Source organism: Arthrobacter celericrescens, assembly GCF_003614925.1.
In the GTDB taxonomy this organism is placed as follows: domain Bacteria; phylum Actinomycetota; class Actinomycetes; order Actinomycetales; family Micrococcaceae; genus Arthrobacter; species Arthrobacter celericrescens.
Genome location: NZ_QYLP01000021.1, coordinates 56,334 through 151,314 on the forward strand (window position 1 = coordinate 56,334; position 94,981 = coordinate 151,314).

Here is a 94,981-nt window from a genome sequence, read left to right on the forward strand (position 1 = left end):
CTTCGACGCCCTGATGCCCGGCGACGACACCGAGCGCCACATCCGCGAGATCCGCGAATCCATCCAGCAGGACCAGTTGTCAGCCAAGAAGGGCTCGCTGCGCGGCAACGCCTTCGGCCTGCAGCCGGTGGTGTGGATCGGCATCATCCTCTCCGTGCTGCAGCAGTTCGTGGGCATCAACGTGATCTTCTACTACTCCACCACCTTGTGGAAGGCCGTCGGCTTCCAGGAGAAGGACTCCCTCACCATCTCGGTGGCCACGTCCGTCACCAACATCCTGGTGACCCTGGTGGCGATCGCCCTGGTGGACCGGATTGGCCGCCGCCCCATCCTGCTGGCCGGTTCCATCGGCATGGCCGCATCCCTGGGCACCATGGCCCTGGCGTTTTCCTCGGCCACCGGCAACGGCACCGACATCGCACTGCCGGGCGCCTGGGGCCCGGTGGCCCTCGTGGCGGCGAACCTCTTCGTGGTCAGCTTCGGTGTCTCGTGGGGCCCGCTGGTGTGGGTGCTGCTGGGTGAGATCTTCCCGTCCCGCATCCGCGGCCGCGCCCTGGGCCTGGCCGCCGCCGCGCAGTGGGTGGCAAACTTCGCCATCACCCTGAGCTTCCCGGTGATGGCCGCCGGTTCCCTGCCCGTCACCTACGGCATGTACGCCCTCTTCGCGGCGGCCTCGTTCTTCTTCGTCATGTTCAAGGTGCCCGAAACCAACGGCATGTCCCTGGAACAGGCTGAGACCCTGTTCGTCCCCAAGGGCACCAAGGTCTCCGCGATTAGCAAGTAGGGTTTCGCTAGCCCAACTGACTCGCAGTTGTTGTCGTTTTGAGGGCTGAAAACGACAACAACTGCGAGCTAGTTGGGGGGTCGGGCCTAGACGAGACGCGGCTCGTGGGCGGCCAGGAACTTCCGGCCGCCCAGTGCCACGGCGATGGCCACCAGCAGGGCCACGGCTCCGGCGAAGAACGGCAGCTGCGGGCCGAAGTGCTCCCCGAGCTGCGCCGCGGCGAACGGTGCCAAGGCGCCGCCCATCCAGCGCACGAAGTTGTATCCGGCCGAGGCCACGGGCCGCGGCGAGTCGGAGACCTCCATCGCCAGCTCCGTGTAGAGCGTGTTGTTGATGCCCAGCAGGGCACCGGCCACGATCACCAGTACGACGACGGCCGGCACCGAGTGCCCCGCGGCCAGTCCCAGCCCGATCAGGTCGAGCATGAGGGCGGCGAGCGTGCCCGCCAGGACGTTGCTGGTGCCGAACCGGCGCTGCAGCATCGGTGCCACGAAGACCGAGAACACCGCCACGGCCACGCCCCAGCCGAAGAACACGGCGCCGATCCCGTAGGCGTCCATGCCCAGAATGAACGGGGTGAAGGCCAGGATGGTGAAGAAGCCGTAGTTGTAGAAGAGGGCGCTGGCCGCGGTGGTGCGCAGGCCCTTGTGGCCCAGGGCCAGTAGCGGATCCCGCAGCCGTGCCTTTTTGGCCGGGGCCGGGGTCTTGGGCAGGAGCACCATCAGGGCAATGAACGCCACAGCCATCAACACGGCGGTGCCGAAGAAAGGGGCGCGCCACTGCCAGCCGCCCAGCAGGGCTCCGAGCAGCGGGCCGAGCGAGATGCCCAGGCCGAGGGCGGCTTCGTAGAGGATGATCGCGGTCCCGGCGCCGCCGCTCGCGACGCCGACAATCACCGCGAGCGCGGTGGCCACGAACAGAGCGTTCCCCAGTCCCCAGCCCGCCCTGAAGCCCACCAGTTCACCGACCGAACCCGACAGCCCGGAGAGGGAAGCGAACACCACGATCAGCGCCAGGCCGATCATCAGGGTCTTCTTGCCGCCGATCCGTGAGGAGACGAAGCCGGTGACCAGCATGGCCACCGCGGTGACCAGGAAGTAGCTGGTGAACAATAGGGAGACCTGGCTGGGGGTGGCGTCCAGGTTCTTGGCGATGGCCGGAAGGATGGGGTCCACCAGGCCGATGCCCATGAAGGCGAAGACCGCCGCGATGGCGGTGGCCCACACGGCCTTGGGCTGTTTGAGGAAGGAGGCCTTCTCAGCCTCGAGGGTTTCTTCTGCTGGCTGCAGGTGCCCTGCGAGCTGGCCGGTCATGGCGTGATACTCCTGTTGATTTTGTGGAACACCGGCAGGGCGGCGCTGATCGCGTCGCGCTCGTCCCGGCCGAGGGTGGCGAGGATCGCCGCGATGCGTTCATTGCGGCGGCGGTCCGCAAGCTCGATGGCGGCGCGGCCTTCCGCGGTGGCGAGCACCCGCACGGCGCGGGAGTCGTCGGGGTCGGCTTCCCGGCGCAGCAATCCGGCGCGCTCGAGCCGGATGATCTGCTCGGTGGCACTGGGCACCTTCACCCCCAGGTCGCGGGCGATCTCGCCCACCCGGGCACCGCCGTCGAGCGCCATCTTCAGGACACCCAACTGGGCCGAGCTCAATTCGGCGTGGGCGTCCAACCGCCGCAGGACGTACACGCTCTGGCGCAGTGCGTCGCGGAATTCCTGGGCCAGATCGATCAGGGCGTCAGCGGGGCGTTCGGTGTTCATACTTAGGAAGCCTAATAGTTAGGAATCCTAAAGTAAACGGAATGTGAGCGGGCAGACAATCGGCGACCTACCCGAAGCGTGAAATTCAGAGTGAAACGTTCAATCTCGCAATTTCGGCTGACAGCAGTTACCGTTGGTACGTCGTTTTGTTAGCCACATCACTCTTGTGGCGAATCACTCAAAGGACCCACATATGTCTGAGCAGACAACCACGGGGCAGCGCACTGCCTCCAGCAGGGACAGCGAGCCCCACCTCTCCCGCTCGCTGAGCAACCGCCACATCCAGCTCCTGGCAATCGGCGGCGCCATCGGAACGGGCCTCTTCATGGGCTCCGGAAAGACCATCTCCGTGGCCGGCCCTTCCGTGATTTTCGTGTACATGATCATCGGCTTCATGCTGTTCTTCGTCATGCGCGCCATGGGCCAGCTGCTGCTGTCCAACTTGAACTACAAGTCCTTCAGCGACTTCGCGGGCGACCTCCTAGGCCCCTGGGCTGGCTTCTTCACCGGCTGGACCTACTGGTTCTGCTGGGTGGTCACCGGCGTTGCCGACGTCATCGCGATCGCCGGCTACGCAAACGAACTTTGGCCGGGCATCCCGCTCTGGATCCCGGGCATGGCCACCATCCTCATCCTGCTCCTGCTGAACCTTCCCACCGTGAAGGCCTTCGGCGAGACCGAGTTCTGGTTCGCGCTGATCAAGATCGTGGCCATCGTGGCGCTGATCGTTGTGGGCCTGGTGATGATCTTCACGGGCTTCCAGTCCGACGCCGGGGCGGCCACCTTCGCCAACCTCTGGCAGCACGGCGGCTTCTTCCCCAAGGAGTTCATGGGCTTCGTGGCCGGCTTCCAGATCGCCGTCTTCGCCTTCGTGGGCATCGAACTCGTGGGCACCGCCGCAGCCGAAACCAAGAACCCGGAGCACAACCTGCCCCGCGCCATCAATGCCATCCCGGTGCGCGTGATGCTCTTCTACGTGGGCGCCCTCATCATCCTGATGTCCGTCACCCCCTGGACCGAATTCAAGGCCGGCCACAGCCCCTTCATCGCCATGTTCTCGCTGGCGGGCCTGGGCATCGCCGCCACCGTGGTGAACCTGGTGGTGCTGACCTCCGCCATGTCCTCGGCCAACTCCGGCATCTACTCCACCTCGCGCATGGTGTTCGGCCTGGCCAACGACGGCGACGCCCCCAAGCTGTTCGGCAGGCTTTCCAGCCGCAAGGTTCCGCAGAACGCCCTGTTCCTGTCCTGCGTGCTGCTGCTGGCCGGCGTCGTGCTGCTCTACGCGGGCAAGGACGTCGGAGCCGCGTTCGACATGGTCACCACTGTGTCCGCCGTCTGCTTCATGTTCGTGTGGTCGATCATCCTGGCCAGCTACCTCGTGTACCGCAAGCGCCGGCCGGAACAGCACGCCGCATCCCCGTACAAGATGCCCGGCGGCATCGCGATGGTGTGGGTGGTCTTCGCCTTCTTCGGCTTCCTGGTGTGGGCGCTGACCACCCAGCCCGACACCCTGACCGCGCTGCTGGTCACCCCCATCTGGTTCGCCATCCTGGGCGTGGCCTACGCCGTGGTCCGGAAGTCTCCCCTCCACCAGGCCCGGGTGGCCGAGTGGAAGGCAATGTCCGACGGCGAGACGGCCGCGGTGGCCGCGCGAAACTAGCGTCCCGCTTCCGTAACGCAAAAGCAGTTCTCCTCCACAAGCCGCTTGTGGAGGAGGACTGCTTTTTGCTTGCCCGCTTAGGCGCGGTTCACACAACCCCATCGAACGCGATGGTGGGCAGGTCCACCACGTGGGCGCCGCCGTCGGCCACGATCGTGGCGCCGGTGATGTACGAGGAATCCGCCGAGAGCAGGAAATTCACCACGCCGGCCATCTCGGCCGGTTCCGCGGCCCGGCCCAGCGGCACGTTCGCGGTGACGGAGCCGTAGGCTTCCTCGCGGCCGGGCAGTCCGGCGCCTTCGGCGAACTGGTCCATCTCGGCGTCGGCCATCGGGGTGCGGACCCAGCCCGGGCAGAGCGCGTTCACCCGGACGCCGTGCCGGCCGTAGTCACGGGCCAGGGACCTGGTGAGCCCGATCAGTGCGTGCTTTCCGACGGTGTATCCGGCCACGTTCGGACCCGCGAACAGCCCGGCCAGGGAGGACACCACCACGGCACGGCCGCCGTTCTGTTTCAGCTGCGGCAAGGCCTCGCGCAGCGTAGTGAAGGCCGTGGTCAGGTTCGCGTTCAGGCTCGCCTGCCAGGCGGCGTCGTCGGTGTCCTCCACGGACGCGAAACCGTGCCCGCCCGCGTTGGCCACCACCATGTCCAGTCGGCCGAACTCGGTCATCACGGCGTCGACGGCGGCCCGCGCCTGCGCGGCATCGGCCACGTCCGCGACCACCGGGAAGGCGCCATGCTTCTGCGCGACGGCGTCCAGCGGCTCCCGGCGGCGGCCGACGACGGCGACAGCCGCACCTTCCTGCAGCAGCCTGGCGGCGATGGCCTCGCCGATGCCGGTGCCGCCGCCTGTCACGAGGGCCACCTGTCCGGTGAGTGGTTTGGAACTGGTCACTGGTGCTCCTTGGCTAAGAGTCCGAGGCTTTCCCTCATGCTGCCAGCGGGCACCGCCTGACCGCTTGACCGGCCGCGTACGCGACTTGTCGCCGGGCGCACGCACGGGAGGGAACGGCCTTGCCAGTTTCGACAAGCGGCCTTCGCTCGCAGACAAGGACGCGGCCCGGGAGCATCCCTACGCTGGGAGCCAAGCCCGCCGCGCAACGTGACCCGGCACACAGCGGGCCCGATGCCGCCATCGCCGACGGCCGGTCCTCGAGCCGCCGGCTGCACCTAAGGACACACCATGAGCAACAACCTCCTCGACACCTCCACCTGGCTGCCCCTGGACGGCCTGGCGCCCGGTTTCGACGCCAACAAGGCCACCCCGGTCCAGGACCTGGCCGGCACCAAGCTGACCGTGAAGATCGACGGCGGCAGGTCCGACGGTGGCAGCTTCGTTTTCGAGTTCGACGCCGGCACCGTGGCCTGGAGCGCCGGAGGACGGTCCGGGGAGGACCGATACGAGGCGTTCGCCGTGGCCGAGGGCCTGTACTACGCCCAGTGGCAGTCTGGTGCGGACCCGGAGTTCTCGGTGTCCCTGTTCCTGGACCTCGACTTCGGCCGGGCGTTGTTCATCGGCGCCGTCCTCGGGCACGCTGAACCGGGCGAAACCGCAGTCCGCCACGAGTTCCTGCCCGGCGTAATCGCCGGGTCCGAGCCCACGGGCGAGCCGGTGGCGGAGACCACGGCCCTGATCGGCCGCCGGGTGGAGTGGGTGTACAGCGACATCCACGCCTACGAGCACATCTACCTGAGCCCGCAGTGGTACACGTGGCAGTGCCTGGCCGGACCCGAGCGCGGCCTGGCCGACACTGACACCAACACCACCTTCCAGATCCGCCCGGGAATCTACGTCTTCACATGGCGCGAAAAAGTGATCCCCTGCGGTTCCGTGACCATCGCCGATCACCGCGACGTGCGGGCCATCCGCTCGCACGGCTACCTCTTCGGCTGGGACGAGGCCGGCACCGAACCCGTGCACTTTACCTTCGGGGCCCACGGCCGGCTGATCAGCATGACCGCGCACACCCCGGAGTTGGACCCGGCGCTGCCGTTGGGCTGAGGCGCCCCGCAGGCCGACAGGAACCTCCTACTGGTACGTTAAGTGGTACCAGTAGGAGGGTTTGGCGTGGCAATAACAACCAGCGAAGCGCGGCGGGACCTGTTCGGGCTGATCGAACGGGTCAATCTCGATCACACCGAAATCGAAATCACGTCGCGGCGCGGCTCGGCAATACTCATGTCCAAGGATGAGTATGACTCCCTCATTGAAACGAGCATCCTTCTGCGTTCCCCGAAGAACGCGAGGCGCCTGGTTTCGGCAGTGGAGAGCGCCCGCTCAGGCGGCGCTGTGGAGCACGGGCTCCTCAAACCGTGACGGAGCGCAAGCTCGCCTGGACCAGTGAAGGCTGGGAGGACTACCTCTCTTGGCGGGTCCGGGACAAGACATTTCTGCGGATAAACCAGCTCATCGCAGACACCCTCCGAGACGACCCGTACGACGGTATCGGCAAGCCGGAACCACTCAAACACGCCCTCGCCGGAGCGTGGTCGCGGCGCATCGACGAAAGCAACCGGCTTGTCTACCTGGCCGATGACAAGTACGTGACCATCCTGCAGGCCAGGTACCACTACTGAAACGTCGCTATGGTGGTCGTGACAGGACGTCTTTCGGGAGGGTGCATGCCGTACATCGTTGATTTTGAGCAGGTCTCCGCCACTGGCCTGGAGTCGTCCCCGGTGGCCGAGGCCCTCGCCGGACTGCGCGCCAACGAGGCCCGCTACTACAAGAACAAGTACGGCCATGTCTTCACGGTCACCCCCGCGGCGGAGGCCCCGGAGATCCTGGAGCGGATCCACCGCATCCTGGCCGAGGAGCGCGAAATCACCATCGCCTCCACCCCGCTGGAGGTGTCCTCCTTCGAGGTCGACGGCCTGCGCATGGATTATGTCTTCTACGAATCCGGCCTGTCCGTCAACGTGATGTACAGCTTGGCGGAGGGCGGCAAGCGCGCCGTGGGATTCAAGCTGTCGCAGGGCATGGAGGTGCCCGAAGAACTTGCGGAGCGCTTCAAGTTCGCCCGCCAAAAGTCCAAGCTGGCCGGCGAAATCCGGGGCTCATTCTTCGTGATCAAGGGCGAGTACTGAATCACCGGATTGCCGGGCTGGCCCAGCGCTGAGCCGGCCGCCCAGTACCGTAAGGCGCCGCGCCCAAGCCGTGTGCCGCCGTCGGGCTTTCCGCTTTTGCCTTCTCAAACGTTGGATGCCCGCTCAAATTTTGGCGGGCAAACAACGCTTCGCGGGGCGGAAGCCTGCAACCCTCGAGTGACATGCCACCGGACACACGCCATCAGCGCGGAGAGGGTTCGAGTTCCTCGATCGCGGCCTGCTCCACCATGCCGAGGTGCTGGCGTACCAACCGCACCGAAAGTTCCTGGTCGCCTTCCAGGAAGGCCTCCACAAGCTGGGTGTGGGCGCGCTTCATCTTCTCGACGTCATCGCGCCGGGAATCGATGACCGCCACGAAGAGCGAGGAGTCAATCATCAGCTGTTCCTCCTGCTTCATGAGCCGTTCGTTCCCGGACATCCCCACCAGCGCCACATGCAGTTCGCGGTGCCGGCGCGAGCTTTCGGCGACGTCACCGGAATCCATCGCCTCGATGTAGGCGGCCAACGCCTCCCGGAGCCGTTCCTTGCTGGCATTGCCCGCCGCAATGGAACGGATGCCGGCGTGGACCTCCACCAGCTCGCGGGCCTCCATGATGTCCCGGACTTCCTTCTCCGTAAATGAGCGCACCTGGGCGCTGTGGTACGGCCGGCGCACCAGGTACCCCTCACCGATGAGGAAGTTCAGCACTTCACGGATGGTGGTCCGCGACACGGAGTATTTTTCTGCGACCCATTTCTCGGTGACCGGAGCCCCAGCGGCGAGTTCGCCGCTGACGATGGCGCGGCGGATCTCCTCCGCAATGTTCTCGGCCGCGTGGGTGGATGCCCCTGCGCTGTCCCCCTTGGTATCACTCATGCCGCTCATGTTCGCAGATCTCCGCGCGGCGCACCATTCGACGTCATGAAAACAATTTTGCCATACAATTTCTTGACATAGTGGTCCTTCATGGCAAATATTGTCGTACATTCATGGAGAAACTTGTGGGAAGGATCACAGAATGAGCGTTGCTCAGGCACAAGACGCCGGGCATCATGAGGCCGGGAAACTCTGGGGCGGGCGGTTCTCCGCCCCCTCGGCGAAGGCCCTTGAAGACATCTCCCGCTGCCCTCCGGAGTACTACCGGATGGTCCGCTTCGACGTGGTGGGTTCCAAGGCCCACGCCGGCGAACTGGTCCGGGCAGGCCTCCTCAGCGAAGGCGAGCGGGCAACCATCAGCAACACCCTGGACGCCATCGTGGCCGACCACGAATCAGGGACCGTGCGCCCCACCGCCGAGGACGAAGATGTCCACGGCTACCTGGAGCGGGTCCTCGTGGAGCGCCTCGGCACCTTGGGCGGAAAGCTTCGTGCCGGCCGCAGCCGCAACGACCAGACCTCCAATGAGCTGCGGCTGTACCTCCGGGCAGCGGCCGCGGGGCTCGCCACCGCCGCCGCGGAACTTGTCGAGGCGCTGATCCGGCGGGCGGAAGAAAACCGCGACGTCGCGGCGCCGGGTTTCACGCACCTGCAGCCCGCCCAGCCCATCACCTTCGGGCACCAGCTGCTGGCGCACGCCTCGGCGATCTCGCGCAATGTCCAGCGCCTCCGCAACGCGTGGGAATCGTCGTCGCTCTCGCCGCTGGGTGCGGCAGCCCTGGCGGGCAACCCGCTCAGCCATGAGCCCCTGACGGCGGCCCGCGAGCAGGGTTTCTCGGGCCTGGTGGTCAACTCGATCGACGGCGTTTCCAGCCGCGACCACGTTGCCGATTTCCTGTACGCCACCGCCATGCTGGCCACGGACATCTCCCGGCTGAGCGAAGAGCTGTGCCTTTGGTCCTCCGCCCAGTTCGGCTGGATCGGCCTGCACGACTCCTGGTCCACGGGATCCTCGATCATGCCGCAGAAGAAGAACCCGGACATCGCCGAGCTCTCCCGTGGTAAAGCGGCCCGCCTGAACGCCAACCTCAGCGGCATGCTGGGCGTGCTCAAGGGACTGCCTTTCGCCTACAACCGCGACCTCGCCGAGGACAAGCACTTCACCTTCGACAGCACGGACACCTTGGAACTGGTCCTGCCTGCCATCACCGGCATGGTTCAGACTTTCACCGTCCGGGCCGAGACGATGCGCCGCCAGGCCGTTCAGGGCTTCACGCTGGCCACCGAACTGGCCGACTGGCTCGCTGAACAAGGCATCCCCTTCAGCCAGGCACACGACGTCGCGGGTGAGGTGGTGCACTTCTGCGAAGCGGAAGGCATCGGGCTGGAAGAGCTGAGCCTGGCCCAGGCTCAGGCCATCGACGCCCGCATCACCGAAGCGGCGCTTGGCCGGCTCAGCATCGAGTCCGCATTGGCCCGGCGTTCAGGGCCCGGCGGCACCGCGCCGTCGAACATCGACCCCCAGGCGAGCGCCCTGCGCGGCGCGCTGGCCAGCAGCCTGGCCGGCTTCGCCACCCCCGACCCCGCCACCCCCGACCCCCAGGAGGTTCCGGCATGACGCCTACCCAGGCAACCGCACGCATCACCTACCGGATTGTTCCGGTCAAGCATTGGGCCCGCTGGATTGCGGCGATCGCGACGGCGGCAGTGCTGGTCTGGATTGTCGCCTCCTTTGCGGGCGCCCAGATCGACTGGCCCACCGTGGGCGAATACTTCACCTTCCCGGCCATCGTGTCCGGCATGGGCATCACCGTGGCCCTGACGGTCGTTTCCATGCTCATCGGCATCGCGCTGGGCGTGCTCGTCGCCGTCATGAGGCTCTCCTCCAACCCCGTGGTGAGCGGCATCGCGTGGATCTATGTGTGGTTCTTCCGCGGCACCCCGGTGTACCTGCAACTGCTTCTTTGGTTCAACATCGCCCTGGTGTTCCCCGTTGTGGGCATTCCCGGGCTTATCGAAGGCCGCACTGTGGACGTTGTGTCGCCCTTCGTGGCCGCGATCCTGGGCCTCGGCCTGAACCAGGGCGCCTACACCTCCGAGGTGGTCCGCGCCGGCATCCTGTCCGTTGACGAAGGCCAGGGCGAGGCCGCCAAGGCCCTGGGCCTGCCCGGCACCGCAACCATGCGGACGGTCGTCCTGCCCCAGGCCATGCGGGTCATCCTGCCCCCGATCGGCAACGAAACCATCGGCATGCTGAAGACCACCTCCCTGGCATCCGCCATCGGCGCTTCGGAGGTGCTGAACGAAGCCCAGCACGTCTACCTGGTCAACAACATGATCATGGAGCTGCTGATCGTCTCGGGCATCTGGTACCTGCTGGCCGTCTCCGTCCTGTCCGTCATCCAGTACTACGTGGAACGCCGCTTCGCGAAGGGCAGTTCCAGCAAGGCCCTCCCCCTGACCCCTTGGCAGAAGGTGGTCTGGTTCTTCACCAGCCGTAGGAGCGTCGCATGAGCATCCAGCCACTTGTCCAGCTTGAGAGCATCACCAAGAACTTCGGCCCCAACGAAGTCCTCAAAGGCGTCGACCTGGAGGTAAGCAGCGGCGAGGTGGTCTGCATCCTGGGCCCCTCCGGCTCAGGGAAATCCACCCTTCTGCGCTGCATCAATTTCATCGAACAGCCCACGTCCGGGCTGGTCTTCGTGGGAGACGAGGTCATCGGCCACCGCCGCACGGAGGACCCGGAGGTCCTCCAACAGGTCCACGAAAACGCCATCGCCCGGCAGCGCAGCGAGATCGGCATGGTCTTCCAGCGCTTCAACCTCTTCCCGCACATGACCGTTCTGGAGAACATCACCCACGCCCCGCGGCTGGTGCGCGGGCACAGCGCGGCCGTGGCCAACGAGGCGGCCATGGCCCTCCTGGAGAAGGTCGGCCTCGCGGACCGGGCAGCCGCCTATCCGCGCCAGCTCTCCGGCGGGCAGCAGCAACGGGTGGCCATCGCCCGCGCCCTGGCCATGGAGCCCCGCCTCATGCTCTTCGATGAGCCCACCTCCGCGCTGGACCCCGAACTGGTCGGCGAAGTCCTCAAGGTCATGAAGGAACTCGCCGCCGGGGGCCTGACGATGATCGTGGTCACCCATGAAATCGGCTTCGCCCGCGAAGTGGCGGACCGCGTGGTCTTCATGGACGGCGGCGTAATCGTGGAGCAAGGCAGCCCGGCCGAGGTGATCGGCAACCCGCAGAACCCGCGGACCCGGGCCTTCCTGTCCAGGGTCCTCAAGTAGCTCCCCCAAGTAACTCCCAAGACACCCCTCGAAACCCCCACTCCCCCGAAGGAAGCCATGAAGAAGAACGTCCTCAAGGGCGGCATCGCCGTCCTCGGCCTCGCCCTTGCCCTCACTGGCTGCGGTTCAGCCGCCAAAAGCGCCGACGGCCAGCTCAGCACTATCAAGGATGGCGTGCTCACCGTCGGCCTGTCCCCTGATTTCCCGCCGATGGAATACCTCGATGAAACCACCAACAAGCTGGTGGGCGTGGACGTGGACATCGTCACCGAAATCGGCAAGCGCCTGGACCTGAAGGTCGACTACACCCACCAGAAGTTCGACCAGCTCATCAACTCCGTCCGCACCGACCGCGTGGACATCGTGTTCTCCGGCATGTCCGACACCGTGGAGCGCCAGAAGACCGTTGATTTCATCGACTACTTCAAGTCGGTGGGCCGCTTCTACGTCCTGGGAGCCAACAAGGCCAAGTACACCCAGGACACGGACGTCTGCGGCCAAAGCGTCGCTGTGAGCTCCAAGACCGACTACTACCCGGCCCTGCAGCGTTTCAGCAAGGAAAAGTGCGAGGGCGCCGGCAAACCGGCCGTGAACATCGTGCCCACCGACTCCGGCGCGGCCGCCCGCCTCCAGCTGGACCAGGGCCGCGCCCAGGTGGCCATCCAGGGCGCAGAGAACCTTGTCTATTTCGAGAAGAAGAACCCAGGCAAGTACGCCATGGTCCTGGGCAACGTCAACGAGCTTCCGTTCGGCGCCGCCACCAAGAAGGGAAACGCGGCACTCCAGGACAAGGTGGTCAAGGCTTTCCAGGACATGAAAGCGGACGGCACCCTGAAGAAGATCCTGGACTCCCACAACGTGGGATACGGCCTGACGGATCCGGTCCTGAACGGGGTCAAGTAAGCGGTGAAGCCTGACAACGCCAGGGCCGGTGTGGAGGCCCCCGCCACCCCGGACAGCGCCACACCGGGCCGCGCCACACTGGCCTTGGCCTTCGACCTTGACGGACCTACCGGCAACGCCATGCTCACCGGAGCCCTCTGGCGCAAGCCGGGCTACTTCACCTTGGGAGCGTACGGCCCGCACCGGGCCATGCCCCGGATCCTGGACATCCTGGCCGGCCACGGACTCACCGCCACGTTCTTCACTCCGTCCTGGGTGGTGGAACAGTGGCCGGAGCTCTGCCGGAGGGTGCTGGAGGACGGCCACGAAATGGCCCACCACGGGCACCGTCACGAAGTGTTTTTCGGCAAACCCGAAGAGGAACAGCGGGCCATCATCCGCCGCAGCCGGGACATCTTCCGGCAGCTGCTCGGCGCCCCCGGGGCAGGCTTCCGTGCCCCTTCCGGCGACTGGCACCCGCGGACCGCGCAGCTCCTGGCCGAGGAAGGGCTGCTGTATTCCAGTTCGCTGCGAAACGGCGACCTGCCCTTCCGGCACGCGGACAACGGGCTCATTGAACTGCCCGCCAAATCCCTCTTCGACGACTACACCGCTTTCGCCTACCACCGCGCCCCGAACTTCCCGTCCGGGCTGGACCGGGTGGCGCCTTACCGGCCGGTCTTCAACGGCTGGCGGGACGAGATCCTCGCGGCGGCGGACGAAGGCCTGCTAGTCAGCACTATCTGGCACCCCAAGGTCATCGGCACCCCGGGCCGGGCTCTGATGCTGGACGAGTTCCTCGGCACGCTCGCGGACTCCGGCCGGGTCCGGATAACCACTTCCCGGGCCGTGGCCGAGGACTGGAACGAAAGGCACCCGCGATGAACACCACTCCGGAACTCCCGACGGCGGCCGGCACCTCCGCGGCCGTCCGTCCGCAAGAGCCGGGCTGGCCGCAGGGGGCGCGCTGCGCCGTCGTCGTCACCATCGACGTCGACGGCGACCTGCCCTTCCTGGCCCTCGACCCCGGGCACCGGGACCGCCTGAAGTCCCGTTCCGTGGGGCAGTACGGCCCGGACCACGGCGCCGCCCGGCTCCTGCGCGTGCTGGAGCGGCTGGGCGTGGCGGCCAGCTGGTTCGTTCCGGGGGCGATCGCGCAGCAGCACCCGGAACTGGTCCGGTCCGTGCTGGCCGGCGGGCACGAGCTCGCCTGCCACGGCATGCACCACCTGGACTTCGACGGTCTGGACCTCGACGCCCAGGTGGCGGAGATGCTCGACGGCGCCCGCGCGCTTCGGGAAGCGTCCGGTGCGCAGGTCCGCGGACTCCGCACGCCCTCCGGCGAGTGGAAGCCCGGCTTCCCGGAGGCCATGGCCGCGGCCGGTTTCGAGTGGTCCTCCTCCCTGCCGGGCGACGACCGTCCCTTCCCGCTGGGCGACTCCGGCGTCCTGGAACTTCCCTTCCGCTACGAGCTGGAGGACCTGCAGTACCTGGGCTTCAACTTGGATCCGCCGTTCCCGCCCGGGCAGTCGCGCATCCAGAGCCTGGACGCCGTCCGGGACAACTGGGACATCGAGTTCGCCGCGGCCCGGCGCTTCGGCACCGTGCTCATACTCCGGCTCAACGCCGAGATCATGGGCACCCCGGGGCGGGCGCGGCTGCTGGAGGACTTCCTGAGCTCCATCCTGGACTCCGGCGAGGCCTGGGTTGCCACCTGCGGCGAGCTTGCCGCTCACTGGGCCGGGCAACCGGTGGAAACGGACCACCCCTACCGCCGGTTCCTCGACCTGGCGCCACTGGAATCATGACGACGGCGGCCCGCACCCAGGCGCCGCCGCTGGCCGTGCGTTTGGGGGATTGGGTGGCCGGGATGGCCAGCCAGCCGCTCTCCCCCGGGCAGGCCCGGAAGGCCTCCGACCATCTCCTCGACACGCTCGGCGCCATGGTGGCCGGCCAGGACGAGCCCGCGGCCCAAGCCGCGCGTAAGGTGTTCCGCCGGCCCGGGCCGGTGCCGCTGGCCGGCGTCGCTGGTTTGTGGCATCACGGCGCCACCGTGGATCCGCTGGACGCCGCCTTCGTCAATGCCGTGGCCGCCCACTGCCTTGAGATCGACGACACCGAAGGTTGCGACCACTCCGGTGCGGTGGTGGTCCCGGTGTTGCTTTCGCTTCTTCCTGCTGGGGACACGCCCGACGGCGGCGCCCGCCCGGGCGGGCGGCTCCTCCCTGCGCTGGTGGCCGGCTATGAGGTGGGACGCCGGGTGCAGCTCGCACTCGGCGGCTACGAGCGGCACAACGCCCGCGGCTGGCATTCGACGGCGACCTGCGGCGTGTTCGCGGCGGCGGCCGCCGCCTCGGTGATGCTGGGGCTGGACGGCCGGCAGTCGGCGTCGGCCTTGGGCATCGCGGCGAGTTCAAGCGCCGGCAGCTGGGCATTCTCCGCCGACGGCAGCATGACCAAGCAATTCCACCCGGGGAAGGCCGCGCGGGCAGGGCTTGAAGCCGCGCTCCTGGCGCAGGCGGGCGCGAGCGGTCCGCAGCAGGTGTTCGAGCCGGTGTGGGGAGGGTTCTTCGCCACCCACGGCGGCCCGGACGGCGCCGGCTCCGGCAAAGTGGAACCCGGTCTCCTAGTGGAAGGTTTGGGCTCCGTGTGGCACTTCGAACACTCGGCCATCAAGCCCTACGCCAGTTGCCGCAGCGCCCACTCTGCCATCGACGCATTCCTGGACATCCTCGCCGCGGAGGGCCTGGAGCCCGCGGATATCCGGGCCGTGCGGGTGCACGTCAACGACTTCCTGCGGCCCATGATCTGCCCGCCCGCGCCGGCGGACGCCGCCCAGTCCCGGATGAGCCTGTCGGTGTCCTTGGCGCTCTTGTGTGAGGGCAGGGAGCTGATGCCGGAGGACTTCAGGCACTTCGACAGCCCCGCGATCTTGGAGCAGCTGGCGCGCATCGAGGTTGTGCGGGATCCGGAGGGCGGGCGCGAGCCGTTGGTGGAGGTCGTCACGGACAGCGGGACCTTCGCCTCGCGGGTGGAGCATGCCCGGGGCGGGGCAAGGCACCCCCTCAGCCCCGCCGAGGTGGAAGGGAAGTTCCGCCGACTCACGGCGGACCGCTTGGACGTGGCGCAGCAGGCGGAGTGGATCGCCTTTGCCCGGGACCTGCTCGCCTTTTGAGCTGCCCGCCCATCGAAAACCGCCGCACCGTCCCAAATGTTGTTTGCCCGCCCAAATTTGAGCGGGCAAACAACATTTCCTCAGGCGGAAGCTTCCCAGCGAAGCTAAAACCTCAGAGCGGCGTGACCACCAGGTCCTGGTAGGCGGCGCGGCCGTCGAAAACGTTCACACCCACCTTTCCCGAACCAAACTGCGCGTCCGTGATGTCGATCAGCTGTGCGCCGTCCACGGAGACGGTGATCCGGTTCCCCTGGACCGCCGAGTCCAACTGGTAGCTCACTCCCTGGGACAGGGCCAGCGGGACCTTCGCCAGGATGCCGGTGGTGGGGTTGAACACGCCGTTGACCAGCACAAACACCCGGACTTCGCGCAGGTTCGGGTCCAGGTTCACGTAGTACGCGCTGGATCCATCAGCGGACGACCGCAGCAGCACCGAACCCGCACCGCCGTAACCGTGCTCCGGGGCGAGGTCGCGGTTGCGCATGGCGCCCGCGAACGGCTCACCGCCGAAGCGCACCGCGGCCTGCACCCGCACGTCCGTGAACGACGACGGACTCATGGCCGTGGAGTCCTTGTCGAAGGTTCCGGCCAGCCCGGCACCCGTGCTTTCCCAGCGCCCGCCGGGCACCACCGAGTAAGCGCCCAGGTTGTGCCGGGCGCTTCCGGCCGCCGCAGGCAGCGGGGCCGACGGCGGAGCGGACGTCAGGCGCGCAGTGTCGCCGAGCTGGTGGACCTTGACCGAGACGAGCCGGGCAGCGCCGCCCGCTGCGGTGAAGGACAGCCCTGTGGAGGAAGGGTCCGGGAACACGTGGGAAGAGATCGACGCCGTCCCGTCCCCGCCGAAGACCTCCACCGAGGACGCGTCCACCAGGACCCTCAGCTTCACCCGTCGCTCGGACCCCACCACCGTGGAACTCCACGGCGCCGAGGAGTTATCAGCGGCGGTCCCGGCGAAGTAGCGCGTAAAGTCCTCCCGGCCGGAGCTGCCGCGGTCCAGCGTAAGAGTGCCCGCGCCGGCGTCGAACCTCACGGACGTTTCCTGCGCACCCGTGGAGCCGCTCCCCTTCCGCAGCCCGAAGGCGAAGGACGAGGCGCCGCCGGTGGAGGGCAGGCCCACCTCGGCCTCGAGCTCGAAGGAACGCCCGGATGCGGCAGCCAGCGGATTGGCCGAGCTCGGGGTCACGGTGACGTCCGAGGCCTGCCAGGTGGAAGACCGCAATGACTCTTCCTCCACCACCGGAGCCTGCGTCAGCCGCAGCCCGCTCCCGGCTATGTCCACCAGTTTCAGCTCGCGCGGGATGCTGAGCTGGCCGTTCCAGCGGCCCGTGGGCGGGCTGAACGCGTAGTCCCAGTTGCTCATCCAGCCGATCATGATCCGGCGGCCGTCCGGCGCGCCGAAGAAGCTCATGGCGGCGTAGTAGTCCCGGCCGTGGTCGGCCTCAAGCACCTGCGTTGCCGGAGTATCCGGGGTGAAGCTGCTGCCATTCCAGGTCCCGGTGACGTACTGCGCCGCGGAGCCGTTGGTGGCGCGCACCGCACCGGTGCTCCAGTACAGCACCCAGCGCGAGGTCCCGGGCTGTCCCTCCACAGGCATCGAGAAGAAGTCAGGGCATTCGAAGACGCCGCCGCGCACCCAGTCGCCGTAGCCGAAGGAACTGGCGAAGGTCCAGGACACCAGGTTGGTGGAGGTGTAGAAGCGGATGTGGTCGCCGGCGGCCACCACCATCACCCACTTGCCCGCAACAGCGTCCCAGCTGACCTTGGGGTCGCGGAAGTCCCAGCCTCCGTTTGCGCCGCCCGGGTTCTGCACCACGGGCGCTTCCTGGACCAGTCGCCAGGAGCGGCCCTTGTCCGAGCTGTAGGCGGCCCGGACGGACTGGTTGCCGTTGGGGGCGTCGTGGTTGAAGGAGGTGAAGAAGGCCACCAGTCCTCCACCGGACACACCGTTGAAGAGCCCGCTGGAATTGGACGCGTCCACCACGGCCGAACCGGACCAGGACTCCCCCGAGGCCAGGTGCGGCAGGGCGATGGGCAGTTGCTTCCAGTGGATGAGGTCGGTACTGACGGCATGCGCCCAGCGCCCGCGGTCCTGGTGGAAGAGGTGGTACTCGCCCGCGAAGTAGACCAGGCCGTTGGGGTCCGAGCTGCTGCCCGAATTCTGCGAGTAGTGGTAGCCGGGCTGGTAGAGCCCGTTCATGTACTCCTCCACAGCGTCCACCCGGACGTTCTGGAACGTCGCGGACCCTCCGACCACCACCAATGCCGCACCCGTCCCGGCGGCCGTGCCGGCGTTGCCATTTAGCACGGCCGTGCCATTTACCAGGACGCTCGCGGTGCTGCCCTGCAGTGTGAGCTGGACCCGGTTGAACGGGGACAAGGACGTCTGCTGTGCCGCGGTGAAGCTTCCCCCGGGCAGCGTTCCGGAGAGCAGGAGCGCGCCGGTGGCGCGGTTGTACAGCTTCGCGGTCCCGGCGCCCGGGTCGATCCGCAATTCAGTGCCGCCGCTGCCGTCGGGATTGCTCCGGACCACCACCGAGGCGGTCGCCGGGGAGGCGACGTTCAGGTCAAGGGAGGCGACGACGTCGGACGCCACCGCCGGGACGAAACGCACCGCGCTGCCGGACGACGCAGTCCCCCGCAGCCCGCGCGCGTCCGGCTCCCATGCACCGGAACCAACGCGCCAGCCCTGCAGCGACGATTCGAGCCCGCGCAGCGTCATGCCCTGGAAGACCGTGGTGCCGTTGTAGGACAGCAGGCCGACATTTCCGGAGCCCACGCTGGAGTCGGTGGCCGTGATGGACGGCATGGCCCCGTTGGGGTCCAGGAAATCGGTCTGCCAGTACACGGCCAGCTGCGTTCCGGTGGCGGTGACGCGCAGTCGGTAGACCTTGTTCAGGGTGATCGCCGTGGTGAAGGTCCCCAGGGTGGCGTTGTCCGAAACGCGGTAAAGCCGCAGCCGCCCCGCGTTCGGGTCCACCTCGGCGGCGTAACCGGAGGTGCCAGCGGCGTTGCTGCGGAACAGGACCGCCCCCACCCCGTAGGTGGAGGTGAGCTGGATGTCGGTGGTGAAGTCGACGTCGGCGGGTGACTGCCCGGTGGCGACGGCGCGGACGTTGATGTCCGCCGGCGCGGCGCCCCGGAATCCGGTGGCGGTGGCCTGCCAGGCGGAGGCGGAGGACCCGGACCAGCCGTCCACGTTGGTGTCGATGGTCCGCACGCCCGGGGTGCCGAAAGCGACCGTGCCGTTGTAGGCGTGCAGGCCCACATGGCCGCTGTTGTAGCGGTGGTCCGTGGCGTCGATCCGCTCCACGCCGTCCACGGCCACGTAGATCCGCGGCCCGTCCACGTGCACGTCCACGGTGTAGGACTGGCCGGTGTTCAGCGGCACCGAGGCCGGGGTGGTGATGTCCTGGCCGGTGGCCAGGTCGAAGAGCCGCACCCGGTCCAGGTTCGGATCGATCGTGGCCGCATACCCGGCCCCCGCGTCGGGGGTGGCCCGGAAGACGAGCGCTCCGACCCCAAAGGGGGTTCCGGCGTCGACCTTTACTCCCGCGGTGTAGCGGGCCGTGCCCGCCACGAGCTGCTCGCTGATGGCCGCTGCGTTCTGCCCGGACTGCGCGACGGCGGTGTACCCGCCCTGCGAGGTCCGGGTCCAGCTGCCGCTGACGCCCACGGCGTCCGGCATGGCACTGGTGGTGCTGTTGAGGGTGACCGGGCTTGGGCCTGCTTCAGAAGGGCCGAGGGCGGCCGCGGGAACAGCTGCCCCCGTTCCCGCGAAACCCACACCAAGGACTGCGGCCGTGAGGCCGGCAACTATTCTCTTGTGCATTCAGATCGCCTTTGATCACGTTGTCATGGAATCGACTGCTGAGTAGTTGTCGTTCTGAGGGCTCAAAACGACAACTACTCAGCAATCGATGAAGGGAAAAGGACGCGTTCGCCTCCAAAGATCTCCCCCATGGTCCAGGCATCGAAGGACAGCAACCGCGCTGTTCCGGCGGTGGCCACCAGGGTGACGTTGCCGCCGTCGAGTACCGGGTACACGCGGGCGGTGAGCGGCTTGCCGTTCGCGAAGATCTCGACGGCGGAGCGGTCCACCAGGACGCGCAGGGAGACGCGCCCGCCGGGCATGGCCACTGGGCCTTCCTTGGGTTCGGTGTCGAGCCCTTCCTCTTCGGCGGCGATGCTGCTGCGGCTGCGGTCCAGCCGCAGCGTTCCGGAGGTGCCGTCCGGGTCCAGGGCCAGTTCGACGGCGGTTTCCTCGCGTCCGTCGTCGGAGCCAAACAGCCCGAGCCGCACTACCGAGCCGACGGACAGCTGGAGCTCAAGTTCCAGATCGAGCTGCTTGCCGGAGATTCCGGTCTCCACTGGCGTGCCGGCACCCACCAACACCTGCCCCGGAACCTGGACATGTCCGGTCCGGAGCCGTTCCAGTTCCGGCACCGGCGCGAAAGACAGCGTGCCGTCCTCGGCCAGGGTGGTCACGCGGGGCAGGCTCATCACCCCGGACCAGCCGGCTTCCACGGCGGTTTCCTCGGGCCGCCCTTCCTGCAGCCAGCCGAACATGATCCGGCGGCCTGACTCATCGAGGAAGGACTGCGGGGCGTAGAAGAACCGGCCACCGTAGTCGAGCCGGTGCAGGGCGGCGGGTTCGAAGGTGTCCCCGGAGTACCGGCCGCTCCAGTACAGCGGGTGGCGGGTGTCGCCGTCGTTCCAGGCGGAGAAGACCAGCGCATCCGGCGCCGCATCCTCCGAGGCACCGCCCAAAACACCTGCACCCGCGCGGAACAGGTCCACGCATTCCCACATGGTGCCGGTCCAGTCCGTGGCGTCCGGATCACCCGAGGCGTCGCCGATGAACAGCGGGCCCACGTAGTCCCAGGAGCGCAGGTCCGCGGACTCGTAGAGGAACGCCGTGCCGCCGCGGCCGCGGATGCCCGAGCCCACCAGCTGCCGCCACATGGAACCCTCGCGCCACACGCAGTGGTCCCGGTAAGCGGTGATGTCGACGCCAGCCGGCGGGGCCGCGATCACCGGGTTTTCCGGGGCCTTGCTCCAGCTCAGCAGATCGGGCGAACCGACCGCCACGCAGGGCAGTTCGTGCTCGCCGTGTCGGCCGGAGTACACCAGGGTGGGCACACCGCCGTCGTTCACGAGGACGCCGGACCAGCAGCCGTCCCGGTCCGGATCCCCGGAACCAGACCCCGGCTCCAGCGCCACCGGCGCGTCCTCCCAGTGCACCAGGTCCGTGGAGACCGCGTGGCCCCAGAGGATGCGGTGGTGGAAGGCCCCTTCCGGGTTGTATTGGTAGAAGAGGTGGTACGTGCCGTTCCACTGGCTGACGCCGTTGGGATCGTTGAGCCAGCCGGCCGGGGAAACGAAGTGGAAGCGGGGCCGGTGCGGGTCGGCCTCGGCGCGGGCCACGAGTTCGCCGCGGGGAACGGTGGCCAGCGGGTGCGTCAGTTCAGTCATTCAGGAGACCTTGGATTCTACGAGGGCGTGGCCGGCCGAGCCGGCGGCGGGACGGTACAGGTGGCAGCGCACCCAATGGCGGTTGTCGGGGCTGCCCACCCGGTGGCGGACGGGATGCTCGGCGGAGCAGGGCTGTTCCGGGTCGCCGTCGAACGCACACGACGCCGGACTCATCACCGCAGCGCGCAGCTCCGCCCGGCGGACGGGGTCATAGGAGCCCGAACGCGCCGGATCCGGCACGGCGGAGACCAGCAGTTGCGTGTACGGATGGGCCGGGTTGGCCAGTAGGTCCAGGGACTCGCCTTCCTCCACGAGCTCACCGGCGAACATCACGGCCGTCCGGTCCGCGAGGTAGCGGGCGGAGGCGAGGTCGTGGGTGATGTAGAGCATGGAGATGCCCTGTTCGTCGCGGAGCTTGCGCATCAGGTTCAGGATCCCGATCCGCACCGAGACGTCCAGCATGGACGTAGGCTCGTCGGCGAGGATCACCTGCGGTTCCACGGCGAGCGCCCGGGCGATGGCCACGCGCTGCCGCTGTCCGCCGGAGAGTTCGTGCGGGTAGGAGTTGAGCATGTCCGGCTGCAGGCCCACGGTGGTCATGAGCTCCTCGAGGCGGCGCTGGGTTTCCGTGGCGGAGCCGGCCTTGCCGTGGATGGCCAAGGAGCGGCGCAGGAAGTGCTCGATCCGGTGGGCCGGGTTGAGCGAGCCGAAGGGGTCCTGGAACACCATCTGCAGCTGCGAACGGAACGCGCGGGAGGCCTGGAAGCGGTCGCGCTTGAGGACGTCGACGCCGTCCAGCAGGATTGCGCCGGAGCTCGGCTTTTCGAGGCGTGCCACGCAGCGGGCCAGGGTGCTCTTGCCGGAACCGGACTCGCCCACCAGGGCCACGATTTCGCCGCGGCCCAGGCTCAGGTCCACCTGGTGAAGGGCCCGGACGGACCTGCGGGAGAGCAGCCCGCCGATGGGGAAGGTCTTGCTGAGGCCGCGGATTTCCAGGGCTGGTTGCCCGGTTCCGGCGGCGGGCGCCGCGGCGCCCAGAACAGTGCTGCTCATCGGGAGGCTCCTTCCAGGGCGGATCCGCCGGCCGCGCCGGCAGCGACACCAAACGGTGCCACGAAATGGCCGGGCGAGGCCTCGGCGAGGTCGGGGATGTTGCGGAACTTCACGCCGTCGGCCAGTCCCGCGAGCGGGACCCGCGGCCCGGTGAGCGGCGGGAAGGCGCCCATGAGGGCCTGGGTGTAGGGGTGCTGCGGGGCGGTGTGGATGTCCGCGGCTTTGGCGGTTTCGACGATCCGGCCGCCGTACATCACGGCCATGCGGTGCGAGAGCTCCACCATGAGGGACATGTCGTGCGTGATGAACAGGACGGAGAAGCCCAGTTCGTGCTGCAGTTCCTTGATCTGGGCCATGATTTCCTGCTGCACCACCACATCCAGCGCGGTAGTGGGCTCGTCCAGGATCAGCAACGACGGCTTGAGCGCCACCGCCATGGCGATCACGGCCCGCTGCCGCATGCCGCCGGAGAGCTGGTGGGGGTAGGACTTCAGCCGCACCGGATCGATCCGCACCAGTTCCAGCAGTTCCGCGGCCCGGCGCAGCGATTCCTTGCGCGAGTAGCCGGCGTGGGTGGTGTAGATGTCCGTGATCTGTTCGCCGATGGTCAGCACCGGGTTGAGCGAGTTCATGGCCGACTGGAACACCATGGCCACGTCCTGCCAGCGGAAGCGCCGCAGCTCCTCCGGGCCCATGGCCAGCACGTCCTTGCCGCCGAAGCGGATGCTGCCGCCGGCGATCTTCGCCGGGTCCTTGAGCAGGCGCATGATCGAGTTGGCGATGGTGGACTTGCCGCAGCCGGATTCCCCGGCCAAGCCAAAGATCTCGCCGGTGCCGATGCTGAAAGACACACGGTCGACGGCGGTGGTTGAGCGGGTGTCGCCCACGTACTTCACGGTGAGGTCCTTGACCTCCAGGACCGGCTCGTGCGAGCCGAAGGAGACCTGGGAAACAGTCATTTCGCTGCGCTCCTTTCAGGGTTGGCCGGGGTTACAGCGGCTTTGATTTTCCGCAACCGCGGATTGGTGACCTCATCCACGGCGTAATTGATAAGGGCCAAGGCGAAGGCGACCAAAGCGATACAGACACCGGATGGCACGAACACCCACCAGCTGCCAGTCATCAGTGCACCCTCGTTGCCGGCCCAGAAAAGGTTGTTGCCCCAGGAGACGGTGCTGACGTCGCCCAGGCCCAGGAACTCCAGGCCCGCCTGCGCGCCGATGCCGTAGATGACGCAGGCCAGCAGGGTGCCCATCACGATCGAGGCCATGTTGGGCAGGATCTCGCGGAACATGATCCGCCCGGCCCGTTCGCCGGACACCACGGCCGCGGCCACGAAGTCCTTGGAACGGATGGACAGGGCCTGAGAGCGCAGCACCCGGGCCGAGCCGGCCCAGCCGGTAACGATCAGCACCAGGATCACGGTGCCCAGGCCCGGCGGCAGGAACGCGGCCAGGATGACCAGCAGGGGCAGGCCCGGCAGGAGCAGGAACACGTTGGTGATCAGGGACAACGCCTCGTCGATGAACTTGCCGAAATACGCGGAGGCCAGGCCCACCAGGATGCCGACCAAGGTGGAGGCGAAGCCCACCGTGAGGCCCACCAGCAGGGAGCTGCGGGCGCCGTGGACGGTCAGGGCCATGACGTCCTGGCCTTTGGCGGTGGTGCCCAGCCAGTGCTCGGCGGAGGGTTCCAGGCTGGCCATGTCCGTGATGCGGGACGGATCGCCCGGGAAGAGCACCGGCGCCAGAAGCGCCAGCGCGATGAACACGAGCAGGATCGCGGCCCCCACCATGGCCTTCGGATTGGTCAGGAGCCCGTGGATGAGGCCCTGCCGCGGCTTGGGCGCGGGTGCGGAAGCGACGCCGGGTGCCGGAGCCCCGGTGGCGGGGGCCGGAGCCCCGGTGGCCGGGGCCGCCGTCGGGCTCTCCACTACGGCGTCCGCCGCGGAAGGTGACGGATGGATGTAGGTAGTCATCGGTTGCCCCTAGCTGGCGCGCACGCGCGGGTCGAGGCGGACGTAGAGGATGTCCACCAGGAAGTTGGCCAGCAGCACGGCGGCCGTGATGGTCAGGAACAGGCCCTGCATGAGCGGGTAGTCCAGGCCCTGCACCGCATTCAGCAGCTGGTAGCCGACGCCCGGGTACGCGAACACCACCTCGGTCAGCAGCGCACCGCCCACCACGAAGCCCAGGCTCATCCCGAACGCGGTGGCGGAGGGCAGCATGGCGTTGCGGGCGGCGTAGCGGAACATGATGCGTCCCGGCTTGAGGCCCTTGGCCTCGGCCATGGTGATGTAGTCCTCGGCGTTGGTGGCGATCATCGTGTTGCGCATGCCCAGCATCCAGCCGCCGATCGAGACCAGCACGATCGTCAGGGCCGGTAGCACCAGGTGGGCGCCGGCGTCGGAGATGAACTCCCAGGTGAACGCAGGCTCCAGCCCGTCGCTGAACGCGTGGCGGAGCGGGGACCAGCCCAGGATCACGCCGAACAGGTACAGCGCCCCCATCGCGAGCCAGAAGTACGGGAAGGAACCGATGAAGACCAGCAGGGGCGGCAGGGCCGAGTCGATCGCGCCGCCTCGCCGCCAGGCGGCCAGGATGCCCAGCAGGTTGCCCACGACGGCGGCAATCACCAGGGCGGTCCCGCCAAGCAGGAGGGTCCAGCCGATCTGGGAGGCGATGACCTCGGTGACAGGCGTGGGGAAACGGGTGATGGACACGCCCATGTTGCCGGTGACGATGTTGTACAGGTAGTCGGCGTACTGCTCCCAGATGGGACGGTCGTCCACGCCCAGGAGCTTGCGCAGGGCCTCGATCTGCTCGGGCTGCATCTGGCCGGCGGAGCGGGCGAACATACGGGAGACGGGGTCGCCCGGCATGAAGCGCGGGAGCAGGAAGTTCAGTGTGATGGATACCCAGAAGGCGATCAGGTAGAAACCTAAACGGCGCAGGATGAAGCGCACGGTTTCCCTCCATTCGGGAATTGCGGGTGGCCGGAACCGTGGGGGGTCACGGCCGGAGAAGAGATGTGGTGCCCTGGGCCGCGGACGGCTTGGGGAGCGCGCCCGCAGCCCAGGGAGGGACCGCTACTTGCGGGGTTCCAGCGTCGTCAGAACCAGGACGGTGGTGGGTGCGCGGACCGAGAGGGTGGCGTACGCGTTGTCCTGGGTGGGCCAGCCGGTGAAACGGGTGTCGTTGTAGGCGCCCCATTCCGGGCCGGAGAACAGCGGCACCAGCGGCGCGACGTCGTTGTACTCTTCCTGGAGCTTGTACGCGATGTCCTTCTGCTTGGCCTCATCGCCAGCGGCGACGAATTCCTTCAGGAGGGCATCGGCCTTCGGGTCGCCGAAGCGGTGGTAGTTGTCGAAGGTCTTGGTGCCTACCGGCTTGACCGTGGCGCTGCCCATGGAGGTGTTGAAGTATTTGTACGGGCTGGGGTCGTTGGCGCTCCAGACGATGCCGGAGTCGAAGGTGCCCTGCTCGTAGCCGGCCACCACGGCGGCCCAGTCCGGGGAATCGACTTTGGCGGTGACGCCCACGGCCTGCAGGTTCTGGGAGATCACGTTGGCCACGGACAGCCAGTCAGAAGAGGAGGCGCCCACGGAGATCTTGAACTCGAAGGGCTTGCCGTCCTTCAGGGTGCGCTTGCCGTCGGCACCCTTGGCGTAGCCGGCCTCGTCCAGGAGCTTGTTGGCCTCCTCGACGTTGAGCTTGGTCCAGGTGCAGTTGTCCTTGACGGCGGGGTTCTTCCAGCTGTCGTAGTTGCCGGAAAGGCCGGTGCAGTCGGCTGGCTGGGCGTAGCCGCTCATGCCGATCTTGGTGACCTGGTCACGGTCGACGGCCATGCTGAGGGCCTTGCGGACCTTCGGATCGTTGAACGGCGCCTTGGCGGTGTTCAGCTGCCAGTTGATCATGGCGCCCGTGGGCGGGAACCAGTAGTTGCGGTGCTCCTTGTCCTTGGAAACGAAGGTCTTTTCGATGTTCGGGATGAACTGCGGGGCCCAGTCCACGTCGCCGTTCGCGGCGGCGAGGTTGGCGCCGTCGTTTCCGGCGAAGGCGAGCATCTTGATGCCGGCGATCTTCTGCTTCTCCGGCTGCCAGTAGTTGGGGTTCTTCTTCAGTACGAAGGACTGGGCCTGGAAGTTGTCCACCTCGGTGTAGGGGCCGGTGCCGACGGGCTTGGCGTTGGTGTCCTTCTCCGGATCCTTGAGCGCGGACCAGATGTGCTTCGGCAGGATGGTGAGCTGTCCGACGTCGTACAGGGCCGGTGACCAGGGCGTGTTGAAGGTGAAGGTGACCTTGTTGGTTCCTTCGGGGGTGACCGCCTTGAGGTAGTCGAAGCCGCCCTTGATCTTCTTCTGCAGCTGGAAGGTGTAGGCGACGTCCTCGGCCACCAGCGGCTTGCCGTCGGACCACTTCACGCCGTCGCGCAGGGTGAAGGTGATGGACTTGCCGTCCTTGGCAACGTTCCATTCGGTGGCGAGCCACGGGGTGGTGTCGCCCTTGGCCGGGTTGAAGATCAGCAGGGATTCGTAGATGGACTGCTGCACCATCGGGTTCACCGTGGGGGCGAACGGGTTGAAGTTGCGGATGAACGTGCCCATGTCTTCGCGTGGAATGGTGAGCAGGGCGTTCTGGTTGGCGGAGGATGAGGAGGAGCCGGCCGGCTTGTTTGCCGTGGCTGAACAACCGGTGAGGAGCAACGCCCCCACTGCCAGGCCGGCGGCGGTGATCCGCGCAGACCTCAGGAACCGGGATTGTGTCATGATGGGTATCTCATTCCTATCTTGCTGAAAGGTGGGTTGGGGCAGATCTTCAGTGGTGATTTCGCGGTCAGACTGAAGAACGTTCAAGCAGCGGACAGTCGACCAGCTGCTGGTCGGCAGCGATCGGCTGTCCTGCTGTGAGGGCTGCGAGCGTCCGGACTCCCAGGGCCCCCATTTCTTCGAAGGGCAACGCAACCGTGGTGAGCTTGGGCCTGAGGTAGGCCGCAATCAATTCCTGGTTGTCGAAGCCGATCACGGCGATGTCTCCGGGGATGGTCAGGCCCCGTTCCTTGATGGCGTCGTAGGCGCCCATCGCCATCCGGTCGTTGAGGCAGAACAGGGCCGTCGGCTGGCCCTCCCCTTCCGGATACCGGTCAAGAATCGTGCAGGCGGCCGCATAGCCGCCGTCCGCCGTCGCGTGTCCCGAGACGACAAGTTCCGGGTCCAGTTCCAGCCCGGCGGCGGCGAGTGCTTCGCGGGCACCCTCCAAACGCCCGATCGCGGCGGGAATGTCCGGGTCCAGGTTGATGATGCCGATCCGGGTGTGTCCGGCCTGGAGCAAGCGTTCGACGGCGACCCGTCCCCCGGTGCGTTCGTCCGGGACGATCGAGGGCAGTTTGCCGTCGGCGTCGAAGCAGTTGATCAGCACAGTGGGAACCTCGCTGGCGCTTTCCGGAACGTGCACGCCGCGGTGGTAGGTGGCCGCGTACAGCAGCCCCTCGACGCGCTGTTCCAGCAGCTTTTCGATGGCGGCGTCTTCCATGCCCTGGTTGGGTCCGTGCGCATCGGCCTGGTCGGAGGGCGCGATGAGCAGGAAGCGGCGGTCCAGCCAGGCCTGGTCCTGGGCACCTTTGATGATGTCGACGGCGAACGGAGCCGTGACGATCTCCGTGACGATCCCGTACCAGTCGCTGCGCTGGGAGGCCAGGGCGCGGGCCCCGGCGTTGGGCCGGTAGCCCAGTTCCTGGACGGCCTCGGCGATGCGGATCTTGGTTTCCTCGGAGATGCCGGCATCCGCGCGGTTGCTCAGGACGAACGAAACGGTGGTGCGGGAAACACCGGCGCGCTGCGCGACGTCGGTCATGGTGACCCCGCGCTGCCGGGCCTTGGCGGCCTTGGCTGCGGCGGTGCCGGCCGCGTTCGCGGCCTCGCCACTGGCTTTGGGGGCCGTAGCGGCCTTGCCCTCGGCGGTGCTTCTCGCCATTGAATGCTCCACTTGCTCTTCGTCGAACAATGCCTGCTGCTTGCTCTGGGTTGCTGCGTTGCTTGCTGTTCCAAGCTGCGCTGGTAACGCGCGTTACCTTGGAAGGTGTGATTTAGGTTACGCGCGTTAGTCGGAGGTGTCAACGAGGAGTTTCGGCCGGGTTTCCACCAGGCACTCCGAAGGCGACTCCTCCGATCAGGCGGTCCCCGCCGTTAGGCTACGGTGGCCGGAGGTTCCCGCTGAATTCGCCGGAACACTGCCGGGTCGCCGGAAGGTTCCAGCGACTCCGCAGCTCTCCCGCGACCCGGGAACACAGGCCACCGGCGTACCCGCGCCGCAACCGTCCCGCTGCCGCGCTTAGTCCGGGCCCCCGCGGCACTACGCTGGTCCCATGGCATTGAGAGCACCCCGCATCACTCCCGGCCTGCCTGCCGAGGACGCCCGGAGCCTGGCCCGCTCGCTCCAGGACAGCAACGACATCACGGTGTTCGTGGACGGCACCGTCCACCGCCTCCCCGCGACGGCGAGGGACGCCGTCGTCGACATGCTCCAGAGGCTCGGCCGCGGCGAAGCGGTGAGCGTCAGCAGCGTCGAGGAAATGCTCACCACCTCCCAGGCCGCCGAGCTCGCGGGCATCTCGCACACGTACCTGCGGAATATGACCGACCGGGGCGAAATCCCCGTGGAGTACCGTGGCTCGCACCGGCGCATCCGGCTGAGCGACATCATGGCGTGGCTCGAAACCCAGAAAGCCCAGAAGAAGGCCGCCGATCCGGCCGACTCCGCAGCAGGGGAGCCTGCCGGGCAAGAATGACGCCCGCCGCGACGCACATGACGGCGTGATAAGGATCAAGCAACAATCCATGCGAAGCGGGCCTTGGATTGCACCCCCGGCGATACCCTTAATCCGTGCGAAATTTCAAGGGGTGGCATATCTTGGCGGGCCTGGCCGCGATGGCCGTTGCCGCCCCCTTGGGATCGCTCATGGGCCTGAATTTCGTGGCCACTTTCATGTTCGCCTGCGTGGCCTTCGTTGCGGTCGCGTTCTGGGTGGACAACAGGCTCGCCCGGCGCCGCACCGCCCAGCCCGACTCCGGTGAACTCCCGCTCCGCGACCCCGCCGACAGCTGAGCGTCAGATCCGCGGCCGCGCCGCCCATCGCCTGGCTTTGAGCGCAGCGTGCAGTTCCAGCCGCACTCCCCCGCTAAGCGGGTCGACGCCAATCAGCTGACGGATCCGCGCCAGCCGGTTGTAGATGCTGCTGCGGTGCAGATGCAGTTCCTTCGCGACTTCCTGCACGGAGCCGTCGCTGTCGTACAGCAGCTCGAGCACCGGCAGCAGTTCCCCGTTGCGGTCCGCGGCCTCCAAGGTGCTGAAATGCACTGAACCGTGGTCGTCCCAGCCGCCAGGCGCCGTCAGGCGGTCGAAAAGCTGGTAAACGCCGACGGCGCGGCTGTCCACCAGCTCGCCGAGGCGGGGGTCGACGGTTGCGGCCTGCGCTGCGAGCTTGGCCTGCCGGTAGGCGGGGCCCAGGCCGCGGATCACCGGCAGCGGTTCGCTGATGCCCAGTATGAGCCGTTCGACGCCCCGGCCGGCGCGCTTGGCCAGTTCCAGCTGGTAGTGCACCAGCACCTGGGCGTGGATGGCGCGCCCGGCCGTTTCCCGGAACAGCATCACGGCGTGCGTTTCGGTTCCGGCACTGAACAGCACGGAGTCGACGCCGATGGTGGACTGCAGCGCGGCCGAGCGGTGGATGAGGGTCGCCGCGAGGGGATCGCCGACGCCGTCGCCTCCTCCGGCGTCGAGCACCACCACGAGCTGCCATGGGGCTTTGCCCTGGATTTCCTTCCAGCCGGCCACCGCGGCGAGCGCGTTCGATTCGCCCTCGCAGGCGGCCAGGAACTCCCGTTCCCGGCGGCGCCGGAACTCGGATTCGGCGGTGTTGGATTCCAGCAGCAGCCCGGCCAGCAGGTCCAGTTCGTTCCGCACGCCGGGCAGCTGGGCGAGGATCGCCGTCGCGCTTTGCTCCTCGACGTCCTGCTGCACCCACAGGTACCCCACCCGGAATCCGCGCACCAGTAGCGGAACGCACACCCGGCCGAGCATGCCGAGCTCATCGTTGGCCGGGACCACCACGGGGCGTACCGCCGTCGCGATCCCGTGGGAGAGCTGCCAGGCGCTGACGTCCGCCGGGACCTTCTTGCTGAGCAGGAAGTTCACGCGGACGCGGTCGGCGTGGGATTGGTTGGAACTGTACGCAAGCAGCACGCCGTCGAGGTCTTCCAGGGACAGGCCCCGGCCGAGCTTGAGCGCCACTTCCTCGACAAGCTGTTCGACGTCCTGCTGCATGCTGCAAGACTACTGCCGGGAAAGCTCCGCTTCCTCTCCGCGGAAAGCACGCAGCATCGCTTCTCGGTCGAAGCGGCCCTCCCACTTTGCCACCACGAAGGTGGCCACGCAGTTGCCCAGCAGGTTGACCACCACGCGCATGGAATCCATCAGGCGGTCGGCGCCCAGCAGGAGCGCGACGCCTGCCACCGGGAAGATACCCAGGGCACCGGCCGTCGCAGAGAGGGCGAGGAACGCCGAACCGGGGACGCCGGCCATGCCCTTGGACGTGAGCATGAGGATGCCCAGGGCCACGAGCTGCTGGCCGAGGTCGAGCTGGTGTCCGAAGGCCTGGGCCAGGAACAGCAGCGAGATCGAGAGGTAGATCGCGGCGCCGTCGAGGTTGAAGGAGTAGCCGGTGGGGATGACCAGGCCGGTGGTGCTGCGCGGGCAGCCGGCGTTGGCCAGCTTGGCCATGATCCGCGGCATCACCGATTCGGTGGATGCGGTGCCCAGCGCGAGCAGGAACTCTTCGCGGGTGTACTTCATGAACTGCCACAACGGCACGCGGGCCACGCCCCAGGCAACCAGGAACAGCAGCGCGATGAACACGACGGCGGCGCCGTAGCAGGCGGCGATCAGCACCGCGTAGGTGCCCAGGGAGTCGAGCCCGTACTGGCCGATAATGAACGCCATGGCGCCGAACGCGCCGATGGGTGCCACCCTCATGACCCAGCTCATGATCCTGAAGAAGATCTCGAGGACTGTTTCCATCAGGGTCAGCACCGGAGCACACCGTTCCTTGCCGATCACCACCACGGCGGCGCCGAAAAACACCGAAAAGCACAGCACCTGGAGCAGGCTGTTGTTCGCGAAGGCGCCCACCACGCTGGCGGGGATGATGCCGAGCAGGAACTGTCCCGCGTCCTTTGGCGGGGCGGTGCCGGTCTTGGCGTTCAGCGCGTCCTGGCTGAGCGAGTTCGGATCGATGTTGAGCCCGGCGCCGGGCTGCACCAGGTTGCCCACCAACAGCCCGAAAGCCAGGGCGAACAGCGTAGCCGCGGTGAAGTAGGCCAGCGCCTTGACGCCCACCCGCCCCACGGCCTTGACGTCGCCCACCGCGGCGATTCCGGTGACGATCACCAGGAAGATCAGCGGGGCGATGATCATCTTGATGAGCTGGATGAAGCCGTCGCCGAGGGGCCGCAGCGCCGCGCCGAGCTCCGGCCAGAAGTGGCCGATCAGCACGCCGGCCACGACGGCGATCAGGATCTGCAGGAAGAGGGACCGGTAGAACGGCTTCGACGGCGGGGCCTTGGTGCCGGTGGCGGGGGCCGCCGTGTGGGCGACGGGGGAAGAGGCATTGAGGGTCATGGTTGCCCACCCTAGGGAAGCCGGATTTCAGTCGTGTGGCACAAACATCACATGACGAAGCATGCTTGAAACATTCGTTCCATCGAGTGCCGTGCGGTTCGACTTTCTCCAGGCGCCTCGCTGCAACCCTTGCCGAGCAGTGCTCAGCTTGAGGGAAGTGCATTATCGGCAAAATATACAAAATCGCGATTCTGTACATTTTGAGACTCGCGCATAGAATTGACCCATGAGTGAGATGTCGTTGACTGCCGCGCGCACGCACCTGGCCGAGGCAGTAGATGCTGCCCGGATGCAGCACGATCCGGTGTGGCTAACCAAGCATGGCAAGCGCCTGGCAGCAGTGATCGACGCCGAAGATCTGGACCGCCTGCTGCAGGCAGCCGAAGACCTGGACGATCTGCGCTCGGCCCAGGCCGCCCGAGTTGAACGCACTGCCGGCGCGGAGCCGATTCCCTGGGATGAGGTCAAGGCCGACCTGGGCCTGCTGTGACCTACAAGGTCCAGGTTGACCACGCTGCGCTGCGGCAGCTGCGCAAGCTCGACCCGCAGGCCCGGCAGCGGGTGGCCGCAGCGATCGAATTACTGTCTGATAATCCGCGCCCGCCCGGAGCCAAGAAGCTTGTCGGAGGCGAGGGCGAATGGCGCGTACGAACCGGGGATTACAGGATCATCTATGAAGTCCATGACGACGTTCTCATTGTCCTGGTCGTCGCTGTCGGCAACCGTCGGGATACTTACAAGAACCGCTGATCGTTCGAAGCGCCATGACCACCATCTTTGAAGTTGATTCCGACTTCATACTCTCCGAGCAGATACCCCTTGTAGCGGGTGACCTTAGATATGGTTTGGACCGGTTCTTTATCAACGACCAGACCGTCATTGACATAGCTGTCGGTGCAGTCGGGCGGGGAAGTGCCGATCCCTTGCTCCACGAGCTCGCAGCGTTGCTACCAACGGCGCCAGGGATCGGTCCGACGCCGTCGGCGCTCCCCGAGGTGACGGCCTAGCGCGCACCTCGGAGGTGCGCCCTCCCCAACTACCCAACATCAGGCGACACCTGCCGCTCGCCACCTCGACATATGTCGAGCCGAAAATCGCAAAAACCGCGGAATCATGCGGAAGTCGCGTCCCGCCGTCGTGCACTTTCCTGTCTGGTGGCTCACAAGCGGATCTATTCTGGAATCACAGTCCCCCACCGCACAAAGGCCCAGTAAGCCTTTCGACAATGGAGCCCAAAAATGATCATCGGCGTCCCCAAAGAGATCAAGAACAACGAATTCCGTGTAGCCATCACTGCGGCCGGAGTTCACGAGTTCCGCACCCACGGCCACACCGTGCTGGTGGAGCGCGGCGCAGGCCTGGGCTCAGGCATCACCGACGAGGAATACTCGATCGCCGGCGCAGAAATCGTGGCCGAAGCCGATGACGTGTGGGCCCGCGCCGACATGGTCATGAAGGTCAAGGAACCCATTGCCGCTGAATACCACCGCTTCCGCAAGGGCCTGATCCTCTTCACCTACCTGCACCTGGCTGCCGAGCCCGAGCTCACCCAGGAGCTCATCAACTCCGGCGTCACCGCCATCGCCTACGAGACCGTGCAGGACGGCCGCGCACTGCCGCTGCTGGCCCCGATGTCCGAGGTCGCCGGCCGCCTGTCCGTGCAGGTAGGCGCCAACTCGCTCATGGCTCCGGCCGGCGGCAAGGGCGTGCTGCTGGGCGGCGTCCCGGGTGTCCGCCCGGCCAAGGTCGTGGTGCTGGGTGCGGGCGTGGCCGGCACCAACGCCGCCGCAATGGCCCTGGGCCTCGGCGCCGACGTGACCATCATGGACATCAACATCAACCGCCTGCGCGAACTGGACGCCCAGTACCAGGGCCGGCTGAAGACCGTGGCCTCCAACGCCTATGAGATCGAGAAGGCCGTGGTGGACGCCGACCTGGTGATCGGCTCCGTGCTGATCCCGGGCGCCAAGGCCCCGAAGCTGGTCTCCAACGAACTGGTCTCCCGCATGAAGCCGGGCTCCGTGCTGGTGGACATCGCCGTGGACCAGGGCGGCTGCTTCGCCGACACCCACCCCACCACGCACCAGGAACCCACCTACAAGGTGCACAACTCCATCTTCTACTGCGTCGCCAACATGCCCGGCGCCGTGCCCAACACCTCCACCTACGCGCTGACCAACGTCACCCTGCGCTACGCCGTGGCCCTGGCCAACCTGGGCGTCAAGGCCGCCTTCGACCGCGACCCCGCCCTGGCCGCCGGCCTCAACATCGCCGCCGGCCACGTGGCACACCACTCGGTGTCCGAGGCCCACGGCCTGCCGTTGGTGGCTGACTGGCACGAGCTCGTCTCCGCCTAAGTTTGTCCCGCACAACCCTCACCGCTTGGCGGGAACCTCCGGCAGGGATGGCGACGGGACCGGCGCAGGAACAGAGGGCACCATAACGGGTGGTTCGACCCTCCGGTCCAATGGAACGTCGGGCAGCTCCGGGCGCGGCAGCTCCGGAGCGACCGGGGGCTTCGGAGCCAGCGGGGCCGGTTCTCCGGTTCCGGGCGTGACGGTTACAGATGGCATGGGTGAAGGTGCCGTGTTGGAAGGCACCGGGACTACCGGCGTTGCCGGGTCGATCGGATGCGCCGGCGGCACGGCGGGCGGCGCCGGGACCAGCTTCGAGACAACAGTGCCCACCGCGGACCCCAGCTGGCCCAAGGCGCCCGGGATGCCGCCGTCGGACGCTGCCGCAGCCGTTGCCCCGGCGGCAAGGGACGCGGCGACGGCGACGGCGGTCACCGCCAGCCGGCGCTTCCTCCGGCGCGCGGCCAGCTCGTCAACGGAGGCAGGCGCCGGGCCGCCGGCCTCAGGGGCGGCCGGCGAAGCGGCGCCGGACGCCATCAAAGCGCGGAGGGCGTTGGACGGCTCAGGGCGGACGTCAGCCAGGGCGCGGAGTTCCAGCAGTCCGTCCCGGATGTCCGCGGAATCCTCCAGGCCGGCTTCGGCCAGCAGGCGGTTGATGCCCGCGGCGCCGCCGTCGGCGCGGTGTTCGCTCATGATGTGCCATTCCTTTGCTGCGCGCACTCCCGGAGTGCGAGCAAGGCCCTGCGCTGCAGTTGTTTCACGGCTCCTTGTGTCTTGCCCATGATGGTGGCCGTTTCTTCCAGGGAGAGGTCGGCCACGACCCGCAATGCCAGCACCTCGCGGTAGTCGTCCCTGAGCCCGTCGAGGAGTTCGGTCACGCCGAGCCCGCCGCCGTGACCGAACGCCTGGGCCTCGGCCGACGGTGTGCGGCGCTCGTCCTGCCCGGGGTCGAAAGGGCTGAAGGCAGGTTCGCGTTCCCGCTTCCGGTAATGGTCCACCAGTCGGGCGTGCGCGATCGAAAAGAGCAGGGACTTGGCGCCCTGGAGTCCCCCTTGGAGGGACGGGATTTTCGGATAAAGCGCCAGGAAGACGTCCTGGGTGACAGCCTCGGGATCGTGGACGCCGCGGGCGCGCAGGTATCCGAGGACCTGGCCGGAAAAGCTGTTGTAGGCAGCCGTGAAGAGCAGCGCGGGGTCTTCCGCGTCCGTCTGCACATATTCCTCAGCCAAGGGGTCCAGCACCCGCGGCCCTCCATCCCACGCGGCGCCCCTGCCCCTACCGATGATGCGGAGGAACGGCGCCGTCGTCCGTTGCGTGGCGGGGCTCCCTGCCCGAAAACAGGGAGCCCCGCGTCGTTAAAGCCTAGCCGCGGGGCTAGGGACGGACGGAATCGACGGGTCCATCGACCTGGCCGGGCAGCTCGGCCGGGGCGCCCGGGACGGCAGGCACGGCGGGCGTTGCCGGTACGGCCGGAGCCGCGGGAACGGCCGGGGTGGCCGGCACTGCCGGAAGGGCTGCGTTCTCCCCGGCGTTAGCACCAGCGTTGGCCTCGGCGTCGGCCGCACCGCGGGCGGCGAATTCGGCTTCGACACCCGCCACGAGGTGCTCGCAATGGGTTCCAACGTTGCCTTCGCCGCCGGCGGCGACCACCAGGGACTGGTAGCCCGGAATCTTGGCGTCAGCGTTCAGCCCGCCGCTGAGCAGCGCCCTGCAGAGGCCGAAGGATTCGGGCAGGGCGACGCCGGCGGCCTTGGCCTTCGCGGCCTCGACGGCGTCCTCGATCTTTGCCTGCGCGTCGTTGACGGCGTCGGACGCCTTGGCTTGCGCCTCATCTGCCGCGTCGGCAGCCTTAGCCTGGGCGTCGGCGGCAGCGGCGGCAGCCTTCGCCTTCGCGGCAGCGGCTTCCGCGGCGAGGTCCTGGACGGCCGGAGCGGGTGCGCCGATCAGTTCGTGGGCCTTCTGCTGGAGATCGGCAGGAAGCACCCCGGCGAATGCGGCAGCACCGGAACCGCCCACGGTGACGGCTCCGGCGGCGAGCAGGCCGGCTGCGACTTTGCTGGTGGCAAGGACAGTGAACATGGACATGGAATCCTCCGACAGATGTCTGGCTTTGGCACGGCAGCAACGGTCGGCTGCCGGTGGTCAGTGGTGCGGGGCGTTGCCCGCACGCCTTTTACATCGACGTCGGTTCCGGAAAAGTTACTCGTTCACGGAAGAATTCTCAGGCGGCGATCGTCCGTGCCTGTTCGATCAGCTCCAGCACCGCGGCCGAGTCCTCCGGATCCACCGGGAGCGGCAGCGCGGAGGAGGCTCCGCCGTCGGCGATTTTATCCGCGAGGATCCGGTAGAACTCCTGGTAGGCGCCGCGCTCGGTGGGCACGGGCGTGCGCACTCCGTCGCGCTCCAGGATGCCGTAGTTTTCCTGTCGATCCAGGCCGTAGCCCGGGTCCGTGGGCAGCCCGCCGGAGAGGATGAAGGGTTCCTGCGGGTCGGCGCCGAACTTGACGAAGCCGGCGTCGCTGCCCAGGATCCGGAAGCGCGGGCCGTGCAGGCGGCTGCTCAGGTTCAGGGCGTGGTGGCTGATGACGCCTGAGTCGTGGCGGAGGGCCAGGAAGATGTCGTCGTCGGCGCGTTCCTGGACGCGGCGCGCGGTGATTTCCGCGTAGCTGACCGTCGCGGGTCCCAGCAGTTTCAGGGCGAGGTCCAGCACGTGGGTGCCGAGGTCGTAAAGCACCCCGCCGCCCTCGTCCACGCCGGCGCCGACCTTCCACGCCTTGCTGATCTCCGGCGCCCAGCGCTCCATGGAACTTTCGAACCGCAGCACCTCACCCAGCACGCCGGCGTCGAGCAGCTTCTTCACGGTGAGCGCGTCGCCGTCCCAGCGGCGGTTCTGGTAGACGGTGAGGACGCGGCCAAGCCGCGCCGACAGGTCGATCAGTTCCCGCGCCTGCGCGCTGTGCACGGTGAACGGTTTGTCCACGACGACGTCGAAGCCGGCTTCCAGCGCCGCTTTCGCCAGCGGGTAGTGGCTTGCCGGCGGCGTCCCGAGGACGATCAGGTCCAGCTCCCCGGCGAGCGCGAGGATGTCCTCCGGCCGGTCCACGAGCCGGACCCCCGGATAGCGCTCCGTTGCCGCCCGGCGGCGCCCGGCGTCGGAGGTGGCGATCACGTCCAGCGAGTACGCGGGGTCCGCGGCGAGGAACGGTGCGTGGAAGACGCTGCCGGAGAGGCCGTAGCCGGCGACGGCGGCGCGGATGGGGGTGCTGGTAGCTGGCGTCATGCTGCCAAGGCTACCGCTCAGGCCGCAACAACCCAGATGGCTTCGGCCGCCGCGGATCCCAGGTCTATTTCGTGGCCGTTTTCCTCGATCCTGATGTTGGTGAGGTCGGCGTAGGGGCGTTGGCCCAGCACGGTCAGCCGGGTGTCGGGTTTGAGTCCGAGCTCGGCGAAGTAGCGCAGCATGTCCGGGTTTGCATCGGAGATCCTGGTGATGGTGACGTTCGTGCCTGGCTCGGTGGCCGCGAGGGGTCCGGCAGCCGGTCGGTGGGGTGTGCCGTCGGCGGCAGGGATCGGGTCGCCGTGCGGGTCCCGGGTGGGGTGGCCGAGCAGGGTGTCGATCTTGTCGATCAAAGTGTCGGAGACGGCGTGCTCGAGCACTTCGGCTTCGTCATGCACTTCGTCCCACCGGTAGTTGAGGGTTTCGACGAGGAAGGTTTCCAGCAGCCGGTGCCGGCGGACCATTGTGACGGCGTGTTCGCGTCCGGTGGGCGTGAGTTCGATGCTTCTGTAGGGGGCGTGCTCGACCAGTCCCTGTTTGGCCAGTTTCCGGATTCCGTCCGAGACGGTGGACGGGGTCACTCCGAGGCGTTCGGCCATGGCTCCGATGGTGATGGGTTCGGAGGACCATTCCGTGGCTGACCAGATGAGCTTGAGGTAGTCCTGGGCGGATGTGGTCAGGTCTGAGACTGGCATAAGGCCATCATATCCCCCGATCATAAATGTTAGACTAGCCAAACAAACATGTTAGACACATGGAGGATGCGGTGGAGGCCCTGAATCCGGCGACCACGAAGATGCCCAGCCGGCGTGCGATGTTGTCCGGAGCTGCGCTTGCTGTGGTGCCGACGTTCTCGGTGCTGGCCACAGCCGCCGCGGACGGGTCGGGTACGCATTCTGGGCACAACGGTGAGCCCGCCGCTCCGCTTGACGGCCAGGGCGGCCGTCAAGCGGAGCCACGCGGCATGGCGGTGGATCATGCCGGCCATGCGGGGTTCGCCGGGGGCCCGGTTCCTGCGGATAGGGCAGGCATTGACCCGACCGCGATCCTGCGGGATTTCGACAAGGGCAAGACCCGGCTGCTGCCCGATGGCCGGACGCTGCGGGAATGGGACATCGTCGCAGTCGACAAGGAGTTCGAAATCGCCCCTGGGGTGATGTTCCCCGGCTGGTCGTACAACGGCAGGATCCCGGGGCCGACGCTGTGGGCGCGGGAGGGGGATGCGCTGCGGATCAATTTCACCAACGCAGGGGCGCATCCGCACACCATGCACTTCCACGGAATCCACCGCGCTTCCATGGACGGCACGCCCGGAATCGGAGCGGGGTCCATCGAGCCGGGGCAGCGCTTCACCTATGAATTCGACGCGACCCCGTTCGGCACCCACCTGTATCACTGCCACCAGTCGCCGCTGGCCCCGCACATTGCCAAGGGCCTCTACGGCGGCTTCATCATCGAGCCCAAGGCCGGCCGGCCGAAGGCGGATGACGAAATGGTCATGGTGATGAACGGCTACAACACCGACGGCGGGGACGACAACGAGTTCTACTCCGTGAACGGGCTGCCGTTCCATTTCATGGACCACCCGGTGCAGGTCAAGCAGAACGCACTCGTGCGGATCCACCTGATCAACGTCCTGGAGTACGACCCCATCAACTCCTTCCACGTGCACGGGAACTTCTTCCACTACTACCCGACCGGAACCATGCTGACCCCCAGCGAGTACACGGACACGATCTCACAGGTGCAGGGGCAGCGCGGGGTGGTGGAAATACGCTTCCCCTACCCGGGCAAGTACATGTTCCACGCCCACAAGACCGAGTTCGCCGAGCTGGGCTGGATGGGCTTTTTCGAAGTGAGCCCGGAATGACCCGCACCCAGCCCACGCCACGGACCACCCGTTCCGCCACCACCCGTTTCCCCTCCAGCGGCAGCACGGCAGGAGCGCGACGGCGGAAGCCCCGTTGGCTGCTTGGGCTCGCTCCCTTGACGCTCATCGCCGTCTTGCTGGGCCTCTTCTCACTCTTGAACGGACCCGGCCTTGCCTCCCTGGGCCAAGGGGTGCCACCCAAGGAAGAAGTCGCGGTCGAAAACATCCGCCTGTCTCCGGGACAAATCGAGCTCACCGTCCGCAACGAGGGCCCCGACCCGGTCTCGATAGCCCAGGTCAACGTCTCGGACTACTACGCGGCCTTCACCCAGACCGCACCCACCATGGCGCCGATGCAATCCAGCACCCTGACGGTCAGCTACCACTGGGTCGACGGCGACCCGTACGAGGTCGCCCTTGTCACCTCGGTGGGAGGCAAGATCACCGCCGTCATTGACGCCGCGGCGCCCAGTCCGGAACGGGACGGTTCCTTCTTCGGACTCATGGGCCTACTGGGCATCTACGTCGGAGTGATTCCCGTGGCGCTGGGCATGCTCTGGATGCCGTTCATCCGGCGGTCCTCGGCTGCCTGGGTGCGCGGGCTGCTCGGCGTCACCGTCGGATTGCTGGCCTTCCTGACGTTCGATGCAACGCTGGAGGGTTTCGAGCTGGTCACCGACAACCACGCGTTCGGCGGGACGTTGGTGGTGATCCTCGGCGCCCTGGCAGCGTACCTGGCGCTTGAGGCCGTAGATGCCTGGATGCGCCGCCGCCGGGAACACGGAAACGGGCCGGCGGCCTTGCCGCCGAACCGCCTTGCCCTGCTGATCGCCGTCGGCATCGGCCTGCACAACCTGGGCGAAGGACTGGCGATCGGATCCGCGTACGCCGTCGGGTCGCTGGCACTGGGCGCCTCGCTGATCGTGGGCTTCGCGATCCACAACACCACCGAAGGCCTGGCCATCGTCACGCCGCTGGCCCGGACCCGTCCTTCCATGGTTCGCCTGGTCCTGCTGGGCCTGATCGCGGGAGCACCGGCGGTGCTCGGAGCGGTGTTCGGTGCCGCCAGCTACCAGCCCAGCCTGAGCGCTTTCCTGCTCGGACTCGGAGCCGGCGCCGTCGGCCAGGTCGCAGTGAAACTGCTGCCGCTGCTCAAAGACAACAGCGGCCGGATCATCACCCCGCTCACCGCCGGCGGAATCCTGGCGGGCATCGCGGTCATGTTCGGCACAGGCCTCCTGGTCGTGGCCTAGCGAAAGTTAATTCAAGAATTCTCTTGACAAGAGCATGGCACTAGGAGTCTTATTCAAGAACCTACTTGAATAAGAAAGGGGGCGGTGGCAATGGCCACCATCCAAACTCCTCGGACACAGCAGTCCCGCCTCCGCGCAGGTGCCGCGCTCATGGCAGTCGCGGGACTCGGATTCGTCGGATATGCCGCGATCTTCTTCGTGCTCAACTTCACGGACACCTTCCTCGAACTCGGGATCGGTCCTGACCAGGTGGACAAGGGCAAGAATGAGATCGAGGCCTTCAGCCCGCAGCTGTACCACTACATCAGCCACCTGCACATCGCGGTCAGCGGCTTCATCGCGGCCACCGGACTGGCCGTCGCAGCCCTGTCCTGGTACGGCGTTCGCCGCGGTGAACGGTGGGCCTTCGGCACGGCCGTCGCCGTTCCCGTCGTCGGCCTCGCCGTTGCCCTGCCGGCCCACTACCCTTGGGGCCTGGCGACCCTCGGACACCTCGGCCTGATCTACCTCGCCGTCCTCATCTTCCTGGTCGGAGTCGTGCTGGCATTCACGGCCATGAGAAGCCCAGCGAAGGCGTAACGCACCAGTTGCCATCGGCGCGAACACCCCGGACTGGAGGAGATCACGCACCCAAAAGAGCCAAGCACTCCCCGGAACCGGGGCCGGTGCTGGGGCTGCGCCAGAACCTGGCCCAGTTCATCCTGCTCATCGCCGTCAACGCTTTGGTCGGCGGCACCCTCGGCCAGGAAAGGACCATCCTGCCTCTGCTGGCCGGCGGTGTCTTTCACCTCGACCGCTACACCAGCGCCCTGACGTACATCCTCGCCTTCGGTCTGTCCAAGGCGGCGATGAACTACTTCGCCGGGACCCTCTCGGACCGGTTCGGCCGCAAGCCGGTACTCGTGGCTGGATGGCTGGCAGCGATCCCAGTTCCGTTCCTGCTCATCTTCGGGCAGGCCTGGGCATGGATCGTGGGGGCAAACGTGCTCCTGGGCATCAGCCAGGGACTGACGTGGTCCACTACCGTGATGATGAAGATGGACCTCGTGGGCCCGTCCCGGCGGGGACTTGCCATGGGCCTGAACGAGGCGGCAGGCTACCTGGGCGTCGCGGCCACCGCCCTGGCCACCGGTTACCTCGCCTCCGAATACGGCCTCCGGCCAGCCCCGTTCCTTCTTGGCGCGGCCTTCATCGGCCTCGGCTTGGGGCTGTCCGTCGTGACCGTGCGCGAAACCCGCGGCCATTCCCTCCTTGAGGCCCGCGCCCACGTCGATGCCAACGAGCACGCACACGGCGGGCTCACGGACCGGCAGGTCTTTACCCTGACCAGCTTCCGCGACCGTTCCCTCTCGTCGGTTAGCCAGGCCGGCATGGTGAACAACCTCAACGACGGCCTCGCCTGGGGCCTCTTTCCGGTCCTGTTTGCCGGCGCCGGGCTGAACCTTGGTCAAATCGGCATTCTCGCCGCTACCTATCCAGCCGTGTGGGGCGCCGGGCAGCTCTTTACCGGGGCGGCTTCGGACCGGTGGGGGCGGAAGTGGCTCATCGTCGCCGGCATGCTCACCCAGTCCGTGGGACTCGCCACCGCTGCAGCCTCGCACAGCTTCAGGCCGTGGCTGGCCTCGGCGGTACTCCTGGGAGTGGGGACGGCGATGGTGTACCCGACGCTGCTCGCCGCCATCGGCGACGTCGCCCACCCTGCCTGGCGGGCCCGCTCTGTCGGCGTCTACCGGCTCTGGCGCGACGGCGGTTTCGCCGTCGGGGCCCTCCTGTCCGGCCTCCTCGCGGACCTGTACGGGATCCCCGCCGCCATCGTTGCCGTCGCCGCTGTCACTGCAGCCTCCGGCCTGCTCGTCGCCTTCCGGATGCGCGGCAATGACCATGCACCAAAGGTTGAAGGGCCGGCACCCGCGGGATCCTCCGCAGGCACCGGCCCTTCGTAGTTACGGCGTGGAAGTGGTTACTTCTTTTCCCAGCCGATGGTAGTCCAGTCCGGAACGTTGGACAGGCTCTTGAACAGGGACGGGCCGTAGTTGGCCAGGCCCTTGTGGACGAACTGGATCTCCGGTCCGTTCATCACCACACCCATGGAGTAGTACTTCTCCATGTGCTTCTTCTCGACCTCCATGGCGGCCTTGTTGCGCTCGCCGTTGTCCTCGATGCTGGACAGCTTGGCGATCTCTGCGTCCAGCTCGGCGTCGCCCAGGCCGTTCTCGTTGGTCTTGAAGTCGTAGTACTGCTTCACGGCGTCGGTGGCGTCGGAGCCCACGGTGTAGCCGGAGATGGTCATGTCGAACTCGCGGGAGCCGATGATCTTGCCGAATTCGGCGTCGCCCTTCTGATCGATTCCAACGTCCATGCCCGCAGCCTGGAGCTGCTTCTGCACGGTCTGGGTGGTGGCCAGCGAGGTGGGGTCGTCACCGAAGTTGGTGATCTTGAAGGCCACGGGCTTGCCGTCCTTCTCCATGACGCCCTTGCTGTTCGGTGCGTAGCCGGCGTCGGTGAGGATCTTCTTCGCCGCGTCCGGGCCGCTTTCCTTGACCGGGTAGTTGTCCTGGTAGTTCTTGGAGAACGGCATCAGCATCATCGACCCCGAGCTCTCCTCTTCCCAGTTCAGGCCGTTGAAGCGCACCTTGCGGATGGCTTCGCGGTCGACGGCGGCGAACACGGCCTTGCGGACGGCGACGTCGGTGAGCGAGGAACGCTTGGCATTCAGGTTCAGGCCGCCGGCGAAGAGCCTCTGGCCGCGGCGGATGTCGGTGTCCTTCGTGCCTTCGAGCTGCTTGTAACGGGTGAGGGTGCGGCCGCTGGTGGCGTCGATTTCACCGTTCTTGAAGGCGGCGATGGTGGCGCTGGGCTCCATCTGGCGGAAGACCACCTTGGAGAGCACCGGCTTGGCGCCCCACCACTTGTCATTGGGAACGATCACCACGGTCTTGGCGGCGGCGTCGTAGTTCTCCACCTTGAACGGGCCGGCCATCCACTCGGGGTGCATGTTGCCGGTAAAGCCGGTGTTGAACACCTCCGGGGTGTTCACCTTCGGGTGGATCAGGCCGGTGAACAGGGCGTCAAGCGGGTAAACGGGCTGGGTGGTGGTGACAATGACTTCCTTGTCATTGGCGCCAGCCTTGACCGAATCCACGAATTCGTACGCACCGGAGGACACGATGTCGATGTCCTTGTTCTTGCCCTGGAGCATCTTCCAGGTGTTCTGGAAGGTCTTCACGTCGATCGGGGTGCCGTCGTTGAAGGTGGCCTTCTCGTTGATCTTGATGGTGACGGTCTGCTCGCCGTTCTTGACCTCGCTCTTGACCTCTTCGCAGAAGTCCTTGTTCGGCGTCGCGGTGCCGTCGTAGTCGAAGTTCCAGCAGCCCCAGGTGCCGGCGCCGTCGATCGGGCGGTGCAGGGCGGTGTTGTCCGAGCTGTTGCCCACGTTGGAGAAGCCGTTGAAGTCCGGGCCGATGTTGCCCAGGGCGAGGGTCAGCGTGCCGCCCTGTTCGAGGTCCTTCGGGTCCTTCTCGTTGATGCTGATGAGCTTGCTGATGTCGCCGCCGGCCGACTGCGCCTTTTGGGATTCCGGACCGGACGACGGCGTGCCGCCGCCGCATGCGGTCAGCATCAGCGCCGAGGCGATCGCCACGCCGCTGAGGGTCAGGTACTTCTTCATAGTGTTCCCTTCAGTACTTGCTTGTTTGCAGAGGATGAAGCTTCAGGCGTGCACCACGAGCATGTCGGCGTCGATCTCGCCGTCCGGGAAGAAGCAGGCGAACTGCTGGGCTTCCTCGGCTGCCAGAGCCGGCTCGAGCGTGAGGCACTTGTCCCGCTTCTCCCGCGGGAGGGCGGCGAAGACGGGGCAGCGCGTGGCGAAGTTGCAGCCCTGGGGCGCGTCCAGCGGGCTGGGCAGGTCGCCCTGCAGGATGATCCGCTCGCGGGTCCGTTCCAGCTCAGGGTCCGGGACCGGGATGGCCGAGAGGAGCGCGCGGGTGTAGGGGTGGCGCGGGTTGTCGAAGACCTGGTCCACGTCGCCCATTTCCACGATCTTGCCCAGGTACATCACGGCCACCCGGTTGGAGATGTGCCGCACCACGGACAGATCGTGCGCCACCATGAGGTAGCTGAGGCCGAGCTCGGCGCGGAGCTGGTCCAGGAGGTTGATGACGCCGGCCTGCACGGAGACGTCGAGGGCCGAGACCGGCTCGTCAAGCACCACCAGCTTCGGGTTCACGGCGAGCGCCCGGGCGATGCCGATGCGCTGGCGCTGGCCGCCGGAGAACTGGTTGGGGAAGCGGTTCACATGGTCGGGCTGCAGCCCCACCAGCCGCATCAGCTCCATGATGCGTTTCCGGATGGCGTCCTTGGGCATGCCAAGGTTCTCCAGCGGCTCTGCCAGGACCTCGTAGACCGTGAAGCGCGGGTCCAGGGCGCCGGTGGGGTCCTGGAAGACCATCTGCATTTCCTTGCGCATGGCCTGCTTGGTCTTGCCGTCCGTGGCGGCCTTGTTGCTGACGCCGCCGATCACCACCTCGCCGTCCTGGTCCGGATGGAACTCCATGATTTCCAGCAGGGTGGTGGTCTTGCCGCAGCCCGATTCGCCCACGATCGAAAGGCATTCGCCCTCGCGGATGTCGAAGCTCAGCCCGTCCACGGCCTTGACCGTGCCGATGCGCCGCTTGAAAAGGGACCCCTTCAGCAACGGAAAATACTTCTTCACGTCCTTGAGCTCCAGGACCGTTGCCCGCCCGTCCCGGCTGACGCCGTCGAACTTTGACACCGGAACCGGGGGCGCGTGGAAGATGCGGTGCGCGTCCACGCCGTCGAGCGTGCCGCTCTTGATGCACGCGGCCCGGTGGCCGCCGGTGCCGCCGTCGACGGCAAGCAGGGCGGGCTCGGCCGTGCGGCATTCATCGCTCGCCAGCGGGCAGCGCGCCGCGAACGAGCAGCCGGTGACGGCGTTGATCAGGTTGGGCGGGGTGCCCTCGATCGGCACCAGCGAGCTTTTCTGCGAAGTGTCCACGCGCGGAACCGCGCCCAGCAGGCCCAGGGTGTAGGGCATGCGCGGCCGGTAGTAGATGTCCTCCACAGTGCCGGTTTCCACGGGCTTGCCGGCGTACATCACCATGATGTCGTCCGCCATGCCCGCCACCACGCCGAGGTCGTGGGTGATCATCACGACGGCGGCCCCGGTCTCCTCCTGCGCGGCGTGCAGCACTTCCAGGACCTGGGCCTGGATGGTCACGTCGAGGGCCGTCGTCGGCTCGTCCGCGATCAGCACCCGCGGATCGTTGGCGATCGCGATGGCGATCATGACGCGCTGGCGCATGCCGCCGGAGAACTCGTGCGGGAAGGACTTCAGCCGGGCCTGCGGGCTGGGGATGCCCACCATGGCCAGGAGCTCGACGGCGCGGGCCTCTTTCGCGCGGCTGCTCATACCCGGGTTGTGGACCGTGAGCGCCTCGATGATCTGGTGGCCCACCGTGTACACCGGGGTCAACGAGGACAGCGGGTCCTGGAACACCATGGCGATGTGGCTGCCGCGGTGCCTGCACATGGCTTTGTCGCCCAGGCCCAGCAGTTCCTTGCCCTTGAAGCGCACGGATCCGCTGATGTCCGCGGTTTCCGGCAGCAGGCCCATGATCGCCATGGAGGTCACGGACTTGCCGGAGCCGGATTCGCCCACGATGCCCAGGGTCTTGCCCGCCATCAGGTCGAAGTCCACGCCGCGGACCGCGTGCACCACGCCGTTCTCCGAGTTGAAGCGGACGTTCAGGTCCCGGACGCTGAGGACCGCGTCGCCGGGGGCGTACAGTCCGGCGTCGCGGAGGCGATCGGCAGGCTGGCGCTCGACGACGGACGGCTGGGTGGTGATGTCGCTGCTCATTTGGTCTTCTTCTTTGTTGAGGCGCGGCCGATCGAGGTGGAGCTGGGATCGAACGCGTCCCGCAGGCCGTCGTTCATCATGGCCAGCGAGCCGGTCAGCAGGAACATGACGGTCAGCGGCACCCAGAACATCCAGGGGAAGGAGGACACCTGGCCGGTGGCGCCGCCGATCAGCACGCCGAGGCTGACGTCGGGCAGCTTGATGCCGATGCCGATGTAGGAGAACGCCACCTCGGCGAGGATGGCGCCGGTGATGCCGCGGGTGAAGTCGAGCACCAGGAGGGAGCCGATGTTCGGGACCAGGTGGCGGCGGACGATCCGCATGGACGGCACGCCCATGTACTTGGCCGCCTTCACGTAGTCCCGCTGCATGAGGGACATGGCCAGCGAGCGGACCAGCCGGGCGGTTCCCATCCAGCTGAAGAACAGCAGGACGGCGATCAGCAGCAGCCAGCTCGGCAGTTCCTTGAGGCTCTGGCCGCCGCCGCTCGTGGCGACCGCGACCACCAGGATGGCGGGCATCATGATGAGCGCTTCGAGGATGAAGAGCATCACCGAGTCCACCTTGCCGCCGAAGAACGCCATGCTGCAGCCGTAGACCGCGGAGATGAGCACGGACAGTCCGCCCACGATCAGGCCGATGAGGATGGAGACCCGGGTTCCCTCGACCACCAGCGCCAGGAGGTCGATGCCAGCCTGGGAGGTGCCCAGCAGGTGCTCGGGCGAGGGGCCCATGCCGATGTTGAGGGGATCGATGGTTTCCTTGTCCCAGGTGGTGAGGAAACCACCGAACAAGGAGAAAGCGAACAGCACCAGGAAGATGGCCAGGCCGGCCACGGCAGTCTTGTTCCGCATGAAGCGGCGGAAGATGATGCGGCCTTTACCGATGACGACGTCGGCCGCCCGGGCTTCGTCGATTTCTGCGACAGGATCGATAAGGTTCGTCATTACTGGGCCCTCACTCGCGGATCGACCAGGGTGGTGGCGAAGTCGGCCAGGATGGCGCCGATGGCGAAGATCACCGAGCCGTAGGCCAGCATGGCGGTGGCCACGTTGACGTCCTGTTTGCCGATCGCGTCGATGCTCCACAGGCCCACGCCGGGCCACGCGAAGATGGCTTCGGCGAAGAAACCGCCGGTGAAGATCGCGGGGATGGTGAAGGCGATGCTCTGCGCCACCGGGATGAAGGACACCCGCAGGGCGTGCCGGGTGATGGCATGGTTCCGGGTGAGTCCCTTGGCCCGGGCGGTGCGGACGAAGTCGGCGTTGACGTTGTCCAGCAGGTACTGACGCTGGGCGATCTGGTACCCCGCCCAGCCGAACACGGTCATCGCGAAGGTGGGCACGGCGTAGTGGGCCACCAGGTCGACGAACGCCGGCCAGCCGGGCTCGATTCCCGGCGTCGAGATGCCGGTGACGAAGAAGATGCGCTCCCCCACGGCGTCGTTGACGCCGATGGCTCCCAACTGCACCAGGAAGTAGGCGATCGGGGCGGGCAGGATGTGCACCAGGTAGCTGTAGGAGGTGATGGCGCGGTCCTGGAACTTGTACTGCCGGGCCGCCGAATACACGCCCAGGGCCACGCCGATGATGAGCGTGAGGATGATCGATGCGAGGAAGAGCCGGGTGGAAATCATCACGCGGTCCGCGAATTCGGCGTTCACGTAGGCGCCGTTGGGGCTGCGGCCCCAGTCCCAGCGGGTGAGGATGCCGCCGAGCCACTGGACGTAGCGTTCCCAGGGATTCAGGTTGGGGTCCAGGCCCAGGAGGCGGAAGGAGTTGGCCACCTGCTCGGGGGTGGGCCGCGGGATCTTTTCCTGTTCCAGCAGCGCGGGCTTGAGCGAGCTCACTGCCAGGAAGTATCCGGCCGACGTGGTCAGGAAGATCATCACCACGTAGATGAGGGCACGTTTGCCCAGATAGCGGAGCATCTGCATCCAATCGTGAAACATTAACTTCGAAGGATGTGCTTCGAATCACATCCCAGAGGAAGCTATCACATGGAAAGGCACAGGAATTGCCAAGGCGCCAAGTCAAGCGGCTGGTGTCCGGATCGTTATCAACGGATCACGGACGTTGGCGCTCGTCAGGAAGGGAAAACGGTCACTTCGCGTCGGGCGGGCAGCCCAGGAGGCGGCCGGCAAATTCGCGCCAGCCGGCCTCGATGCGGGCAACTTCGATCCCCTGGCTGCGCAGCGCGTAGAGCACCCGCTCGGGGTCGAGGGTAGCGATCAGGAACGACGCCATCAGCCAGGGATCGCGGTCAACACCGGCCTCACGCAGCAGCATTTCGATATGGCGGTGCCAGAGCAGGGCGGGCGGCGCCGCGTGACGGTTGTGTGGCGAGTGCTCCGAAGCCCGGGCGAGCTCCCCGTACTTGTCGATGTACCTGATCCGGGCCTCGCCGAAGGCCATGAGGCGTTCCACCGGCGGCGCGCCGGGGCCCAGCGGCGGGGGGCCGAAGATGAACCGCTGCTGGAACTCGGCCTCGGCGTCGCTCAGCAAGGTCATCATCAGGCCCGCACGGTTACCGAAACGGCGGAAGACCGTCCCTTTGCCCACCTCAGCCCGGCAGGCAAGCATGTCCATGGTGACGGCGTCGACGCCATGTTCGGCAACAAGCTCCCTGGCAGCCTGCAGGAGACGCTCGCGGTTGCGGGCGGCGTCGCTGCGCTCGGGCTGCGGCCCCGAAGAACCCTCCGGGCGGATTGGGATGAGGCTCACAAAAAACATTCTAGTCTCGGGAATACAAAGCGGACCGCAGTCCGTTTAGCTAGGTGAAAGGCAGGCATCCAGCCTCAGATCAAGCGCCCGACGGCTCCGGCCGCGGACAGAAGCAAGGAGTTTCCCATGACCACGAACACCGTTCTCGCACTGGTTGGCAGCCTTCGCGCCGACTCCCACAACCGCAAGCTCGCCGAAGCCATCGCCCTGAACGCCCCGGAAGGCGTCGACGTGCAGGTCTACGGCTCCCTCGGCACCATCCCGTTCTACAACGAAGACATCGACGTCGAAGGCCAGGTTCCCGCTGAAGCCGCCGCCCTGCGCGCCGCCGCTGCAGGTGCCGACGCCCTGCTGCTGGTCACCCCGGAGCACAACGGCACCATGCCCGCCTCGCTCAAGAACGCCATCGACTGGCTGTCCCGCCCCTTCGGCGCCGGCGCCCTCGCCGGTAAGCCGACCGCCGTCGTCGGAACCGCCTTCGGCCAGTACGGCGGAGTCTGGGCACAGGACGAAGCCCGCAAGGCCGTCGGCATCGCCGGCGCCAAGGTGCTGGAGGACGTCAAGCTGGCCGTCCCGGGTTCCATGATCCGTTTCGCCGAGCTGCACCCGAAGGACGACGCCGAGGTCGTCGACCAGATCAAGGGCATCTTCGAGCCGCTGACCGCAGTCGCAGAAGAGGCCGCCGCCTGACCCTTCCTGAGGTCTTAGCCCAGGCCCCGTTCCGCCCGGATTTCCGGGCCGGACGGGGCCTTTTGCGTCTCGTTCGGCACGCTACCAATCCGTGACGGAGCTGATGCCGAACCGTCACCCCGGCGGCATTTCGCGGCGAATTCACCGGACTTACGGTTGAAGCAGGAGGCGGCAACGTGGGCAGTGCGCACGGGGCCGCCGGATAGCTCGGAGGCTGTCATGGTGGGCATGCGCGGATTCGGACGCTCGACGGCGGGCGCCCCGCCGCGCGGCGGCCTGGCCTTCGGTTCGCTGCTCGCGTGCGGCCTGGTTTTCGGGCTCGGCGGCTGCGCGTATCCCGCGAGCCTGGCACCCGGGCCGACCCTACCGGCGGCCATCACGGCAAGCAGTCCCGCGGTCACCGCGCCCCCTGCGCTGCCCGCCGGATCGGTTCCAGCGACGTCGTCCGCGGCCCCACCGGCAGCTGAGCCCGCCGCGCCGGGGGCCACCTCCCCCGGCGCAGGCGGCCACACCATCCCGGCCACGCCGCCGGCTGCGGTTTCGCCCGGCGTCCCTCCCGTGGCGCCTTCCACCGGAGCGACACCGACGGCGACGGCAGGCGCGTCACCGGGCTCCCGCACGGGCGCGCCGGAAGATCTCACGGTGCTCACCGGCCCGGCCATCTACCTCGTGGCAATCGACGACGGCGGCCGACGCGGCGCCCGCTTCGGCTGCAATGACAGCCTGGTCGCCGTGCACTCCGTTCCCGGACAGCCCGGGCAGGCATCCACGGGCACCTCGGCCGCCTCGCCGGACCCCGTGGAGACCGTGATGACCCGGCTGCTGGCCCCGGACGCCGTCCCGGCCGGCTCGGGTCTGTACAGCGCCCTTGCCGCCTCGGCCCTGACGTACGTTTCGGGCCGGTTGGACGGCGCCACGGCCGTTGTCGACTTCCGCGGCGAACTGCGTCAGGGCGGCGTGTGCGACAGCCCCCGGATCGACGCCCAGCTCACCCAGACCGCCATCGCCGCGACGGGCGCATCCCGCGCTGACATCCGGATCAACGGGCGCCCCTTGGCGGAGTTCCTGGACCTGCGGTAGCAGGGCGGACAAATACGACTCGGCCCCGATACGGCGACGGCTGTCCGGGGGGCGGCTGCTCATGACGTGGCGATCGCGATCAGGCGCCGCAAGGCCCAGGCCATCCGCACCAGCCCGAGCGCCGCGGCGAAGCCGAGCCCGAACACCACCGCCTCAATGGGCCAGACGCCGGTGACGCCGTCGCCCTCCACCAGGATTGCCGCCAACGCTGCCACCAGGAGGGCGGCCAACACCGGGATGACGGAAAGGAACGCTTCGCCGATCTGCCGCCGGTGGTCCGGCGCAAGCCGCTCCAGGGGCAGGGCCCGCTGCCCCGGCGGTGCCTTCTTGCCCAGCACGTTCACCAGCATGGAAACGCTGCTCAGGATCAGGCCGGCCACGGCGCCGGACAGGGTGGCCAGGGTCTGGAAAAGGGTGCGGCGCGAGTCTTCGGCGACGCCTTCGATCATGAACGGCTGCGCCCAGGCCGCGGACGCCGCAAGCCAGGCGCCCACCGCCACCGCCGCCCACAGCAGGTCCGCGCGGGGATGCTGCAGGAACCAGCGCCACGCGGCGCCTCGGCGAGGGTGGCCGATCTCGACGTTGTACAGGCTCACCGCGCAGCACCTCCCGCCAAGGCATGTTCTCCAGCCGCTGCCTGTTCTCCCGCGGTTGCCTGTTCCATTGCAGTCGCCGCAGCCAAGCGGGGCACCACGGAGTTGTCAGGCATTCCAGTCACCTCCGGCAAAGTCCTGGCGAAGAACTCTTCGTGATTCTGCGCCTGATTGCGCAGGATTTCCACCGCTTCGGCCGCGGCGCGGGCCGGATCGTTGAAGGCGTCGGCGTCGACGTCCACGTAGGAAATGAACCGTTCCTTGAGCAGGTCCACCACCTCCCGGTCGCCGCTGACGGAGTTCTTGCCTTCGGCCACCACGTGGTCGAACTGCTCCATGGATCCGGCCCGCCGGAACACCTCGATCAGGTGCTGGATGCGTTCCCGGATCCGCTGTTTGTCCCGCGCGCTGCCGCTGCGGCCGACGCTGAGGGATACCCGGAACGTGCCTTCGCTCATGAGGCGCGAGGCGCTGTCCAGCACGTCCGCCCATTCGCCGCCCATGGATGTCCCGGACAGGCGCCCGGCCGGCAGCGAAAACTCGAAGCGGCTGACGTCCAGGCGTTCCAGGATGTCCTCCACATCTTCGCGGACAACAGGAACAAGGCCTGGCTCCAGCCCGAGCATCCCGCCAAGATACTCCCCGAGCCGCGCCGCCCGCGGGCCGTTGCCGCTGCCCAGCACCGCCAGCACGTTCCGTTTCAGGAAGGCGAAGTAGGTGGTCTCCAGGAGGTGGTCGCCGGCGTCGAGCGGCAGCGCTTTCCGGCGCCCCGCACTGTCCCCCACGCTCGGCAGGTTCCCGCCGCGCACCCGGTCCAGCAGCAGCACCGGAAAGGGCGCGACGGCGGCCGCCTGGGCGAGCAGGACGGTTCCGTCGGCGCAGCGGAAGTGGCGGTCGACGCCGTCGTCCTCAGCCTCCCGCAGCACCTCGGCCACCCGGCGCGCGGGAAACGGCCGGAACAGCCCCTCGCCGCTCATCTGGTCGATCCGCCAGAACTGCACGCTTCGTTTCACCAGCCCACCATCCTGCGCCTTGTCCTGCGACCGCCCTCAAACTGCACCCGCCCCTCAAACTGCCCTTGTGCCAAAGCTACGCCGGGGCACCGACATTCACACCGGCGTCGGCCGCCGAACGGACAGTAAAGAAACATCTGTTGCCCAATTGGCAACTCTGGGGAGTATCCTGTTCACTGTGACCCACGAAACACTGGACGCCGGGCCGGAGTTGCCCGCCGAAGCGATCGATGCCATCGAGAGGGCTGCCACCGCAGCCCACCGCCACGAGGAACTCTTCTCGGAGCGCGCCGCCAACATCAAGCAGTCAGCCGTACGGGACGTCTTCGACATCTCCATGCGGCCGGGCCTGGTGTCCCTTGCAGGCGGAAACCCCTACCTTCAGTCCCTGCCCCTCGAAAAGCTCGGGCAGACCGCAGCGCAGATCATCGCCGCGGAGGGCATGACCGCACTGCAGTACGGCGGCGGCCAGGGCACCGCCGAACTGCGCACCCAGATCTGCGAGATCATGGCGGCCGAAGGCATCACCGACGCCCGGCCGGAGAACGTGGTCATCACGGCAGGCTCCCAGTCCGCGCAGGACGTCGCCACCAAGGTCTTCTGCGATCCGGGCGACGTGGTCCTCGCGGAAAACCCCACCTACGTTGGCGCCCTGAACACTTTCGAGGCCTACCAGGTCCAGGTCGAAACGGTGGAGATGGACGGCGACGGCCTGGTCCCGGAGATCCTCGAATCCCGGATCGCCGAGTTGCAGGCGCAGGGCAAGAACATCAAGTTCCTCTACACGATCCCCAACTTCAACAACCCCTCGGGGATCACCCTCGCCGCCGAGCGCCGCCAGCGGATCGTCGATATATGCCGCAAGGCGAATATTCTGGTGCTGGAGGACAACCCGTACGGCCTGCTGCGCTTCGACGGCAAGCCGCTGGCGCCGATGCGGGCCCAAAACGCCCACGACGTCATCTACATGGGTTCGTTCTCGAAGATCTTCGCACCAGGACTCCGCATCGGCTGGGCCCTTGTGCCGGAGCACCTGCAGCGGCGCTTCTACCTGGCCTCCGAGGCCGTGACGCTGTGCCCGCCGACGCTGAACCAGATGCTCATCTCGGCCTACCTGCGCGATTATGACTGGCGCGGCCAGATCGAAACGTATCGAGCGCTCTACGAGGAGCGCTGCGCGGCCCTGCTCTCCGCACTGGATGAGTACATGCCCGAGGGCCTGAGCTGGACGCGGCCCGACGGCGGCTTCTTCGTCTGGGTGACGCTGCCCCAGGGTGTTGACACCTATCCGCTGCTCCAGAAGGCGATCGATGCGGGCGTCGTGTTCATCCCCGGTGCGGCCTTCACGCCGTCGGACGGTCCATCCAACAAGCTGCGTTTGGCGTTCAGCGCCGTGCCTCCCGATACTATTGCCGAAGGCGTCCGGAGACTCTCGAACGTACTCACGGAAGCAATTGAAAAAAGGTCCAGCAAAGGAGCAGATCTATGAGCGGTGTAGTCCTCGTCGGCGTCGACGGAAGCGAAACGGCACGTCGGGCGGCCGAGTCGGCCAGGCGGCTGGCAACGGCACTCGAAGCCGAGCTGCGCGTCGTCACGGCATTTGAAAGCGACCGCGTTGAAATCGTCGAAAGCGGCGCCGACAAGTGGGTCCTCTCCGATGCGGACGCCGCGGAAAAGGTTGCCCGCACCATCGCCGGCGAACTCGCCTCCGCGCAGCTGCAGACCAGCTTCGGCGCCATCCGCGGCAAGGCCGGCGAGGCCCTCGTCAAGGAAGCCGAGCGCGTGGACGCCCAGCTGATCGTGGTTGGAAACCGCCGCATGCAGGGCCTCGGCCGCATCCTCGGCAGCGTGGCGAACACGGTGGCGCACAACGCCCCCTGCGACGTCTACATCGCCAAGACGGACGAACCCGCCTAAGGCAGGCCATCGGGCAGGTTACGGAGCCGGCCGGTTCCCTGGTGAAAACCGGGAACCGGCCGGCTCTTGCCTTGCCGCGGGGAGGTCCTGCCGCGGCACCGGTATGACGCGCCACACTGCCACCCTTGACGGGAATCACGCCGCCTGGTGGGCGTTCTCACCCCGTTACCGGCCGGTCCGTAAGGGCCCCGCCGATAAAATTGGGGAAGGCCCCCGACGGCGCGAGCCGCCCATCACAAACGACCTCCAGGACCTCATCTTGCTTACTCTGCAGCGCCAGCGCGTCGGCCACGACATCCTCCTTGCCCGCCACGGAAACCACATCAGCTCCATGCGTTTGGACCGCAGCAACGACCGCGTCGTCGCCGTCCTCAACGACGGAACCACGGACAGCGCCCCGAACCTCATTTCCCCGCTGCTCGAGATGCCGGAAAACCTCCGTAGCGTGCTGCGTTCGGACTGGCGCGCCCTGGTCCTGGGTTCGGCAATGATGCTGGCCATCGGCCTCCTGGCCGCAGCCGTGTCCATCGCGCTGACCGGCAACATGAGCGACGAGCAGCTGGCCCAGCTCTCCTACTCAACCTCCATGTACTGATCCTGCCGGCCCGCTGACAACGCGGGCCCAGTATGCAGAAGAGCCCGACCGCGCCGGATGGCGCCGTCGGGCTCTTGTCGCTTAAGGCCCCTTCCGGGGCCCGGAGCCGCGCACTAGTCCAGCAGCAGCGCCGGCTCTTCGAGGATGGCGGCGACGTCGGCCATGAAGCGGGCGGACAGATCGCCGTCGACCACGCGGTGGTCGAAGGACCCGCCCAAGGTGGTGATCCAGCGCGGAATGACTTCGCCGTCGAGAACCCAGGGCTTCTGCTTGATGGTGCCGAAGGCGACGATCGCCACCTCGCCCGGGTTGATGATGGGCGTTCCCGTGTCGATGCCGAGGGCGCCGATGTTGGTGATGGTGAGGGTGCCGCCCTGCATCTGCGCGGGCTGGGTCTTGCCGGCGCGGGCCGTGGTGGCGAGTTCGTTCAGGGCCAGGGCGAGCTCCTTGAGGGAGAGGTCCTGGGCGTCCTTGATGTTCGGCACCATGAGGCCGCGCGGGGTGGCGGCCGCGATGCCGAGGTTCATGAAGTGCTTGACCTGGATTTCAGCGCCGCCCTTGCCGTCCGCGTCCTCCACCCAGCTGGCATTGACGCTGGGGTTGCGGGCGGCGGCCCAGATGACGGCCTTGGCGAGGATCAGCAGAGGCGACACCTTGATGCCTTCGAAGTCACGGGAGGCCTTCAGCCGCTTGACGAATTCCATGGTGCGGCTCGCGTCGACATCCACGAAGATGCTCACGTGCGGCGCGGTGAACGCGGAGTCCACCATGGCCTTGGCGGTGGCCTTGCGGACGCCCTTGACCGGGATCCGCTCCATGCGCTGGTCCTGCGGCTTGCGGGAAGCGCCCCAGAAGGAGTCGGCCTGGTCCAGTTCGGCGTCGCGCTGGGCCTGGTAGCTGACCAGGTCCTCGCGGGTCACCTCGCCGCGGGCGCCGGTCGCGGTGACGTCGGCGAGGTCGATGCCGAGGTCCCGTGCGATCTTCCGCACCGGAGGCTTGGCCAGCACGCGGCTGACGATGTCGCTGACTGTCGCACCCAAGGCACCGCCGCGGCCCGCGGCAGCAGGAGCCTGGGCTGGTACTGCGGGGGCTGGAGCGGGCGGCACGGGAGCGGGGGGCTCGACGGCGGCGGGAGCCGCCGGCGCCGACGGAACCGCAACGGACTGTGCAGGCGCCGACGGGGCGTTCCGGCGCGGCCGCCGCTTGACGGCGTCGGCCTTCGGACCGGAGCCAACCAGCGGACCGCCGGCCGGGCCGGCGTCGGAGGCACCGCCGTCGGGCGCGTCTTCGGAAAGCTTGCCGTACATCGGCGCCTCAACCACTGAGGGTTCGACGACGGCGGGAGCAGCCGGCGCGGGCGCCTCACCGGCGGGCGCGGCGGCCCCGTCGGAGATGCCGATGATGGGCGTTCCGACCTCCACGGTGATGCCCTCGGCCACGAGGAGCTCGGACACCGTGCCGGCGTACGGCGACGGGAGCTCGACGAGGGACTTGGCCGTCTCGATCTCGCAGATGACATCGTTGATGGCCACGGCGTCGCCCGGTTTGACCTTCCAGGAGACGATCTCGGCCTCGGTCAGGCCTTCTCCGACATCCGGGAGGTTGAATTTCTTTACAGTCACTTCGGTCCTTACGTTTCAGCAGGCGGCCCGGCAGGGCGCGGCGCAGGCAGGAGCGGCTAGTAGGCCAGCGAACGGTCCAGGGCTTCGAGGATCTTGTCGATGTCCGGCAAGTAGTCCTCCTCCACCTTGGCCACGGGGTAGGGCATGTGGAAGCCGCCCACGCGGATGACGGGGGCCTCGAGGTGCAGGAACGCGCGTTCGCTGATCCGGGACGCGATTTCGCCGCCGATGCCGCCGAACGTGGGAGCCTCGTGGGCCACGATCAAGCGTCCGGTCTTGCGCACGGACGCTTCGACGGTGTCGAAGTCGATCGGCGAGATCGAGCGCAGGTCGATGACCTCGATGCTGTGCCCGTCCTCGGCTGCCGCGGTGGCAGCCGCGAGGGCCACAGGCACCAGCGGGCCATACGCCACGATCGTGGCATCGCTGCCTTCACGCAGGACGTGCGCCTTGAAGGGATCCGACGCCGGGCCCGGGTTCTCGGTGTCGACCTCGCCCTTGAGCCAGTAGCGGCGCTTGGGTTCGAAGAAGATCACGGGGTCCGTGCATTCGACGGCCTGCTGGATCATCCAGTAGGCGTCGTGGGCGTTGGACGGGGTGATGATCCGCAGGCCGGCGGTGTGCGCGAAGAGGGCTTCCGGCGATTCGGAGTGGTGCTCGATCGAGCCGATGCCGCCGCCGTAGGGGATGCGGATGACCACGGGCACGGTGAGCTTGCCGCTGCTGCGGAAGTGCATCTTGGCCAGCTGGGTGGTGATCTGGTTGAACGCCGGGAAGACGAAGCCGTCGAACTGGATCTCGCAGATAGGGCGGTAGCCACGCAGGGCCAGGCCGATCGCGGTGCCGACGATGCCGGATTCGGCGAGCGGGCTGTCCACCACGCGGTCCGGGCCGAAGTCCTTGAGGAGCCCGTCGGTGACGCGGTAGACGCCGCCGAGGGCGCCGATGTCCTCGCCCATGAGCAGGGACTTGGCGTTGTGGTTGAGGGTTGCGCGGAGGCCTTCGTTGATGGCCTTGGCAACGGTCATGGTGGCCATCAGTGACCGGCCTCCTCTTCGCTTTCGAAACCTGCTTCGTATTGCGTGAACCACGCCTGTTCTTCCGCGACCAGGGGGTGCGGTTCGGCGTAGACCCCGGCGAAGGCGTCGTGGATGTCGGGCGCCTGCAGGGCCAGGGCGGTGCTGCGGACATAGGCCGCCAGTTCGTTCCCGTCCTGCTTGACCTGGTCGAAGAAGGCGTCGTCGGCCAGGCCTTCGGCACGGAGGTACTTTTCGAGGCGGTCCAGGGGGTCCTTGCTGCGCCACTCGGCCTCTTCGGCGGACTGGCGGTACTTGGTGGGATCGTCGGCAGTGGTGTGCGCGCCGACGCGGTAGGTGTGGGCTTCGATCAGCACGGGGCCGCGGCCCTCACGTGCGTGCTCAAGCGCCCATTCGGTGACGGCGTGAACGGCGATGACGTCGTTGCCGTCCACCCGGATGCCCGGGAAACCGTAGCCCTTGGCCCGGTTGAAGAGGGGAATCTTGGTCTGGACCTCGGTGGGAACCGAGATGGCCCAGTGGTTGTTCTGGCAGAAGAAGACGACAGGGGCGTCGTACGAGGCCGCGAACACCATGGATTCGTGGACATCGCCTTCGGAGCTGGCGCCGTCGCCGAAGTAGGCCAGCACGGCTGCCTTGGGATCGTTGGATCCGGCGGCTTCGGCGAGCTTCTGGTCCCGCTGGATGCCCATGGCGTAGCCCACGGAATGCGGCATCTGGGCGGCGAGCACCAGGGTGTACAGGTGGAAGTTGTTCTCGGTCGGGTCCCAGCCGCCGTTGGAGATGCCGCGGAAGAGCTTCAGCAGCTCGGAGAGGTCAACGTTCCGGGTCAGGGCGACGCCGTGCTCCCGGTAGGTGGGGAAGATGTAGTCCTGCGGCTGGCTGGCCCGGCCGGAGCCGATCTGCGCGGCTTCCTGGCCGGTGAGGGGAACCCACAGGGCCAGTTCGCCCTGGCGCTGCAGGGCCGTGGCTTCCTGGTCGAAGCGGCGGATCTTGGCCATGTCCGCGTAGAACCCGCGCAGCTGCTCCGGTTCCAGGCGCTTGGCGTAGTCCGAAAACACGGGATCCGTGCCGAGCGTGCCATCCGGCCCGAGCAATTGGACCATCCCCGTTGCGGGGTCGCCGGACTCCGTTCCCTCAGGGAACTGCTGTCCGGTCCCGTTGATCCGGGGGGTGGGCAATTGGGTTGAGCCCATTCCGTCTCCTTTGCCTTGCCGCAGCCGACGCTGAGCATTTTTCGCTGATATATTCCATTTGGGGAATGCATTCCTCAAATGGAATATTTGGCTTGCGTCCCTAACTTTATCCTCAGTAAGGGACCCAAGGACATTTGTTAACCCCTACAAAGGCCGCGGCGCATTTGTATAAACGGCACAGAGTTCCAGGAACCGGGTGTTCGCTTCGACCTCTCCGATGCTGACACGGACGCCCTCGTTCGCGAAGGCACGGACCGACAAGGCACGCTCCCCGGCAAGCTCCGCGAACCCGGCGCTGTGCTCGCCCAGGTTGAGCCAGACGAAGTTTCCCTGTGCCTCCGGGACAAACCAGCCAAGCTCCCGCAGGCCCGCCACAACGCGTTCGCGTTCGTCGACCAGGCCCTGCACCCGCTCCACCACGTCGTCGAAGTGCGCCAGGGACGTGACGGCGGCGCGTTCGGCGATCTGCGAGACCGCGAACGGCGTGGCGGCCACACGGAGGTGCTGGGTGATGTCCGGGCCTGCGACGCTGTAGCCCACACGGAGCCCGGCGAGGCCGTGCGCCTTGGAGAACGTCCGGAGGACGACAACGTTCGGGTACTTCCGGTAGAGCTTGATGCCGTCCACGGCGTCCGCGTCGCGGACGAACTCCTGGTAGGCCTCGTCAATGACGACGACGACGCCGGGCGGGACGGACTGGATGAACCGTTCCGTTTCCTCGGCGGTGAGGATGGGTCCGGTGGGGTTGTTCGGCGTGCAGAGCAGGATGACCTTGGTGCGCACGGTGACGGCGGCGGCCATCGCGTCAAGATCGTGCCGGCCGTCGGGCAGCAGCGGAATCCTGACGCTTTCCGCACCTGCCAGTCCGACACAGATGGGATAGGCCTCGAAGGACCGCCAGGCATAAATCACTTCGTCTGCCTTGCCGTCGGCGTTCTGCCCGGCGAAGGCGGCGAGGATCTGGTTCAGGGCGCCGAGGCTCCCGGCGCCGGTGACGACGTCGTCAGCCGGGACACCGAGGAAGTCCGCGAGCGCGCCCCGCAGCTTGGTGGCGAGGGGATCGGGGTAGCGGTTGATGTCGCTCTGATCGGCAATTGCCTCCAGCACCGCGGGAATCGGAGGCAGCGGGTTCTCGTTCGAAGACAGCTTGTAGCTGGTCAACCCCTCAATTGCCACAGGCGGTTTCCCGGCGGCGTATTTGGGAAGGCTGTCGACCACCGGTCGGGCCCGGACGCCCTCCTGTGCCATGTCAGCAGAAGTCATGGTTCCAAGCCTACTGGTCGGCATTTTCGGGCCCGCATGGACACTCCTTGAAGCACTGTGTGAAAGCATGGGCGCATGGGTGCATTCATCGTCCGTGTCCTGATCAATGGCCTGGCCCTCTGGGTGGCCGGCTGGATTCTTCCCGGCCTGGATATTTCCACCACGGCCACCAGCAACGCCGTGAACAATGCCGGCATCACCCAGGGCGCCGACACTCTGGGGATCGTTCTTGCCTACCTGTTCATCGGCCTGATTTTCGGAGTGGTCAACGCCTTTGTCCGCCCCCTCGTGAAGCTGCTGTCCCTGCCGATCACCATCCTGACGTTGGGCCTTTTCACGATCATCATCAACGCGGCGATGCTGTACCTCACCGCGTTGATGAGCAGCTACACGCCGGTGCACCTGACCATCGATTCCTTCTTCTGGACGGCCATCCTGGCCGCGATCATCATCAGCGTGATTTCGATGGTTGCCGGCTGGATCCCCGGAGCCCGCCGCCGCTGACCATACTTGACCTCACCGCCATCTACGGCCTCACCGCCAACCGGCCTCGGAGCGGTTTTCCCGGAACCGGGGGCTGTGGCGTCGGTGCGGGCATTGCCTCGCGTGTGAGCTTGAACCTTGTCACCTTGGCGGGGACCTGGGTGGTGCGCCCGGCCGTCCCGAGCGCGCCCGCCACGACGGCAGCGGAAGCCACCAAGGACGGGTCGCGGCTCGCGGCGACCCGTTCCGCGCCCTCCGCGTAGGTCTCCAATCGGTGCCCCGGGCCGAGGCCGGGATCTTCGCCCGCCGGTGTCTCAACAAAGTTGTCGAGCGTCACCGTCACCCGGTCCTTCGTGTCGGCGTTCGGGACGCCGTCATACCCCGGAACGAGGTCTTGGGTGTGCTCCAGATGGAGGCTGCTGATCCCGGGCCCGGGAGTGACCCCGCCCACCGGGGATCCGGCCGTGAAGACGTACTTGAGGTCGTATTCGGCCAGGAAGGCCTTGTTGGCCGCGAGGTTCATCGCGTGGACGCCGCCCTGGCTGTGACCGACCGCCACGACCTCCTGTCCGGGCTTGGCGCCTGCCTCCCGCAATGCCTCCTGGATGGCAGGGGTGAGATGGGCGGAGTTGTAGCCGAGGGCGTCGACGATGCCGCCTTCGTCGATGGGGTTGCTCCCGCCCGGCGGCTCTCCCTTTTGCGTCCCGGGAATGAGCACCACCCAGGCGATCCCCTTGTCCGGGCGTTCCACTTTGATGACTGCGATCTCCCCCTTCCCTGCGGCATGCAGATCCTCGTTGCGGCGCAGCAGGGCCGCGAGGGACAAATCGACGGTTTCATCCGTGGTTTCCACCTTCCGCGCTGCAACGGGCCGCGGTTTCAGGTACCCCAATCCGGGCACGGCCACGATGGCCAGGAGGATGGCCCGGACATCCGTCTGGCCGGCCACGGCGGCAGTCACCGGGGCAGTAAAGGCCGTCGGCAGTGAAAGGGATCCCGCGATGAGGGGAAGCTGCGCCACAAGATGTTCAACGCGGTCCCGGTCTCCATAGTGGGTTCCTGGCTTTGCCCCGACGAACAGCATGTTCGCCTCCAGCAGGGGTGGGTGCAGCAACCCCACGCGCGTGGCGATGGCATTCCATGACTCGGTGTACTCATACTCGCGGTGGCTCGCCCGGACCTGTTCCGCGGTTGCCCGGATCGCGTCACGGATGCGGGAGGCAGCCTGTACACCGTCGCCGACGGTGACGATTGCCGGGCCGCCGGTGGTCAGGGTGCGCAGTTCGGCAACGAAGAGTTCCTGGCGGACCGTCTCGGCTTCCATGACAACGGTGTCCAGTGTCCGGACCACGCCGTCCAAGGCGTTGGCTCCGGCCAGGAGCTCCTCAAACTGGAAACTGATTCCGCCAACACCGCCACGGACCTTCAAGACCTCGTCCGCCGGCGGGTCGACGGGCCTGAGCACGTCACCGTCCTGCATGCGCATGGCGGACATCAGTAGCCCGCTCCTGCAGCAGCCGACGCCTTCGCCGCCTGCTGCAGCACTGTCGCAGAGGCCTCGCGCAAGGCATCGCGTGCCTTCCGCAGCTCTGCCACGTGGACGGCCACGACTTTCCTGTAGGCCCGGCCAGCCGGCGACTGCCATTGCCTCATCTGCACCTGGCCAAGCTGGGATAGCGCGGCATCCGCTTCATCCGCACACCGGGCCATCCGTGTGGCGAGTTGCCGGGCGTCGACGCCCTGTGGGACCCAATGCCCCGGATCAAACGGGGTATCCGCCGCAACCAAGGTGTTGGCCATGTTCAGCTCCTGTCTTCCAGCGCGGTACGGGCACCGGGCTGCCCGCCTGATGCACCGAAGCTACGGCGCGCACCCGGGGCGCGGAACCGCCGTCGGGCGCTATGTGGACAACCGGCCCGCAGGGGTGCTGTGGAGGACGGGCCACGGCGGTATTCACATAGCAGGGTCCGCTTAAGGCGCCCGCCGCAGTTCATGAAAGAATTGGCCCATGCCTGAAACCGCCGCCGCTGTTACCCGTACGCCCTCCGGACGCCTGGCCCTTGCCGCGTCGCCGGAGAAGATTGCCCTCGGCCCCCTGGACGGCCGTTACCAGTCCGCCATCGCACCGCTGGTCGATTACCTGTCTGAGGCCGCCCTCAACCGCGACCGCGTGGCCGTCGAGGTCGAATGGCTCATCCACCTGACCAGCAACAGCGTGCTGCCCGGCGCGGGCCCCCTGACCGCCGAACAGCAGGACAAGCTGCGCGGCATCGTCACCGAGTTCGATGCCGCCGCCGTGGCCGAACTGGCCGAGATCGAAGCCGTCACCGTGCACGACGTCAAGGCCGTCGAGTACTACATCAGCCGCCGCCTCCCGGCCATCGGCATCGAGAACCTGACCGCGATGGTGCACTTCGGCTGCACCTCCGAGGACATCAACAACCTTTCCTACGCCCTGGGCGTCAAGGGCGCCGTGGAGGACGTCTGGCTGCCGGCCGCCCGCGCGCTGGTGCAGCAGATCGAAGCCATGGCCGAGGAAAACCGTGCCGTGCCGATGCTTTCGCGCACGCACGGACAGCCGGCCACCCCCACCACGCTGGGCAAGGAACTGGCCGTGATCGCGTACCGTCTCAGCCGCCAGCTGGACCGCGTCGCGAAGACCGAATACCTGGGCAAGATCAACGGCGCCACCGGCACCTACGCCGCGCACGTCGCCTCCGTTCCGGGCGCCGACTGGCAGTCCGTGTCCAAGTCCTTCGTCGAGGGCCTGGGCCTCACGTGGAACCCGCTCACCACGCAGATCGAAAGCCACGACTGGCAGGCCGAGCTGTACTCCGACATCGCGCGCTTCAACCGGATCCTGCACAACGTCTGCACGGACATCTGGAGCTACATCTCCATCGGCTACTTCCGCCAGATTCCTGTCGCCGGCGCCACGGGTTCGTCCACCATGCCGCACAAGGTCAACCCGATCCGCTTCGAGAACGCCGAAGCGAACCTGGAAATCTCCAACGGCCTGCTGGACACGCTCGCCGCCACCCTGGTCACCTCCCGCTGGCAGCGCGACCTCACGGACTCCTCCTCGCAGCGCAACATCGGCGTGGCATTCGGCCACTCCCTGCTGGCCATTTCGAACGTCGCCAAGGGCCTGAAGGCGCTCGACGTCGCCGGGGACGTCCTCGCCGGCGACCTCGACACCAACTGGGAAGTCCTGGGCGAAGCCATCCAGATGGTGATGCGCGCCGAGGCCATCGCCGGCGTCGCAGGCATGGAAAACCCCTACGAGCGCCTGAAGGACCTCACCCGCGGACACCGCGTTGACGCAGCCCGCATGCAGGAATTCGTCTCCGGGCTGGGCCTCTCGGCCGACGCCGAAGCCCGCCTCCTGGCCCTCACCCCCGGCGGCTACACCGGCATCGCGGACGAACTGGTGGACCACCTCAAGTAGGATCCGGCCGGACGCCGCGCAGGCCGCATCCGTTCACTGAAATCACGACGACGGCGGGCCGGGACACAGCCCCACTCACGGGGCGTCCCGGCCCGCCGTCGCCGTTTCCGTTTGGACGGGCGTCATGCCCCGCTCGAGCCCGCTCCCCTGTTTTCCGCCAGAATGTCCGGCCCGGCTAGTAAGGTGCCAGCATGAGGCTTTTGCTTATCCGTCACGGCCAGACTCCCGGCAACGTCCTGGGCCAGCTGGACACCGCGTTTCCCGGCCCCGGGCTGACCGAACTCGGCGAGCGCCAGGCCGCCGCGCTGCCCGAGGCCCTGGCGGATGAAGCCATCGAGGCGATCTACACCTCAACCCTGCTGCGGACCCAGGTCACCGCCGCACCGCTGGCCAGGGCGCTCGGCCTGGAACCGGTCGTCCTGGACGGCGTCCACGAGATCGAAGCCGGGTCCCTGGAGAAGAAGACGGACCACGAATCGCACATGCGGTACATGGGCACCGTCTTTGCCTGGAGTGACGGCAACCTGGAGGTGCGCATGCCGGGCGCGTTCACCGGCCACGACTTCTTCGAACGCTTCGACGCCTCCGTGAACAAGGTGGCCGCCGCCGGTCATGCGACGGCAGTGATCGTCAGCCACGGCGCCGCCATCCGTTGCTGGGCGGGTCGCCGGGCCGAGGACATCGACACCCTCTTCGCCGAAACCCACCAACTGCCCAACACCGGAATCGTGGTGCTCGAGGGCGACCCGGACTCGGGCTGGAGCGTCCTGCACTGGGACAGCATCCCCGTGGGCGGCCTGGCCCTTGCCGATCCGACGGCGGAGGACCCCACCGGCGAAGCGGTATAGCGGGGCACCCGCCCAGCCCCGCGGATCCGGGCCGTCGGCAGTTCTCCGGACCCTTACGCCCAGGAAACACGGCGGTAACCGCCGCTTCGTAGGCTTGATTTGCATAACCCCTCCGGCGAAATGAGGTAGCGATGCAGACCAACCCGCGGCTCAACATCCGTCAGGTCAGCTGGACAAACCCCGTGGGCGCAGACCTCCGCGCGGCCCAGCAGTCTGAACTGGATTCCCGTTTCGGCACGTCCGATCACGAACCCGGCCCGGCGCCGTCGGAGGCCGACACAGCGGTCTTCGTGGTGGCATACGAGAAGTGTTCCGGACAGCCGCTGGGCTGCGGCGGGCTGCGCATCGTGGACGACCACACGGTGGAGATCAAGCGCCTGTACGTAGTGCCCTACGCCCGCGGGTCCCGGGTGGCCAGCTCCATCCTGGCCAGCCTGGAAGGCCTGGCGCATTCCCGCGGTTTCCAGGTGATCACGGCGGAGGCGGGTTCGGCGCAGACGGACGGACGAAGCTTCTATGAAAACTCCGGCTTCGAACCGGTCCCCAATTTCGGGCCGTACATCGGCGTCAGTGAGTCCCAGTGCTATTCGAAGGCCCTCGATTCCCACAGCGCCGCGCACACGGCCATGGCCTGATGTCTTAATCTTCTGCGCAAAATCGGCCGGCCACGGGTGTTCCCCGTCCGGCTCGGCTAATCTCGCCCTATGGAAAAAGCAGACATCACGTTCCGGACCCGCAAATGGGTCCGCCCGGAGGACTTGAACGCCAACGGAACGCTGTTCGGTGGAAGCCTGCTGAAATGGATCGACGAGGAAGCGGCGATCTACGCGATCATCCAGCTGGGCAACGGCCGGGCCGTCACCAAGTACATCTCCGAGATCAACTTCGTGAGCTCGGCCGTGCAGGGCGACCTGATCGAGCTGGGCATCACGGCCACCCGCTTCGGTCGCACGTCCCTGACCATGCGTGCCGAGGTGCGGAATATGATCACCCGCCGCAGCATCCTGACCATCGAGGAACTCGTGTTCGTGAACCTCGGCGAGGACGGCACCCCGCAGCCGCACGGCTACACGGAGATCACCTACGACCGTGACCGGATCCCCGCCCACCACCTGACCCAGACCCTGCAGCAGGACTGAACCCTCCGGCGTCGTTCCGGCCGTCGGCCCGTGCCGCTAAGATGCCCGCATGGAGCTGAGCACGGTGGCCGCGGAACTGTACGCGCTGCTGCCCGCCGAGTTCATCGCCGCCCGCGGCGCGCGCGTGAAGGAGGCGAAGGCCGCCGGCGACGCCGGGCTGGCGGCGCTGATCGGCCGGCTCCCGAAGCCTTCGGCGGCCGCCTGGGCGGTCAACATGCTGGCACGCAGCGGCGCCGCGGAACTGGGTGAGCTGCTCGGGCTAGGGAGCGCGCTGCGGGACGCGCAAACGGACCTGGATCCTGCAAGGCTGCGGGAACTCGGACAGCAACGCCCCCATCTGCTGGCCGCCGCCGTCGGGAAGGCCGATGACATCGCCGCCGGTCTCGGCGTGCGGCTGAGCGGCGCCGCCACGAGCGAGATCACCGGGACCCTGCGCGCCGCCCTCGGCGACATGGATGCCGCAGCAGCTGTCCGGAGCGGCCTGCTGGTGCGGAGCTTGTCGGGCGACGGCGTGGACGCCGTGGACCTGTCCGGCGCGGTCGCGGTTGAAGGCGGCGCGGTGCCTGTTGCCCCCGCCGCCCCGCGGGTGAAAGCCGACGACGGCGATGCGGGCGCCCGCGAAAGCCTGCGGGCCAAGGCCGAGGACGCAGAGCGCGCGGCCAGCCAGGCGGAAGCCGACCTCGCGGAGGCGGAACAGTCGCTCGCGGAGGCGACCTTCCGGCGTCGGGAACTCCAGGTGGCGCTGAAGGAGACCCGGGAACGCCTCGCGTCCCTGGAGGAGGAACTGGCGACCGCCGAGCAGGACGCCCGCCGCGCATCCCGCGCCGCCGAGGCCGCCGACAAGCTGGCGACGCAGAAGCGGCGCATCGCCGGGCAGGCCCGCCGCTGGCTTGAGCGCTACTCGGACGACGGGGACTGAGGTTTGAAGGCCGCGCTGGGTCCTTGAAGGCCGTGCTGGCGGGGCGTACAACGTAAGCATGAACGACGTCAACGCCTGGATGGACAAGTACATCGCTGCCTGGACTTCGAACGACCCCGATGACATCCGCGCGCTGTTCACCGAGGATGCCGTCTACTCCACCCGGCCGGACACTGATTCGCCGTGGCGCGGACACATCGAGATCGTGGACGGCTGGATCGATGCCGGGGACATGCCGAAAGCCTGGGCCTTCGAGTGGACGCTCCTTGGGCAGGACGGCAACCTGGCATTCGTCCAGGGGCTCACCAAATATTTCAACGGCCAGCCCACCTACGACAACCTCTGGGTGATCCGCTTCGCCCCGGACGGCAGGGCGTCCGAGTTCACCGAGTGGTACATGGCGCGGAAAGAGGCGTAAAGGTTTCGTTAAGACCCGGTTCCCTCCGATCCGGGCGGTGTTACGCTCCCTGAGCGCCGGCCGCCGCACAGGCACCTGCGCTGAAGTGCCAACGGAGGGAAGCGCAGATGTCGACAGCACGGAAGCCGGCATCCGGGCGCCTCCGGGATGAGCGCCTACGGGATGGGCCGCGCCCGGGGGAACCACGCGGCCCGAAAAAAGAAAGTGCCATCGCCCGGGCGCTGCTGCACCCCGTCCGTTCCCTGCCCTTGGCATTCCTGCTGGTGATCCTCATCGGCGCGGGGCTGCTGATGTTGCCGTTCTCCCGCGTGGATCCCGGCGCGGATCCGGGCCTCGCTCCCCTTTTCACGGCCGTGTCCGCCGTCTGCGTCACCGGCCTGGTCACCGTGGACACCGCCACCTTCTGGACCCCGTTCGGCCATGTGGTGATCCTGGGCCTCATCCAGGTGGGTGGTTTCGGCATCATGACGCTCGCGACACTGCTGGCCCTCCTTGTCCGGAAAAGCCTCGGGCTGCGCGGCCAGCTGGTGGCACAATCGGAAACCCACACCCTCAACTTCGGCGACGTCCGCGCGGTGCTGTTCCGCGTCGCAAGGATCATGCTCAGCATCGAGGCCGCGACCGCCGTCGCGCTGTCCGTCCGCTTCTGGCTCGCCTACCAGCAGAACCCCGGCGTGGCGCTCTGGCACGGCGTCTTCCACGCGGTGTCCGCGTTCAACAACGCTGGTTTCGCGCTGTACAGCGACAACCTGATCGGATTCGCGGAAGACCCCTGGATCCTGGTGCCGATCTGCCTGGCCATCATTGCCGGCGGGCTCGGCTTCCCCGTGATCATCCAACTCCTCAGCGGAACGCGGCTCAAGGACTGGACCGTGCATCTCCGGCTCACGGTCTTCGGCACCCTGCTGCTCCTGGTCATTGGCTTCGTGGCGTTCGCGGCCTTCGAATGGAACCGGCCGGAAACCCTGGGCCCCCTCAGCACCGGCGGCAAAGTCCTCGGCGCCCTGGCCGGGACTGTGTTCCCGCGGACGGCCGGCTTCAACAGCATCGACTACGGGGTGGCGTCCTCGGACACCCTCATGGTCACCGACATCCTGATGTTCATCGGCGGCGGCAGCGCGGGCACCGCCGGCGGCATCAAGGTCACCACCTTCCTGGTGCTCGGTTTCGCCATCTGGAACGAAGTCCGGGGCCGCGAACAGGTGACCATCGCCCACCGCTCCATCAGCACGTCCGTCCAACGCCAGGCCTTGACGGTGGCGTTGCTCGGTGTCGCCGCCGTCATCAGCGGGACGTTGCTGCTGCTGATGTTTACCGACCACAGCCTGGAGAAAGTGCTGTTCGAGTCGATCTCCGCCTTCGCCACGGTGGGTGTGAGCACAGGCATCACCTACCACCTGCCCGAAAGCGCACAGTGGGTGCTAATGGCGCTCATGTTCACGGGGCGCATCGGAACCATCACCGTGGCCTCGTCCCTGGCACTGTCTTCGCGCCCCCGGCTGTTCCGTTTGCCGGAGGAGCGGCCGATTATCGGGTAGCTACTTTGCCTTGACGAGCAGATTGTCGTGGATCCTGGTCCAGCCCTCGGACTCGAGCTTCTTGGAGTCGAAGCCGTCGGTGACGAGTGTGGTGGGCGAGGCCGGGCCGCCTACTCTGAGGATCTCGCCGCCGGTAGTGGGCGAATCCGTGCATCCCGCCGATCCAAGCCCGGGGTCGGCCTCCGGAACAACGAAAAGGCATGCTCCTCCGGCTTCCTTCATTCCGACGAAGTACTTCACGCTGTCGTGGGTTGCCAGCAGGCGGGTGGCATCCGGGGCGACATCGCTTTCTGCCGAAACACCGCCGGGCAACGTATCTTCAACCGTCGCGGCGCGATCCAGAGCTTTGATTCCTGCCGCATTCGAGCACCCGCCAAGCAAGAGGGCCGCCCCCAACGCTGCCGCAAATACCGAAACCAACTGACGCTTCATTCAAGCTCCCCCTGTCAGGCTGTCCTAGTGACTCGACAGTACCCGAGCGCCCCGCGCCCTCTCGGTAACCCTGCCCAATAACCCGGCTCAGTAGCTGGGCCGCGTTCCGCCGTCGGGTCCTTCCTGGGCGCCTTCCGGCAGGAACTTCGCCGCCAGCGCCTCCGAACCGCGGGCGAGCATCGCGACGTCGGCGCCCACCAGCACGAAGGAGGCGCCGGCGTCGAGGTATCCCTTCGCCGTTGCTTCGTTGAAGGCGTTGACGCCGGCGGGCTTGCCGGCCGCTTTGGCGGCTTCGAGGCAATGTTCGACGGCGGCCCGCACCGTCGGGTGCTCCTGCTCGCCGAGCAGCCCCATGGAGGCAGCGAGATCGGAGGGTCCGAGGAACACGGCGTCAACGCCGTCGACCGCCAGGATCTCCTCCACCGCGGCAACCGCCGCGGTCGATTCGATCTGGACCGTCACGCTGACCGTCTCCGAAGCCCGGGCGAGGTAGTCCGGGATCCTGTTCCAGCGCGAGGCGCGGGCCAGCGCGGAGCCGACGCCGCGGACTCCATGCGGCGGGTAGCGGACGGCGGCGACGGCGGCACGGGCCTCCGCGGCCGAATTGACCATCGGAATGAGCAGGTTCTGCACACCCAGGTCCAGGTACTGCTTGAGGAGCACGGTGTCGTTGACTGGCGGGCGCACCACGGCCTGGACAGGGTAGCCGTGGACCGCCTGCAGCTGCGCGAGGATCGATTCGAGGCCGTTGGGGCTGTGTTCGGCGTCGATCAGCAGCCAGTCCAGGCCGGACCCGGCGCAGATCTCGGCGACCAGCGGGCTGCCGGAGCAGACCCACATCCCGGCGAGCGGCCGTCCGGCCGAGGCGAGGGCGTCGGCGAAGGTGCGGTCCGGTTCTACTCGAATCGGCATGTGATGGCTCCCAGCGGTCCGTAGTCGGCGTGCACGGTGTCCCCTTTGTACACCCAGAGCGGGCGGGTGAAGGACCCGGCCAGGATGATCTCCCCGGCCTTGAGCCCGTCGCCGTGCGGGGCGATCTTGTTGGCCAGCCAGTGCACGCCGGCGGCCGGGTGGTCCAGCACGCCGGCCGCGACGCCGGTCTCCTCCACGGTCTGGTTCTTGTACAGGATCGCCGAGACCCAGCGGAGGTCGACGGCGTCCGGCCGCACCGGGCGCCCGCCCACCACCATGGCGCCCATGGCGGCGTTGTCCGCGATGGTGTCCACGATGGTCCGGCCCTCCATCTCGATCCTGGAGTCCAGGATTTCGAGGGCCGGAACCACGTAGTCGGTGGCGTTCAGGACGTCGAAGAGGGAGCAGCCCGGGCCGGTGAGGTCCTTCTTCAGCACGAACGCCAGCTCCACCTCCACCCGGGGGTGCGTGTAGCGGTCCCACTCCACGGAGCAGCCGGTCTCCAGCACCATGTCATCGAAGATGGCGCCGTAGTCCGGTTCGGTGATGCCCGTGGCCGCCTGCATGGCCTTGGACGTGAGCCCGATCTTCCGGCCCACCAGCGTCCGCCCGGCGTCCTCGTTCCGGCGCCGCCAGAGCTGCTGCACGGCGTAGGAATCCTCCACCGTCATCTCCGGGTAGCGCGCGGTCAGCCGCGGAACCGGGGTCCGGTTCCGGCCGGCCTCCACCAACTCGTCCGCTATGGCCTCGATCGTTGTCGCGTCCAGCATGCCGTTCCTTCCTTCAGGAAACCCTGTCAAACAACCTAGACCTGAGCGCCCAGTTTGAAGCCCTCCGCGGCCTCGCCGGTGCTGTCCTTGCGGGTGTAGGAGAAGCCGTCGGCGCCGACGGTGACGGCCATTTCGGAGGCGTCGGTGCGCTCGATGACAGGCTGCGGGTTGCCGTCGAGGTCGAGGACCAGGGAGGCCTCGGTGTACCAGGACGGGACCACGGGGTTGCCCCACCAGTCGCGGCGCTGGTTGTCGTGCACGTCCCAGGTGACCGTGGGGTTGTCCGGGTCGCCGGTGTAGTAGTCCTGGGTGTAGATCTCCACGCGGTGGCCGTCCGGGTCCAGGATGTACAGGTAGAAGGCGTTGGAGACGCCGTGCCGGCCGGGGCCGCGTTCGATCCGGTCGCTGATGCGCAGGGCGCCCATCTTGTCGCAGATCTGGATGATGTTGTGCTTCTCGTGCGTGGAGAACGCGATGTGGTGCAGGCGGGGGCCGTTGCCGCCGGTCAGGGCGGTGTCGTGCACGGTCTGCTTGCGGTGCATCCACGCGGCGTACGTGACGCCGTCAGAATCCTTGATGTCTTCCGAAACGCGGAAGCCGAGGTCCTCGAGGTACTTGCGGCCGCGCGGGACGTCCGGGGTCACTTGGTTGAAGTGGTCCAGGCGTACCAGTTCTCCGGCGGAGTAGAGGTCGTAGCGCTGGGTGAGGCGTTCGACGTGCTCCACCTCGTAGAAGAACTCGTACGGGAAGCCCAGCGGGTCCTCGACGCGGACGGAGTCGCCCACGCCCTTGGTGAAGCCTTCCTTGCGGCGTTCCACCCGGCAGCCCAGTTCCTTGTAGTAGGCCTCTGCGGCGTCCACGTCTTCCGGGGTGCGGACACGGTACGCGAAGGCGGCAGCTGCCGCCACGGGGCCCTTGCGGAGCACCAGGTTGTGGTGGATGAACTCCTCGAAGGAGCGCAGGTAGATGGTGTTCTCGTCCTCTTCGGTGACGTGCAGGCCCAGCAGGTCCACGTAGAACGCGCGGGACTTGGCTAGATCGGTGACCACGAGTTCGAGGTAGGCGCAGCGGACGATGTCCGGGGCCGGGACTGTCGGCGTCGGGATAGGGCCGGTGAAGGGGTTGTTCATGATGGTCTCTCTTCGTTGAAAGGGGTCTGTTTGGGAGCCCCGGCCCAACTGACTCGCAGTTGTTGTCGTTATGAGGCTCCAAAACGACATCTAATGCGAGCTAGTTGGGCGGGCACCGGGGTTAGGCGCGGGCCGGGCGGGGTTAGGCGCCGAACTTGGGCGTGTGCACCGAGCCGAGGGTGATGTGCACGGCCTGCTGGTCGGTATAGAAGTCGATGGAGCGGTAGCCGCCTTCGTGGCCGAGGCCGGAGGCCTTGACGCCGCCGAACGGTGTGCGCAGGTCGCGGACGTTGTGGCTGTTGAGCCACACCATGCCGGCCTCGACGTTCTGCGAGAAGTTGTGGGCCCGGGTGAGGTTCTGGGTCCAGATGTAGGCCGCCAGGCCGTACTTGGTGTTGTTCGCCAGGGCGAGGGCTTCGTCGTCGTTCTCGAACGGGGTGATCGCGACGACCGGACCGAAGATCTCCTCCTGGAAGATCCGCGCGTCAGGCGCGACGTCGGCAAACACCGTGGGTGCGATGTAGTTGCCTTCCGGGAGGTGCTCGGGGCGGCCGCCGCCGGCCAGGAGCCGGCCCTCGGACTTACCGATCTCCACGTAGGAGGCCACCTTCTCGTAGTGCTCCGGGTGGACCAGGGCGCCCACCTGGGTCTTGGGGTCGTGCGGGTCGCCCACCGCGATGTTCTTGGCGCGCGCGGCGTACTTTTCGCAGAACTCGTCGTAGATGGGGCGTTCCACCAAGATCCGGGAGCCGGCGGTGCAGCGTTCGCCGTTGAGGGAGAAGACACCGAACAGGGCGGAGTCGATCGCGGCGTCGATGTCGGCGTCGGCGAACACCACGCACGGGGATTTGCCGCCGAGCTCCATGGACAGGCCCTTGAGGTTGGCCGCGGCGTTGCGGAAGATCGTCTGGCCCGTGGTGGTCTCGCCGGTGAAGGAGATCAGCGGCACGTCCGGGTGCTTCACGAGGGCGTCGCCGGCTTCTTCGCCCAGGCCGTTGACCAGGTTGAACACGCCGTCGGGCAGGCCGGCGTCCTTGAAAATCTGCGCCCACAGCGAGGCCGACAACGGCGTGAACTCGGCCGGCTTCAACACCACGGTGTTGCCGGTGGCCAGGGCCGGGGCGAGCTTCCAGGACTCGAGCATGAACGGGGTGTTCCACGGGGTGATGAGCCCGGCGACGCCGATCGGCTTGCGGTTCACGTAGTTGATCTGGGCGCCGGGTACCTTCATGGCGTCGTCGAACTGGGCCACGATCAGGTCCGCGAAGAAGCGGAAGTTTTCCGCGGCGCGGAGGGCCTGGCCCTTGGCCTGGGTGATCGGCAGGCCGGTATCGAAGGTTTCGAGTTCGGCGAGGCGGGCTTCCTGGGCCTCGACGGCGTCGGCGATCTTGTTCAAGACGCGGGCGCGTTCGCGCGGTTTCATCTTCGGCCACGGTCCGTTGACGAACGCTTCGCGGGCGGCGGCGACGGCGAGGTCAATGTCTTCCTTCTGGCCTGCCGCAGCCGTGGCGTAGTTCGTGTTGGAGACCGGATCCAGGACGTCGAAGGTCTTGCCGGACACGGAGTCGACGAACTCGCCGTTGATGTAGTGCCGGATGTGGGTGGGCAGGTTCTCGGGAACGTAGTGGGTGCTGGTTTCAGGGGCTGCAAACGTCATTGTTGTTTTCCTTTCATCCAACGCGGGGTCACTTACGGCCCATAATCAGGCCTGACATGGGCCGTAACTGACCCCGCGTTGCTTGCTTCTAGGTGGCTTGGGAGAGGTACGCGTCCAAGGTGGCGGCGCGGTGCTGGCGGGCGGCTTTTTCGATGGTGTCGGCGTCGGCCCCGGCCTCGATGAGCCGGAGGAGCGCCTCGTGTTCGTCCACGGAGCCGCGGGCCCGGCCGGGCACGAAGCGGAACGTGGAGGAGCGCAGCGAGGCGAGCCGGTTCCAGCCGCGGTGGACGAGGTCCAGGATGTGCGGGTTGGGGCAGCGTTCGAACAGGACGCTGTGGAAGTCCTGGTTGAGCCGGGTGAAGCGGACGGGGTCGAAGTGCTCCAGGCAATCCCGCATCTCCGCGTTCACTGCACGCGCCCTAGCGATGTCCGCGGCGCCGATCAGCGGTGCGGACAGCGCGGTGGCCGCTCCTTCGATGATGCTCAGGGTCTGCATCGTGTACAGGTACTCGGTGGGGTCGATCCCGGACACGGTGGCGCCGACGTTCCGTTCGAAGGTCACCAGGCCCTCGGCTTCGAGCCGGCGAATGGCCTCCCGGACGGGAACCACGCTGAACCCCAGGTCCTCGGCGATCTTGGCCAGCACCAGCCGGTAGCCCGGAGAGTAGGCGCCGTCCACGATCCGGGCCTTCACCGCGGCATAGGCCTGCTCGGACTTGCTGCCGGTGACGGTTTCAGTCATTGTCTTTGCCCCATTCCTCGTACTTGGCGCGCCATTCGGCGTTCATCGGGAAGAGCCCGTCCACGCTGTGGCCCTGCTCCACCATCTTGAAAATGAACTCTTCCTCGCGTTCCTGGGCGATGCATTCGTCCGCCAGTTCGGCGGCGATTCCCGGCGGGATCACCAGGATGCCGTCCGAATCGGCCACGATGATGTCGCCCGGCTGCACGGTGGTACCGCCGCAGGCGATGGTGATGTCGGTGTCCCACGGGACGTGGCGGCGGCCGAGCACCGCGGGGTGCCGGCTGGCGAAGTAGGTGGGGATCTCCAGTCCGGCGACGGCCGAGTAGTCCCGCACGCCGCCGTCGGTGATGATCGCCGCGGCGCCGCGCACCTGGGCGCGCAGGGCCAGAATGTCCCCCACCGTACCGGTGCCCTTTTCGCCGCGGGCCTCCATGACCAGGATTTCGCCGTCGTTGATGGACTCGACGGCGCGCTTCTGGGCGTTGAAGCCGCCGCCGTGGGACTTGAACAGGTCCTCGCGGTTGGGCACGTAGCGCAGCGTCCGGGCCAGGCCGACGACGCGGCGGTCCGGGCGGGTGGCCTGCAGCCCGTCGATGCTGACGTTGTTCAGCCCGCGCTTGCGCAGCTGGCTGGACAGGGTGGCCGTGGCGACCGACTCCAGCTTCTTCTTCAACTCCGGATCGAGCCCCGGCTTGGAAGCCGGCGCCAGTCCGGCGGCTTCGCGCGAACCGTACGCCTCCTCCCGCTGCGTGTCATCGGACTTGGGCTGCGCACCAAAGGCGGCGAACGGCGTCGTGCCTTCCACGACGGCGGTGGCCAGCCGGCCGCTGCTGAGGTCGCCGCTGCTGACTTCGACCTCGACGACGTCCCCCGGCACCGCGACGGACGCGCCGGCCGGGGTGCCGGTGAGGATGATGTCGCCAGGTTCCAGCGTGAGCAGCTGGGAGAGGTCCGCAACGAGGCGGGCGAAGGGGAAGAGCAGGTCCGCTGTGGTGTCGTCCTGGACGAGCCCGCCGTTGTGCCAGGTGCGGATCCGCAGCGCGGCGGGGTCGACGGCGGCGGCCGGGATGAGTGCCGGACCCACCGGGGTGAATCCGTCCCCGCCCTTGGAGCGGAGGTTGGAGCCTTTGTCCGCGTAGCGGAGGTCGTAGACGCCGAGGTCGTTGCTGGCGGTGATCCATTCAACGTGGCCCCAGGCATCATCCGGGCTGACGCGGCGGGCATTCTTGCCGATAATGAGGGCGATTTCGCCTTCGTAGCCCAGGAGTTCGCAGCCCGCCGGACGCTCCACGGTGCCGGGATTTTCCGCGGAACCGAGCGACAGGGACGACGCCGGCTTGAGGAAGTATGAGGGCTGCTCCGGGGTGCGGCCACGCTGTGCGGCACGGGTCGGGTAATTGATGTGGACCGCGATCACCTTGCGCGTCCGTGCCAGCAGCTCCGGGCTGAGTTCTTGCATCGGTGCGGCTTCCATCAGCGAAGGCCTCCTCGTCGTCGAGCGTCCATCAGGTACGAAATCGTATACGAAAACTATGCCGCGCCGCGTGAGCTGCGTCAACCCCTTTCTTCCACATAGGAAGATGGGCCCGTTGACGCGCCACGCCTTCCCGGGCATCGTTGTGCGTGGCCGGCAAACAAACGGGGGAAGGGTATCGCTTTGAGCCTGAGGGGTTTCAGCACGATCAGTTTTTGGGCCGACGACGTCGAGGCCGCCGCGGCCTGGTACCAGGACTTCCTGGGGTTCGAGCCTTATTTCAAGCGGCCCGGGCCCGACGGCCGCCTTGCGTACGCCGAGTTCCGGGTGGGCGACTACCAGCACGAACTGGGCATCATCAGCAACCGCTTCCGGCCGCCGGCCGAATCCGCAAACCCGCCGGGCGGGGCCGTCATGTACTGGCACGTCGACGGACTCGAAGACACCGTGAAACGGCTGCTCACGATGGGCGCCACCGAGCACCAGCCGGTCACGCCGCGCGGCGACTCCGGATTCGTCACCGCCTCGGTGGTGGACCCGTTCGGGAATGTCCTGGGCGTGATGAGCAACCCGCATTACCTCGAAATCCTTGCCGCCAAGCAGGCCTGAGGTGGGCGGCCCGGAGGAGCCCCTCGCATTCCGGGACGGCTCCGAATGGGAAGCCTGGCTGGCCGCGAACCACGAAACGCAAGGCGAAGCCTGGCTGCTCATTGGGAAGAAGAACTCCGGCGCACCCCTCCTTCCGATCGGGGACGCCCTGGACGGGGCGCTGTGCTTCGGCTGGATCGACGGCCAGCGCAAAGGATTCGACGCCACGTCCTTCCTGCAGCGCTACTCGAAACGCAGCAAGCGGAGTTCCTGGTCCCGCGTGAATGTCGGCAAGGCCGAGGCCCTCATCGCGTCTGGGCGGATGCGGCCAAGCGGCCTCGCCGAAATCGAAGCCGCGCGGGCGGACGGCCGCTGGGACGCGGCCTACGAATCCCAGCGCACGGCTGAGGTCCCACCCGATGTCGCCGAAGCGATTGCCGCGGACCCTGCCACCGCCGTCGCCTTCGAAGGACTCGGCCGCACCGCGCGGTACGCCCTGATCCTGCCCCTGCTCAAGGCCCGCACGCCGGAGGCGCGGGAGAAGCTGCTGGCCGGCGTCGTGCTGAAACTCGCGGGCAGGGCCTGACATGGCGGACGCTGCCGCCGGTAACCCTCAGGCAGTGGACGACGGCGGAACGCCGGAACTCACCAGGGTCCCGGCTTGGGAGGTCAAGTACAGGCGCGGCCAGAACCCCGACGAGCTTGCGCACCTGGTCTGCTGCCGCGACCTCGACTGGCGCCGTGCCTTCTGCGGCTATGAAGATCCGGATCCCGCGGTCCTCCTGGAATCGAATAACGTGTGCGCAATGTGCATTGAAGCGGCCGGGGGCATGGAGGGCCCGGCCGCGACCCTGGGCATCTGCCCCGTGGACGACCGGCCGTGCCCTGACGACGAGACGCTGCGCCGGATCATCGACGAACGCATGTCGTAGCGCCCGCATCCCGCACGAAGTCTCTTTGACAGTGACCCACGCAACAATCTATATTGAACGCATCGTTCACTGAATGAACGTCAAGCAGAGCGAGGGCCAAGCCGAAGGCAGGGCGTCTTCCTGTCCCCTATTGCCGGAACAGCGCCAGCCGGCACCGCACTAGCGCACAGTACGACAACCGGAGCAACACGATGAGCACCCAGACAACACTCCCCGCCTGGGCAATCCAGCGCGTCGCAGCAGCCCTCGACGCCGAACACCGCGACGGCGGCCCCAAGACCGCCGTCGACCTCGCCCGCCGTACGGGCCTGAGCAAGAGCCTGGCGCGCCGGTGCCTTGACCAACTACGCGGCCAGCGGGCCGCGCGCTAAGGCGCGCTACGCCAGCGCCTTAGCGATTGCTTCCCCGGCACGGTTCAATTTCGCGACCGCGTCCTGGATGTCCAGCTGCTTGAGCCGCTCCGTGGGGCCGTTGATAGTCACCACGCCCAGAAGCGCTCCGGCGCTGTCCCGGACAGGGCACGCAACCACGAAGAGGCCCACTTCCAGCTCGTTGTCGAGTGTCGAGAAGCCCTGTTCACGGATCTTCTGCAGTTCCTTGAAGAAGGCGTCCCGCCGCGTGATGGTGCTTGGCGTGAACGATTCCAGCCGCGCCGGAAGGGCCGCGCCAGCCTCCTCGTCGCTGAGTTCAGCAAGGATGAGCTTTCCGGTTGCACTGGCGTGCAAGGGGTAGCTCTTACCCACGTACATGTAGCTGGCGTTGAGGAAGCGGGACGACGAAGCTTCGGCAATCACGTCGTACGACGCTGCACCGGTGACCATCGCAAAGGAGGTGGTTTCGTTGAATTTGGCGGCGTATTCGTTCAGGATCGGCTGGATCCGCGGGACAACACCGGCGTAGGGATCGGCCAGGCGTCCTAGCCGCGCCATCTGCCAGCCGAGCATGTAGCGGTTGTCTTCGCGGACCACAAAGCCGGTTTGTTCCAAGCTCAGCAGGAGGCGGAAGGCCGTGGGCCTGGTCATGCCTACGGCGTGGGCAAGTTCGGTGACGGTGATTCCCTGGCGGTGCCGGCCGAGCTCGCTAAGCAGCACCGTCGCCTTGACCACGGATTTGTTGGTCAGGTCCAAGGGCTCCGCGGAAGCCTGGTCCTCGTCGCCGACGGTCTCTTCCGATGGAGTTCCTTCTTCTGCTGCAGTGCTGCGTCCCGCTGCCATTTTGCTCCCGCTTCGCGCCGGCGGACCGGCTGGTCCGACTCTCTCTTTTGCCACACCCATCGTAGGCGCTGGCATGCGATTGACCCTAAGAGCTGAACAGGGAGTTCAAAAAGGATCAGGCAGGCAACGGCAATTTCGCGGTCCGGCCGCCGTCGAGCACAATGGTTTCCCCGGTCAGGAAAGCGGAGCCGTCCCCGGCCAGGAAGACCGCCAGATCGCCGACGTCGGCGGGACGGCCGATGCGCCCCGCCGGATGCAGGCGGTTGAGCTCGCGGCGGGCAGCAACCGGATCCGGGAAGGAGTTGAGGTAGTCCTCGCTGAGTTCGGAGGCGATCCACCCCGGGGCGATCGCGTTGCAGCGGATGCCGTCCGCGCCCAGGTCCACTGCCATGGCGCGGGTCATGCCGTGGATTCCGGCCTTGGACGCGCAGTAGGCGGCATGGCCCGGGTTGGCGGCGATCCCTTCGATCGAGCCGATGTTGATGATGCTGCCGCCGCCGCGCCGCCTCATGTGCGGCAGCGCGGCCTGCGCCAGGAACAGCGGCGCCCGCAGGTTGAGGGCGATCATGAGGTCCCATTCGTGCGGCTGGATGTCGCTGACGCCGCGTTCGAACATGATGCCGGCGTTGTTGACCAGGATGTCGACGCCGCCCAGCCGCTCGGCAGCCTGCCCGACGGCGGCGGGAATAGCCGCCGCGTCGCTGAGGTCCGCCTGGATCCCGACGACGGCGGGTTGCCCTTCGAGCGCGGCGTCCAGCGGGCGGCGCTGGACCACCGCGACGCGCGCCCCCTCGGCGAGGAAGCGTTCCACGATGCCGCGGCCGATGCCCTGGCCACCGCCGGTGACCAAGGCGGCCTTGCCTTCGAGTTGCATGAGTTCCGTTCCTACGGGATGAGCAGGACCTTGCCTGTGGTTTTCCGGGCTTCGAGGTCGCGGTGCGCCTGGGCCGCGTCCGCCAAGGGCTAGGTGGCGCCGATCCGCACGTCCAGCTCGCCCGAAAGGACCGCCGAGAAGATGTCCCCGGCCCGCCAGGCGCGCTCCTCCGGGGTGCGCAGGTAGTGGGCCATGGTAGGCCGGGTGAGGAAGACACTCCCACCGGCGTTCAACCGCTGGATTTCGAACGGCGGCACCGGGCCGGAGGAAGCGCCGAAGAGGACCAGCATCCCGCGGACTTTCACGCTCGCCAGCGAGCCGTCGAAGGTGGCCTTGCCGACGCCGTCGTAAACGCAGTCCACGCCGTCCCCGCCGGTGAGTGCGAGGACCTGCTCCGCAAAGCCCTCGTAACGCAGCACGGTCTCCGCCCCGGCCTTGCGGGCCAGTCCTTCCTTGGCGTCATCGGACACCGTGGCGATGACACGGACGCCCTTGGCCTTCAGCAGCTGCGTCAGGAGCAGGCCGACACCACCGGCTGCCGCGTGGACAAGGACCGTCTGGCCTTCCTGCGCCGGGAACGTGGAGTTCGCCAAGTAGTGGGCGGTCATGCCTTGGGCCAGGAGGCCGGCCGCGGTTTCTGCGCTGACGCCGTCCGGCACGTGGAAGGTCTTGTCCGCGTCAACCAGGGCAAGCTCGGCGTAGGTGTTCCGGCTTTCTCCGGAGACCACCCGGTCACCCACGGCGAAACCCTCGACGCCGGTCCCCACCGCTAGCACCGTGCCGGAGGCTTCGGTGCCGGGAATAAACGGGAAGGACACGCTGTACGTCCCGTTGCGCTGGTAGGTCTCGATGAAATTCACCCCGGAGGCGGCGACTCTGATGAGCAGCCGGCCGGCACCGGCCACCGGGTCTTCGACCTCGGTGAGTTTCAGGACGTCGGGGCCGCCGGGTTGGCCGGCGACGATTGCAAGGCTCATTGCTGTCGCCTAGCGCGCCTTGTTGTGCATCACGTGCTTGGTGCGGGAGTAGTCGTCAAGCGCGTAGGCGGACAGGTCGCGGCCGTAGCCGGAGCCCTTGAAGCCGGCCCATGGCATCTCGTTGGCGAGAACCAGGTGGGAGTTGACCCACACCGTGCCGGCGTCCAGGCGGGAGGCGACGTCGTGGCTGCGCTGGGCGTCGCGGGTCCAAACGGAGGCGGCCAGCCCGTAGGGGACCTCGTTGGCGCGGGTGAGGGCTTCATCCTCGGTCGAGAACGTCTCGACGGTGACGACGGGGCCGAAGATTTCTTCCTGGGCGCACGCTGCACCCGCGGGGACGTCGACCAGCACGGTCGGGGCGATGAAGTAGCCCGGGCCTTCCAGGGCACCGCCGCCAAGGGCGGCTTTGGCGCCGTCGGCCTGCGCACGGTCGAGGTGCGCGAGGACGCGCTCGTAGTGCGCCTTGGAGATCATCGGACCCATTTCGACGTCGGCGCCGGCAGTCGGCTCTCCGACCACCAAGCTGCCGACCTGCTCGACGAGGAGCTGGGTGAACTGCTCAGCGACGGACTCGTGGACCAGGACCCGGGTGCCGGCACCGCATTCCTGGCCGGAGTTCCAGTACCCGGCCGCACGGAGGGATTCCGCGGCGGCGGAGAGGTCGGCGTCGTCGAAGATCACCAGCGGCGCCTTGCCGCCAAGCTCAAGGTGGACGCGCTTGACGGTCTCGGCCGCGGCACGCGCCACTGCGCGGCCGCTGTTGACCGAGCCGGTCAGGGCGATCATGTCCACCTGCGGGTGCTCGGCCAGGCGCTGGCCGATAACGGGGCCGAGGCCGGTGACCACATTGAAAACTCCCGCAGGCAGCAGGTCAGCGGTCAGCTCCGCGAACTTCAGCGTGGTCAGCGGGGTCTGCTCCGAGGGCTTGAGCACGATGGTGTTGCCCGCCGCAAGGATGGGGGCGATCTTCCATGCAGCCATGAGCAGCGGGTAGTTCCACGGGGTGACGACCCCGATCACACCGAGCGGCTCGCGCAGGATGACCGAAAGGTGGTCCTCGGCGTACTCACCGGCTGCGATGGACGTGGTGGAGCGGGCAGCGCCGGCCATGAAACGGAAGGTATCAATGGACCCGTTGATGTCATCTTCGGCCACCATCATGGGCTTACCGGTGTTCAGGGCTTCGAGGCGGGCCAGTTCCCCGGCGTTTTCGGCGAGGCGGTCTGCGATGGCCAGGAGGATTTCCGAGCGCTGCTTGGGCAGGGTGCGGCCCCAGGCTTCCTTCGCTGCAACGGCTGCGGCGATGGCGGCGTCGGCATCTTCGGCGACGCCCTGGGCCACCTCGCAGATGATTTCCCCTGTTGCGGGGTTCTCCAGGGGCTGGGTTTCGCTGCCGGCGCCGGGACGGAACTGTCCGCCGATGAAGTGCTGCGCGGGAGGCAACTGCTCGACGGCGAAAATCGGAGCGGCGTCCGTGGCGCGGCGGACTGCGCCGGAGATGGTTGCTGCCGTACTGGTCATGGTCACTCCTGTTTGTTGGTTTGGTGGGATATGGAATCGGGGTCGACGGCGCACGGCCGCCTTCGGACGCCGGGGCTAGGCGTACGCAGCTTCGAGCTGCAGTTCGGCGACGAGCTTTTCGAGGCGTGCCGCCAGTGCGGGATCAAGATCCGCGGTCGGGCGGCGCGGGGAACCGATCGGGCGGCCGAGCAGTTCGAAGGTGGCCTTGACGGCCGGAACGTAGGGCGAGGAAAGAACGGCATCAATAAGGGGGTAGATGCGGTCCCACTCGGCCCGGGCCACGGCAAAGTCGCCGGCGGCAACGGCCTTGTGGACGGCCACGATCTCGCGCGGCAGGATGTTGGCGGTTCCGGCCATGACGGCGCCTGCACCTTCCGTCAGTGCGGCCAGGATCAGGCTGTCCCAGCCGATAATGGTTGAGATGTAATCGCCGTGGTGGTGGATCAGCTGGGTTGCCTGGCCCATGTCGCCGCTGGAATCCTTGATATAGCGGATGTTCTCCACTTCCCGGGCCAAGGTGCCCACGAAGTCCGCATCCAGGTTGAGGCCCGTCAGCGCCGGCATGTTGTAGAGCATCACAGGCAGGTCCACGGATGCCGCCACCTCACGGAAGTATCCTGCGGCCTCGGAGGTCGTCAGCGGATCGTAGTAGGGCGTGATCACCATGACCACGTCAGCTCCGGTTTCCTGTGCGTGCCGGGTAAGGCTGATGGCTTCAGCCGTGTTGCTTGCACCGGTCTGGGCAACCACCGGCACCCGTCCTGCCGCCTGGTCCACGACGGTTTCCACGACAAAGCGTCGCTCGTCGGAACTAAGGGCAGCGAATTCGCCGGTGGAGCCACATGCGACAACCCCGTTCACGCCGCCGTCGATGGAGCGGTCCACCAGGAAGCGCAACCTTGCCTCATCAACCTGACCGTCGGCATCGAATGGTGTTGCCAGTGCAGTTAATACACCGCTGAGCTGTGAAGACATCTGAGTTCCTGTCTGTTGGAAGTGAGTGAAGAGGGAAAGGCCTGTCAGACCGTTTGCGGAACCTTGCTTGATTTCAGGGCACGGCGGGAGCCGCCCTGTTACCCGCCAGGGCCAGGGCGATCTCTGCCGCGGCCTGGCGGACCTGGCCGATCACGTGGTGGAGCCCGCTGGATTTCATCCGCTGGGTGGGGCCTTGAAGGACAACGATGCCGAACAATTCGCCCTCGGTGTCGCGGGCAGGGCAGGCGACCGCGAAGAGCCCGTCTTCCAGTTCGTCGTCGAGGATCGCGTAGCCCTGCTCGCGGACGCGGCGCACCTCGGCCAAAAGGTCCTCGCGGCTGGTGATGCTGTGCGCCGTGAAACGCTCCAGGGATTCGGGGAGGACCTCGGCGATCCTCTCATCGTCGAGTTCGGCGAGGACAAGCTTCCCGGTGGCGCTGACATGCGGCGGATAACTGCGGCCGATATACAGGGTGGCCACATTGAGGAATCGGCCCGCAGAGGCCTCGGCGATCACGTCGTAGTCGGTTTCGCCCCGCACCATGGAAAAGTTGATGGTTTCACCCAGGCTTGCAGCGTACGCATCCAGTACCGGCTGGATCCTGTCCACGACTCCGGCGTAGGGGTCGGCCAACCTCCCGAGCCGGGCAACCTGCCAGCCGAGCCGGTACCGGTTGTCGCTGCGGTCCACGAAACCTGCCAGTTCCAGGCTCAGGAGGAGCCGGAAGGCGGTGGGCCGCGTGATTCCGACAATTTGGGCGAGCCCGGTAACGGAGATCCCCTGGGGGTGGCGGCCCAGTTCGCTGAGCAGTTGCGCCGCCTTGACCACAGACTTGTTGGTCAGGTCCACGGCTTCAGCGGCGTTGGCTTGTTCAGTCACGGCCTTCTCTTCGTTTCGTGCGGATTGGTGCGGGTTCGTACAAAGGAGCGCGAAGGCGCCCGTCCGGTGTGTTCCGTGTGGACGGTGATCCGTAAAGACGCCTTCGCGGTGCCCGTCGCTAGTTCACCTTGGCGAGCGTCTTGTCCAGCGGTGCCGAGGCGGCGCTCAGGCTCACGCCTGTGGTTTCAGGTGCCAGGTACTGGGAGATCACAGCACCCAGTACGCAGATTCCGGCGGCAATGAGCATGGTGACCCCCACCCCCAGGCCCTCCACGGAGAGCGGCAGGATGAACGTGCCTGCTGCCGCGCCGATGCGGGAGAAGGCTGTGGCGAATCCGACGCCGGCCCCGCGGATTTCCGTGGGGAAGACCTCACCGGGGTACACGCCGGTCAACGCAGTGGAAATCGCATTGAAGAACGAGAACACCATGAAGGACACCAGGATGATGGCCGGGGAGACGTGCGAGAACAGTCCGATGGCAACCAGCGCGACGGCGGCGATCCACATGGGCGGGATGGACAGCTTGCGGCGGCCCAGTCTTTCGATGAGGAACATCGCAGCCACGGAGCCGGCGACCACTACGCCGTTGAGCACGAACGCTCCGGTCAGGCCGTCTTCCAGGCCCAGGTTTTCAAGCACGATGGGTGCGAAGGTGCCGATGGCGAAGTAGGGGGTCACGTTGGTAACCCAGTACATGCAGACGAAGAACGTGGACTTGAAGTACTGCGGCGAGAACAGCTTGCGGAAGTCGGGGCGCACCGGCTTCTCGTTTTGCAGGTCCCGGACGTCGTCCTCTTCCATGAATTCCTGGGCAATGGCCAAGGCCTCCTCGGTCCTGCCCTTGCTGATCAACCAGCGCGGGGATTCAGGGGTGCCCAGGCGGAGCAGGAAGACGATCAGGGAAGGGATGGTGCTCATGCCCAGGATGATGCGCCAATCCACGTGAATCGTGGTGGACATGACGTATCCGAGCGCGTAGGAACCGAGGTAGCCGACGTACCAGGCTACCTCCTGGAAGGCCATGAGCTTGCCGCGCAACCTGGCGGGCGAGAACTCAACGAGCAGCGGCCATCCGATGGCGTAGTCGGCGCCGATGGCCATGCCCATGAGCAGCCGGACGATGAACAGCTGCATGCCGTCGGCGACTAAGAACTGCGCCGCGGAGCCGACCAGGAAGATCGACAGGTCGACGATGAACATCGGCTTCCGGCCGATCTTGTCGGCGAAGTACCCGCCAAGCGGGCCGCCGAAGAAGATGCCGATCAGGGCCGAGGCACCGATCAGGCCCTGCCAGGTGGCGGAGAGGCTCAGATCCGAGGTTAGGGCCGGCATCACGAGGCCGATGCCGCCCAGGATGAAGCCGTCGATGAACATGCCGCCGGCGATCACCCCGCTGAGCTTGTAGAGGAACCGCTTCTTACGCGGATCCTGCGCGGCTGACGACTGCGCTGGCGGTCCGGAGACCGGCGAAACTGATGAATTCACGAGGAACTTCCTTGTAGATCGTGCTCTTCTTTGAACGGGATGGGATGCCGGAGGGGTCCTGCGCGGCGATTTCAGGGGCCAGGCTTCAGAGCCCGGCGAGTTCAAATTTCGAACGTCGTGATCAAAAATATGACAGCGGCCACATTGAGTGTCAATAGTCGGGACGTAACTTTTCATGGCCTGGGCCACGCCTTGACAGTGAGTTACGCAACACCTAAATTGAACGCAGCGTTCATTTTTTGACGATTCCCTCACAACGTTCCCGCCTTGTTCGGCGCAGTCCAAGGAAGCACCGCAGCCATGAAAAACGAACCCCTTAGCCTGTTTGCATTCGATGTTTTTGCCCCCTCCCACCTGACGTCCGGTTCGTGGCGCGCCGAAGGCGACCAAGGCCACCGCTACACCGACCTCAGCTACTGGACCGGCATCGCACAGAAGCTCGAAAACGCCGGATTCGACGGCATCTTCTTCGCGGACAACGTCGGCTACCACGACGTCTACCGTGGCAACGGTGACGCCGCCCTGCGCGACGCCGCGCAGTTCCCGATCAACGACCCCACCGTCCTGATCAGCGGCATGGCCGCCGTCACGAAGCACCTCACCTTCGGCGTCACCTGCTCCGCCACTTACGAGCCGCCATATCTGCTGGCCCGCAAGTACAGCTCCTTGGATCACCTGACCAACGGCCGCATCGGCTGGAACATCGTCACGTCCTACTCCGAGGCCGCCGCCCGCAACCTGGGCCGGGAGCAGCAGTTCAGCCCCGAAGAGCGCTACGACATGGCCGACGAGTACATGGACGTTGTCTACAAGCTCTGGGAAAGCTCGTTCGAAGAGGACGCCGTGGTGCGGGACGTCGAGTCGGCCACCTACATCGACCCCGCCAAAGTCCACCAGATCCAGCACGAGGGCAAGCACTTCCGGGTTCCCGGCTTCCACCTTTGCGAGCCGTCCCCGCAACGCACCCCCGTGCTGTTCCAGGCCGGCGCCTCCTCCCGCGGCATGGCGTTCGGCGGCAAGCACGCCGAAGCCGTGTTCCTCCAGGGGACCTCCGTTGCCGGCACCAAGCGCTCGGTGGACAAGCTCCGCCAGGCCGTTGCTGACGCCGGCCGCGATCCGCAGGACGTGAAGATCGTCATCCTGCTGACCGTCGTCGTTGCCCCCACCGATGAAGAAGCCCAGGCCAAGTACCAGGCAGCGGTGGACCGCGCTCCTGTGGATGGCATCCTGGCCCGCTTCAGCGGTTGGACAGGCATCGACATGTCCGAGTACGAACTGGACACCCCGCTGCGCTCGGTCGGCACGAAGGCCGGCCAGTCCATGGTGGACATGTTCTCCAAGGCCGATCCGGACCGCGACTGGACCCCGCGCCAGATCGCCGAATTCATCGCCGTCGGCGGCACCGGTTCCACGATCGTCGGCTCCCCGGAGACTGTCGCTGCCGAGCTGCGCCGCTGGCGCGACGAGGCCGGCGTCGACGGCATCAACCTCAGCTACATCACCAAGCCGGGCGGCTGGGACGACTTCATCGAACTTGCCCTCCCGGTGCTCCGCGCCGAAGGCCTCGTCGCCCCGGCACGAGCTGAAGACGCGGAGCCCACCACCCTGCGCGAAAAGCTCTTCGGCCAGAAGTACACCGCGGACGGCCACCCGGCCACCGCCCACCGCACGGCCCGGCTCGCCGCGGCCGCCAACTAAAGCTCCCCGACGGATATCAACGGAGATAAACATGACTGAACACTTTGACGCTGAACAGGCCGACGTCGTCGTCATCGGTGCCGGCCTTGCCGGCCTCACCACCGCCCGTGAACTGAGCAACCGCGGCCACAAAGTGGTGGTCCTGGAAGCGCGCGAACGCCTTGGCGGCCGCGTCTACACCGAACAGCGCCTGGGCCAGACCTTGGAACTTGGCGGCAACTGGCTGCACTGGACCCAGCCCCATGTCTGGGCAGAGGTCACCCGCTACGGCCTGGAGGTCTCCCGGGGACCGCGCTCGGAGGAAACTTACTGGCTGGCCGGGGACGAAGTGCGCCGGGGCAACCTGGACAACTTCATGAAGCTGATCGATCCGGGCATGACCCGCCTGCTCGAAGACACCGTGAAGTGGCTGCCCCGTCCGGACGCGCCGCTCACCGTGGAAAACCTGGCCGAAGTGGACCGGTACAACCTGCAGGAAATGCTGGACAAGCTGGACCTTTCCGAGGACGAACGCAACGCCAACGAGGCCGCCTGGGTGGGCCACTTCAACGCCCCCCTTGACCAGTGCGCCTACGTCAACGCGCTGCGCTGGACAGCCGGTTCCTCCGGCCACTGGCACCTCATGCACGAGGCCTCGGCCATCTACCGGCTCAAGAACGGCAACGACGGCCTGGTCAACGCCATCGCGCAGGACTCCACCGCGGACATCCGCCTCAACTCCCCGGTGACCTCCGTGCGGCACGACGCAGCGGGCGCCACGGTCAGCTACGGAGACGGCCAGGAGATCCGGGCCCGGAAGGTTGTCATCACGCTCCCCCAGAACGTGCTGCACAAGCTCGACGTCGAACCTGCCCTTTCCGAAGGCAAGCTGGCCCCCAGCCGCGAAAAGACCGCCTCCCAGGGCGTGAAGGCCTGGATCCGGGTGAAGGGTCCGATCAAGCCGTTCTTCGCCTACTCCGCCCAGGACAAGCCGCTGTCCGTGATCCGCACCGAGTTCGTCAGCGACACCGACGCGGTCCTGGTGGGCTTCGGCGCCGACGCCAACCGGATCGACGTCACCAATCCCGAGCAGGTCCAGGAAGCCATCAAGGTATGGCGCGACGACCTGGAAGTCCTCGAGGTCACCGGCCACAAATGGGGCGAAGACGAGTACGCCGAGGAGACCTGGCAGATCCAGCGCCCCGGCCAGCTCACCAAGTACCATGCCGCGCAGCAAGCCAGCGAAGGCGCCCTGCACTTCGCCAGCAGCGACACCGCCAACATCTGGGCCGGCTTTTTCGACGGCGCCATCGAAAGCGGCCTGCGCGCCGGCCGCCTCGTCCATTCAGAACTGCAGTCCGACGCAGAACTGCAGTCCGCAGCAAGCTAAAAGGAACCCGTCATGGATATCACCACAACTGCCGGAAAGGTTCCGGCCATGGAGATCACTCCCGCCTACTACCGCCAGATCCTCGGGCTGCTGCCCACCGGCGTCACGGCCATTACCGGCGTCAACGACGACGGCGAGAAGCTCGGCATGGTGGTCGGCACCTTCCAGTCGCTCTCGATCGACCCGCCGCTCGTCATGTTCTGCGTGGACAAGTCCTCCTCCACCTGGCCCAAGGTGCGCAAGCTGCAGAACTTCACGGCGAACATCCTCGCCGACGACCAGGTTCCCGTCTGCCGCAAACTCTCCAGCAAGGGCCCCCGGAAGCTGGAAGACGTACCCAACACCACTTGCGAGCTGGGCACCCCGCACATCGAAGGCGCCACGGCGTACATCGACTGCGTGGTCACCGCAGAGGTCGCCGTCGGCGACCACTACATGGTGGTCGGCTCGATCGTCTCCATGGAGCAGGGAAGCGGCGACGCCCTCCTCTTCCGTGGCGGAAAGTTCGGCCAGTACCTCCCCATCGAAATGCCCGCACCCATTGCGGCACCCACCCCTGTAGAAGCAAAGAGCGCATCATGAGCAACCGCAAAGAAGCCATCCTCAAGGCCTGGAACGACGCCTGGGGCAACGGCGACCTCGCCGCGTTCGAGGAACTGATCACCCCTGGCTATGTCCGCCGTTCCAAGTCCGGCAGCGAAGACTACGCAACCCTGAAGGCGAACATCGAAGCCATGCACGCGGCCTTCCCGGACGCCCGCACCGAGATCCTGGATTTCGTCGAGAATGGGGACACGGCCGCCATCCACTGGCAGACCCAGGGCAGCCACCAAGGCAGTTTCATGGACGTACCGCCCACCGGTCGCAGCGTCACGGTCGCGGGTGCCTCCTTCCTTCGCTTCGAAGGCGAGAAGCTCGCAGAGGAAACGGTCGTCTGGGATCCTCGCGAGCTGCTCTCGGCCCTGGGCATCTGGCACCTGGGTGCCGGTAACTGAAAGGACCATCAACGATGACACTCACGGGACACTCCCTGATTGCCGGGGAAACCGTCGTCGGCACGGACGGCGCTTCCTTCGGCATCGACCCCTCGAGCAACGGACAGCTCGAGCCCGCCTACACCCTGATCAGCGAAGCGCAGCTCCGCACGGCCACGGATGCCGCCGCGGACGCCTTCGAATCCTTCAGCAACCTCGAACCCGAAAAGCATGCCCGCTTCCTGGAAACCATCGCGGACAACATCGAGGCGATTGGCGATGAACTGATCGAGCGGGCGTCCGCGGAAACCGGCCTGCCGGCCGCGCGCCTGCAGGGCGAACGGGCCCGCACCATCGGCCAATTGAGGCTGTTCGCCAAGGTTGTCCGCCAGGGCGACTTCCGCGGTGTCCGCATCGATCCCGCCATTCCGGACCGTACCCCGCTGCCGCGCGCCGACATCCGCCTGCGCCAGGTCCCGCTGGGCCCGGTGGCCGTCTTCGGCGCCAGCAACTTCCCGTTGGCGTTCTCGGTTGCCGGTGGCGATACCGCGTCCGCCCTGGCCGCCGGCTGCCCGGTGATCGTCAAGGCCCACAACGCCCACCCGGGCACCTCCGAGCTGGTGGGACGCGCCATCACCCAGGCCGTAAGCACCATCGGGCTGCACCCGGGCGTCTTCTCGCTGATCTACGGCGCCGGCAGCAAGATCGGCCAGGCCCTGGCCTCCGATCCCGTCATCAAGGCCGTCGGCTTCACCGGATCCCGCGGCGGCGGCACCGCCTTGATGCGCACCGCCGCCGCCCGTCCCGAGCCCATCCCCGTCTACGCGGAAATGTCCTCCATCAACCCGGTGTACGTCCTGCCGGGCGCCCTCGCGGGCGACCTCGAGGTCCTCGCCGCGCAGTACGTCACCTCCGTGACCGGCAGTTCCGGCCAGCTGTGCACCTCGCCAGGGCTGCTGTTCGTGCCGGTGGGCGACGACGGCGACCGGCTGGTTGACGCCGTCGCGAAGGCCGTGGGCAGCCAGGCCGGCCAGACCATGCTGACTCCGGGGATCGCCGCCTCCTGGCAGTCCGGTTTCGAGGCCGTGGACGACGTCGCTGAAACAGAGCTCGTGGCCCGTGGCACGTCCGGAGGCACGGCGAACGCGCCGGCGCCGGCCATCTTCAGCGTGGACCTGGACGTCTTCAAGAAGAACCGCACCCTGCACGAGGAGATCTTCGGGGCGGCCAGCCTCGTTGTCCGGTACAAGGCCGCCGAGGACCTCATCGGTGCCACCCTCCGGCTCGAGGGCCAGTTGACGGCAACGTTCCAGGCGGCGGAATCCGACTACGCCACGGTGGCGCCGCTCGTCACGGTGCTGGAGCGCAAGGTTGGCCGGATCATCATCAACGGCTGGCCCACCGGCGTCGAAGTGGGCCACGCGATGGTCCACGGCGGCCCGTACCCGGCTACCTCCGATTCCAAGACCACGTCCGTGGGAACCCTGGCGATCGACCGCTTCCTGCGGCCTGTCTCCTACCAGAACTTCCCCCAGCAGTTGCTTCCGGCAGCGCTGCAGGACGCGAATCCCTGGAACGTGAACCGCCTGATCGATGGCGAAATCATCCTCGCCAGCTAGCAACGCCACACACTTCCGGCCCGGGCAGACTCGCAACGGTGCCACCTAGCGCCCGGGCCGGAAAACCACTGCTGACCGCCGTCGACATCTCCGCGGCGAACTACGGCGTTCGACGCCGGTATGAGCCTGACATTTGACGACGGCTCGCAAAGCGGCAATGGCAACCTCGGGCCCGTCCCGCATGACCGCCTCGACAACGCTCGCGCGCGATTGGCACACCTGTCCAGCGGTTGGGCACCCTGGCCGCTGCGCGCGAAGTAGCGCCTGGCATCTACGCGGCGTTGCGTCGGATCCGGCGCACCCCGGACACCACACCACCCAAATCCCCACACCTTGTCAGTCACGTCACACCGCGGTACAGTCTTGTGCAAGATTCGAGTTCAAATAAAGAACTATGTGTTCTATATTAGAACAACCCACAAAAAAGTGAGGCACTCTCGTGCAGTTCCACCACCACGGATACGTATCAGGCGACCCGCGGGTCCAGCCGGCTGCCGGCGTCGGACTGAACCGCCCCGAAGATCTCCCGGACGAGGTCGACGTGCTCATCGTGGGCACCGGCCCGGCGGGCATGCTCACCGCGGCCCAGCTCTCCCAGTTCCCCGACGTCACCACCCGGGTCATCGAGCGCCGCCCCGGCCGGCTCGCGATCGGCCAGGCGGACGGCATCCAGGCCCGCAGCGTCGAGACTTTCCAGGCGTTCGGCTTCGCCGAGCGGATCACCGCCGAGGCGTACCACATCACCGAGATGGCCTTCTGGAAGCCGGACCCCGCGGACCCGTCGAAGATCCACCGTGCGGCCCGCGCCGTCGACGATCCCACCGGCATCAGCGAGTTCCCGCACCTGATCGTGAATCAGGCCCGGGTGCTGGACTACTTCGCCGAGTTCATGGCGAACTCGCCCAGCCGGATGAAGCCGGACTACGGCTATGAGTTCCGCGGCCTGAAGGTCGACGACGACGGCGAGTACCCGGTTTCCGTGACCCTCCTCCACACCGCGGGTCCCCTGGAAGGCCAGGAGCGCACCGTCCGCGCCAAGTACGTGGTGGGTGCCGACGGTGCACGCAGCAAGGTCCGCGAATCGATCGGCTGCACCATGGCCGGCGACCAGGCCAACCATGCCTGGGGCGTCATGGACACGCTCGCGGTCACGGATTTCCCGGACATCCGCACCAAATGCGCCATCCAGGCCGAAAGCGGCAGCATCCTGCTGATCCCCCGCGAAGGCGGCCACCTCTTCCGCATGTACGTGGACCTCGGCGAAGCGGGTGAGGATCACGCCGTCCGCCAGACCACCATCGAGCAGATCATCGCCAAGGCCAACGAGATCCTGCACCCCTACACTTTGGACGTGCGCAACGTCGCCTGGCACAGCGTCTACGAGGTGGGCCACCGCCTCACCGACCGCTTCGACGACGTCCTGCCCGCGGATCTCGGCAGCCGCACCCCGCGCGTCTTCATCACCGGCGACGCCTGCCACACCCACAGCGCCAAGGCCGGCCAGGGCATGAACGTCTCCATGCAGGACGGCTTCAACATCGGCTGGAAACTCGGGCATGTGCTGGAGGGCCGCAGCCCGGAAGGCCTGCTGTCCACGTATTCCTCGGAGCGCCAGGTGGTGGCCAAGAACCTCATCGACTTCGACAAGGAATGGTCGTCCATGATGGCCAAGAAGCCCGAGGAGTTCGACGACCCCTCGGAGCTCGAGGAGTTCTACGTCCGCACCGCCGAGTTCCCCGCCGGGTTCATGACCCAGTACACGCCGTCGCTGATTGTCGGCGAGGCCACGCACCAGGACCTCGCCAGCGGCTTCACCATCGGCAAGCGCTTCAAGTCGGCCCCCGTGGCCCGCGTCTGCGACACCAACCCGATGCACCTCGGCCACCACGCCAAGGCGGACGGCCGCTGGCGGATCTACGTGTTCGCCGACGCCGCCGAAGCAGGCGCGCCCGGTCCGGTGGCGGACTTTGCCGAGTGGATCGCGACGGCGCCGGCCTCGCCGCTGGCCGCAACGCCGTCGGACGCTGACCCGGACGCATGGTTCGACCTCAAGGTGATCTACCAGCAACCGCACACCGGCGTGGACATCGGCAAGGTGCCGGCCGTGTTCAAGCCGAGCGTGGGCCCGTTCAAGCTCACCGACTACGAGAAGGTCTACGCCACCGACCCGAAGGCGGACATCTTCGAGCTGCGCGGCCTGGACCGCGGGGGCGTCGTGGTGGTGGTCCGCCCGGACCAGTACGTGGCGAACGTGCTGCCTTTGAGCGCGACGGCGGAACTCGCCGCGTTCTTCGCGCCGCTGTTGTCGGGGCACAAGGTTCGCGGCAGCCGGCTCCCGGCGTAGGAGCGTCCGCGCCCGGGCCGGACCGCCGGAGAGCGGTTGTCCGGCCCTGCCGCGCGGGCAAGAATGCATAAATGGACGCGGTCATGGTTTCGGGCCTCAGGATCAGCTACCGGCGTGCGGGGTCGGGGGAACCCCTCGTCTTGGTCCACGGGGGTTTCGGCTTCGACAGCCGGTCCTGGGGTCCCCAGCTCGATGACCTCAGCGACGAGTTCGACGTCGTCGCCTGGGACGCTCCGGGCTGCGGAGGATCCGACGACCCACCGGGGTCCTTCTCGATGGACGACTACGCTGACGTGCTGGCCGGGTTCATCAGGGAACTCGGCCTGGCCCGCCCGCACGTCCTTGGCCTTTCGTTCGGCGGCGCACTCGCCCTCGCGCTCTATGCACGCCATCCAACCCTCCCTAGGAGCCTTGTCCTGGCCGGGGCCTATGCCGGCTGGGCGGGCTCGCTGCCGGTCGAGGAGGTGGAGCGTCGGATCCAGCGGATCCGGGAGGATGTCACGGCCGCTCCCAGCCAGTGGCTGCCCGGGTACCTGTCAGGGATGCTGACCGCGTCTGCGCCGCCGGGGATGGTCGAGCAGACCCTCTCCCTGATGTCCGATATCCGCCCGCAAGCCAACCTGACGATGCTCCGGGCGATGGCGAATGCTGACCTGCACGGCATTCTCCCGGACATCGACGTGCCCACCCTTGTGCTGCACGGCGAACTGGACGCGCGATCCCCGCTGGCAGTGGGGCGGGAACTGCACGCGAAAATTCCTGCGTCCGAGCTCGCGGTGCTCCCGGATGTCGGACACTTGAGCAACGTGGAGGCCGCTGATGCCTTCAACCGCGAGGTGAGGAACTTTCTTCGTCCGCTGGGTCAGCTCCCCTGAGCTCACGGGAGCTGAGGTTACTTCAAGTTCTTGCGCCCCGGCCTATTTGCGCCCCGGCCGGAAGACGAGGTAAAGCAAGCGGACGGTCAGTCCCAGAGCGGCTGCGGCAAGAACTGAATGGAAGACCACGGCGAAGATTGCGTCATCGCGGGAGTAGGGATCCGCGCTGAAAACCAAGCGCACCCATGCGGGGGACTCCGCCTGGCCACTCATCCACTGCACGGCGTTGAACAGGGTCCATCCGGCGAATGCGGTGAAAAGCAGGCTCCCGCCGAGCATCGCGGAAGCAGGGAAAACATCCACCAAGGACTTGTACCGTCCGACGTGTTTCGGTGGGAGCGCACGGTTCCGCGGCCTGCGGTAGCTCGGCGAATCAAAGCTGCGGTCATCCACGTACGGCACGTATTTTTCGGGCTCGCCAAGGATTTCCCGGCGGATCTCAGCGAGCATGCGCTCGTTCCGGTCTACAACCCACGAACCGAGCCCGCCACGGACCCCGAAGAAGGCGGCGATGGGCGTCGTCCGGAATCGTTGTTCGTCGTCGTACCAGACGAGTTGCGCATCCAGACTCACCTCGGATACCGCGGGGGTGTCAAGTTTTCTGTGTAAGGGACCGGTCGGTTGTCCGGTCTGCCTGATGGTCAGATCGGGAGTCTGTTGGGGAATTGGAT

At 67.1% G+C, this 94,981-nt stretch carries 93 protein-coding genes and 1 pseudogene (1 of these 94 running past the window's edge); 47 read left to right on the forward strand and 47 right to left on the reverse strand.

From position 1 onward, the window contains the following. Positions 1-784: the 3' portion of a sugar porter family MFS transporter gene (locus D3654_RS04310; RefSeq protein ID WP_120520288.1), read on the forward strand. It extends 668 nt beyond the left edge of the window; the window shows 784 of its 1,452 coding nt (coding positions 669-1,452); the start codon falls outside the window, past its left edge; it ends in the stop codon at positions 782-784. 86 nt (positions 785-870) lie between these two features. Here D3654_RS04310 and D3654_RS04315 read toward each other — a convergent pair whose 3' ends face one another. Beyond that, entirely contained in the window at positions 871-2,097 is a 1,227-nt protein-coding gene (locus D3654_RS04315; protein WP_120520289.1) for an MFS transporter, read from the reverse strand. After that, positions 2,094-2,540: a MarR family winged helix-turn-helix transcriptional regulator gene (locus tag D3654_RS04320; protein ID WP_120520290.1), complete on the reverse strand. Its 447-nt coding sequence runs from the start codon at positions 2,538-2,540 to the stop codon at positions 2,094-2,096. Before D3654_RS04320 ends, D3654_RS04315 begins: the two co-directional genes overlap by 4 nt. A 193-nt stretch (positions 2,541-2,733) precedes the next feature. On the opposite strand from D3654_RS04320, the gene cycA reads away from it, so the two are divergent. Further along, entirely contained in the window at positions 2,734-4,203 is a 1,470-nt protein-coding gene (cycA, locus tag D3654_RS04325; RefSeq protein WP_120520291.1) for a D-serine/D-alanine/glycine transporter, read from the forward strand. 88 nt (positions 4,204-4,291) lie between these two features. Here the strand turns inward: cycA and D3654_RS04330 are convergent, their stop codons facing one another. Beyond that, positions 4,292-5,098, reverse strand: a complete 807-nt coding sequence (locus tag D3654_RS04330; protein ID WP_120520292.1) for an SDR family NAD(P)-dependent oxidoreductase — start codon at positions 5,096-5,098, stop codon at positions 4,292-4,294. 288 nt (positions 5,099-5,386) lie between these two features. On the opposite strand from D3654_RS04330, the gene D3654_RS04335 reads away from it, so the two are divergent. The 4 genes from D3654_RS04335 to D3654_RS04350 all read left to right on the forward strand — a co-directional run bounded on the left by D3654_RS04335 (position 5,387) and on the right by D3654_RS04350 (position 7,290). After that, entirely contained in the window at positions 5,387-6,205 is an 819-nt protein-coding gene (locus D3654_RS04335; RefSeq protein ID WP_120520293.1) for a MoaF C-terminal domain-containing protein, read from the forward strand. Between the two features lie 66 nt (positions 6,206-6,271). Continuing rightward, positions 6,272-6,520 (forward strand): type II toxin-antitoxin system Phd/YefM family antitoxin, encoded by a 249-nt coding sequence (locus tag D3654_RS04340; RefSeq protein ID WP_120520294.1) that lies wholly within the window; start codon positions 6,272-6,274, stop codon positions 6,518-6,520. After that, positions 6,517-6,780, forward strand: coding sequence for a Txe/YoeB family addiction module toxin (locus D3654_RS04345; RefSeq protein WP_120520295.1), 264 nt, complete (start codon positions 6,517-6,519; stop codon positions 6,778-6,780). The genes D3654_RS04340 and D3654_RS04345 overlap by 4 nt, the downstream gene beginning before the upstream one ends. A gap of 45 nt (positions 6,781-6,825) precedes the next feature. After that, a complete protein-coding gene (locus D3654_RS04350) occupies positions 6,826-7,290 on the forward strand; it encodes a phage tail protein (RefSeq protein WP_120520296.1) in 465 nt (154 codons plus the stop codon). A gap of 202 nt (positions 7,291-7,492) precedes the next feature. Here D3654_RS04350 and D3654_RS04355 read toward each other — a convergent pair whose 3' ends face one another. Next, the gene (locus tag D3654_RS04355) at positions 7,493-8,167 is read right to left on the reverse strand and encodes a GntR family transcriptional regulator (protein WP_162943611.1); all 675 of its coding nucleotides are present in this window, start codon (positions 8,165-8,167) and stop codon (positions 7,493-7,495) included. A gap of 142 nt (positions 8,168-8,309) precedes the next feature. On the opposite strand from D3654_RS04355, the gene argH reads away from it, so the two are divergent. From argH to D3654_RS04390, 7 genes are read left to right on the forward strand one after another with little or no spacing between them, the layout of a single operon-like run. Then, entirely contained in the window at positions 8,310-9,785 is a 1,476-nt protein-coding gene (argH, locus tag D3654_RS04360; RefSeq protein WP_120520298.1) for an argininosuccinate lyase, read from the forward strand. Continuing rightward, complete coding sequence (locus D3654_RS04365; RefSeq protein WP_120520299.1) at positions 9,782-10,681, forward strand: amino acid ABC transporter permease; 900 nt, start codon at positions 9,782-9,784, stop codon at positions 10,679-10,681. The genes argH and D3654_RS04365 overlap by 4 nt, the downstream gene beginning before the upstream one ends. Next, the gene (locus D3654_RS04370) at positions 10,678-11,454 is read left to right on the forward strand and encodes an amino acid ABC transporter ATP-binding protein (protein ID WP_120520300.1); all 777 of its coding nucleotides are present in this window, start codon (positions 10,678-10,680) and stop codon (positions 11,452-11,454) included. The genes D3654_RS04365 and D3654_RS04370 overlap by 4 nt, the downstream gene beginning before the upstream one ends. A gap of 57 nt (positions 11,455-11,511) precedes the next feature. Then, on the forward strand, positions 11,512-12,357 hold the full coding sequence (locus tag D3654_RS04375; RefSeq protein WP_120520301.1) for an ABC transporter substrate-binding protein: 846 nt from the start codon (positions 11,512-11,514) through the stop codon (positions 12,355-12,357). Positions 12,358-12,360: 3 nt separating this feature from the next. Then, complete coding sequence (locus D3654_RS04380) at positions 12,361-13,221, forward strand: polysaccharide deacetylase family protein (protein ID WP_120520302.1); 861 nt, start codon at positions 12,361-12,363, stop codon at positions 13,219-13,221. Next, positions 13,218-14,144, forward strand: a complete 927-nt coding sequence (locus D3654_RS04385) for a polysaccharide deacetylase family protein (RefSeq protein ID WP_120520303.1) — start codon at positions 13,218-13,220, stop codon at positions 14,142-14,144. Before D3654_RS04380 ends, D3654_RS04385 begins: the two co-directional genes overlap by 4 nt. Continuing rightward, positions 14,141-15,511 carry an MmgE/PrpD family protein gene (locus tag D3654_RS04390; RefSeq protein ID WP_120520304.1) on the forward strand — a complete coding sequence of 457 codons (1,371 nt, stop codon included), beginning with the start codon at positions 14,141-14,143 and terminating at the stop codon, positions 15,509-15,511. The genes D3654_RS04385 and D3654_RS04390 overlap by 4 nt, the downstream gene beginning before the upstream one ends. Before the next feature lie 112 nt (positions 15,512-15,623). On the opposite strand, the gene D3654_RS04395 is transcribed toward D3654_RS04390, so the two are convergent. The 8 genes from D3654_RS04395 to D3654_RS04430 form a co-directional block, all read right to left on the reverse strand. Further along, on the reverse strand, positions 15,624-19,340 hold the full coding sequence (locus D3654_RS04395) for a glycoside hydrolase family 32 protein (protein WP_120520305.1): 3,717 nt from the start codon (positions 19,338-19,340) through the stop codon (positions 15,624-15,626). A 74-nt stretch (positions 19,341-19,414) separates the two neighbouring features. Then, positions 19,415-20,983 (reverse strand): glycoside hydrolase family 32 protein, encoded by a 1,569-nt coding sequence (locus tag D3654_RS04400; protein WP_120520306.1) that lies wholly within the window; start codon positions 20,981-20,983, stop codon positions 19,415-19,417. Beyond that, complete coding sequence (locus D3654_RS04405; RefSeq protein ID WP_120520307.1) at positions 20,984-22,036, reverse strand: ABC transporter ATP-binding protein; 1,053 nt, start codon at positions 22,034-22,036, stop codon at positions 20,984-20,986. After that, positions 22,033-22,995 carry an ABC transporter ATP-binding protein gene (locus tag D3654_RS04410; protein WP_120520308.1) on the reverse strand — a complete coding sequence of 321 codons (963 nt, stop codon included), beginning with the start codon at positions 22,993-22,995 and terminating at the stop codon, positions 22,033-22,035. Before D3654_RS04410 ends, D3654_RS04405 begins: the two co-directional genes overlap by 4 nt. Further along, positions 22,992-24,014, reverse strand: a complete 1,023-nt coding sequence (locus D3654_RS04415) for an ABC transporter permease (protein ID WP_245413082.1) — start codon at positions 24,012-24,014, stop codon at positions 22,992-22,994. The genes D3654_RS04410 and D3654_RS04415 overlap by 4 nt, the downstream gene beginning before the upstream one ends. A 9-nt stretch (positions 24,015-24,023) precedes the next feature. Then, positions 24,024-25,001: an ABC transporter permease gene (locus D3654_RS04420; protein ID WP_120520309.1), complete on the reverse strand. Its 978-nt coding sequence runs from the start codon at positions 24,999-25,001 to the stop codon at positions 24,024-24,026. 123 nt (positions 25,002-25,124) lie between these two features. Continuing rightward, positions 25,125-26,804, reverse strand: coding sequence for an ABC transporter substrate-binding protein (locus D3654_RS04425; RefSeq protein ID WP_120520310.1), 1,680 nt, complete (start codon positions 26,802-26,804; stop codon positions 25,125-25,127). Positions 26,805-26,871: 67 nt separating this feature from the next. Next, on the reverse strand, positions 26,872-27,888 hold the full coding sequence (locus D3654_RS04430) for a substrate-binding domain-containing protein (protein ID WP_120520379.1): 1,017 nt from the start codon (positions 27,886-27,888) through the stop codon (positions 26,872-26,874). 511 nt (positions 27,889-28,399) lie between these two features. Between D3654_RS04430 and D3654_RS04435 the strand changes: the two genes are divergently transcribed. Next, complete coding sequence (locus D3654_RS04435) at positions 28,400-28,822, forward strand: helix-turn-helix domain-containing protein (protein WP_120520311.1); 423 nt, start codon at positions 28,400-28,402, stop codon at positions 28,820-28,822. A gap of 95 nt (positions 28,823-28,917) precedes the next feature. Further along, positions 28,918-29,139: a hypothetical protein gene (locus D3654_RS04440; RefSeq protein ID WP_120520312.1), complete on the forward strand. Its 222-nt coding sequence runs from the start codon at positions 28,918-28,920 to the stop codon at positions 29,137-29,139. A gap of 3 nt (positions 29,140-29,142) precedes the next feature. Here the strand turns inward: D3654_RS04440 and D3654_RS04445 are convergent, their stop codons facing one another. Continuing rightward, the gene (locus D3654_RS04445; RefSeq protein WP_120520313.1) at positions 29,143-30,357 is read right to left on the reverse strand and encodes a PucR family transcriptional regulator; all 1,215 of its coding nucleotides are present in this window, start codon (positions 30,355-30,357) and stop codon (positions 29,143-29,145) included. A gap of 9 nt (positions 30,358-30,366) precedes the next feature. Continuing rightward, complete coding sequence (locus tag D3654_RS04450) at positions 30,367-31,710, reverse strand: cation:dicarboxylate symporter family transporter (protein ID WP_120520314.1); 1,344 nt, start codon at positions 31,708-31,710, stop codon at positions 30,367-30,369. A gap of 226 nt (positions 31,711-31,936) precedes the next feature. On the opposite strand from D3654_RS04450, the gene D3654_RS04455 reads away from it, so the two are divergent. The 4 genes from D3654_RS04455 to ald all read left to right on the forward strand — a co-directional run bounded on the left by D3654_RS04455 (position 31,937) and on the right by ald (position 34,067). Then, a complete protein-coding gene (locus tag D3654_RS04455; RefSeq protein ID WP_120520315.1) occupies positions 31,937-32,200 on the forward strand; it encodes a type II toxin-antitoxin system Phd/YefM family antitoxin in 264 nt (87 codons plus the stop codon). Beyond that, the gene (locus D3654_RS04460) at positions 32,197-32,460 is read left to right on the forward strand and encodes a type II toxin-antitoxin system RelE family toxin (protein WP_120520316.1); all 264 of its coding nucleotides are present in this window, start codon (positions 32,197-32,199) and stop codon (positions 32,458-32,460) included. Before D3654_RS04455 ends, D3654_RS04460 begins: the two co-directional genes overlap by 4 nt. A 14-nt stretch (positions 32,461-32,474) precedes the next feature. Further along, positions 32,475-32,717, forward strand: coding sequence for a hypothetical protein (locus D3654_RS04465; RefSeq protein WP_120520317.1), 243 nt, complete (start codon positions 32,475-32,477; stop codon positions 32,715-32,717). 231 nt (positions 32,718-32,948) lie between these two features. Next, positions 32,949-34,067, forward strand: a complete 1,119-nt coding sequence (gene ald, locus D3654_RS04470; RefSeq protein ID WP_120520318.1) for an alanine dehydrogenase — start codon at positions 32,949-32,951, stop codon at positions 34,065-34,067. 18 nt (positions 34,068-34,085) lie between these two features. Here the strand turns inward: ald and D3654_RS04475 are convergent, their stop codons facing one another. The 5 genes from D3654_RS04475 to D3654_RS04490 form a co-directional block, all read right to left on the reverse strand. Then, entirely contained in the window at positions 34,086-34,757 is a 672-nt protein-coding gene (locus D3654_RS04475; protein WP_120520319.1) for a hypothetical protein, read from the reverse strand. Beyond that, a complete protein-coding gene (locus D3654_RS04480; protein ID WP_120520320.1) occupies positions 34,754-35,305 on the reverse strand; it encodes an RNA polymerase sigma factor in 552 nt (183 codons plus the stop codon). Before D3654_RS04480 ends, D3654_RS04475 begins: the two co-directional genes overlap by 4 nt. A gap of 133 nt (positions 35,306-35,438) precedes the next feature. Next, the gene (locus D3654_RS20370) at positions 35,439-36,143 is read right to left on the reverse strand and encodes a hypothetical protein (RefSeq protein WP_162943612.1); all 705 of its coding nucleotides are present in this window, start codon (positions 36,141-36,143) and stop codon (positions 35,439-35,441) included. Between the two features lie 142 nt (positions 36,144-36,285). Next, positions 36,286-37,344 (reverse strand): Gfo/Idh/MocA family protein, encoded by a 1,059-nt coding sequence (locus tag D3654_RS04485; protein ID WP_120520321.1) that lies wholly within the window; start codon positions 37,342-37,344, stop codon positions 36,286-36,288. A 17-nt stretch (positions 37,345-37,361) separates the two neighbouring features. Next, positions 37,362-38,036, reverse strand: coding sequence for a metal-dependent transcriptional regulator (locus D3654_RS04490; RefSeq protein WP_120520322.1), 675 nt, complete (start codon positions 38,034-38,036; stop codon positions 37,362-37,364). A gap of 119 nt (positions 38,037-38,155) precedes the next feature. Between D3654_RS04490 and D3654_RS04495 the strand changes: the two genes are divergently transcribed. The 4 genes from D3654_RS04495 (at position 38,156) to D3654_RS04510 (ending at position 42,407) form a co-directional block, all read left to right on the forward strand. Beyond that, positions 38,156-39,211: a multicopper oxidase domain-containing protein gene (locus tag D3654_RS04495; RefSeq protein WP_120520380.1), complete on the forward strand. Its 1,056-nt coding sequence runs from the start codon at positions 38,156-38,158 to the stop codon at positions 39,209-39,211. Further along, positions 39,208-40,464, forward strand: a complete 1,257-nt coding sequence (locus D3654_RS04500) for a ZIP family metal transporter (protein ID WP_120520323.1) — start codon at positions 39,208-39,210, stop codon at positions 40,462-40,464. Before D3654_RS04495 ends, D3654_RS04500 begins: the two co-directional genes overlap by 4 nt. Before the next feature lie 90 nt (positions 40,465-40,554). Further along, the gene (locus D3654_RS04505; protein ID WP_120520324.1) at positions 40,555-41,043 is read left to right on the forward strand and encodes a hypothetical protein; all 489 of its coding nucleotides are present in this window, start codon (positions 40,555-40,557) and stop codon (positions 41,041-41,043) included. Positions 41,044-41,129: 86 nt separating this feature from the next. Then, a complete protein-coding gene (locus tag D3654_RS04510; RefSeq protein ID WP_245413085.1) occupies positions 41,130-42,407 on the forward strand; it encodes an MFS transporter in 1,278 nt (425 codons plus the stop codon). 17 nt (positions 42,408-42,424) lie between these two features. Here D3654_RS04510 and D3654_RS04515 read toward each other — a convergent pair whose 3' ends face one another. The 5 genes from D3654_RS04515 to D3654_RS04535 all read right to left on the reverse strand — a co-directional run bounded on the left by D3654_RS04515 (position 42,425) and on the right by D3654_RS04535 (position 49,065). Continuing rightward, entirely contained in the window at positions 42,425-44,131 is a 1,707-nt protein-coding gene (locus D3654_RS04515) for an ABC transporter family substrate-binding protein (RefSeq protein WP_120520325.1), read from the reverse strand. 42 nt (positions 44,132-44,173) lie between these two features. Further along, positions 44,174-46,342 carry a dipeptide ABC transporter ATP-binding protein gene (locus D3654_RS04520; RefSeq protein ID WP_120520326.1) on the reverse strand — a complete coding sequence of 723 codons (2,169 nt, stop codon included), beginning with the start codon at positions 46,340-46,342 and terminating at the stop codon, positions 44,174-44,176. Beyond that, on the reverse strand, positions 46,339-47,289 hold the full coding sequence (locus tag D3654_RS04525; RefSeq protein WP_120520327.1) for an ABC transporter permease: 951 nt from the start codon (positions 47,287-47,289) through the stop codon (positions 46,339-46,341). Before D3654_RS04525 ends, D3654_RS04520 begins: the two co-directional genes overlap by 4 nt. Then, a complete protein-coding gene (locus tag D3654_RS04530; RefSeq protein ID WP_120520328.1) occupies positions 47,289-48,272 on the reverse strand; it encodes an ABC transporter permease in 984 nt (327 codons plus the stop codon). Before D3654_RS04530 ends, D3654_RS04525 begins: the two co-directional genes overlap by 1 nt. A 172-nt stretch (positions 48,273-48,444) precedes the next feature. After that, positions 48,445-49,065, reverse strand: a complete 621-nt coding sequence (locus D3654_RS04535) for a TetR/AcrR family transcriptional regulator (RefSeq protein ID WP_425359391.1) — start codon at positions 49,063-49,065, stop codon at positions 48,445-48,447. Positions 49,066-49,191: 126 nt separating this feature from the next. Here D3654_RS04535 and D3654_RS04540 point away from each other — a divergent pair, with 126 nt between their 5' ends. Both D3654_RS04540 and D3654_RS04545 read left to right on the forward strand, forming a co-directional pair. Next, the gene (locus D3654_RS04540) at positions 49,192-49,755 is read left to right on the forward strand and encodes an NAD(P)H-dependent oxidoreductase (protein ID WP_120520330.1); all 564 of its coding nucleotides are present in this window, start codon (positions 49,192-49,194) and stop codon (positions 49,753-49,755) included. A 228-nt stretch (positions 49,756-49,983) separates the two neighbouring features. After that, the gene (locus D3654_RS04545; RefSeq protein ID WP_120520382.1) at positions 49,984-50,835 is read left to right on the forward strand and encodes a GerMN domain-containing protein; all 852 of its coding nucleotides are present in this window, start codon (positions 49,984-49,986) and stop codon (positions 50,833-50,835) included. A 59-nt stretch (positions 50,836-50,894) separates the two neighbouring features. Here D3654_RS04545 and D3654_RS04550 read toward each other — a convergent pair whose 3' ends face one another. After that, complete coding sequence (locus D3654_RS04550; RefSeq protein ID WP_120520331.1) at positions 50,895-51,431, reverse strand: hypothetical protein; 537 nt, start codon at positions 51,429-51,431, stop codon at positions 50,895-50,897. Beyond that, positions 51,428-52,441, reverse strand: coding sequence for a hypothetical protein (locus D3654_RS04555; RefSeq protein WP_245413086.1), 1,014 nt, complete (start codon positions 52,439-52,441; stop codon positions 51,428-51,430). Before D3654_RS04555 ends, D3654_RS04550 begins: the two co-directional genes overlap by 4 nt. A gap of 178 nt (positions 52,442-52,619) precedes the next feature. On the opposite strand from D3654_RS04555, the gene D3654_RS04560 reads away from it, so the two are divergent. The 3 genes from D3654_RS04560 to D3654_RS04570 all read left to right on the forward strand — a co-directional run bounded on the left by D3654_RS04560 (position 52,620) and on the right by D3654_RS04570 (position 54,953). Then, entirely contained in the window at positions 52,620-53,930 is a 1,311-nt protein-coding gene (locus D3654_RS04560) for an aminotransferase-like domain-containing protein (protein ID WP_120520383.1), read from the forward strand. Next, entirely contained in the window at positions 53,927-54,358 is a 432-nt protein-coding gene (locus tag D3654_RS04565; RefSeq protein WP_120520332.1) for a universal stress protein, read from the forward strand. The genes D3654_RS04560 and D3654_RS04565 overlap by 4 nt, the downstream gene beginning before the upstream one ends. Positions 54,359-54,617: 259 nt before the next feature. Next, positions 54,618-54,953, forward strand: coding sequence for a hypothetical protein (locus D3654_RS04570; protein WP_120520333.1), 336 nt, complete (start codon positions 54,618-54,620; stop codon positions 54,951-54,953). Positions 54,954-55,066: 113 nt separating this feature from the next. On the opposite strand, the gene D3654_RS04575 is transcribed toward D3654_RS04570, so the two are convergent. The 4 genes from D3654_RS04575 to D3654_RS04590 form a co-directional block, all read right to left on the reverse strand. Then, positions 55,067-56,575, reverse strand: a complete 1,509-nt coding sequence (locus D3654_RS04575) for a dihydrolipoamide acetyltransferase family protein (protein ID WP_120520334.1) — start codon at positions 56,573-56,575, stop codon at positions 55,067-55,069. Positions 56,576-56,631: 56 nt separating this feature from the next. Then, positions 56,632-57,612, reverse strand: coding sequence for an alpha-ketoacid dehydrogenase subunit beta (locus D3654_RS04580; protein ID WP_120520335.1), 981 nt, complete (start codon positions 57,610-57,612; stop codon positions 56,632-56,634). Next, positions 57,612-58,808 (reverse strand): pyruvate dehydrogenase (acetyl-transferring) E1 component subunit alpha, encoded by a 1,197-nt coding sequence (pdhA, locus tag D3654_RS04585; RefSeq protein WP_120520336.1) that lies wholly within the window; start codon positions 58,806-58,808, stop codon positions 57,612-57,614. Before pdhA ends, D3654_RS04580 begins: the two co-directional genes overlap by 1 nt. 144 nt (positions 58,809-58,952) lie before the next feature. After that, positions 58,953-60,071, reverse strand: a complete 1,119-nt coding sequence (locus tag D3654_RS04590) for a histidinol-phosphate transaminase (protein WP_245413087.1) — start codon at positions 60,069-60,071, stop codon at positions 58,953-58,955. Positions 60,072-60,146: 75 nt separating this feature from the next. Here D3654_RS04590 and D3654_RS04595 point away from each other — a divergent pair, with 75 nt between their 5' ends. Continuing rightward, positions 60,147-60,575 (forward strand): phage holin family protein, encoded by a 429-nt coding sequence (locus tag D3654_RS04595; RefSeq protein WP_120520338.1) that lies wholly within the window; start codon positions 60,147-60,149, stop codon positions 60,573-60,575. Between the two features lie 22 nt (positions 60,576-60,597). Here D3654_RS04595 and D3654_RS04600 read toward each other — a convergent pair whose 3' ends face one another. Next, on the reverse strand, positions 60,598-62,049 hold the full coding sequence (locus D3654_RS04600; protein WP_120520339.1) for an alpha/beta hydrolase family protein: 1,452 nt from the start codon (positions 62,047-62,049) through the stop codon (positions 60,598-60,600). Further along, positions 62,049-62,354, reverse strand: coding sequence for a hypothetical protein (locus D3654_RS04605; protein ID WP_120520340.1), 306 nt, complete (start codon positions 62,352-62,354; stop codon positions 62,049-62,051). Before D3654_RS04605 ends, D3654_RS04600 begins: the two co-directional genes overlap by 1 nt. Positions 62,355-62,562: 208 nt before the next feature. Between D3654_RS04605 and purB the strand changes: the two genes are divergently transcribed. The 7 genes from purB (at position 62,563) to D3654_RS04640 (ending at position 68,864) form a co-directional block, all read left to right on the forward strand. After that, positions 62,563-64,002, forward strand: a complete 1,440-nt coding sequence (gene purB, locus D3654_RS04610) for an adenylosuccinate lyase (protein WP_120520341.1) — start codon at positions 62,563-62,565, stop codon at positions 64,000-64,002. A 191-nt stretch (positions 64,003-64,193) separates the two neighbouring features. Next, positions 64,194-64,850 (forward strand): histidine phosphatase family protein, encoded by a 657-nt coding sequence (locus D3654_RS04615; RefSeq protein WP_120520342.1) that lies wholly within the window; start codon positions 64,194-64,196, stop codon positions 64,848-64,850. Positions 64,851-64,981: 131 nt separating this feature from the next. Further along, a complete protein-coding gene (locus tag D3654_RS04620; protein WP_120520343.1) occupies positions 64,982-65,485 on the forward strand; it encodes a GNAT family N-acetyltransferase in 504 nt (167 codons plus the stop codon). 69 nt (positions 65,486-65,554) lie between these two features. Continuing rightward, complete coding sequence (locus D3654_RS04625; protein ID WP_074588923.1) at positions 65,555-65,989, forward strand: acyl-CoA thioesterase; 435 nt, start codon at positions 65,555-65,557, stop codon at positions 65,987-65,989. A gap of 49 nt (positions 65,990-66,038) precedes the next feature. Next, positions 66,039-66,908: a transposase gene (locus D3654_RS04630; RefSeq protein WP_120520344.1), complete on the forward strand. Its 870-nt coding sequence runs from the start codon at positions 66,039-66,041 to the stop codon at positions 66,906-66,908. A gap of 58 nt (positions 66,909-66,966) precedes the next feature. Beyond that, positions 66,967-67,326 (forward strand): nuclear transport factor 2 family protein, encoded by a 360-nt coding sequence (locus D3654_RS04635; RefSeq protein WP_162943613.1) that lies wholly within the window; start codon positions 66,967-66,969, stop codon positions 67,324-67,326. 107 nt (positions 67,327-67,433) lie between these two features. After that, positions 67,434-68,864, forward strand: coding sequence for a TrkH family potassium uptake protein (locus D3654_RS04640; protein WP_120520345.1), 1,431 nt, complete (start codon positions 67,434-67,436; stop codon positions 68,862-68,864). Here D3654_RS04640 and D3654_RS04645 read toward each other — a convergent pair whose 3' ends face one another. From D3654_RS04645 to D3654_RS04675, 7 genes are all read right to left on the reverse strand, one after another. Continuing rightward, complete coding sequence (locus D3654_RS04645) at positions 68,865-69,296, reverse strand: hypothetical protein (RefSeq protein WP_162943614.1); 432 nt, start codon at positions 69,294-69,296, stop codon at positions 68,865-68,867. A gap of 87 nt (positions 69,297-69,383) precedes the next feature. Then, on the reverse strand, positions 69,384-70,208 hold the full coding sequence (locus D3654_RS04650) for an aldolase/citrate lyase family protein (RefSeq protein WP_120520347.1): 825 nt from the start codon (positions 70,206-70,208) through the stop codon (positions 69,384-69,386). Continuing rightward, complete coding sequence (gene hpaH, locus D3654_RS04655; RefSeq protein ID WP_120520348.1) at positions 70,193-70,978, reverse strand: 2-oxo-hept-4-ene-1,7-dioate hydratase; 786 nt, start codon at positions 70,976-70,978, stop codon at positions 70,193-70,195. Before hpaH ends, D3654_RS04650 begins: the two co-directional genes overlap by 16 nt. A gap of 35 nt (positions 70,979-71,013) precedes the next feature. Continuing rightward, on the reverse strand, positions 71,014-72,108 hold the full coding sequence (gene hpaD / locus D3654_RS04660) for a 3,4-dihydroxyphenylacetate 2,3-dioxygenase (protein ID WP_120520349.1): 1,095 nt from the start codon (positions 72,106-72,108) through the stop codon (positions 71,014-71,016). A 142-nt stretch (positions 72,109-72,250) separates the two neighbouring features. Continuing rightward, positions 72,251-73,765 carry a 5-carboxymethyl-2-hydroxymuconate semialdehyde dehydrogenase gene (gene hpaE / locus D3654_RS04665; protein ID WP_120520350.1) on the reverse strand — a complete coding sequence of 505 codons (1,515 nt, stop codon included), beginning with the start codon at positions 73,763-73,765 and terminating at the stop codon, positions 72,251-72,253. A gap of 88 nt (positions 73,766-73,853) precedes the next feature. Further along, complete coding sequence (locus D3654_RS04670) at positions 73,854-74,507, reverse strand: GntR family transcriptional regulator (RefSeq protein WP_120520351.1); 654 nt, start codon at positions 74,505-74,507, stop codon at positions 73,854-73,856. Beyond that, the gene (locus D3654_RS04675; RefSeq protein ID WP_425359392.1) at positions 74,500-75,984 is read right to left on the reverse strand and encodes a fumarylacetoacetate hydrolase family protein; all 1,485 of its coding nucleotides are present in this window, start codon (positions 75,982-75,984) and stop codon (positions 74,500-74,502) included. Before D3654_RS04675 ends, D3654_RS04670 begins: the two co-directional genes overlap by 8 nt. 183 nt (positions 75,985-76,167) lie before the next feature. On the opposite strand from D3654_RS04675, the gene D3654_RS04680 reads away from it, so the two are divergent. The 4 genes from D3654_RS04680 to D3654_RS04695 all read left to right on the forward strand — a co-directional run bounded on the left by D3654_RS04680 (position 76,168) and on the right by D3654_RS04695 (position 77,875). Further along, the gene (locus tag D3654_RS04680; protein WP_120520352.1) at positions 76,168-76,593 is read left to right on the forward strand and encodes a VOC family protein; all 426 of its coding nucleotides are present in this window, start codon (positions 76,168-76,170) and stop codon (positions 76,591-76,593) included. 1 nt (position 76,594) lies between these two features. After that, positions 76,595-77,158, forward strand: a complete 564-nt coding sequence (locus D3654_RS04685) for a YdeI/OmpD-associated family protein (protein ID WP_120520353.1) — start codon at positions 76,595-76,597, stop codon at positions 77,156-77,158. Between the two features lies 1 nt (position 77,159). After that, positions 77,160-77,504, forward strand: coding sequence for a hypothetical protein (locus D3654_RS04690; RefSeq protein ID WP_120520354.1), 345 nt, complete (start codon positions 77,160-77,162; stop codon positions 77,502-77,504). A 191-nt stretch (positions 77,505-77,695) separates the two neighbouring features. Beyond that, positions 77,696-77,875 carry a helix-turn-helix domain-containing protein gene (locus D3654_RS04695; protein WP_120520355.1) on the forward strand — a complete coding sequence of 60 codons (180 nt, stop codon included), beginning with the start codon at positions 77,696-77,698 and terminating at the stop codon, positions 77,873-77,875. Positions 77,876-77,881: 6 nt separating this feature from the next. On the opposite strand, the gene D3654_RS04700 is transcribed toward D3654_RS04695, so the two are convergent. The 7 genes and pseudogenes from D3654_RS04700 to D3654_RS04730 all read right to left on the reverse strand — a co-directional run bounded on the left by D3654_RS04700 (position 77,882) and on the right by D3654_RS04730 (position 85,431). Next, a complete protein-coding gene (locus D3654_RS04700) occupies positions 77,882-78,718 on the reverse strand; it encodes an IclR family transcriptional regulator (RefSeq protein ID WP_120520356.1) in 837 nt (278 codons plus the stop codon). Between the two features lie 115 nt (positions 78,719-78,833). Continuing rightward, a complete protein-coding gene (locus D3654_RS04705; RefSeq protein WP_120520357.1) occupies positions 78,834-79,592 on the reverse strand; it encodes an SDR family NAD(P)-dependent oxidoreductase in 759 nt (252 codons plus the stop codon). Positions 79,593-79,603: 11 nt separating this feature from the next. Beyond that, positions 79,604-80,569, reverse strand: a pseudogene (locus D3654_RS04710) (quinone oxidoreductase family protein). Between the two features lie 9 nt (positions 80,570-80,578). Next, positions 80,579-82,090, reverse strand: a complete 1,512-nt coding sequence (locus D3654_RS04715; protein ID WP_120520358.1) for an aminobutyraldehyde dehydrogenase — start codon at positions 82,088-82,090, stop codon at positions 80,579-80,581. 75 nt (positions 82,091-82,165) lie between these two features. Then, positions 82,166-83,065, reverse strand: coding sequence for a 4-hydroxy-tetrahydrodipicolinate synthase (dapA, locus tag D3654_RS04720; protein ID WP_120520359.1), 900 nt, complete (start codon positions 83,063-83,065; stop codon positions 82,166-82,168). Between the two features lie 73 nt (positions 83,066-83,138). Continuing rightward, positions 83,139-83,945, reverse strand: coding sequence for an IclR family transcriptional regulator (locus D3654_RS04725; RefSeq protein WP_120520360.1), 807 nt, complete (start codon positions 83,943-83,945; stop codon positions 83,139-83,141). Between the two features lie 118 nt (positions 83,946-84,063). Then, entirely contained in the window at positions 84,064-85,431 is a 1,368-nt protein-coding gene (locus D3654_RS04730; protein WP_245413088.1) for an MFS transporter, read from the reverse strand. Between the two features lie 300 nt (positions 85,432-85,731). On the opposite strand from D3654_RS04730, the gene D3654_RS04735 reads away from it, so the two are divergent. The 7 genes from D3654_RS04735 (at position 85,732) to D3654_RS04765 (ending at position 94,310) form a co-directional block, all read left to right on the forward strand. Further along, entirely contained in the window at positions 85,732-87,129 is a 1,398-nt protein-coding gene (locus D3654_RS04735) for an LLM class flavin-dependent oxidoreductase (RefSeq protein ID WP_120520361.1), read from the forward strand. A 31-nt stretch (positions 87,130-87,160) separates the two neighbouring features. After that, complete coding sequence (locus tag D3654_RS04740; protein ID WP_120520362.1) at positions 87,161-88,498, forward strand: flavin monoamine oxidase family protein; 1,338 nt, start codon at positions 87,161-87,163, stop codon at positions 88,496-88,498. A 12-nt stretch (positions 88,499-88,510) separates the two neighbouring features. After that, positions 88,511-89,080: a flavin reductase family protein gene (locus tag D3654_RS04745; RefSeq protein ID WP_205571731.1), complete on the forward strand. Its 570-nt coding sequence runs from the start codon at positions 88,511-88,513 to the stop codon at positions 89,078-89,080. After that, a complete protein-coding gene (locus D3654_RS04750; protein WP_120520363.1) occupies positions 89,077-89,493 on the forward strand; it encodes an ester cyclase in 417 nt (138 codons plus the stop codon). Before D3654_RS04745 ends, D3654_RS04750 begins: the two co-directional genes overlap by 4 nt. A gap of 14 nt (positions 89,494-89,507) precedes the next feature. Next, positions 89,508-91,091, forward strand: coding sequence for an aldehyde dehydrogenase (NADP(+)) (locus tag D3654_RS04755; protein WP_120520364.1), 1,584 nt, complete (start codon positions 89,508-89,510; stop codon positions 91,089-91,091). A 439-nt stretch (positions 91,092-91,530) separates the two neighbouring features. Then, the gene (locus D3654_RS04760; protein WP_120520365.1) at positions 91,531-93,435 is read left to right on the forward strand and encodes an FAD-binding monooxygenase; all 1,905 of its coding nucleotides are present in this window, start codon (positions 91,531-91,533) and stop codon (positions 93,433-93,435) included. A gap of 71 nt (positions 93,436-93,506) precedes the next feature. Then, positions 93,507-94,310, forward strand: a complete 804-nt coding sequence (locus D3654_RS04765; RefSeq protein ID WP_120520366.1) for an alpha/beta fold hydrolase — start codon at positions 93,507-93,509, stop codon at positions 94,308-94,310. Positions 94,311-94,352: 42 nt separating this feature from the next. Here D3654_RS04765 and D3654_RS04770 read toward each other — a convergent pair whose 3' ends face one another. Continuing rightward, on the reverse strand, positions 94,353-94,883 hold the full coding sequence (locus D3654_RS04770; RefSeq protein ID WP_120520367.1) for a hypothetical protein: 531 nt from the start codon (positions 94,881-94,883) through the stop codon (positions 94,353-94,355). Between the last annotated feature and the right edge of the window lie 98 nt (positions 94,884-94,981).

Coding starts and splice junctions, on each gene's coding strand:
- D3654_RS04500 (WP_120520323.1), top strand. CDS start 39,208: ATGACCCGCACCCAGCCCACGCCACGGACCACCCGTTCCGCCACCACC.
- D3654_RS04650 (WP_120520347.1), bottom strand. CDS start 70,208: ATGCCGATTCGAGTAGAACCGGACCGCACCTTCGCCGACGCCCTCGCC.
- D3654_RS04565 (WP_120520332.1), top strand. CDS start 53,927: ATGAGCGGTGTAGTCCTCGTCGGCGTCGACGGAAGCGAAACGGCACGT.
- D3654_RS04335 (WP_120520293.1), top strand. CDS start 5,387: ATGAGCAACAACCTCCTCGACACCTCCACCTGGCTGCCCCTGGACGGC.
- D3654_RS04315 (WP_120520289.1), bottom strand. CDS start 2,097: ATGACCGGCCAGCTCGCAGGGCACCTGCAGCCAGCAGAAGAAACCCTC.
- D3654_RS04695 (WP_120520355.1), top strand. CDS start 77,696: ATGAGCACCCAGACAACACTCCCCGCCTGGGCAATCCAGCGCGTCGCA.
- D3654_RS04645 (WP_162943614.1), bottom strand. CDS start 69,296: ATGAAGCGTCAGTTGGTTTCGGTATTTGCGGCAGCGTTGGGGGCGGCC.
- D3654_RS04700 (WP_120520356.1), bottom strand. CDS start 78,718: ATGGCAGCGGGACGCAGCACTGCAGCAGAAGAAGGAACTCCATCGGAA.
- D3654_RS04375 (WP_120520301.1), top strand. CDS start 11,512: ATGAAGAAGAACGTCCTCAAGGGCGGCATCGCCGTCCTCGGCCTCGCC.
- D3654_RS04320 (WP_120520290.1), bottom strand. CDS start 2,540: ATGAACACCGAACGCCCCGCTGACGCCCTGATCGATCTGGCCCAGGAA.
- D3654_RS04690 (WP_120520354.1), top strand. CDS start 77,160: ATGGCGGACGCTGCCGCCGGTAACCCTCAGGCAGTGGACGACGGCGGA.
- D3654_RS04630 (WP_120520344.1), top strand. CDS start 66,039: ATGGAGCTGAGCACGGTGGCCGCGGAACTGTACGCGCTGCTGCCCGCC.
- purB (WP_120520341.1), top strand. CDS start 62,563: ATGCCTGAAACCGCCGCCGCTGTTACCCGTACGCCCTCCGGACGCCTG.
- D3654_RS04740 (WP_120520362.1), top strand. CDS start 87,161: ATGACTGAACACTTTGACGCTGAACAGGCCGACGTCGTCGTCATCGGT.
- pdhA (WP_120520336.1), bottom strand. CDS start 58,808: ATGGGCTCAACCCAATTGCCCACCCCCCGGATCAACGGGACCGGACAG.
- D3654_RS04765 (WP_120520366.1), top strand. CDS start 93,507: ATGGACGCGGTCATGGTTTCGGGCCTCAGGATCAGCTACCGGCGTGCG.
- D3654_RS04415 (WP_245413082.1), bottom strand. CDS start 24,014: ATGACTACCTACATCCATCCGTCACCTTCCGCGGCGGACGCCGTAGTG.
- dapA (WP_120520359.1), bottom strand. CDS start 83,065: ATGTCTTCACAGCTCAGCGGTGTATTAACTGCACTGGCAACACCATTC.
- D3654_RS04715 (WP_120520358.1), bottom strand. CDS start 82,090: ATGACCAGTACGGCAGCAACCATCTCCGGCGCAGTCCGCCGCGCCACG.
- D3654_RS04625 (WP_074588923.1), top strand. CDS start 65,555: ATGGAAAAAGCAGACATCACGTTCCGGACCCGCAAATGGGTCCGCCCG.
- ald (WP_120520318.1), top strand. CDS start 32,949: ATGATCATCGGCGTCCCCAAAGAGATCAAGAACAACGAATTCCGTGTA.
- hpaE (WP_120520350.1), bottom strand. CDS start 73,765: ATGACGTTTGCAGCCCCTGAAACCAGCACCCACTACGTTCCCGAGAAC.
- D3654_RS04735 (WP_120520361.1), top strand. CDS start 85,732: ATGAAAAACGAACCCCTTAGCCTGTTTGCATTCGATGTTTTTGCCCCC.
- D3654_RS04545 (WP_120520382.1), top strand. CDS start 49,984: ATGCGCGGATTCGGACGCTCGACGGCGGGCGCCCCGCCGCGCGGCGGC.
- D3654_RS04675 (WP_425359392.1), bottom strand. CDS start 75,984: ATGGAAGCCGCACCGATGCAAGAACTCAGCCCGGAGCTGCTGGCACGG.
- D3654_RS04405 (WP_120520307.1), bottom strand. CDS start 22,036: ATGAGCAGCACTGTTCTGGGCGCCGCGGCGCCCGCCGCCGGAACCGGG.
- D3654_RS04450 (WP_120520314.1), bottom strand. CDS start 31,710: ATGACCCTCAATGCCTCTTCCCCCGTCGCCCACACGGCGGCCCCCGCC.
- D3654_RS04540 (WP_120520330.1), top strand. CDS start 49,192: ATGACCACGAACACCGTTCTCGCACTGGTTGGCAGCCTTCGCGCCGAC.
- D3654_RS04385 (WP_120520303.1), top strand. CDS start 13,218: ATGAACACCACTCCGGAACTCCCGACGGCGGCCGGCACCTCCGCGGCC.
- argH (WP_120520298.1), top strand. CDS start 8,310: ATGAGCGTTGCTCAGGCACAAGACGCCGGGCATCATGAGGCCGGGAAA.
- D3654_RS04530 (WP_120520328.1), bottom strand. CDS start 48,272: ATGCTCCGCTATCTGGGCAAACGTGCCCTCATCTACGTGGTGATGATC.
- D3654_RS04370 (WP_120520300.1), top strand. CDS start 10,678: ATGAGCATCCAGCCACTTGTCCAGCTTGAGAGCATCACCAAGAACTTC.
- D3654_RS04590 (WP_245413087.1), bottom strand. CDS start 60,071: ATGACTTCTGCTGACATGGCACAGGAGGGCGTCCGGGCCCGACCGGTG.
- D3654_RS04430 (WP_120520379.1), bottom strand. CDS start 27,888: ATGACCGACGTCGCGCAGCGCGCCGGTGTTTCCCGCACCACCGTTTCG.
- D3654_RS04670 (WP_120520351.1), bottom strand. CDS start 74,507: ATGACTGAAACCGTCACCGGCAGCAAGTCCGAGCAGGCCTATGCCGCG.
- D3654_RS04395 (WP_120520305.1), bottom strand. CDS start 19,340: ATGCACAAGAGAATAGTTGCCGGCCTCACGGCCGCAGTCCTTGGTGTG.
- D3654_RS04600 (WP_120520339.1), bottom strand. CDS start 62,049: ATGTCCGCCATGCGCATGCAGGACGGTGACGTGCTCAGGCCCGTCGAC.
- D3654_RS04490 (WP_120520322.1), bottom strand. CDS start 38,036: ATGCCAGTCTCAGACCTGACCACATCCGCCCAGGACTACCTCAAGCTC.
- D3654_RS04605 (WP_120520340.1), bottom strand. CDS start 62,354: ATGGCCAACACCTTGGTTGCGGCGGATACCCCGTTTGATCCGGGGCAT.
- D3654_RS04620 (WP_120520343.1), top strand. CDS start 64,982: ATGCAGACCAACCCGCGGCTCAACATCCGTCAGGTCAGCTGGACAAAC.
- D3654_RS04505 (WP_120520324.1), top strand. CDS start 40,555: ATGGCCACCATCCAAACTCCTCGGACACAGCAGTCCCGCCTCCGCGCA.
- D3654_RS04635 (WP_162943613.1), top strand. CDS start 66,967: ATGAACGACGTCAACGCCTGGATGGACAAGTACATCGCTGCCTGGACT.
- D3654_RS04390 (WP_120520304.1), top strand. CDS start 14,141: ATGACGACGGCGGCCCGCACCCAGGCGCCGCCGCTGGCCGTGCGTTTG.
- D3654_RS04475 (WP_120520319.1), bottom strand. CDS start 34,757: ATGAGCGAACACCGCGCCGACGGCGGCGCCGCGGGCATCAACCGCCTG.
- D3654_RS04445 (WP_120520313.1), bottom strand. CDS start 30,357: ATGCAGCAGGACGTCGAACAGCTTGTCGAGGAAGTGGCGCTCAAGCTC.
- D3654_RS04515 (WP_120520325.1), bottom strand. CDS start 44,131: ATGAAGAAGTACCTGACCCTCAGCGGCGTGGCGATCGCCTCGGCGCTG.
- D3654_RS04520 (WP_120520326.1), bottom strand. CDS start 46,342: ATGAGCAGCGACATCACCACCCAGCCGTCCGTCGTCGAGCGCCAGCCT.
- D3654_RS04355 (WP_162943611.1), bottom strand. CDS start 8,167: ATGAGTGATACCAAGGGGGACAGCGCAGGGGCATCCACCCACGCGGCC.
- D3654_RS04495 (WP_120520380.1), top strand. CDS start 38,156: ATGTTGTCCGGAGCTGCGCTTGCTGTGGTGCCGACGTTCTCGGTGCTG.
- D3654_RS04400 (WP_120520306.1), bottom strand. CDS start 20,983: ATGACTGAACTGACGCACCCGCTGGCCACCGTTCCCCGCGGCGAACTC.
- D3654_RS04410 (WP_120520308.1), bottom strand. CDS start 22,995: ATGACTGTTTCCCAGGTCTCCTTCGGCTCGCACGAGCCGGTCCTGGAG.
- D3654_RS04595 (WP_120520338.1), top strand. CDS start 60,147: ATGGGTGCATTCATCGTCCGTGTCCTGATCAATGGCCTGGCCCTCTGG.
- D3654_RS04750 (WP_120520363.1), top strand. CDS start 89,077: ATGAGCAACCGCAAAGAAGCCATCCTCAAGGCCTGGAACGACGCCTGG.
- D3654_RS04425 (WP_120520310.1), bottom strand. CDS start 26,804: ATGACACAATCCCGGTTCCTGAGGTCTGCGCGGATCACCGCCGCCGGC.
- hpaD (WP_120520349.1), bottom strand. CDS start 72,108: ATGAACAACCCCTTCACCGGCCCTATCCCGACGCCGACAGTCCCGGCC.
- cycA (WP_120520291.1), top strand. CDS start 2,734: ATGTCTGAGCAGACAACCACGGGGCAGCGCACTGCCTCCAGCAGGGAC.
- D3654_RS04365 (WP_120520299.1), top strand. CDS start 9,782: ATGACGCCTACCCAGGCAACCGCACGCATCACCTACCGGATTGTTCCG.
- D3654_RS04465 (WP_120520317.1), top strand. CDS start 32,475: ATGACCACCATCTTTGAAGTTGATTCCGACTTCATACTCTCCGAGCAG.
- hpaH (WP_120520348.1), bottom strand. CDS start 70,978: ATGCTGGACGCGACAACGATCGAGGCCATAGCGGACGAGTTGGTGGAG.
- D3654_RS04435 (WP_120520311.1), top strand. CDS start 28,400: ATGGCATTGAGAGCACCCCGCATCACTCCCGGCCTGCCTGCCGAGGAC.
- D3654_RS04640 (WP_120520345.1), top strand. CDS start 67,434: ATGTCGACAGCACGGAAGCCGGCATCCGGGCGCCTCCGGGATGAGCGC.
- D3654_RS04580 (WP_120520335.1), bottom strand. CDS start 57,612: ATGGCCACCATGACCGTTGCCAAGGCCATCAACGAAGGCCTCCGCGCA.
- D3654_RS04525 (WP_120520327.1), bottom strand. CDS start 47,289: ATGACGAACCTTATCGATCCTGTCGCAGAAATCGACGAAGCCCGGGCG.
- D3654_RS04615 (WP_120520342.1), top strand. CDS start 64,194: ATGAGGCTTTTGCTTATCCGTCACGGCCAGACTCCCGGCAACGTCCTG.
- D3654_RS20370 (WP_162943612.1), bottom strand. CDS start 36,143: ATGTTCACTGTCCTTGCCACCAGCAAAGTCGCAGCCGGCCTGCTCGCC.
- D3654_RS04745 (WP_205571731.1), top strand. CDS start 88,511: ATGGATATCACCACAACTGCCGGAAAGGTTCCGGCCATGGAGATCACT.
- D3654_RS04485 (WP_120520321.1), bottom strand. CDS start 37,344: ATGACGCCAGCTACCAGCACCCCCATCCGCGCCGCCGTCGCCGGCTAC.
- D3654_RS04755 (WP_120520364.1), top strand. CDS start 89,508: ATGACACTCACGGGACACTCCCTGATTGCCGGGGAAACCGTCGTCGGC.
- D3654_RS04455 (WP_120520315.1), top strand. CDS start 31,937: ATGAGTGAGATGTCGTTGACTGCCGCGCGCACGCACCTGGCCGAGGCA.
- D3654_RS04705 (WP_120520357.1), bottom strand. CDS start 79,592: ATGCAACTCGAAGGCAAGGCCGCCTTGGTCACCGGCGGTGGCCAGGGC.
- D3654_RS04350 (WP_120520296.1), top strand. CDS start 6,826: ATGCCGTACATCGTTGATTTTGAGCAGGTCTCCGCCACTGGCCTGGAG.